Annotated in this window: 97 protein-coding genes, 1 tRNA gene, 1 pseudogene and 2 riboswitches (2 of these 101 running past the window's edge); of the genes and pseudogenes, 38 read left to right on the top strand and 61 right to left on the bottom strand. The window is 66.2% G+C overall.

The window, feature by feature from the left end; all coding sequences use genetic code 11:
- Position 1, bottom strand: a 1-nt sliver of a protein-coding gene (locus ACI48I_RS08670) for a LysR substrate-binding domain-containing protein (RefSeq protein WP_193685488.1). 947 nt of this gene lie to the left of the window's left edge; a 1-nt sliver of its 948-nt coding sequence is all that appears in the window; only part of the start codon is in view: it crosses the left edge, with 1 base visible at position 1; its stop codon lies beyond the left edge, outside the window.
- A 105-nt stretch (positions 2-106) separates the two neighbouring features.
- Here ACI48I_RS08670 and ACI48I_RS08665 point away from each other — a divergent pair, with 105 nt between their 5' ends.
- The 6 genes from ACI48I_RS08665 (at position 107) to ACI48I_RS08640 (ending at position 7,169) form a co-directional block, all read left to right on the top strand.
- Entirely contained in the window at positions 107-955 is an 849-nt protein-coding gene (locus tag ACI48I_RS08665) for a transketolase (protein WP_498573917.1), read from the top strand.
- Complete coding sequence (locus ACI48I_RS08660; RefSeq protein ID WP_498573916.1) at positions 952-1,956, top strand: transketolase family protein; 1,005 nt, start codon at positions 952-954, stop codon at positions 1,954-1,956. Before ACI48I_RS08665 ends, ACI48I_RS08660 begins: the two co-directional genes overlap by 4 nt.
- 117 nt (positions 1,957-2,073) lie before the next feature.
- Entirely contained in the window at positions 2,074-3,402 is a 1,329-nt protein-coding gene (locus ACI48I_RS08655; protein ID WP_193685485.1) for an MFS transporter, read from the top strand.
- A gap of 69 nt (positions 3,403-3,471) precedes the next feature.
- Complete coding sequence (locus tag ACI48I_RS08650) at positions 3,472-4,452, top strand: HDOD domain-containing protein (protein ID WP_498573915.1); 981 nt, start codon at positions 3,472-3,474, stop codon at positions 4,450-4,452.
- Positions 4,453-4,629: 177 nt separating this feature from the next.
- Positions 4,630-5,169, top strand: a complete 540-nt coding sequence (locus ACI48I_RS08645; RefSeq protein ID WP_498573914.1) for a heme NO-binding domain-containing protein — start codon at positions 4,630-4,632, stop codon at positions 5,167-5,169.
- On the top strand, positions 5,166-7,169 hold the full coding sequence (locus tag ACI48I_RS08640) for a putative bifunctional diguanylate cyclase/phosphodiesterase (protein WP_498573913.1): 2,004 nt from the start codon (positions 5,166-5,168) through the stop codon (positions 7,167-7,169). The genes ACI48I_RS08645 and ACI48I_RS08640 overlap by 4 nt, the downstream gene beginning before the upstream one ends.
- On the opposite strand, the gene fdhD is transcribed toward ACI48I_RS08640, so the two are convergent.
- Positions 7,166-8,005, bottom strand: coding sequence for a formate dehydrogenase accessory sulfurtransferase FdhD (gene fdhD, locus ACI48I_RS08635; protein WP_498573912.1), 840 nt, complete (start codon positions 8,003-8,005; stop codon positions 7,166-7,168). The genes ACI48I_RS08640 and fdhD overlap by 4 nt on opposite strands.
- Entirely contained in the window at positions 8,002-10,305 is a 2,304-nt protein-coding gene (locus ACI48I_RS08630; RefSeq protein ID WP_498573911.1) for an FdhF/YdeP family oxidoreductase, read from the bottom strand. Before ACI48I_RS08630 ends, fdhD begins: the two co-directional genes overlap by 4 nt.
- Before the next feature lie 146 nt (positions 10,306-10,451).
- Between ACI48I_RS08630 and ACI48I_RS08625 the strand changes: the two genes are divergently transcribed.
- A complete protein-coding gene (locus ACI48I_RS08625; RefSeq protein WP_498573910.1) occupies positions 10,452-11,279 on the top strand; it encodes a metallophosphoesterase in 828 nt (275 codons plus the stop codon).
- Positions 11,280-11,299: 20 nt separating this feature from the next.
- On the opposite strand, the gene ACI48I_RS08620 is transcribed toward ACI48I_RS08625, so the two are convergent.
- The 18 genes from ACI48I_RS08620 to rpsB form a co-directional block, all read right to left on the bottom strand.
- Positions 11,300-11,887: a DUF6151 family protein gene (locus ACI48I_RS08620; RefSeq protein WP_498573909.1), complete on the bottom strand. Its 588-nt coding sequence runs from the start codon at positions 11,885-11,887 to the stop codon at positions 11,300-11,302.
- A gap of 31 nt (positions 11,888-11,918) precedes the next feature.
- Positions 11,919-13,115, bottom strand: a complete 1,197-nt coding sequence (locus ACI48I_RS08615) for an EAL domain-containing response regulator (RefSeq protein WP_498573908.1) — start codon at positions 13,113-13,115, stop codon at positions 11,919-11,921.
- Between the two features lie 63 nt (positions 13,116-13,178).
- Positions 13,179-13,964, bottom strand: coding sequence for a TrmH family RNA methyltransferase (locus tag ACI48I_RS08610; RefSeq protein ID WP_498573907.1), 786 nt, complete (start codon positions 13,962-13,964; stop codon positions 13,179-13,181).
- Entirely contained in the window at positions 13,961-14,644 is a 684-nt protein-coding gene (rnhB, locus tag ACI48I_RS08605) for a ribonuclease HII (RefSeq protein WP_498573906.1), read from the bottom strand. Before rnhB ends, ACI48I_RS08610 begins: the two co-directional genes overlap by 4 nt.
- A 141-nt stretch (positions 14,645-14,785) precedes the next feature.
- Positions 14,786-15,913: a lipid-A-disaccharide synthase gene (gene lpxB / locus ACI48I_RS08600; RefSeq protein WP_498573905.1), complete on the bottom strand. Its 1,128-nt coding sequence runs from the start codon at positions 15,911-15,913 to the stop codon at positions 14,786-14,788.
- Positions 15,914-15,947: 34 nt separating this feature from the next.
- Positions 15,948-16,736, bottom strand: coding sequence for an acyl-ACP--UDP-N-acetylglucosamine O-acyltransferase (lpxA, locus tag ACI48I_RS08595; RefSeq protein WP_498573904.1), 789 nt, complete (start codon positions 16,734-16,736; stop codon positions 15,948-15,950).
- Positions 16,736-17,212, bottom strand: coding sequence for a 3-hydroxyacyl-ACP dehydratase FabZ (gene fabZ / locus ACI48I_RS08590; protein ID WP_193685474.1), 477 nt, complete (start codon positions 17,210-17,212; stop codon positions 16,736-16,738). Before fabZ ends, lpxA begins: the two co-directional genes overlap by 1 nt.
- Positions 17,209-18,282, bottom strand: coding sequence for a UDP-3-O-(3-hydroxymyristoyl)glucosamine N-acyltransferase (lpxD, locus tag ACI48I_RS08585; protein WP_267878207.1), 1,074 nt, complete (start codon positions 18,280-18,282; stop codon positions 17,209-17,211). The genes fabZ and lpxD overlap by 4 nt, the downstream gene beginning before the upstream one ends.
- Before the next feature lie 2 nt (positions 18,283-18,284).
- Complete coding sequence (locus ACI48I_RS08580; RefSeq protein WP_193685473.1) at positions 18,285-18,824, bottom strand: OmpH/Skp family outer membrane protein; 540 nt, start codon at positions 18,822-18,824, stop codon at positions 18,285-18,287.
- Between the two features lie 41 nt (positions 18,825-18,865).
- Entirely contained in the window at positions 18,866-21,223 is a 2,358-nt protein-coding gene (bamA, locus tag ACI48I_RS08575) for an outer membrane protein assembly factor BamA (RefSeq protein WP_498573903.1), read from the bottom strand.
- 81 nt (positions 21,224-21,304) lie between these two features.
- Positions 21,305-22,642 (bottom strand): RIP metalloprotease RseP, encoded by a 1,338-nt coding sequence (rseP, locus tag ACI48I_RS08570; protein WP_193685471.1) that lies wholly within the window; start codon positions 22,640-22,642, stop codon positions 21,305-21,307.
- Position 22,643: 1 nt separating this feature from the next.
- Positions 22,644-23,822 carry a 1-deoxy-D-xylulose-5-phosphate reductoisomerase gene (gene ispC / locus ACI48I_RS08565; protein WP_498573902.1) on the bottom strand — a complete coding sequence of 393 codons (1,179 nt, stop codon included), beginning with the start codon at positions 23,820-23,822 and terminating at the stop codon, positions 22,644-22,646.
- Positions 23,823-23,833: 11 nt separating this feature from the next.
- Positions 23,834-24,667, bottom strand: a complete 834-nt coding sequence (locus ACI48I_RS08560) for a phosphatidate cytidylyltransferase (RefSeq protein WP_498573901.1) — start codon at positions 24,665-24,667, stop codon at positions 23,834-23,836.
- Positions 24,667-25,416 (bottom strand): polyprenyl diphosphate synthase, encoded by a 750-nt coding sequence (gene uppS / locus ACI48I_RS08555; protein WP_193685468.1) that lies wholly within the window; start codon positions 25,414-25,416, stop codon positions 24,667-24,669. Before uppS ends, ACI48I_RS08560 begins: the two co-directional genes overlap by 1 nt.
- A 135-nt stretch (positions 25,417-25,551) precedes the next feature.
- Positions 25,552-26,112, bottom strand: a complete 561-nt coding sequence (gene frr / locus ACI48I_RS08550) for a ribosome recycling factor (RefSeq protein ID WP_193685467.1) — start codon at positions 26,110-26,112, stop codon at positions 25,552-25,554.
- A gap of 39 nt (positions 26,113-26,151) precedes the next feature.
- Positions 26,152-26,868, bottom strand: coding sequence for a UMP kinase (gene pyrH, locus ACI48I_RS08545; RefSeq protein ID WP_193685466.1), 717 nt, complete (start codon positions 26,866-26,868; stop codon positions 26,152-26,154).
- 221 nt (positions 26,869-27,089) lie between these two features.
- Positions 27,090-27,998, bottom strand: a complete 909-nt coding sequence (gene tsf, locus ACI48I_RS08540) for a translation elongation factor Ts (RefSeq protein ID WP_193685465.1) — start codon at positions 27,996-27,998, stop codon at positions 27,090-27,092.
- Between the two features lie 148 nt (positions 27,999-28,146).
- Positions 28,147-28,896, bottom strand: coding sequence for a 30S ribosomal protein S2 (gene rpsB, locus ACI48I_RS08535; RefSeq protein WP_193685464.1), 750 nt, complete (start codon positions 28,894-28,896; stop codon positions 28,147-28,149).
- 324 nt (positions 28,897-29,220) lie between these two features.
- Between rpsB and map the strand changes: the two genes are divergently transcribed.
- From map to ACI48I_RS08500, 7 genes are all read left to right on the top strand, one after another.
- On the top strand, positions 29,221-30,045 hold the full coding sequence (gene map / locus ACI48I_RS08530) for a type I methionyl aminopeptidase (protein WP_498573900.1): 825 nt from the start codon (positions 29,221-29,223) through the stop codon (positions 30,043-30,045).
- A 5-nt stretch (positions 30,046-30,050) separates the two neighbouring features.
- Complete coding sequence (locus ACI48I_RS08525) at positions 30,051-32,630, top strand: [protein-PII] uridylyltransferase (protein WP_498573899.1); 2,580 nt, start codon at positions 30,051-30,053, stop codon at positions 32,628-32,630.
- A gap of 31 nt (positions 32,631-32,661) precedes the next feature.
- A complete protein-coding gene (locus tag ACI48I_RS08520) occupies positions 32,662-33,408 on the top strand; it encodes a pseudouridine synthase (protein ID WP_193685461.1) in 747 nt (248 codons plus the stop codon).
- A 205-nt stretch (positions 33,409-33,613) separates the two neighbouring features.
- The gene (locus tag ACI48I_RS08515) at positions 33,614-34,456 is read left to right on the top strand and encodes a phosphate/phosphite/phosphonate ABC transporter substrate-binding protein (protein ID WP_498573898.1); all 843 of its coding nucleotides are present in this window, start codon (positions 33,614-33,616) and stop codon (positions 34,454-34,456) included.
- A complete protein-coding gene (locus ACI48I_RS08510) occupies positions 34,453-37,284 on the top strand; it encodes a putative bifunctional diguanylate cyclase/phosphodiesterase (protein ID WP_498573897.1) in 2,832 nt (943 codons plus the stop codon). The genes ACI48I_RS08515 and ACI48I_RS08510 overlap by 4 nt, the downstream gene beginning before the upstream one ends.
- Positions 37,285-37,524: 240 nt before the next feature.
- A complete protein-coding gene (locus ACI48I_RS08505) occupies positions 37,525-39,024 on the top strand; it encodes a peptide MFS transporter (protein ID WP_227496436.1) in 1,500 nt (499 codons plus the stop codon).
- Between the two features lie 95 nt (positions 39,025-39,119).
- Positions 39,120-39,629: a GNAT family N-acetyltransferase gene (locus tag ACI48I_RS08500; RefSeq protein ID WP_498573896.1), complete on the top strand. Its 510-nt coding sequence runs from the start codon at positions 39,120-39,122 to the stop codon at positions 39,627-39,629.
- Positions 39,630-39,660: 31 nt separating this feature from the next.
- Here ACI48I_RS08500 and ACI48I_RS08495 read toward each other — a convergent pair whose 3' ends face one another.
- The gene (locus ACI48I_RS08495; protein ID WP_193685458.1) at positions 39,661-41,205 is read right to left on the bottom strand and encodes an AMP-binding protein; all 1,545 of its coding nucleotides are present in this window, start codon (positions 41,203-41,205) and stop codon (positions 39,661-39,663) included.
- A gap of 67 nt (positions 41,206-41,272) precedes the next feature.
- The gene (locus tag ACI48I_RS08490) at positions 41,273-42,049 is read right to left on the bottom strand and encodes a crotonase/enoyl-CoA hydratase family protein (protein WP_193685457.1); all 777 of its coding nucleotides are present in this window, start codon (positions 42,047-42,049) and stop codon (positions 41,273-41,275) included.
- Positions 42,050-42,104: 55 nt separating this feature from the next.
- Between ACI48I_RS08490 and ACI48I_RS08485 the strand changes: the two genes are divergently transcribed.
- Positions 42,105-42,923, top strand: a complete 819-nt coding sequence (locus tag ACI48I_RS08485; RefSeq protein WP_498573895.1) for a PaaX family transcriptional regulator C-terminal domain-containing protein — start codon at positions 42,105-42,107, stop codon at positions 42,921-42,923.
- Between the two features lie 12 nt (positions 42,924-42,935).
- Here ACI48I_RS08485 and ACI48I_RS08480 read toward each other — a convergent pair whose 3' ends face one another.
- The 3 genes from ACI48I_RS08480 to ACI48I_RS08470 are packed head-to-tail and all read right to left on the bottom strand — an operon-like array spanning position 42,936 to position 46,181.
- Positions 42,936-44,285 carry a hybrid sensor histidine kinase/response regulator gene (locus tag ACI48I_RS08480; protein WP_498573894.1) on the bottom strand — a complete coding sequence of 450 codons (1,350 nt, stop codon included), beginning with the start codon at positions 44,283-44,285 and terminating at the stop codon, positions 42,936-42,938.
- A 12-nt stretch (positions 44,286-44,297) separates the two neighbouring features.
- Positions 44,298-45,767: a DUF7125 family protein gene (locus ACI48I_RS08475; RefSeq protein ID WP_498573893.1), complete on the bottom strand. Its 1,470-nt coding sequence runs from the start codon at positions 45,765-45,767 to the stop codon at positions 44,298-44,300.
- Positions 45,768-46,181, bottom strand: a complete 414-nt coding sequence (locus ACI48I_RS08470; RefSeq protein ID WP_498573892.1) for a hypothetical protein — start codon at positions 46,179-46,181, stop codon at positions 45,768-45,770.
- A 211-nt stretch (positions 46,182-46,392) separates the two neighbouring features.
- On the opposite strand from ACI48I_RS08470, the gene ACI48I_RS08465 reads away from it, so the two are divergent.
- Positions 46,393-48,174 (top strand): DUF885 domain-containing protein, encoded by a 1,782-nt coding sequence (locus ACI48I_RS08465; protein WP_498573891.1) that lies wholly within the window; start codon positions 46,393-46,395, stop codon positions 48,172-48,174.
- Positions 48,175-48,231: 57 nt separating this feature from the next.
- Here the strand turns inward: ACI48I_RS08465 and ACI48I_RS08460 are convergent, their stop codons facing one another.
- The 7 genes from ACI48I_RS08460 to ACI48I_RS08430 all read right to left on the bottom strand — a co-directional run bounded on the left by ACI48I_RS08460 (position 48,232) and on the right by ACI48I_RS08430 (position 59,622).
- On the bottom strand, positions 48,232-48,612 hold the full coding sequence (locus tag ACI48I_RS08460) for a SpoIIAA family protein (protein ID WP_193685451.1): 381 nt from the start codon (positions 48,610-48,612) through the stop codon (positions 48,232-48,234).
- Between the two features lie 10 nt (positions 48,613-48,622).
- Positions 48,623-49,159 (bottom strand): peptide deformylase, encoded by a 537-nt coding sequence (gene def, locus ACI48I_RS08455; protein ID WP_193685450.1) that lies wholly within the window; start codon positions 49,157-49,159, stop codon positions 48,623-48,625.
- Complete coding sequence (galU, locus tag ACI48I_RS08450) at positions 49,146-50,045, bottom strand: UTP--glucose-1-phosphate uridylyltransferase GalU (protein WP_193685449.1); 900 nt, start codon at positions 50,043-50,045, stop codon at positions 49,146-49,148. Before galU ends, def begins: the two co-directional genes overlap by 14 nt.
- A gap of 28 nt (positions 50,046-50,073) precedes the next feature.
- Positions 50,074-52,431 carry an NAD-dependent DNA ligase LigA gene (ligA, locus tag ACI48I_RS08445; RefSeq protein WP_498573890.1) on the bottom strand — a complete coding sequence of 786 codons (2,358 nt, stop codon included), beginning with the start codon at positions 52,429-52,431 and terminating at the stop codon, positions 50,074-50,076.
- Between the two features lie 13 nt (positions 52,432-52,444).
- A complete protein-coding gene (locus tag ACI48I_RS08440) occupies positions 52,445-53,596 on the bottom strand; it encodes a cell division protein ZipA C-terminal FtsZ-binding domain-containing protein (RefSeq protein WP_498573889.1) in 1,152 nt (383 codons plus the stop codon).
- Positions 53,593-57,117, bottom strand: coding sequence for a chromosome segregation protein SMC (gene smc / locus ACI48I_RS08435; protein WP_498573888.1), 3,525 nt, complete (start codon positions 57,115-57,117; stop codon positions 53,593-53,595). The genes ACI48I_RS08440 and smc overlap by 4 nt, the downstream gene beginning before the upstream one ends.
- Positions 57,118-57,252: 135 nt before the next feature.
- Positions 57,253-59,622 (bottom strand): DUF1631 family protein, encoded by a 2,370-nt coding sequence (locus ACI48I_RS08430; RefSeq protein WP_498573887.1) that lies wholly within the window; start codon positions 59,620-59,622, stop codon positions 57,253-57,255.
- Positions 59,623-59,805: 183 nt separating this feature from the next.
- Between ACI48I_RS08430 and ACI48I_RS08425 the strand changes: the two genes are divergently transcribed.
- Positions 59,806-61,095: a methyl-accepting chemotaxis protein gene (locus ACI48I_RS08425; RefSeq protein WP_498573886.1), complete on the top strand. Its 1,290-nt coding sequence runs from the start codon at positions 59,806-59,808 to the stop codon at positions 61,093-61,095.
- A gap of 16 nt (positions 61,096-61,111) precedes the next feature.
- On the opposite strand, the gene ACI48I_RS08420 is transcribed toward ACI48I_RS08425, so the two are convergent.
- Positions 61,112-62,068, bottom strand: coding sequence for an IS1595 family transposase (locus tag ACI48I_RS08420; protein WP_193685445.1), 957 nt, complete (start codon positions 62,066-62,068; stop codon positions 61,112-61,114).
- Positions 62,069-62,349: 281 nt separating this feature from the next.
- On the opposite strand from ACI48I_RS08420, the gene ACI48I_RS08415 reads away from it, so the two are divergent.
- Entirely contained in the window at positions 62,350-62,670 is a 321-nt protein-coding gene (locus ACI48I_RS08415; protein WP_193685444.1) for a hypothetical protein, read from the top strand.
- A 287-nt stretch (positions 62,671-62,957) separates the two neighbouring features.
- Here ACI48I_RS08415 and ACI48I_RS08410 read toward each other — a convergent pair whose 3' ends face one another.
- Complete coding sequence (locus ACI48I_RS08410) at positions 62,958-63,518, bottom strand: ATP-dependent Clp protease proteolytic subunit (protein WP_193685443.1); 561 nt, start codon at positions 63,516-63,518, stop codon at positions 62,958-62,960.
- A 171-nt stretch (positions 63,519-63,689) separates the two neighbouring features.
- A riboswitch (glycine riboswitch) is annotated at positions 63,690-63,776 on the top strand.
- A 16-nt stretch (positions 63,777-63,792) separates the two neighbouring features.
- A riboswitch (glycine riboswitch) is annotated at positions 63,793-63,901 on the top strand.
- Positions 63,902-63,960: 59 nt separating this feature from the next.
- On the opposite strand from ACI48I_RS08410, the gene gcvT reads away from it, so the two are divergent.
- From gcvT to gcvP, 3 genes are all read left to right on the top strand, one after another.
- On the top strand, positions 63,961-65,079 hold the full coding sequence (gcvT, locus tag ACI48I_RS08405) for a glycine cleavage system aminomethyltransferase GcvT (RefSeq protein WP_498573885.1): 1,119 nt from the start codon (positions 63,961-63,963) through the stop codon (positions 65,077-65,079).
- Between the two features lie 51 nt (positions 65,080-65,130).
- The gene (gcvH, locus tag ACI48I_RS08400; RefSeq protein WP_193685441.1) at positions 65,131-65,511 is read left to right on the top strand and encodes a glycine cleavage system protein GcvH; all 381 of its coding nucleotides are present in this window, start codon (positions 65,131-65,133) and stop codon (positions 65,509-65,511) included.
- Between the two features lie 110 nt (positions 65,512-65,621).
- Positions 65,622-68,507, top strand: a complete 2,886-nt coding sequence (gcvP, locus tag ACI48I_RS08395; protein ID WP_498573884.1) for an aminomethyl-transferring glycine dehydrogenase — start codon at positions 65,622-65,624, stop codon at positions 68,505-68,507.
- A 184-nt stretch (positions 68,508-68,691) separates the two neighbouring features.
- Here the strand turns inward: gcvP and ACI48I_RS08390 are convergent, their stop codons facing one another.
- The 4 genes from ACI48I_RS08390 to ACI48I_RS08375 all read right to left on the bottom strand — a co-directional run bounded on the left by ACI48I_RS08390 (position 68,692) and on the right by ACI48I_RS08375 (position 74,295).
- Positions 68,692-70,014, bottom strand: coding sequence for a PQQ-dependent sugar dehydrogenase (locus tag ACI48I_RS08390; RefSeq protein WP_498573976.1), 1,323 nt, complete (start codon positions 70,012-70,014; stop codon positions 68,692-68,694).
- Positions 70,014-70,454: a DUF2231 domain-containing protein gene (locus ACI48I_RS08385; RefSeq protein WP_498573883.1), complete on the bottom strand. Its 441-nt coding sequence runs from the start codon at positions 70,452-70,454 to the stop codon at positions 70,014-70,016. The genes ACI48I_RS08390 and ACI48I_RS08385 overlap by 1 nt, the downstream gene beginning before the upstream one ends.
- Before the next feature lie 206 nt (positions 70,455-70,660).
- On the bottom strand, positions 70,661-72,376 hold the full coding sequence (locus ACI48I_RS08380) for a methyl-accepting chemotaxis protein (protein WP_498573882.1): 1,716 nt from the start codon (positions 72,374-72,376) through the stop codon (positions 70,661-70,663).
- A gap of 245 nt (positions 72,377-72,621) precedes the next feature.
- Positions 72,622-74,295, bottom strand: coding sequence for a peptide chain release factor 3 (locus ACI48I_RS08375; RefSeq protein ID WP_193685437.1), 1,674 nt, complete (start codon positions 74,293-74,295; stop codon positions 72,622-72,624).
- Positions 74,296-74,511: 216 nt separating this feature from the next.
- Between ACI48I_RS08375 and ACI48I_RS08370 the strand changes: the two genes are divergently transcribed.
- From ACI48I_RS08370 to ACI48I_RS08345, 6 genes are read left to right on the top strand one after another with little or no spacing between them, the layout of a single operon-like run.
- Positions 74,512-74,928, top strand: a complete 417-nt coding sequence (locus ACI48I_RS08370) for a type IV pilin protein (protein WP_193685436.1) — start codon at positions 74,512-74,514, stop codon at positions 74,926-74,928.
- Positions 74,922-75,395 carry a GspH/FimT family pseudopilin gene (locus ACI48I_RS08365; protein WP_193689032.1) on the top strand — a complete coding sequence of 158 codons (474 nt, stop codon included), beginning with the start codon at positions 74,922-74,924 and terminating at the stop codon, positions 75,393-75,395. The genes ACI48I_RS08370 and ACI48I_RS08365 overlap by 7 nt, the downstream gene beginning before the upstream one ends.
- A 4-nt stretch (positions 75,396-75,399) precedes the next feature.
- Positions 75,400-75,984 carry a type IV pilus modification protein PilV gene (gene pilV / locus ACI48I_RS08360; protein ID WP_498573881.1) on the top strand — a complete coding sequence of 195 codons (585 nt, stop codon included), beginning with the start codon at positions 75,400-75,402 and terminating at the stop codon, positions 75,982-75,984.
- A 9-nt stretch (positions 75,985-75,993) separates the two neighbouring features.
- Positions 75,994-77,079, top strand: coding sequence for a PilW family protein (locus tag ACI48I_RS08355; protein ID WP_498573880.1), 1,086 nt, complete (start codon positions 75,994-75,996; stop codon positions 77,077-77,079).
- Positions 77,076-77,645, top strand: coding sequence for a hypothetical protein (locus ACI48I_RS08350; protein WP_498573879.1), 570 nt, complete (start codon positions 77,076-77,078; stop codon positions 77,643-77,645). The genes ACI48I_RS08355 and ACI48I_RS08350 overlap by 4 nt, the downstream gene beginning before the upstream one ends.
- A 14-nt stretch (positions 77,646-77,659) precedes the next feature.
- Positions 77,660-80,968, top strand: a complete 3,309-nt coding sequence (locus ACI48I_RS08345) for a pilus assembly protein (protein WP_498573878.1) — start codon at positions 77,660-77,662, stop codon at positions 80,966-80,968.
- Here the strand turns inward: ACI48I_RS08345 and ACI48I_RS08340 are convergent.
- Both ACI48I_RS08340 and ACI48I_RS08335 read right to left on the bottom strand, forming a co-directional pair.
- Positions 80,965-82,296 (bottom strand): ATP-binding protein, encoded by a 1,332-nt coding sequence (locus ACI48I_RS08340; protein ID WP_498573877.1) that lies wholly within the window; start codon positions 82,294-82,296, stop codon positions 80,965-80,967. The two genes, ACI48I_RS08345 and ACI48I_RS08340, sit on opposite strands and share 4 nt — an antisense overlap.
- Positions 82,293-82,964: a response regulator transcription factor gene (locus tag ACI48I_RS08335; protein ID WP_498573876.1), complete on the bottom strand. Its 672-nt coding sequence runs from the start codon at positions 82,962-82,964 to the stop codon at positions 82,293-82,295. The genes ACI48I_RS08340 and ACI48I_RS08335 overlap by 4 nt, the downstream gene beginning before the upstream one ends.
- 277 nt (positions 82,965-83,241) lie before the next feature.
- Between ACI48I_RS08335 and ACI48I_RS08330 the strand changes: the two genes are divergently transcribed.
- Positions 83,242-84,051 (top strand): Crp/Fnr family transcriptional regulator, encoded by an 810-nt coding sequence (locus ACI48I_RS08330; RefSeq protein WP_193685429.1) that lies wholly within the window; start codon positions 83,242-83,244, stop codon positions 84,049-84,051.
- Between the two features lie 312 nt (positions 84,052-84,363).
- Positions 84,364-84,521 (top strand): annotated as a pseudogene (locus ACI48I_RS08325) (IS1595 family transposase); the annotation flags it as partial.
- A gap of 30 nt (positions 84,522-84,551) precedes the next feature.
- Here the strand turns inward: ACI48I_RS08325 and ACI48I_RS08320 are convergent.
- The 11 genes from ACI48I_RS08320 to ACI48I_RS08270 all read right to left on the bottom strand — a co-directional run bounded on the left by ACI48I_RS08320 (position 84,552) and on the right by ACI48I_RS08270 (position 95,434).
- The gene (locus ACI48I_RS08320) at positions 84,552-86,021 is read right to left on the bottom strand and encodes a CHASE3 domain-containing protein (RefSeq protein WP_498573875.1); all 1,470 of its coding nucleotides are present in this window, start codon (positions 86,019-86,021) and stop codon (positions 84,552-84,554) included.
- A 273-nt stretch (positions 86,022-86,294) separates the two neighbouring features.
- The gene (locus ACI48I_RS08315) at positions 86,295-86,927 is read right to left on the bottom strand and encodes a response regulator (RefSeq protein ID WP_056334485.1); all 633 of its coding nucleotides are present in this window, start codon (positions 86,925-86,927) and stop codon (positions 86,295-86,297) included.
- Positions 86,928-87,201: 274 nt separating this feature from the next.
- Complete coding sequence (locus ACI48I_RS08310; RefSeq protein WP_193685427.1) at positions 87,202-87,615, bottom strand: MerR family transcriptional regulator; 414 nt, start codon at positions 87,613-87,615, stop codon at positions 87,202-87,204.
- Positions 87,616-87,647: 32 nt separating this feature from the next.
- Entirely contained in the window at positions 87,648-88,001 is a 354-nt protein-coding gene (locus ACI48I_RS08305; protein ID WP_193685426.1) for an integration host factor subunit alpha, read from the bottom strand.
- A gap of 109 nt (positions 88,002-88,110) precedes the next feature.
- Positions 88,111-90,537, bottom strand: a complete 2,427-nt coding sequence (gene pheT, locus ACI48I_RS08300) for a phenylalanine--tRNA ligase subunit beta (RefSeq protein WP_498573874.1) — start codon at positions 90,535-90,537, stop codon at positions 88,111-88,113.
- Between the two features lie 60 nt (positions 90,538-90,597).
- The gene (pheS, locus tag ACI48I_RS08295) at positions 90,598-91,614 is read right to left on the bottom strand and encodes a phenylalanine--tRNA ligase subunit alpha (protein WP_498573873.1); all 1,017 of its coding nucleotides are present in this window, start codon (positions 91,612-91,614) and stop codon (positions 90,598-90,600) included.
- A 177-nt stretch (positions 91,615-91,791) separates the two neighbouring features.
- On the bottom strand, positions 91,792-92,151 hold the full coding sequence (gene rplT, locus ACI48I_RS08290) for a 50S ribosomal protein L20 (protein WP_056334468.1): 360 nt from the start codon (positions 92,149-92,151) through the stop codon (positions 91,792-91,794).
- Positions 92,152-92,171: 20 nt separating this feature from the next.
- Positions 92,172-92,369 (bottom strand): 50S ribosomal protein L35, encoded by a 198-nt coding sequence (rpmI, locus tag ACI48I_RS08285; RefSeq protein WP_026354218.1) that lies wholly within the window; start codon positions 92,367-92,369, stop codon positions 92,172-92,174.
- A gap of 291 nt (positions 92,370-92,660) precedes the next feature.
- Positions 92,661-93,209 (bottom strand): translation initiation factor IF-3, encoded by a 549-nt coding sequence (infC, locus tag ACI48I_RS08280; RefSeq protein ID WP_227496758.1) that lies wholly within the window; start codon positions 93,207-93,209, stop codon positions 92,661-92,663.
- Between the two features lie 21 nt (positions 93,210-93,230).
- Complete coding sequence (gene thrS, locus ACI48I_RS08275; RefSeq protein ID WP_498573872.1) at positions 93,231-95,141, bottom strand: threonine--tRNA ligase; 1,911 nt, start codon at positions 95,139-95,141, stop codon at positions 93,231-93,233.
- A 216-nt stretch (positions 95,142-95,357) separates the two neighbouring features.
- Positions 95,358-95,434: transfer RNA gene (locus tag ACI48I_RS08270), tRNA-Val, on the bottom strand.
- Between the two features lie 126 nt (positions 95,435-95,560).
- Between ACI48I_RS08270 and ACI48I_RS08265 the strand changes: the two genes are divergently transcribed.
- Both ACI48I_RS08265 and ACI48I_RS08260 read left to right on the top strand, forming a co-directional pair.
- Complete coding sequence (locus ACI48I_RS08265) at positions 95,561-96,541, top strand: cation diffusion facilitator family transporter (RefSeq protein WP_498573871.1); 981 nt, start codon at positions 95,561-95,563, stop codon at positions 96,539-96,541.
- A 32-nt stretch (positions 96,542-96,573) separates the two neighbouring features.
- Positions 96,574-97,533, top strand: coding sequence for an NAD(P)/FAD-dependent oxidoreductase (locus ACI48I_RS08260; protein WP_498573870.1), 960 nt, complete (start codon positions 96,574-96,576; stop codon positions 97,531-97,533).
- Between the two features lie 110 nt (positions 97,534-97,643).
- Here the strand turns inward: ACI48I_RS08260 and ACI48I_RS08255 are convergent, their stop codons facing one another.
- The 6 genes from ACI48I_RS08255 to ACI48I_RS08230 are packed head-to-tail and all read right to left on the bottom strand — an operon-like array spanning position 97,644 to position 103,603.
- Entirely contained in the window at positions 97,644-98,276 is a 633-nt protein-coding gene (locus ACI48I_RS08255) for a hypothetical protein (protein ID WP_498573869.1), read from the bottom strand.
- Positions 98,273-99,202 carry an MlaD family protein gene (locus ACI48I_RS08250; protein WP_498573868.1) on the bottom strand — a complete coding sequence of 310 codons (930 nt, stop codon included), beginning with the start codon at positions 99,200-99,202 and terminating at the stop codon, positions 98,273-98,275. Before ACI48I_RS08250 ends, ACI48I_RS08255 begins: the two co-directional genes overlap by 4 nt.
- Before the next feature lie 8 nt (positions 99,203-99,210).
- Positions 99,211-100,029, bottom strand: a complete 819-nt coding sequence (locus ACI48I_RS08245) for an MlaE family ABC transporter permease (protein WP_193685418.1) — start codon at positions 100,027-100,029, stop codon at positions 99,211-99,213.
- A 58-nt stretch (positions 100,030-100,087) separates the two neighbouring features.
- Entirely contained in the window at positions 100,088-102,325 is a 2,238-nt protein-coding gene (locus tag ACI48I_RS08240) for a RelA/SpoT family protein (RefSeq protein ID WP_498573867.1), read from the bottom strand.
- 17 nt (positions 102,326-102,342) lie between these two features.
- Positions 102,343-102,693 carry a RidA family protein gene (locus tag ACI48I_RS08235; protein ID WP_193685416.1) on the bottom strand — a complete coding sequence of 117 codons (351 nt, stop codon included), beginning with the start codon at positions 102,691-102,693 and terminating at the stop codon, positions 102,343-102,345.
- Between the two features lie 22 nt (positions 102,694-102,715).
- A complete protein-coding gene (locus ACI48I_RS08230; RefSeq protein ID WP_498573866.1) occupies positions 102,716-103,603 on the bottom strand; it encodes an alpha/beta fold hydrolase in 888 nt (295 codons plus the stop codon).
- Positions 103,604-103,731: 128 nt separating this feature from the next.
- Here ACI48I_RS08230 and ACI48I_RS08225 point away from each other — a divergent pair, with 128 nt between their 5' ends.
- Positions 103,732-104,526, top strand: a complete 795-nt coding sequence (locus ACI48I_RS08225) for a 3-hydroxybutyrate dehydrogenase (protein ID WP_498573865.1) — start codon at positions 103,732-103,734, stop codon at positions 104,524-104,526.
- A 161-nt stretch (positions 104,527-104,687) separates the two neighbouring features.
- Complete coding sequence (locus ACI48I_RS08220; protein WP_498573864.1) at positions 104,688-105,335, top strand: CatA-like O-acetyltransferase; 648 nt, start codon at positions 104,688-104,690, stop codon at positions 105,333-105,335.
- Between the two features lie 6 nt (positions 105,336-105,341).
- Here ACI48I_RS08220 and ACI48I_RS08215 read toward each other — a convergent pair whose 3' ends face one another.
- Positions 105,342-106,415, bottom strand: coding sequence for a DUF5694 domain-containing protein (locus ACI48I_RS08215; protein ID WP_498573863.1), 1,074 nt, complete (start codon positions 106,413-106,415; stop codon positions 105,342-105,344).
- 171 nt (positions 106,416-106,586) lie between these two features.
- Between ACI48I_RS08215 and ACI48I_RS08210 the strand changes: the two genes are divergently transcribed.
- The 3 genes from ACI48I_RS08210 to ACI48I_RS08200 all read left to right on the top strand — a co-directional run bounded on the left by ACI48I_RS08210 (position 106,587) and on the right by ACI48I_RS08200 (position 109,381).
- Positions 106,587-107,168 carry a TetR/AcrR family transcriptional regulator gene (locus ACI48I_RS08210; protein WP_498573862.1) on the top strand — a complete coding sequence of 194 codons (582 nt, stop codon included), beginning with the start codon at positions 106,587-106,589 and terminating at the stop codon, positions 107,166-107,168.
- An 87-nt stretch (positions 107,169-107,255) separates the two neighbouring features.
- Positions 107,256-107,960: an SDR family oxidoreductase gene (locus ACI48I_RS08205; protein WP_498573861.1), complete on the top strand. Its 705-nt coding sequence runs from the start codon at positions 107,256-107,258 to the stop codon at positions 107,958-107,960.
- Positions 107,961-107,971: 11 nt separating this feature from the next.
- Positions 107,972-109,381 carry an MFS transporter gene (locus ACI48I_RS08200; protein ID WP_498573860.1) on the top strand — a complete coding sequence of 470 codons (1,410 nt, stop codon included), beginning with the start codon at positions 107,972-107,974 and terminating at the stop codon, positions 109,379-109,381.
- Between the two features lie 48 nt (positions 109,382-109,429).
- Here ACI48I_RS08200 and ACI48I_RS08195 read toward each other — a convergent pair whose 3' ends face one another.
- Together ACI48I_RS08195 and ACI48I_RS08190 are read right to left on the bottom strand one after the other, a co-directional pair.
- Complete coding sequence (locus ACI48I_RS08195) at positions 109,430-110,995, bottom strand: PQQ-dependent sugar dehydrogenase (RefSeq protein ID WP_498573859.1); 1,566 nt, start codon at positions 110,993-110,995, stop codon at positions 109,430-109,432.
- Positions 110,996-111,140: 145 nt separating this feature from the next.
- Positions 111,141-112,652, bottom strand: a complete 1,512-nt coding sequence (locus tag ACI48I_RS08190; RefSeq protein ID WP_498573858.1) for a tetratricopeptide repeat protein — start codon at positions 112,650-112,652, stop codon at positions 111,141-111,143.
- Between the two features lie 96 nt (positions 112,653-112,748).
- Between ACI48I_RS08190 and ACI48I_RS08185 the strand changes: the two genes are divergently transcribed.
- Together ACI48I_RS08185 and ACI48I_RS08180 are read left to right on the top strand one after the other, a co-directional pair.
- The gene (locus tag ACI48I_RS08185) at positions 112,749-114,044 is read left to right on the top strand and encodes a metal-dependent hydrolase family protein (RefSeq protein WP_498573857.1); all 1,296 of its coding nucleotides are present in this window, start codon (positions 112,749-112,751) and stop codon (positions 114,042-114,044) included.
- A 234-nt stretch (positions 114,045-114,278) separates the two neighbouring features.
- A protein-coding gene (locus ACI48I_RS08180; protein WP_193685406.1) for a dicarboxylate/amino acid:cation symporter crosses the window boundary here: on the top strand, positions 114,279-114,416 show its beginning. Its footprint extends 1,164 nt past the window's final position; 138 of the gene's 1,302 nt are visible here — the first part of the coding sequence; the start codon lies at positions 114,279-114,281; the stop codon falls past the right edge of the window.

The raw sequence follows: 114,416 nt of genomic DNA, 5'->3' as shown, positions 1-114,416 counted from the left end.
TCTATGGCTCAAAAATACTCGCTATACGGTTCATGGGTCCATTTATACACTGGGTCCATCAAGCGCTGCCTCAGACAGCGATCCATTCAACCACTGGAGACCCAACATGGAGCAACAAGACAGCCTGGCCGCCCTGCGCGGCGCAGCCTACCGCATCCGCCGCTACGCCCTGCGCATGGGCGAAGTCCAGGGCCAGGGCTATGTCGGCCAGGCCCTGGGCATGGCCGATATCCTCGCCGTATCCTACCGCCATGCGCTGAATTATCGGCCGGATGCGCCCGAATGGGAAGGCCGCGACCGCTTCCTGCTCTCGCACGGCCATTACGCCATCGCCCTCTATGCCGCCCTGCTGGAGGCGGGCATCATTCCCGAGTCCGAACTGGAGACCTACGGCAGCGACGACAGCCGCCTGCCGATGTCGGGCATGGCAACCTACACCCCCGGAATGGAGATCTCGGGCGGCTCGCTCGGCCAGGGCCTGAGCATCGCGGTCGGCATGGCGCTCGGCCTGCGCCAGAAGGGCAATCCCGCCTTCGTCTACAACTCGATGTCGGACGGCGAACTGGACGAAGGTTCGACCTGGGAAGCGGCGCTGTCGGCCGCCCACCACGGGCTCGGCAACCTGGTCACCCTGGTCGACATCAACAACCAGCAGGCCGATGGCCCCTCCGGCAAGATCCTCGGCTTCGAACCGCTGGCCGACAAGTGGGCCGCTTTCGGCTGGTTCGTCCAGCGCGTGAACGGCAACGACATCGGCGCCGTGCGCGCCGCCTTCGACGCGGCCCGCGCCCACGATCAAGCGCAGCCGCGCGTGATCCTGTTCGAGACCCTGATGGGCAGCGGCGTGCCCTTCCTGGAAGAGCGCGACAAGAACCACTTCATCCGGGTCGAAGCCGACGAATGGCAGCAAGCCATCGCGATCCTCGACGCAAACCATGCAGGAGACACCCAATGAACCAGGCAACCCTCACCAAACCGCGCCTGACCACCTCGGCCATGATCGCCTCGATCGCCGGCGAAGGCCAGCGCACCCAGAGCGCGCCCTTCGGCCACGCCCTGGTGCAGCTCGCCGGCGAACGGCCGGACATCGTCGGCATGAGCGCCGACCTGGCGAAATACACGGACCTGCACATCTTCGCCAAGGAGTTCCCGCAGCGTTTCTTCCAGATGGGGATGGCCGAGCAGCTCCTGATGGGCGCCGCCGGCGGCATGGCCAAGGAAGGGTTCACGCCCTTCGTCACGACCTACGCCGTGTTCGCCGCGCGCCGGGCCTATGATTTCATCCACCAGGTGATCGCCGAGGAAAACCTGAACGTCAAGATGGTCTGCGCCCTGCCCGGCCTGACCACCGGCTACGGCCCCAGCCACCAGGCGACCGAGGACATCGCGATCTTCCGCGGCGTGCCGGGCCTGACCATCGTCGACCCCTGCGATGCGCTCGACACCGAGCAGGCCACGCATGCGATCGCCGCCCACCAGGGCCCGGTCTACATGCGCCTCCTGCGCGGCAAGGTGCCGCTGGTGCTGGACGAGTACGATTACCGCTTCGAGCTGGGCAAGGCGAAACTGCTGCGCGACGGGCGCGAGGTGCTGGTCATCTCGAGTGGCATCATGACGATGCGCGCGCTGGAAGTGGCCGAGCAGCTGCGCGGCGACGGCGTCGGCGTGGCGGTGCTGCACACGCCGACCATCAAGCCGCTCGACGAAGAGGCCGTGATCCGCGAAGCCTCGAAACCGGGGCGCCTGGTGGTGGTGGCGGAAAACCACTCGGTCGTCGGCGGGCTGGGCGAAGCGGTGGCGGGCACGCTGCTGCGCGCCGGGGTGGCGCCGGCGCGCTTCCGCCAGGTCGCGCTGCCGGATGCCTTCCTCGACGCCGGCGCGCTGCCGACGCTGCACGACCGCTACGGCATCTCGCTCGATGCCATGGCAGCCAGCATCAAGCGCTGGCTAAGCTAGACAGTACGCGGCGCGCGGCCAGCCAGGAGGCACAGACCTCCGGGCCGCGCAGCCAATAAAATGTGCCGCGTGTGGAAGCTGATCCCCGGGCACCAGAACGGTTTTTTGGAGACAAACATGAAATCGCATTCCGTCCTTTCCACGGCCGGCGCCGTCGCGGACTCCTCCGCACCCGCCCTCGATATCGAAACGCGCGCCTATGCCAAGGTGATGCGCCGCCTGGTCCCCTTCCTCATGCTGTGCTACCTCGGCGCCTACCTGGACCGGGTGAACGTCGGCTTCGCCAAGTTGCAGATGCTCAGTGACCTGGGCTGGAGCGACACCGTCTACGGCCTCGGCGCCGGCGTCTTCTTCATCGGCTACTTCCTGTTCGAGGTGCCGAGCAACATGGTGCTGCACCGCTTCGGCGCCCGCCGCTGGCTGGCGCGCATCATGATCACCTGGGCCATGATTTCGGCCAGCTTCAGCGTGGTCGAGTCGCCCACCGCCTTCTACGTGCTGCGCTTCCTGCTGGGCGTGGCCGAGGCGGGCTTCGCGCCGGGCGTCATCCTGTATATCACCTACTGGTTCCCGTCGGCGCGCAGGGCGAAAGTGATGGCGATCTTCTTCATGGCGATCCCGCTGGCGAGCATCGTCGGCGCACCGCTCTCGGGCTGGGTCATGGCATCCTTCTCCGGGCTGCACGGCCTGGCAGGCTGGCAATGGCTGTTCGCACTGGAAGCCGTGCCCTCGCTCCTGCTCGGCATCGCGATCCTGTTCTACCTGGACGACAGCATCGGCGCCGCGAAATGGCTCACGCCCGACGAAAAGGCCGTCCTGCAACGCAATATCGCGAAGGAGGAAGACGGCAAGGTGGCCCACCATTCGGTCAAGGACTTCTTCGCCGACCGCCGCCTGTGGCTGCTGACCGCCATCTACTTCTGCATCGTGATGGGCCAGTACGGCATCACCTTCTGGCTGCCGGCCATCCTCAGGAATGCCGGGGTGGCCGGCGTCGGCACGGTCGGCCTGCTGGCGGCGATTCCCTACGCCGTCGCCCTGCTCTGCCTGCCGCTGGTCGGCCGCAGTTCCGACCGCACCCTGGCCCGGCGCCTGCACTGCGGCGTGCCGATGCTGGTTGCGGCGGCGGCCCTGTTCGCCCTGCCCTTCACCGACGGCGTGACGACGGCCTTGGCCCTGCTCAGCGCGGCGGCGGCCGGCGCGATCTGCGGCACCTCCCAGTTCTGGGCCTTGCCGACCGCCTTCCTGGGCGGGATGACGGCGGCGGCGGGGATCGCCACCATCAACTGCATCGCCAACCTGGCCGGTTTCTTCTCGCCCTCCCTGGTCGGCTGGCTGAACGACTTCACGGGAAAACAGGGCGCCGGCCTGTGGCTCACCGCCGGCGCCCTGCTGCTGGGCGCCTGCATGCTGGCCCTGGTGCCGCGCCAGGTAGTGGACCGCTGATCCGGGCCGGACCGGGACGGCATCCTCATGTAAAATCCCGAGCTGGCATTCTTATCGGGTAGCAGTCGTATGGGTTGGTTCGGCAAATTGTTGGGCGGTGCGCAAGCACCCGGGACGGGTACGCCGCCCCCCGGGACGGCGCCGGACGCGCTCGACGCCGCCCCCGCTACGGCCTTCGAGATCGACGCCGCCTGGTACCGCTGGCTGGCCGCCGCGCCGCCGCCACGCGCCCCGGCGCAGCTCGAGCTGCGCATTCTCGACGAGCTGGCGCGCCTGACGCAGGCGCCGGTGGCCGGCGCCGCGCTGGTGCCGCGGGTTCCGGAGATCATCCCGCAGCTGATGCGCACCCTGCAGGGCGAGGACATGAACGCCGCCGAACTGTCGCGCCAGCTCAGCCAGGACATGGTGCTCGTGGCCGAGGTCTACCGCGAAGCGAACCGCCCGGCCTACCTGCCGCGCTACCATTCGGGTCCGCCGATCAACAGCATCCAGGGCGCCATCATGCTGCTCGGGCAGAACGGCATGCGCATGCTGCTGGCGCGCGTGGCCTTCCGCCCGATCGTCAGCATGCAGAGCGGACGCGTGGCCCGGCGCACCGCGCCGCTGATCTGGCGCCAGTCCGAAAAGAGCGCCCTGGCCGCCAGCCTGCTCGCGCCAGGCCTGCGCGCGAACGCCTTCGACGCCTACCTGGCCGGGCTGATGGAAAACGTCGGCCTGGTGGTCTCGTTCCGCCTGGTCGACCAGCTGTGCCCGGACGAAGCGCTGCCCTGGTCGGACCCCTTCATTGCCGGCCTGTTCCTGCATGCGCGCACCCTGTCGGCATGCATCGCGCGCCTGTGGGAGTTTCCCGAAACGGTGGCGGCGGCAATCGAGGCCGCGGGCCGGCCCGACGCGCCAGTCCTTGCCCAGGCCCTGGCCAAGGGCGGGCGCCTGGCCAGGCTGCGCATGCTGGTCGACGCGGCCGAGTATGCGCCCGACGATCCCTTCGTCGTCGACGGCCTGGATGAAGCGGCGCTGGCGATTTTCGAGAAACTGCGCGACGAGGAATGAGCCGGGCGGCCTGAAGGCGTGCGGGGCAGGCCCGGAATGCTGCAATCTCACAACACCTCGGCGCCATATGCATGCCGAACGTGCCATATCGCTGATTTGTTACATCAACCTTGCCCGCTAGCAACAGTCTGCGGTTAAAATCCCGCCCTGCATAATCACTTTATCTGGAAAAATGGCATGAAAGGCATCGTATTCAATCTGCTGGAAGAGGCAGTCAGCACCGAGTTCGGCGACGCAACCTGGGACCGCTTGCTCGACGACGCCGGCCTCGACGGTGCCTACACCTCGCTCGGCAGCTATGACGACGCCGAGATCGTGCGCCTGGTCGGCGTGGCATCAAAGGCGCTCGGGATTCCCGAACCGGACGTGCTGCGCTGGTTCGGGCGGCGCGCCATGCCGCTGCTGGCGAAGCGCTACCCGACCTTCTTTTCCGGCCATCCGGACACGCGCAGTTTTCTCCTCACCCTGAACAGCATCATCCATCCCGAGGTGCGCAAGTTGTATCCGGGCGCGGCGCCGCCGGTCTTCGATTTCGACACCGGCGACAGCGAGCGCCTCGTCATTGGCTATAACTCGGCGCGCCGCCTGTGCGCGCTGGCCGAGGGCTTCATGGCCGGCGCGGCCGAGCACTACGGCCAGCAGGCCGAGATCAGCCAGCCCGAGTGCATGCACCACGGCGCGGCCAAGTGCAGCTTCCACGTGCGGTTCCGCGCGTGAACGCAGGCGAAGCCGGCGCCCTCTCGAACCCCGCGGACGCAGAAATCGCACGCCTGCAGCGGCGCCTGCGCCGCGAGACGGCGGCGCGCCAGGAAGCCGAAGCGATCGCCGAGCGCGGCCTGCGCGACCTGTTCCAGCGCCAGCAGGAAATCGGCCTGCTCGAGAGCATTGCGGTCGCCGCCAACGAAGCGGCGGGCGTCGACGACGCGATGCGCCGTGCGCTCGAAGCCGTGTGCCGCTACGCCGCCTGGCCGCTCGGCCACCTGTTGCTGGTGCCTGAAGGCGGCGCCGGCGCGCCGCTCGACTCCACGCCCATCTGGCACGACGAAGGCGCGGGCCGTTTCGACGCCCTGCGCCGGCTGAGCGAGTCCATGGTCTTCGCGGGCGAAGTCGGCCTGCCCGCCCGGGTGGTCAGCACCGCGGCGCCGGCCTGGGCCAACGCCGGCGCGGCGAATGCCGGCGACTATCCGCGCATGCCGCTGCTGGTGCAGCTCGGCCTGTCCTCCCTGTTCGCCTTCCCGGTCGTGATCGGCAACGAAGTGGTGGCCGTGCTCGAGTTCTTCAGCCGCGAGCTGCAGACGCCGGACGAATCGATGCTGCGCCTGATGGCGCAGATCGGAACCCAGCTCGGACGGGTGATCGAGCGCCGCCGCGCCCAGGACCGGCTGGTACACGACGCGCTGCACGACCCGCTGACCCAGCTCGGCAACCGCAAGCTCTTCCTCGACCGCCTCGACCATTTCCTGGTGCGCTCGCAGCGCATCCCGGACTACCAGTTCGCCGTCCTGTTCGTCGATCTCGACCGCTTCAAGGCGATCAACGACGGTCTCGGCCACCAGGCCGGCGACCAGGTGATCGTCGCCACCGCGCGGCGCCTGACCGCCTGCCTGCGCCAGAACGACCTGGTGGCGCGCGAGGCCGCCGACGGCGACTATGTCGTGTCGCGCCTGGGCGGCGACGAGTTCACCATCCTGCTCGACAACGTGACCGGCCCCGCCACGCCGATCCGGGTCGCCGAACGCCTGCTCAAGGCCCTGGCCACGCCCATCGTCGTCGGCCAGCAGCACGTGTTCGTCACCGCCAGCATCGGCATCGCGATGAGTTCCAGCGGCTACGAAGACGTACAGGTGATGCTGCGCGACGCCGACATCGCGATGTACCACGCCAAGCAGAACGGCCGTGCGCGCTGGATGATGTTCGACCAGACGATGCAGGAAGGCGCGCTGCGCCGCCTCACGCTGGAGGCCGAGCTGCGCCTCGCGCTGGACGCGAACCAGCTGTTCCTGCAATACCAGCCGATCATCACGCCGGGCGACGGCATGATCAGCGGCTTCGAAGCGCTGCTGCGCTGGCGCCATCCGGTGCTGGGCATGATCTCGCCGCTCGAGTTCATCCCGGTGGCCGAGGAAGTGGGCCTGATCGGGCAGATCGGCAGCTGGGTGCTGGAGGCAGCCTGCCTCCAGCTGCGCGAATGGCAGCGCGGGCGCGCCCTGCCCTTGAGCATGAGCGTCAACGTCTCCGCCGTCCAGCTGGCGGGCGGCGAACTGGTGAAGGTCGTGACGCGCGTGCTCGCGGAAACCGGCATCGCCCACGGCAGCCTGAAGCTGGAACTGACCGAAAGCGCCGTGATGGCCGATGCCGACCATGCGCTGGCGGTGTTCAAGGAACTCAAGGCGCTCGGGGTGCGCCTCAGCCTCGACGACTTCGGCACCGGCTATTCCTCGCTCAGCCACCTGAGGCGCCTGCCGATCGATACGCTCAAGATCGACCGCTCCTTTGTCAGCGCCATGGACAGCCACAGCGACAAGCGCCAGATCGCCGAAGTGGTGGTCATGCTGGCCCGCACGCTGGGGCTGGACGTGGTCGCCGAAGGCGTGGAAACGCGCGCCGAACTCGACATCCTGCGCGAGATGGGCAGCGATTTCGTGCAGGGCTATTTTTATTTCCGCCCGCTCGACGGGGAGGCCGCCACCCTGGCCCTGGCCGACGAGGCCAGCTAGGCCAGCAAGCGCTGCGGGTGACTGTAGACCACGTGGCGCCCGCCGCGCACGAAGCCGGCCAGGGTCAGGCCGGCGCCCTCGGCCATGTTCACCGCCAGCGCCGTCGGCGCCGAAATCGCGGCCAGCAGGCCAAAGCCGGCGCGCGCCGCCTTCTGCACCATCTCGAAGCTGGCGCGGCTGGTGACCACGGCAAAGCCCTCGCCCACATCCACTTTGTCACGCGCCAGCGCGCCGACCAGCTTGTCGAGCGCATTGTGGCGGCCGACGTCTTCGCGCACGCACAGCAGCTGGCCGTCGCGCCCGGCCCAGCCGGCGGCATGCACGGCGCCGGTTGCCTGGTGCAGGTGCTGGCGCCCTGTCATCTCGTTCATCGCGCGGTGCAGCGCGGCGGCCTGGAAACGCGCTTCGTTCAAGGGGCGGGCTTCCGGCAGGCAGGCCTCCTGCTCGAAATAATCGAGGCTGTCGACGCCGCACAGCCCGCAACCGGTCTTGCCCGTGCGCGCCATCCGCGTCCCTTTCAGGCGCGCCATGGCGCCGGAAGCGATGCGCATCTCGATGGCGATGCCGCGCGCCGTGCGTTCGACCTCGATGTCGTAGACGTCGCGCGCATGGCGCACGATGCGCTCGCCCAGCGTAAAACCGAGGGCGAAGTCTTCCAGGTCGAGCGGCGACGCCAGCATCACCGCATGCGTGATGCCATTGTAGACCAGCGCCACCGGCACCTCGTCGGCCACCAGCTCGCTGCCCTCCTGCATCCTGTCGCCCTCGCAGCGGCTGGCGGGCAGCCGCCGCGTCGCCTCGGGGGCCCCACCTAAAAACGGTTCGGCCGCGTTCATCGCGCCCTCCCGGTCCGTTCGACCAGCACGTCGATCGCTTTCGCGGCGGGCACCTTGCTCTCCTTCGCGTGGTGCCAGAGTGGGATCAGCGGATTACACTCCGGGAAGTAGCCGGCGATCGTCCCCTCCGGAATATCGTAGGGCACCAGCACCAGGCCCGCGACCTGGCGCTCGACGCCGTCGTCGGTGGCGCTGCGCAGGGTGACGATGTCGCCCTGCGCCAGCGCCCGTCTGGCCAGGTCGGCGCGGTTCATGAAGAGCACCATGCGGCTGCCGTAGACGCCGCGGAAGCGATCGTCCTGGCTGTAGATCGTTGTGTTGAACTGGCCGTCGCTGCGCACCGTGAACAGGCGCATCGTGGCCGGGTTCTGCTTCAGGTCGGGGTCGCCCGCCAGGCCTTCGGGCGCCGTGAACTGCGCCTTGCCGCTTTCCGTCCTGAAGACCCGGTGCGCCGCGCCGACCGGCTTGCGAAAGCCGCCCGGCGTCCACATGCGCGCATTGAAGTCGTGGAAGATGTCCGGATAGGTTTCGGCAATGGCATCGCGGATGCTGCCGTAGTCCGCCACCCAGGCGTCCCAGTCGACGCGCGGATTCGGGTCGAGTGTGGCCTGCGCGATGCCGGCGACGATGGCCGGTTCCGACAGCAGCTCGTGCGAGGCCGGTTCCGCCATGCCGCGCGAGCCGTGGATGCAGGCGGTGCTGTCCTCGACCGTGACGGCCTGCTCGCCGCCGAGCTGGCGGTCGACCTCGATCCGCCCCAGGCAAGGCAGGATATACGAGGCCTTGCCGTGGATGACGTGGTTGCGGTTGAGTTTTGTCGCGATCTGCACCGTCAGCGGGATCTCGCGCCAGGCCGCTTCCATCAGCACGGTCTCGGGCACGGCGCGCAGGAAGTTGCCGCCCAGGGCAATGAAAGCCGGCACCTTGCGCGCCAGGATCGCTTCGCAGGCTTCGACCGTGTTCATGCCCTTCTTCGTCGGCGGCTCGAACCCGTACTGTTCCTTCAGCTTGTCGAGCGGCGCGAGTTCCGGCTTTTCCGTGATCCCGACCGTGCGCTGGCCCTGCACGTTCGAATGCCCGCGTACCGGACAGACGCCGGCGCCGGGCTTGCCGATGTTCCCGCGCAGGAGCAGCAGGTTGACGATCATCGCCACGTTCTGCACGCCGTTGCGGTGCTGGGTCAGGCCCATGCCGTAGACGCCCAGCACGGCGCTGGAACCGGCATACACGGCCGCCGCACTCTCCAGCGCCGCGCGCTTCAGGCCCGATTCGCGTTCGATGTCAGGCCAGCCGCAATCGCGCACTGCCTGCGCGAAGTCGTTGAAGCCCTGCGTGTGCTCCTGGATGAATTCGGTGTCGAGCACGCGCTGGGCGCCGGCCGCCACCGCGTCGTCGTCGAGCGCCAGGATGGCCTTGGCCAGGCCCATGATCGCCGCCGTGTCGCCGCCGGGCTTGACCTGATGGTGCTGGGTGCTGATCGCCGTCTCCTGCCCGGTCAGCATCTCGACCGGCGACTGCGGATTGGTGAAGCTCACCAGGCCGCGCTCGCGCAGCGGATTGAAGGTGATGATCGGCACGCCGCGGCGGCGCGCTTCCTGCAGCTGGTGCAGCATGCGCGGGCTGTTCACGCCGACGTTCTGGCCGAAGAAGAAGATGCAGTCGGTCTGCGCGAAGTCGTCCAGCACCACGGTGCCGACGCCGTCGCCGATGGTCTTCTGCAGCGCCACCGAGGTGCTTTCGTGGCACATGTTCGAGCTGTCGGGCAGGTTGTTGTTGCCGTACATGCGCGCCAGCAGGCCGTACATGTAGGAGGTCTCGAGCGAGGCGCGTCCGGAGCTGTAGAACACGACCTGTTCGCGCTCGTACGTCCGCAGGGCCGCGCCGATCTCGGCGAAGGCCGTGTCCCAGGCCACCGGCCGGTACTTGTCGCTGGCCGCGTCCCAGCGCAGCGGGGTAGTGAGCCTGCCCTGGTCTTCCAGCTGGTGGTCGCTCCAGGCTTCCAGTTCGGTCACCGTATGGCGCTCGAAAAAGTCGGCGCCGATGCGCTTGCTGGTGGTTTCCCAGGCGGTCGCCTTGGCGCCGCTCTCGCAGAATTCGAAGGGATGCGGATTGGCCGGCTTGGCCCAGGCGCAGCTGACGCAGGCGTAGCCGTCCGTCTTGTTCTGCTTGGCCAGCAGCGCGCTGTCCTTCAGCGCCGCGCGCTGGTCGAACAGGATGTGCGCCACCTCGCCCACCGAGCCCCAGCCGCCGGCGGGCATGGTGGCCGGCTTGATGCGTAAATTGTCGGAATCCTTGCTCATGCTGTTCCCCCGATTGACCGATGGGATACCCTAGCCTGCGGCCACGCGCGCCTCTGTGCGCTTGCGCACCCAGCGCCGCCATCCGCTGACGGTGCCGGGACAGGGCCAGGACGGGGCCGGGGCAGGATCCCGGCTATACTGCCGCCATGCGCATACAGCTGTTTTCCGACCTCCACCTCGAACGCTATCCGGCCTTCCAGCCCGAACTGCGGCCGGATGCCGACGTCATCGTCCTCGCCGGCGACATCGGTTCCTACCAGGGCGGCTCGCGCCTGTCGGGCACCGACTTCGGCCTGGAACGCTTCGCGCCGGCCCTGGGCGCCACCAGGGCGCAGGTGCTCTACGTTCCCGGCAACCATGAATACGACGGCCTCGAATTCGACGAAGCCCACGCCCGCCTGCGCGACACCTGCGCCCGCCTCGGCATCACCTGGCTCGACCGCGAGACGGTCACGATTGGCCACGTCCGCTTCATCGGCACCACGCTCTGGGCCGATTTCGACGCGCTGGCCGGCGGCCACGAACTGACGAAACAGCTGCAGCTGCGCGAAAAGGCGATCCGCGCCGCCAACTACTACCTCAACAAGAACACGACGCTGCGCGATGGCGCACCGGTGCTGGCCGACGGCTGGCGCGCGATGTCGCTCGACTGCCAGCAATGGCTGCGCGCGGCGCTGGCCGTCCCCTTCGACGGCGTCACGGTCGCCGTCACCCACTTCGCGCCCAGCCTGAAAAGTGCCGACCCGCGCTACGGCGTCAGCCCCGGCACGGCGGGCTTCTGCAATTCGCTCGACGATTTGCTGCCCCTGGCCGACGTCTGGATGCACGGCCACCTGCACTGCCTGAACGATTACGTGGCGACCGGCGTCGAGAACGGGCGCGCCTGGTCCTGCCGGGTCGTCGCCAATCCGCTCGGCTACCTCAGCAAGGGCGAACAGGAAGGTTTCCGACCGGGGCTGGTGATCGAGCTGTAGGCTGGACTCGGGCCGCCGGCTTACGGCGTGACCGCCGCGCGTTCCTCGCGCGTCAGCACCCGGGGTGCCCTGATGGGCGCACCGGCCGTATCGAAGAAGGGATTGCTGCGCCAGCCGCCGCCCAGGCGCGCCTTGGCCAGCTCCATGCCGATCCGCGCGACGGCGAACACCATGCTCACCGGCGTCGATTTCACTGGCCTGTTGGCCGAGCCGGTATTGGCCGTGAAGCGCGCGCGACCCAGCGCGCGGTCGAGTCCTTCGTCCGGCGCGTCGAGGCAGGTGCGTACCAGCCCCACATACGACATCTTCGGATCGCGCGGGGTATTCCCGACCGGCGTGTTGCAGCAGGACGCATACCAGCGATAAATCCCTTTCGGGCTGAGCGACATGCAGGCCAGGTGTTCCAGCCCTTCAGTAAAACGCAGCGCCGCCGGCAGGGCCGCCTCGACCTCGGTACCGCCGGCCGCATCGAGCACCGCGTCCTCCGCCTTCAGGAACCGGGCAAAGGCCTGGCAGTCCTTGCAATAGCACACCGCGCGCGCCGCAACGCGCGCGGCGTCGACCTCCCCTTGCAGCTTGCCGCAACGGCAGCGCAACCGAATGTTCATCCGCCCGTCTCCCCGGTAAGAAAAACCGAACTCAGAAAAAATGGCGCCAGTCTTCCAGCCAGCCCGGGAAAGCGCTCGCTTCCATCGGATTGGCGATGTGATATCCCTGCGCATAGGTGCAGCCCAGTCCCTGCAGGAAGTCCCAGTCCTGGCGCGTCTCGACGCCGACCGCGACCGACATCCGGTCCAGGCTGTGCGCCAGGCTGAGGCAGGAGCGCAGCACGGTGCCGAGCGGGCGCCGCTTCGAGGCGCCGTCGACGAAGCTGCGGTCGATCTTGAGTTCGGTGAACGGAATGCGCGCCAGCAGCTGCAGGTTGGAGCGGCCGGTGCCGTAGTCATCGATGGCGAGGCCGAATCCCATCATCCGCAGGCGCACCAGGCGCTCGATGAAGTTCGGGTCCGTGTTCAGGACCGAGGACTCGGGCATCTCGAAGGTGATGTAGTCGGGCAGCACCCCGTGGCGGGCCAGGCAGGCGCCCATCTGGCGCAGGAAGGACGGGTGCGCCAGGGTCTCGGGCGCCAGGTTGATCGAGATCGAGATCGGCGTGCCCTGGTCGTGCAGCCAGCGGCAGCGCTCGACCGACAGCTCGATCATGCTCCAGTCGAGGAAGTCGATGCGGTTGTTCTGCTCGAGCGCGTCGATGAAGGCCGAGGGGCCGAGCAGGCCGTGTTCCGGATGGTTCCAGCGGGCGAAGGTCTCCAGGCCCTTGACCTGGCCGGTGGCCAGCTCGATCTTCGGCTGGAAGAAGGGCTCGAACTGGCGCTTCTGCAGGCCGCTGCCGATTTCGGCGAAGGTGAAGCGCGGCGTGGTGTCGACGCGGTCGGGAAGCACGGCCGGCGCGTAGTTGTCGAGCAGGGGTTTGAGTTTGGCGGCGGTGACCGGTTTCGAGACGGAGCCGAGCAGGTCGATGCCGTAGACCTGGGCCAGCGTCTCGACCGAGAACAGCAGATTCGCCGGCTGGGCGCCGGTGACGACCAGGCTGATGCCGGAATCGAGCCCGGCCAGGTTGCGGATCAGTTCCAGCCCGTCCATGCCGGGCAGCGCGAGGTCGATGATGGCCACGTGCACGCGCGGCGTGAAGCCGGCCTGGAAGGTGCGCAGCGCCATGTGCCCGTCGGGCACGTCGGTGACGCGGCTGGCGCCGAGGCGCCCGAGCATCTCGACCAGGGCGGCGCGCTGGGTGCTATCCCCTTCGGCTACCAGAAAATGCAAATGCGCGATGTCCATCTTCACTCCACAGTTGTTGCCCCGAGCTTAACCTAGGGGCGGCGATTGCGTCTATGCCCGCTTTCAGGCCTGCCGTTGGCGCAGCTGCTCGAAGAAGCAAATGGCGCCCGCCGCCGCCACGTTCAGCGACTCGACCCGGCCCGCATGCGGGATCACGACCTGGTGGGTGGCGCGTCCCATCAGGTCGTCGGCCACGCCCTGCCCTTCGTGCCCGAGCAGCCATGCGACCGGGCCGCGCAGGTCGACCTGCCACAGCTTCTGCTCGGCATAGCCGCTCATCGCCAGGACGGAAATGCGCGATGCATCGATCAGGGCGCCGAGATCGACATGCTCGAAGATCTCGAGCACGAAGTGCGCACCCATCGCCGCGCGCAGCACCTTGGGCGACCAGCAGAAGGCGGTGCCGGCGCTGCAGAACACCTGGGTGATGCCGGCTGCGGCCGCGCTGCGCAGGATCGAGCCGACATTGCCGGGGTCCTGTACGCCGTCGAGCAGCACGGCGGACACGGTCATTGCGGCGGGCTGGACCGGCGCCGGCGTCTCGACCAGGAACAGCAGGTTGACGCCATGCTCGACCTGGCTGAGCGCGCCGAACAGCGCGTCCGGCAAGGCCGTCACGTGGGCGTGCAGGCTTTCGCAGCGCGCGACGATGTCCGCCACTTCCGGATTCTGCAGGGCGCCTTCCGAGACAACGCAGTGATTCGGCGCGCCAAGCAGCTCGAGCCAGGACTGGCACAGGTGCACGCCGTCGAGCAGCGTGCGCCCGGCCTTGCGCCGGGCCTGCGAGCTGGCGGCGAGGCTTTTCAGTTCCTTGTAGAAGGGATTGTCGCGCGAGGTGACCGACTTCATGCGAACGCCACGCCCTCGAGCGACCCTTGCGCCGCGGGCGGCGCGAACAGGTCCACCTGCAGCAGGTTGCGCACCGGCGCGAAGGAGCGGCGGTGCACCGGCGACGGGCCGTGCAGGCGCAGGCGTTCCAGGTGCAGGGCCGTCGAATAGCCCTTGTGCTGGTCGAAGCAGTATTCCGGATACTGCGCATGCAGGCGCACCAGTTCGGCGTCGCGCGCGGTCTTGGCCAGGATCGAGGCGGCCGAGATCGCGTGGCATTTGTCGTCGCCCTCGATCACGGCGTGGGCGCGGATGGCCATCGGCGGACAGCGGTTGCCGTCGATCAGGGCGATCGTCGGGATCGTGTGGAGCGCTTCCACCGCGCGGCGCATCGCCAGCATGGTGGCGTGCAGGATGTTCAGGGTGTCGATCTCGTCGCAGGACGCTTCGGCGATGGCCCAGGCCAGCGCGTATTCGCGGATCTGCGGCGCCAGCTCGTCGCGGCGCGCCTCGGTCAGCTTCTTCGAGTCGCGCAGCCCGTCGATCGGGCGTTTCGGGTCGAGGATGACGGCGGCGGCGAACACCGGACCGGCCAGCGGACCGCGGCCGGCCTCGTCGACGCCGCAGACGATGTCGAGATCGGTGAACGGGCGCAGCCGGGGCGGCAGGCCGGGGTAGAAGTTGACGCGTTTTTTGCTCATGGTGCTAATTTTCGTATTTCGATGTTCAGGGTGCGCGTCCGACGGATGCGTGCGTAACGCGTGGGCACAGGTGCCCACCCTACGTTACGCACCAGTCCGTGGCGGAAGCGCACCGTAGGGTGGGCTCCCGAGCCCACGCGTTTACGGACGTATGATCCCCAACACAGCCTCGGCACTCAGCGCGGCGCTGTCGCGCAGGAGGCTATGATGCATCTCCGTGAAGCGCTCCGCAAGCCGGTCGCGTCCTGCGGTGTCATTCAGTTGCGTCCACACCGCATCGGCCATCGCTTCCGGCGTGGCCGCATGCTGCAGCAGTTCCGGCACCAGGAATTCGCGCGCCAGGATGTTCGGCAGGCCGATCCAGGGCTGGTAGCCCATGTGGCGCATGATTTCCCAGGACGCCCGCATGACTTTATAGGCGATCACCATCGGCTTCTTGAACAGCGCCACTTCCAGCGTCGCCGTGCCCGACGCCACCAGCACCGCGTCGGCGGCGGCGATCGCCGTGTGCGAATCGTCCACCAGCGTCAACGCGATATCGTTCAGTCCCGCCTGCGCGACGATCTCGCTGAAATAAGCCCGCTGCTTTTCCCCCGCCATCGGCACCACGAAACGGAGGCCGGGATCGCGCCTGGCCAGCAGGCCGGCCGCGCGCACGAAGGGCTCGGCCAGGTATTTCAGTTCACCCATGCGGCTGCCGGGCATCACCGTCACCACGCGTGCATCGGGCGCGATGCCGAGCGCAGCGCGGGCGGCGCCGACGTCGGGCACCAGCGGGATCGTCTCGGCCAGCGGATGGCCGATATAGGTCACCGGCACGCCGGCATCACGGTAGATCTGCTCTTCGAAGGGGAAGATCACCAGCATGTGCGAGACCGCGCGCTGGATCTTCTTGATGCGCCCGCCGCGCCAGGCCCAGATCTGCGGGCCGACGAAGTGCACGGTCGGAATCCCGCCCGCGCGCAGCTGCTCTTCGAGCCCGAGATTGAAGCCGGGGTAGTCGGCGCCGATGAAGGCGGCCGGCCGGTCAGCCAGCAGGCGGTCGCGCAGGCGGTTCTGGATGCCCTTGATCTCGCGGTAGCGCGGGATGATCTCGAACAGGCCGCGCACAGTGAGGGTCTCGATCGGGACGTCCGATACAAGCCCCTGCTCGATCATGCGCGGGCCGCCGATGCCGTGGAAGCGCACGTTCGGGAGCTGGGGACGCAAGCCCGCCATCAGGCGGGCGGCGAGCATGTCGCCGGACACCTCGCCGGCGACCAGGGCCAAGGAGATGTCCGAAGCGCTGTTCGGGCTCAATTTGTCAGCGCACGATGCCACGGGTGGCAATGCCGAGGAAGTCGCGCATCGCGCGGATGTCAGGCGCTGCTTCCGGCATCGCCTCTTCTTCGCGCAGCAGGGCGGCCTTGGCTTCCTCGAGCGTCAGGTTCGAACGGTAGATGTGTTTGTACGCAGCGCGGATGCCGTCGATCTGGGGACGCGTGAAGCCGCGCCGTTTCAGGCCTTCGATGTTCACGCCGCGCGCGCCGGCCGGATTGCCCGAGACCAGGACAAAAGGCGGCACGTCCTGGGTCAGGCTGGTGTACATGCCGATGAAGGCATGGGCGCCGATCTTGCAGAACTGGTGCACGCCGGCGTAGCCGGACAGGATGGCGTGGTCGCCCACGTGCACGTGGCCGGCCAGCTGCGCATTGTTCGAGAAGATCGTGTGGCTGCCCACCTGGCAGTCATGGGCCAGGTGCACATAGGCCGAGATCCAGTTGTCGTCGCCCAGGCGCGTGACGCCTTCGTCCTGGGCCGTGCCGAGGTTGAAGGTGACGAATTCACGGATGGTGTTGCCGCTGCCGATTTCGAGGCGGGTCGGCTCGCCGTTCCATTTCTTGTCCTGCGGCGCGGCGCCGATGGAGCCGAACTGGAAGAACCTGTTGTCCTTGCCGATCGTCGTATGGCCTTCGATGACCACGTGCGGGCCGACGACCGTGCCGGCGTCGATGCGCACGTTCGGGCCGATGATCGAATACGGGCCGACTTCGACCGAGCTGTCGAGCTCCGCCTTCGGGTCGACGATCGCAGTCGCGTGAATCTTCGTCATTACTGCTCCGCTGCCTTTTCGTTCGCGCGAATGGTGCACATCAGTTCACCTTCGACCGCCACTTTGCCGTCGACGCTGGCCGTCGCCTTGTACTTCCAGATGCCGCGCGAAACGCGCAGGATCTCGACGTCCATCACCAGCTGGTCGCCGGGACCGACCGGGCGCTTGAAGCGCGCGTTGTCGATGCCGACGAAGTAGACGACCGAATTCTCGTCCGGCTTCACGTCCATCGTCATGAAGGATAGGATGGCGGCGGTCTGCGCCATCGCCTCGATCATCAGCACGCCCGGCATGACCGGCTGGTGCGGGAAGTGGCCGTTGAAGAATTCTTCGTTGACGGTCACGTTCTTGATCGCGGTGATGCGCTTGCCGACTTCGACGTCCAGCACGCGGTCGACCAGCAGCAGCGGATAGCGGTGCGGCAGGTATTCCTTGATCTCGGTGATCCCCAGGGTTCTTTTTTCGGTAGTCGTCATTGTTGTTCTGTCTTCGTCTTGATGATTTTTTCCAGCGCGCGGATCTTGTCGCGCATGCTGTTCAGGTTGCGCACGATGGCCGCCGACTTCTCCCATTCGGCATTCTTCGCGAGCGGATAAAAGCCCGTGTACTGGCCCGGTTCGAGCACCGAGCGCGAGACCATGCTGCCCGACGAGATGTGGACGTTGTCCGCGATCTCGAGGTGGCCCAGCACCATCGCCGCGCCGCCGAAGGTGCAGCGGCTGCCGATCTTCGCGCTGCCGGCCACGCCGACGCAGCCGGCCATCGCCGTGTGCTTGCCGATATGGCAGTTGTGGCCGATCTGGATCTGGTTGTCGAGCTTCACGCCGTCTTCGATGACGGTGTCGGCCAGGGCGCCGCGGTCGATCGAGGTGTTCGACCCGATGTCGACGTCGTCGCCGATCACCACGCGCCCGGTCTGCGGAATCTTGATATACACCCCTGCTTCGTTCGCAAAACCGAAACCGTCGCCGCCGATGACCGCGCCGGAGTGAATGATGCCGCGCGCACCGATGACGCACTTGCGATGGAAGGTCACGTTGGCGAACAGGTGGGTGCCCTCCCCGATCACCGCTTCACGGCCGACGAAGCAGCCATGGTCGATGACGGCGCCGGCTTTCACCACCGCCCCCGCTTCGACCGTCACGTGGGGCCCGATGTGGGCGCTCGCGTCGATCTCGGCCGATGGATCGACGACCGCGCTCGGATGGATGCCGGGACTTGGCGCAGCTTCTTCGAGCGATACGAAGTACTGGGCGGCGCGCGCGAAATAGGCGTAGGGGTTGGTGGTGACGATGCGGGCGCCGGCGTAGGTGGCGGCCACCGAGGGATCGTCCAGCGGCGACAGGATCAGCGCCGCCGCTTCGCTCTGGGCGGCGAGCGCGCGCAGCTTGCTGTTCGAGAGGAAGCTGATCTGGGTGGGGCCTGCGCTGTCGAGCGGCGCGATCGAGGCGACCACGAGATCCGGGTCGCCCGTCAGCTGGCCGCCGAAACGCTCGACCAGGTCGCCGAGGCGTACGCCCGGCTGGGTTTGTTCACGTTGTTCCAAAATTACTTGTCCAGCAGTTTCAGGATCCGGTCGGTGATGTCGATGCGCGGGCTCGACCAGGCCGCTTCTTGCAGCACGGCGTCGAGCTTTTCCTGCTCGGCGATCTGTTCGATCAGCTTGTAGGCCTTGGTGGCGATCGCCGCGCGCTCTTCCGACTTCCTCTGCATCAGGTCTTCGGTGAACTCGCGGTTCATGCGCTGCACGTCCTTTTCCATGTCGAACAGCTCGCGCGCGCGGCGGGTGCGTTCGATGTCGGTCAGGCGCGGCGCGTCGGCATCGAACTTCTCGCTCATCTGCTTGAACTTGGCGACCATCTCCTCGTTCGTCTTCTGGCGCTTCGAGAATTCGGCCTGGATCTTGGCGTCGGCCGCCTTGGCCATCTTCGATTCGGTCATCAGGCGCTCGGTGACCACGAAGCCGATGCGGCTCGGCGCCGTCTGCGCCCAGGCCAGCGGCGCGGCGCACAGGGCCGCCAGCACCAGGGCACAAGGCAAACTGCGCGCCAGGCCGCGTGGCAGGGAGGCTATCGGATTTTTCAACATATTTCTCCGCGATGAAAGGGTAAGTGCCGACGGGCGCCCGGTCAGAAGCCCGTGCCCATCTGGAACTGGAAGCGCTCGAGACGGTCGCCCGGTTTCGCATTCAGGGGCTTAGCATAACTCAAGCGCAGCGGGCCCACCGGCGAAATCCACGACAAGCCGATACCGGCGGCGTAACGCAGCTCGCCGAGGTAGATCTTCGACTTTTCCTGGTAGACCTGGCCGCCGTCGAGGAAGGTGAACCAGCGCAGGCTGCGGTCCTTGCCGCTGCCCGGGAACGGGAACTGCAGCTCGGCGCTGCCGATGACGCGCTTGGAGCCGCCGATGGCGTCGCCGTAGACCGGGTCGATCACGCCCAGGGTCGAGCTCTCGTAGCCGCGCACCGAACCGATGCCGCCCGCATAGAAGTTCTTGAACACCGGATAGGAATGGCTGCCGATGCCCTTGCCGTAATCGAGCTCGCCGCGCAGGGCCAACGTCATCCAGGAGGTCACCGGACGATACCACTGGTGTTCGTACACCATGCGGAAGTATTTCGAATCGCCGATCGCGTCGACTTCGAGGTTGGCGCGCTGGTAGCGGCCGACGCTCGGGGTCAGCGCGCTGTCGCGGCTGTCGCGGCCCCAGGCCACGGTCAGCGGGATCGAGATGCTCTTGCCGGTACCGATACCGTAGGTCGACTGGTCGGCCGGGTTGTTCGGGCCGCCGTTCTGGGCCACGAAATTGCGGTACAGGGTCGGGCTGGTGGCGTCGGTCTCGAGCGAGGTACGCTCCAGGCCGGCGCCGAAGTAGACGGTGTCGGTTTCGGAGAACGGCACGCCGAAGGTCATGTTGCCGCCGGTCTGGCGCACCGTGTACGAACCGATGTTCGACAGCGGTGGACGCGTCGTGCGCAGGTAGAGCTGGAAGGCGCGCGAGACGCCTTCGTCGGTGAAGTACGGATTCGTGTTCGAGAACGCGATCGTGCGGCTGTACTTCGAGGTGTTCAGGTCGATGCCGACGGTCTGGCCGCTGCCGGCGAAGTTCGCCTGCTGGACCGAAGCCGTGAAGGTGAACTTCTCGGCCTGCGAGAACGAGCCGCCGATCATGAAGTTACCGGTCGGTTTTTCCTCGACCGTCAGGTTGATGTCGACCTGGTCGCTGGTGCCCGGCGACTCGGGCGTGTCGACCTTGACTTCCTTGAAGTAGCCGAGGCGGTCGACGCGGTCGCGCGAGAGCTTGACCTTGTCGGCGTCGTACCACGAGCTTTCGAACTGGCGGAATTCGCGGCGGATCACTTCGTCGCGGCTGGTGGTGTTGCCCGAGATGTTCACGTGGCGCACATAGGCGCGCTTGCCCGGATCGACGACGAAGGTAAACGCGACGGTGCGCTTCTCGCGGTCGATCTGCGGATCGGCGTTCACGTTGGCGAAGGCATAGCCGAACTGGCCGAGGCGCGCGGCGATGCGCTTGTTCGACGCTTCCTGCAATGCGCCCGAATAGGTCTTGCCCGGCTGGAGGACGATCAGGCGGCGCAGTTCCTCCTCGCGGCCGAAGGTCTCGCCTTCGAGTTTCACGCTCGAGACGGTGTACTTCTCGCCTTCGGTGACGTTGATGGTCAGGTAGATCTCTTTCTTGTCCGGCGTGATCGCGACCTGGGTCGAGTCGACGTTGACCTCGAGGTAGCCGCGGTCCAGGTAGTAGGACTTGATCGCTTCCAGGTCGCCGGTCAGCTTGGTCTTCGAGTACTGGTCGGCCTTCGAATACCAGGTGAACCAGCCCGACTTGGACAGCTGGAAGACTTCCAGCAGTTCCTTGTCCGAGAAGGCCTTGTTGCCGACGATGTTGATGCCCTTGATGCGCGCGACCTCGCCTTCGTCGACGTTGAACATCACGTTTACGCGGTTACGCTCGATCGGGGTGACGGTGGTCGTGATCTTCACGCCGTACAGGCCGTGCGACAGGTACTGGCGCTTGAGTTCCTGCTCGGCGCGGTCGACCGCGGCCTTGTCGTAGATCTTCGCTTCGCCGACGCCGATGTCCTTCAGCGCCTTGACCAGCATGTCTTTCTCGAATTCCTTGGTGCCGGTGAAATCGACCGTGTTGATCGCCGGACGTTCTTCGACCAGCACGACCAGCACGCCCTTCTCTTCTTCCAGGCGGATGTCCTTGAAGAAGCCGGTCGCGTACAGCGCCTTGATGGCGGCGATGCTCTTCTCTTCGTCGAAGGTCTCGCCCACGCGCACCGGCAGGTAGCTGAACACGGTGCCGGCTTCGGTACGCTGGATGCCTTCGATGCGGATGTCCTTGACCACGAACGGATTGACGGCAAGCGCAGGAGCGGCGCACAGGGCCAGCACGGCTGCGCCGATCAGGCTGCGGCGAATGAACGGCAGGGCAAAACGATCTGGTTGTGATTTCATTGGCTAATCAGTCATTGGACAACGTACATGTTTTTCTTTGACGGTGGCGCGCTGCCGCCGGCGGCGCCGGGCTGCTGCGCCCTAGAGCCGCTGCGACAGGTCATTGAAGATGGCGAGCGCCATCAGCATGAACAGCAGGGCCACCCCCGCGCGCTGTGCGAATCCCTGGATTCGCTCGGACAGGGGACGCCCGGTCAAAACTTCCAGCGAATAATACAACAAATGCCCCCCATCCAGCACGGGGATTGGTAACAGATTCATGACGCCCAGGCTCACGCTGACGACTGCGATGAAGCCCAAAAAGGTCGCCAGGCCCATGCGTGCAGTCTGTCCGGCGTAGTCGGCGATCGCGATCGGACCGGTCACGTTCTTCAGCGAAGCCTGCCCGGTGACGATCTTGCCGATCATTTTGAAGGTCAGCGCCGTCATCTCCCAGGTGCGGCGCGCACCCTTCGCGACCGCCTCGACGGGGCCGGAGCGCACGGTGACGCGTTCGATGGCTTGCGCCAGCTGCACCGAGGCCAGGCCCTGCCCTTTCGGATCTTTCGCCGGCGTCAGCGGCAACGTAAGGATCTGGCTTCCACGCCGCACCTGCAGCTGCAAGGTGCGCCCGGGCGCGGCGCGCACCGCCTGCACGAAATCGGCCGCGGTCGCGAAAGGCTTGCCGTCGGCGCCGAGCACGACGTCGCCCGGCTGCAGGCCGGCGCGTGCGCCCGCCCCGCCTGCGACCGCCTTTTCCACCTGCGGCATGCCGATCCAGACGTCGAGCCCGAGCGCGGCCATCGGGTCGCTGTCCGGACCCGGCTCCTTCACCGCGCTGGCGGGGATCGTGGCCGCGTACTGGCTGCCGTCGGCAGCGCGCACGGTCAGGTGCGCATCGATCCTGTCGACGGCGAGATGGGTCATCTGCCAGCGCAGGTCGGACCAGGCGGCGACCGGCTCGCCGTTGACGGCGACGATGCTGTCGCCGCCGCGCAGGCCGGCGACATACGCCGGGGTGTTCGGCGCCATCGGGCGCAGTTTGGTGCCCGGTTCTTCGGTGCCGTGCATGAACAGGGCCGCGAACAGCACGATCGCCAGCAGGAAGTTGGCGACCGGGCCGGCGGCGACGATGGCGATGCGCTTCCAGACGTTCTGGCGCATGAAGTCGCGCGCGCGGTCGGCGTCGTTGGTCGGCGTGGTCGCCGGGTCGCGGCTGTCGAGCATCTGGACATAGCCGCCCAGCGGCAGCGCGGAGACAGCCCATTCGGTCTGGTCGGGACCGAAGCGGCGCGACCACAGGACCTTGCCCATGCCGACCGAGAAGCGCAGCACTTTCACGCCGCAGGCGCGCGCGACCCAGTAGTGGCCGAGTTCGTGGAAGACGATGAGCGGCCCCAGCGCCAGGATGAAGGCGGCCGCGGTGTAGAGGAAGCTCATGTCAGTGCCGGGCGATGTTGGCGACGATGTTCGATGCCGCGCTGCGGGCATGCGCATCCTGCGCCATCACGGCCGCGATGTCGTGCGCGGCGCCATGCGGGTTCTCGTCCATCACGCGGCGCACGACGCGATCGATGTCGCGGAAACCGATGCGCTCGTTCAGGAAGGCCTCGACCGCGATCTCGTTGGCCGCGTTCAGCAGGGCCGGCGCGGTGCCTCCTGCGCGCAGCGCGTCGAAGGCGAGCGCGAGGCAGGGGAAGCGCCCGTAGTCGGGCTTGTGGAATTGCAGCGCGCCCATGGTGGTGAGATCGAGTTGCGCCACGCCCGATTCGATACGCTCCGGGTAGGCCAGCGCGTGCGCGATCGGGGTGCGCATGTCGGGATTGCCGAGCTGCGCCAGCACCGAGCCGTCGACATACGAGACCATCGAGTGGATCACGCTTTGCGGGTGGATCACGACCTCGATCAGCTCGGCCGGCGCGCCGAATAGCCAGTGCGCCTCGATCACTTCCAGGCCCTTGTTCATCATGGTCGCCGAATCGACCGAGATCTTGCGGCCCATCGACCAGTTCGGGTGCTTGCAGGCCTCGAGCGGGGTCACCTCTTCCAGCGTCTCGACGGCGCGGTTCAGGAAGGGGCCGCCGGAAGCCGTCAGCAGGATCTTCGCCACGCCGGAGCGGGCCGGCGTGCGGGCGTAATCGCCCGGCAGCGACTGGAAGATCGCGTTGTGCTCGCTGTCGATCGGCAGCAGGGTCGCCTTGTGCTCGCGCACGGCGTCCATGAACAGCTGGCCCGACATCACGAGCGCTTCCTTGTTCGCCAGCAGGATTTTCTTGCCGGCGTTTGCCGCGGCCAGGCTTGGGGCCAGGCCGGCCGCGCCGACGATGGCGGCCATCACGGTGTCGGTGTCCGGGCTGGAGGCGATCTCGCACAGGGCCGCTTCACCATATGCAACGTCGATGCCGAGGTCGCCCACCAGGCGCGCCAGTTCGGCTGCCGCTTCGGGCGTGCCGACGACGGCGCGCTGCGGACGATACTTCCGGCATTGCGCGGCCAGTTCGGCGACGCGCGAATGGGCGCTAAGGGCGTACACCTGGTACTGCCCGGGATGACGCGCGAGCACGTCGAGGGTCGAGACGCCGATCGAGCCGGTGGCGCCCAGAATGGTGATGCGTTGCATGTTAAAACTCCTTACAGCCAGGCGCCGATCAGTGCCGCCAGCGGCAGTACCGGTACCAGGGCGTCGATCCGGTCGAGCACACCGCCATGGCCGGGCAGCAGGTTGCTGCTGTCCTTCATGGCGGCGCGGCGCTTGAGCTGGGATTCGAACAGGTCGCCGACGATGCTGGCGGCGACGATCAGGATCAGGATGGCGTACGTGGCGGCCCAGCCGAGGCTGGCCTGCACGCGGACCGGGAAGGTGTTCGCGAGCGTCTCGTTTCCGAAGACGATCGCGAGGGTCGCGATCACGAGCACGGCGATGCCGCCGCCGATCGCGCCTTCCCAGGATTTACCGGGCGAAATCGACGGCGCGAGTTTGCGCTTGCCGAAGGCTTTGCCCGAGAAGTAGGCGAAGATGTCGGCGGCCCAGACGATGGCCATCACCGACAGCAGGTACAGGGGAGAATACGCGAACAGCGCGGCGATCGCGGCGAAGCAGCCGACCAGGGCCACGGCATAGGTCAGGCTGAGCAGCGTATTCGGGGCGCTGTCGAGGGCCGGCAGGCCGATCTTGAGCGAGGGCGCGAAGCGCAGCACCCAGACCAGCAGGCTGATCACGAACCAGAAAGTTTGCGTCTTACCATTACCGCTGAAAAAGAAGGTCCAGGCGAAGGCCGCGGTCCAGGCCACGGCGACCACGACCGCCTTGCCCGACTTCGGGTTGAACAGGCGGAAGGTTTCCCAGATCGCGGCGCCGAAGAAGGCGGTCACCACCACCGCGAACGCCGTGTAGTTGTTGAAATACAGGACCGGCAGCAGGACTGCCAGCAGCACGAGCGCGGTAAGGATCCGGGTTTTGAGCATCAGTTCTTTTTAGCCACTTGTTCGCCGGTGCGGCCGAAACGGCGCTCGCGGCTCTGGTAGGACGCGATCGCCGCGTCCAGCGACTCGACCGAGAAATCCGGCCAGTAGGTGTCGGTGAAATACAGCTCGGAATAGGCCAGCTGCCACAGCAGGAAGTTCGAGATGCGCTCTTCCCCGCCGGTGCGGATGAACAAGTCAGGCTCGGGCGCATACGCCATCGCCAGGTGCGGCGCCAGCATGTCTTCCGTGTACTCGGTCACGCCCGGGTTGGCGGCAACCATCTTGCTGGTGGCCTGCATGATGTCCCAGCGGCCGCCATAGTTGGCGCAGACGGACACCGTCAGGCGCGTGTTGCCGGCCGTGCGGCGCTCGGCATTGGCGATCATCTCGCGCAGCTTGGCGTCGAAGCGCGACAGGTCTCCCACGACCTTCAGCCGGATGTTGTTCGCGTGCATTTTCGAGACTTCACGCTCGAGGGCGGTAACGAACAGGCGCATCAACAGCGAGACTTCTTCTTCCGGACGGCGCCAGTTTTCCGAGGAAAATGCGAACAGGGTCAGGTATTCGACCCCGCGCAGCACGCAGGCTTCGACCACGCCGCGTACCGCTTCCACGCCCTTGACGTGGCCTGCGACGCGCGGCAGCAGGCGCTTGGTCGCCCAGCGCCCATTGCCGTCCATGATGACGGCGATATGGCGCGGAACGGCCGGCACATCGGGAACTACGGTCGTCGAACTCTTAAAGATCATAAATCGTTTGCCATCACGGCAATTACGGTAAAAACGCGGTAAAAAGCGGGCCTTGCCCGATTGTGCCCGGCATTGGCCCGCGTACTACTTTCGGTTACGTCTGCTTACTAGTTTGCACGCCGGAAGGCAGGCATCTTACACGGTCAGGACTTCTTTTTCCTTTTCCGCGACCATCTTGTCGATGTCGGCGACGAACTTGTCGGTCAGCTTCTGGATTTCGTCCGAGGAGCGGCGCTCGTCGTCTTCCGAGGCCGTCTTGTCCTTGACCATTTTCTTCAGCTGCTCGTTGGCATCGCGGCGGATATTGCGCACGGCGATCTTCGCGTCTTCCGCTTCCGATTTCACCAGCTTGACCATTTCCTTGCGGCGTTCTTCGGTCAGGGCCGGGGTCGGCACGCGGACCAGTTCGCCGAAGGTCGATGGATTCAGGCCGAGGTCGGAATCGCGGATCGCCTTTTCGATGGTGCTCAGCATCTTCTTCTCGTACGGCTGCACGCCGATGGTGCGCGCGTCGATCAGGGTCAGGTTGGCGACGCCGGTCAGCGGCGTCGGCGAACCGTAGTAGTCGACCATGATGTGGTCGAGGATGCCGGTGTGGGCGCGGCCGGTACGGACCTTGGCCAGGTCGGAACGCAGGGTTTCGATGGACTTGGTCATGCGCTCTTGCGCATTCTTCTTCACGTCAGCTAAGGACATGCTGCTCTCCTGTTATTCAGTATTTGCTATTGTTAAAACTTAAACGTGTACCAGTGTACCTTCGTCTTCGCCCATGATCACGCGCTTGAGGGCGCCGGGCTTGACGATCGAAAACACCTTGATCGGGAGTTTCTGGTCACGGCACAGGGCGAACGCGGTGGCGTCCATCACCTGCAGCTGCTTCGAGATCGCCTCGTCGAACGAGATCGACTCGTAACGGGTGGCGTTCGGGTCCTTCTGCGGGTCGGCGGTGTAGACGCCGTCGACCTTGGTTGCCTTCAGGACGATCTGGGCGCCCACTTCGGCGCCGCGCAGCGCCGCTGCGGTGTCGGTGGTGAAGAAGGGGTTGCCGGTGCCGGCGGCGAAGACGACGACCTTGCCCTCTTCCAGGTATTGCAGCGCCTTCGGGCGCACATACGGCTCGACCACCTGGTCGATGCCGATGGCCGACATCACGCGTGCGGTGATGCCGACGTGGCGCATGGCGTCGGCCAGTGCCAGCGCGTTCATGACGGTGGCCAGCATGCCCATGTAGTCGGCGGTGGCGCGGTCCATGCCCTGCGCACCCGGCGCGACGCCACGGAAGATGTTGCCGCCGCCAATCACGACCGCCAGCTCGACACCCAGCTCCGCCACTTCCGCGACGTCGGCGACCATGCGGTCGATGGTAGCGCGATTGATGCCGAACTGATCGTCGCCCATCAGTGCTTCGCCAGACAGTTTAAGCAGGACTCGTTTGTAGGCTGGTTTTGTCATGATGAAGCGCTCTCCTGTATGTTTGATTCGAATTCGGTTCCGGCCGCAGGCTCGTGGCCTGGAGCCTCATCTGCAAATGTACAGATGGCGGCGAAACTGGCGCGCACGCTCCGGGGAGGCGGCGCCGTATTTCGCGTGGGCCGGCACGGGTGCCGGCCCACGAAACCCGGCCGATGTAAACGACCGGGTTAAAAAAACGGGCCTTGCGGCCCGCTTTCACATTACTGCTTGTTGGCAGCCATCTGTGCCGCGACTTCTGCTGCGAAGTCGTCGACCTTCTTCTCGATGCCCTCGCCCACGACGTACATCGTGAAGCCCTTCACCGTGGTGTTGGTTGCCTTCAGCATCTGCTCGATCGACTGCTTGTCGTTCTTCACGAAGGTCTGGTTCAGCAGCGACACTTCTTTCAGGTACTTCTGGACCGAACCTTCGAGGCGCTTGGCCAGGATTTCCGGCGACTGGGCCGGCTTGCCTGCGGCAGCGGCTGCGTCTGCATCTTCCTGGGCCTTGAGCTGGGCGACCGAACGCTCTTTCTCGATCAGTTCAGCAGGAACGCCTTCCGACGACAGGGCGACCGGCTTCATCGCGGCGATGTGCATCGCGACGTCCTTGCCGACCTGCTCGTCCGCGCCTTCGTAGTCGACCATGACGCCGATACGGGTGCCGTGCAGGTAGGAAGCGAGCTTGCCGGTGGTTTCGAAACGCTGGAAGCGGCGCACGGTCATATTCTCACCGATTTTGCCGATCAGTGCCGAACGCAGCGCGTCGAAGGTCTGGCCGCCGACGTCGAGTGCCGACAGGGCTGCCACGTCGGCAGGGTTCTGCTCGGCAACCAGCTTGGCTGCCAGGTTGGCCATGGCCAGGAACTCGTCGTTCTTGGCGACGAAGTCGGTTTCGCTGTTGATTTCGACCAGCGCGCCGACGTTACCGGCGATGTACGAAGCAACCACGCCTTCGGCGGTCACGCGTGCCGATGCCTTCGATGCCTTGCCGCCCAGCTTGACGCGCAGGATCTCTTCGGCACGGCCCATGTCGCCTTCGGCTTCGGTCAGTGCCTTCTTGCATTCCATCATAGGCGCGTCGGTCTTCGCGCGCAGTTCACCCACCATCGCTGCAGTAATCGCTGCCATGTTTTTCTCCCAAAATGTGTTCAGTGTCGCGGATGTCCGACTGGAACATCCACACGATAATTTCTTACCAATTCTGTGCTTAAAAAAAGGGGTGCGCAGCCACGGCCCAGCACCCCTTCTTTGCGCGGACCGGAGTCCGCTTTCTTAATTACGCCTGCTCGGAGACTTCGACGAAGTCGTCGCCGCCGGCCTTGACCATCTCAACGACTTCGTTGGTGGCGTTGGCACGGCCTTCCAGGATCGCATCGGCGACGCCGCGTGCGTACAGGGCGATGGCCTTCGACGAGTCGTCGTTGCCAGGGATCACGTGGGTGACGCCTTCTGGCGAGTGGTTGGTATCGACCACGCCGATGACCGGGATGCCCAGCTTGCCGGCTTCGGTGATGGCGCCCTTGTGGTAGCCGACGTCGACGACGAAGATTGCGTCAGGAACGCCACCCATGTTCTTGATGCCGCCGATCGATTTCTGCAGCTTGACCATTTCGCGCGAGAACATCAGGGCTTCTTTTTTCGACAGCTTCTCGACCGAACCGTCTTCCACTTGCGCTTCCATGTCCTGCAGGCGCTTGATCGAGGTCTTGATGGTCTTGAAGTTGGTCAGCATGCCGCCGAGCCAGCGCTGGTCGACGTAAGGAACACCGGCGCGCTGGGCTTCAGCAGCGATCAGGTCACGGGCCTGGCGCTTGGTGCCGACCATCAGGATGGTGCCGCGGTTGGCCGAGATCTGCTTGATGGTCTTCATCGCATCCTGGTACATCGCCATGGTCTTTTCCAGGTTGATGATGTGGATCTTGTTGCGATGACCGAAGATGAACGGTGCCATCTTTGGGTTCCAGAAACGGGTCTGGTGGCCGAAGTGAATACCGGCTTCCAGCATTTCGCGCATAGTAACGGACATGTAATTCTCCAGGGTTAAGTCTTGAATAACGGCCAGTCACCCTATGGGCACCCTTGTCGGCCGCATTCGCGATTTGAATAAATAAAATAGACAGCTAAAAATGAACTACCGAGCAACATTGCTGGACCTCAGCCCAAGCAACCCGAGATTCTAGCCGGATTCGGCCCATTTTTCAAGCGTAACAATGTATGCGGGGCGGGTTGCGGCGGCACGGCCCGCCCCTCGCTTCGACGAGGGGCGTGGCTATCCCTTATAATGACGGCATCTTTGCCACGCGCCGTATCGGAGGCGTCGGCCATCCACCGAATTGAATACTGACCGCATATGTCCATCTCCATCAAGACCCCAGACGAAATCGAAGGCATGCGCCTGGCCGGCCGCCTCGGCTCCGAAGTACTCGACTACATCACCCCCTTCGTGAAGCCCGGCGTCACCACCGGCGAGCTCGACCGCCTGTGCCACGAATACATGACCAACGTGCAGGGCACCGTGCCGGCGCCGCTGAACTACGCGCCGCCGGGCTACCCGCCCTTCCCGAAAGCCGTCTGCACCTCGGTCAACGACGTCATCTGCCACGGCATCCCGGGCGACAAGGTCCTGAAAAGCGGCGACGCCCTGAACATCGACGTCACCGTCATCACCAAGGATGGCTTCCACGGCGACAACAGCCGCATGTTCCTGGTCGGCGAGCCCTCGATCCTGGCACGCCGCCTGTCGGAAGTGACCTATGAATGCATGTGGCTCGGCATTTCGAAGGTGAAGCCGGGCGCGCACCTGGGCGACATCGGCTACGCGATCCAGCAGCATGCCGAGAAGAACGGCTACAGCGTGGTGCGCGAATTCTGCGGCCACGGCATCGGCAAGGTCTTCCACGAAGAGCCGCAGGTCCTGCACTACGGCAAACCGGGCACCCTGGAAAAGCTCGAGCCGGGCATGATCTTCACGATCGAGCCGATGATCAACGCCGGCCGCCGCGAGATCAAGGAAATGCCGGACGGCTGGACCATCAAGACGAAGGACCGCAGCCTGTCGGCCCAGTGGGAACACATGATCCTGGTGACCGAGACCGGCTACGAGGTGCTGACGCAGTCGGCCGGCACCCCGCCGCCGCCGGCGATCGTCGCTGACAAAGACGCCGTACCGGCTTGATTACCATGTCTGCCGCCCAGCTGGAGCAGGCCCGTCCCGAACTCAAGGGCCGCCTGAAGACCGAACGCCAGGCCCTGTTCCACGCCTTCCGCGAGGACGGCAAGCCGGAAAAGCTGCTGCGCGGCCTGCGCCACAGCGTCGACGCCATCCTCACCGAAGCCTGGCGCGCGGCGCGCCTGCCCGCCAACACGGCCCTGGTCGGCGTGGGCGGCTACGGGCGCGGCGAGCTGTTTCCCTATTCCGACGTCGACCTCCTGATCCTGCTCGGCGCCCCGCCCGACGCGATCACCCAGGCGAAACTGGAAAGCCTGGTCCAGCTGCTGTGGGACCTGGGCCTGGAGATCGGGCACAGCATCCGCACCGTCGACGAATGCATGCAGGAATCGAGCGCCGACATCACCGTGCAAACCAGCCTGCTGGAAGCGCGCCTGGTGACGGGCGACGCGCATCTCTTCGCAGAGCTGGAGAAGCGCTATGCCGAGGCCATGGACCCGCAAGCCTTCTTCCAGGCCAAGACGGCCGAGATGCGCCTGCGCCATGCCAAGTACGAATACACCGCTTTCGCGCTCGAGCCGAACTGCAAGGAAAGCCCGGGCGCGCTGCGCGACCTGCAGGTGATCCTGTGGGTGGCGAAGGCGGCGGGCCTGGCCAACTCCTGGGGCCAGCTCGCCACCCGCGAGCTGATCACGCAGGACGAAGCGCGCCAGCTGATGGAAAAGGAGCGCGCCTTCAAGGACATCCGCGTGCGCCTGCACCTGCAGACCAACCGGCGCGAAGACCGCCTGCTGTTCGACGTGCAGACGGCGATCGCCGAATCGTTCGGGCTGGTGTCGGATCCTTCCGGCCCCGGCGCGCGGCGCGCCAGCGAATACCTGATGCAGCGCTACTACTGGGCGGCCAAGACGGTCACCCAGTTGAACACCATCCTGCTGCAGAACATCGAGGCGCGCCTGTTCCCGCAGCCTGTCGAAGCGGTGCCCATCAACGCCTGCTTCAACGATGTCGGCGGCTTCATCGACATCGCCCACGACGACACCTTCGAGACCACGCCCTCCTCCGTGCTGGCGATTTTCGTCGCCATGACCGAGCGCCCCGACATCAAGGGCATGACGGCGCGCACCACGCGCGCGCTCTGGCACGCGCGCAACCTGATCGACGAGGACTTCCGCGCCGACCCGGGCAACCGCGCCAACTTCCTGCGCATCCTGAAGGCCCCGCAAGGCCTGGTGCACGCCCTGCGCCGCATGAACGACTTCGGCGTGCTGGGACGCTACCTGCCGAACTTCCGCAACATCGTCGGCCAGATGCAGCACGACCTGTTCCACGTCTACACCGTCGACCAGCACATCATGATGGTGGTGCGTAACCTGCGCCGCTTCACGATGGCCGAACACGCCCACGAATATCCCTTCTGCAGCGGCCTGATCGCCAACTTCCGCGACCGCTGGCTGCTGTACGTGGCAGCCCTGTTCCACGATATCGCGAAAGGCCGCGGCGGCGACCACTCGGAACTGGGCAAGGTCGATGCGCTCGACTTCTGCTGGGACCACGGACTGTCCCAGGAAGACACCGAACTGGTCGTGTTCCTGGTCGAGCAGCACCTGACCATGTCGCAGGTCGCGCAAAAACAGGACCTGTCCGACCCGGACGTGATCCAGGCCTTCGCCGCCGTCGTGAAGGACGAGCGCCACCTGACTGCCCTGTACCTGCTGACGGTGGCCGATATCCGCGGCACCAGCCCGAAGGTGTGGAATGCCTGGAAGGCGAAGCTGCTGGAAGATTTGTATCGCATCACGCTGCGCGTGCTCGGCGGCGAGCCGCATTCGGCCGACCGCGAGTTGCGCATGCGCCAGCAGGAAGCGCTGGCCACCCTGCGCCTGTTCGGCCTCCCCGCCGACGCCCACGAGGCGCTCTGGGACCAGCTCGACGTGGTCTATTTCCTGCGCCACGACGCCTCCGACATCGCCTGGCAGACGCGCACGCTGTACGACAAGATCAAGAGCACCAAGCCGGTCGTGAAAGCACGCCTGGCCCCGGCCGGCGCCGGCATCCAGCTCACCGTCTACGTGAAGGACCAGCCCGACCTGTTCGCGCGCATCTGCAGCTATTTCGACCGCAAGAACTTCAGCATCCTCGATGCGAAGATCCACACCACGCGCGATGGCTACGCGCTCGACACCTTCCTCGTCACCGAGGAGAATTTCGCGAAGAACTACCGCGACATCATCAGCCTGATCGAGCACGAACTGTGCGAGCTCCTGACCTCGAATGCGCCGCTGCCGCCGCCGACCCGCGGCCGCCTGTCGCGCCTGTCGCGCCACTTCCCGGTTGCGCCGAGCGTGGAGCTGCGCCCGGACGAGCGCGGCCAGCACTACCTGCTCACGATCGCGGCCAACGACCGCACCGGCCTGCTGTACGCGATCGCCAGCGTGCTGACGCGCTACCGCATCAACCTGCACACGGCGAAAGTCATGACCCTGGGCGAGCGCGTCGAGGACGTGTTCCTGGTCGACGGCCCGAATTTGAACAACCCGCGCGTGCTGGTGCAGCTGGAAACCGAGCTGCTCGACGCGCTGGCAATTTGATACAACCAATCTCACTTACTAATAGCTTCCGATGACCGAACCGCTCCGCCTCTCCAAACGAATGTCCGAACTGGGCCTGTGCTCGCGCCGCGAAGCCGATGAATGGATCGCGCGCGGCTGGGTGCGGGTCGACGGCAAGGTCGTCTCGGAGCTGGGCAGCAAGGTACTTCCGAACCAGCGCATCACCGTCGAGCGCCAGGCCGCGGCCGAGCAATCGAAGCGCGTCACGGTCCTGATCAACAAGCCGGTCGGCTACGTATCGGGCCAGGCCGAAGACGGCTACACGCCCGCCGTCGCCCTGATCAAGCCGGAAAACCGCTGGCCGGACGATCCGTCACCGGAACAGTTCCACCCGACCCAGCTGCGTTCGCTGGTGCCGGCCGGCCGCCTCGACATCGACTCGGTGGGCCTGCTGGTACTGACCCAGGACGGCCGCATCGCCAAGCAGCTGATCGGCGAGACCACCTCGGTCGACAAGGAATACCTGGTGCGCGTCGAGTACACCAAGGGGGGCAAGCTGCCCGATTCCGACCTCAAGAAGCTGAACCACGGCCTCTGGATGGACGGCAAGCCGCTGCTGCCGGCCAAGGTGCGCTGGCAGAACGAGGACCAGCTCAGCTTTACCCTGAAAGAGGGTAAAAAGCGCCAGATCCGCCGCATGTGCGACATGGTCGGCCTGAAGGTGATCGGCCTGAAACGCGTGCGCATCGGGCGCGTCAAGCTGGGCGACCTGCCGGTCGGCCAGTGGCGCTACCTGGCAGCGGACGAGCAGTTCTGAACTTGGTAGGCTCGAGCAGTTCGCAGGAGTCGTTGAGCCCAATGGCTCAATGACGGGCTCACCGGGCATTTGTACCCACGCGGTGATAGTACAGCGCTGCTTACAACACCAAAAGTTGCAATAAGGCATTAAACAAGCGATTTCCGGTATAATCTCTGCCCATCGCGCCCATCGCGCTCGCCTCCTGATTTCCACCATCATGCGCATGTCCCTGCGGGCCCGCTATGCCCTGTCCGTTGCTGTCGTCCTGAGCTCTCCGGCCATGGCTGCGGACGCCCCCGCCTACAATTTCTCGCCCGTCAACCAGTACAACCTGCAAATCTCGGCCAGCTTCTGGAACCCGATCGTGCGCTATGTCTCGCACAAGAGCGGCGTGCGCCTGAACCTGAAGCTCGGCCGCACCTCGGCCGACACGACCAGCTTCATTCTCACCCGCGAAGTCGACTTCGCCTTCACCAACCACCTGTTCAGCCCCGAGCGCGTCAAAATGGGCTGGACCGTGTTCGGGCGGCGCGATGCGGTGCCGGTACGGGCGCAGATCGTGGTGGCGGCCGACTCGCCGGTACGCAGCCTAGCGGAGCTTGCCGGCAGCACCGTCGTCTTTCCCGGGCCCGAAGCCCTGATCGCCTACAAGATCACGTATGCCCAGCTGTTGCGCGACAAGGTGCCGGTCGACGTTGCCTTTGCCGGCAATATGGACGCTGCCTTCACCCAGCTCTTCAGCGGCCGGGCCAAAGCGGCCGGCGCCAATTCGCAGCTGGTGCAGAACTACGCGGGCCGGGAAAACAAGGCCTTTCGCGTGCTGTGGAGTTCGGCCCCGTTCAACGACCTGGCCCTGATGGCCTCGAATCGGGTACCGGCCGCCCACGTGCAGGCAGTGGCGCAGGCTTTCCTCGGCATGGGGCGCGATCCGGAGGGCCGTAAGGTCCTCGAGGCCGCCTCGGCACTGATCCACGAGACGAAACCCGCCGGTTTCGTGCCCGCCACCGATGCCGACTACGCGGCCTACCGCCACTTCTACGAGGCCGCACCGGCCGAACTGCGGTGATCCGCCGCCGCACGATGCTGAGGCTGGCCTGGCGGCTGCTTCCGCGCTCGCTCGCCGGCCGCGTCTTCATCCTGTTCGCCCTCAGCATGCTGGTATTCGGCGGGGTCGGCATGGGCATGTTCTATCGCCACCAGTACCTGCAACACATCGAGGAAACCCAGGACGCCGCGAATACCCTGGTCGAGGTGGCGGCCCAGGCGGTCGAGGACAGCGCCCTGATCGGCGACTACGACACCGTCAAGCGCACCCTGGCGACGATGATGCTGCAGTCGCCCTTCGCCAGCGCCGCCTTCATCGACATGAACGGCGGCGTGATCCGCGTCGAGGCCAGGCGCGATGCCTCGCTCTACCCGGCGCCAGCCTGGCTGGTGACCCATGTCGGCGGCGAACTGTATGACGTCAACCGCGTCGTCGCCGCCGGCGGCAAGGATTACGGCGTGCTGCGCCTGCATTTCGACGAGCGCCGGCTGGCCTCGCAACTGTGGCTGCTGCTGGTGCAGTCGGCCTGCCTGGCCGCCGTCGTGCTGGCCATCAGCCTGGCCGTGGCGCGCGCCCTGCTCGCGCGCTGGCTGAGGAACCTGGACAACCTGCGCTTCCACGACGCGGCTGCCCCGATCCGCCCCGATGCCCCGCTCGAGATCCGCGAGGCGATCAAGGCGATGAACCGCAGCGCCGCCAGCATGCGCGACGAATACGGCCAGCGCATCGCCTCCCTGATGAACTCCCTGGTGCAGCACAAGAGCGCGCTCGACCAGGCTGCGATCGTCAGCGAAGTCGACCGCGAAGGATTCGTGACGGCCGTGAACGACGAGTTCGTGCGCCAGTCCGGCTACCCGCGCGAGCAACTGGTCGGCCGCGCGCTGGCGCTGGCCGGCGGCGGCTGGTCGCCCGCCACCACGGTCTGGCGCGGCGAGGTCGCGTTCCGGGGCGAAGGCGGCGAACGCCAGTGGTACCGCACGATCGTCCCGATCTTCGACGCCGCGAAAAACGTCGACAAATACATCTGCATCGATTTCGACATCAGCGAGCGCAAGGAATTCGAAAGCGCCATCGTGCGCAACGCGATGCGCCAGGGCCTGATCGCGCGCCTGGGGCGCAAGGCGCTCGAAGCCGGGCCGCTGGTGGAACTGTTCGAGATGGCGGCGCGGCTTGCCTGCGACGGCCTCGGCGTGCGCCATGCGGCGCTGTTCGCCTTCGACCTCGAGGCGGGCAGCGCCTGCCTGCAGGCCTCGCGCGGCTTTCCCGCCAACACCCGCGCCCTACCGTTTCCCTGCCCTGCCGGCAGCGCGGCCGGGGAAACGCTGACGCGCTGGACCACGGGCCTGCTCGGCTTCGAGGACGCCGGCAGCAGCATCGACGCGGTCGTCGTCTGCGCCGGCCGGCCGTTCGGCGCGCTGGCCGTGTATGCGCCCGAGGCGCGCACCTTCCAGGAAGACGAGGACGCCTTCCTGAACGGCCTGGGCAACATCCTCGCCACCGCCGTCGAGCGCGAAGACGCGCGCAACCGGCTGACTTACCTGGCCCAGTTCGACGCGCTGACCGGCCTGCCGAACCGCCACCGCCTGGGACTCTGCCTGGAAGAAGCCATCGCGGGCGCCGCCGAAAGCCGCCGCCGCGCCGGCGTCATGTTCATCGACCTGGACCGCTTCAAGAGCGTCAACGACATGCTCGGCCACAGCGTCGGCGACGAGCTGCTGGCCCAGGCCGGACGCCGCCTGCAGGACTGCGTGCGCACCCTGGACGTGGTGGCCCGCCTGGGCGGCGACGAATTCGCGGTCGTGCTGCCGCAGCTGGGCGCAAGCAGCGAAGCCGAGCCCATCGCCCGGCGCATCGTCGAGGCGCTGGCGCAGCCCTTCCTGCTTCAGGGCCAGCAGCTCTACGTCTCGGCCAGCGTCGGCATCGCGGCTTACCCGGACGACGGCATGGATGCCGCCACCCTGCTCAAGAGCGCGGACACGGCGATGTACGGGGCCAAGCAGAACGGCCGCAACAACTACCAGTTCTATCTCGCCGAGATGAACGCGAACGCCGCGCTGCGCCTGCAGACGGAACACCAGCTGCACCTGGCGCTCGAGCGCGGCGAATTCGAGCTGCACTACCAGCCGAAGGTGAAGCTCGCCACCGGGGCCGGGATGGGCAAAATCAGTGGCTTCGAGGCCCTGCTGCGCTGGCGCCATCCCGAGCGCGGCCTGGTGGCGCCCTTCGAATTCATCTCGATCCTGGAGGAGACGGGCCTGATCCTGCCGGTGGGCGAATGGGTGATCGCCGAGGTGTGCCGCCAGCTGGGCGCCTGGTCGTCCGCCTGGGCATCGGTGCCGCCGGTGGCGATCAACCTGTCGGCGCGCCAGCTCGGCCACGCCGGCCTGCCCGACACCGTGCGCGCCATCGTCGAGGCGGCCGGGGTCGACCCGTCCCTGCTCGAATTCGAGCTGACCGAATCGATGCTGATGCTCGACCCGGAAGCGGCGGTGCGCATCCTCACCGACCTGAAACGCCAGGGCATGCGCCTGTCGGTCGACGATTTCGGCACCGGCTATTCGAGCCTGGCCTACCTGAAACGCTTCCCGCTCGACGCCCTCAAGATCGACCGCACTTTCGTGCGCGACCTGCCCGGCGACAGCGACGACGCGGCCATCACCAAGGCCGTGATCAGCCTGGCGCACAGCCTGAACCTCAAAGTGGTGGCGGAAGGGGTCGAGACGATCGCGCACCTGGACGCGCTGCGGGCCTTCGGATGCGATGAGATCCAGGGGTATTACGTCGGTCGGCCGGTGCCGGCGGCGCAGTGCGCGGCTCTGATGGAAAACGAATCGATGGCAGTTGCCTGATGCAGGGGCGTAGGGTGGGCTCTCGAGCCCACGCGGTGCAACGCACGCATATCGAGATGCCAGCCGTGTACCGCGTGGGCACAAGTGCCCACCCTACGGACCCCGCGCACAGTTGAGTTAATACTGAACGTCCAGCGCCGCTCCTGCCACGATTGCATCTTCCATGCGCCTCGCGTAGCATGCAACGGCTTGCTTCCGGTCACGAGCTGGAAACGACAGTCAATATACCAAGGAGATAATTTGAAAACGGAAATCCTCCCGTACAGCCAGACCCGGTCCTTCGTGACCGTCTGGATGATCGAGTTGTGGGAACGCTTCGGCTATTACGGCATGCAGGCGCTGATCGTGTACTTCATGGTCCAGCGCATGGGCTTCGAAGACAGCCGCGCCAACCTGGTCTGGGGCGCCGCCGCAGCGCTGATCTATGTCGCACCGGCCATCGGCGGCTGGATCGGCGACAAGGTGCTGGGCACTAAGCGCTGCATGGTGCTGGGCGCCATGATCCTCTCGCTCGGCTACGCGCTGATGGCGGTGCCGACGACGAATACCTGGTTCCTGTTCTCCGCCCTGGGCGTAATCGTGGTCGGCAACGGCCTGTTCAAGCCGAACACCGCCAACCTGGTGCGCAAGATCTACGAAGGCGACGACTCGAAAATCGACAGCGCCTTCACCATGTACTACATGGCGGTGAACGTCGGTTCGACCTTCTCGATGCTGGCCACGCCGGCCATCAAGGACTATTTCAATGCCGCCCACGGCAATGAAATCGGCTGGCACGTGGCCTACGGCGTGTGCAGCGTCGGACTGGTGATCGGCGTCCTCACGCTCCTGATGATGCGCGCCACCATCCGCCACGTCGGCTCGCTGCCGGACGAGCGCCCGCTCGACAAGGGCAAGCTGGCGATGGTGCTGGGCGGCGGCGTGCTGGCGGTCGGCCTGTCGGCGGTGATCCTGCAGTACCAGAGCATCGCCCGCGTCTTCGTCTACCTGGCCGGCATCGTGGTGCTGGGCATCTTCGTGCACCTGATCCGCAAGAGCGAGCCGAGCGAGCGCGCCGGCCTGATCGCGGCCCTGGTGCTGACGCTGCAGACCGTGTTCTTCTTCATCTTCTACCAGCAGATGTCGACTTCGCTGTCGCTGTTCGCCCTGCGTAACGTCGACCTCGAATTCAATGTGCTGGGCGCCCACCTGTGGACCTGGTCGCCGGCCCAGTTCCAGGCGCTGAACGCGATCTGGATCATGGTGCTGAGCCCGGTCCTGGCCCTGGTCTACACCCGCGCCGGCCGCACCGGCAAGGACCTGTCGATCGCCGGCAAGTTCGCGCTCGGTTTCACGGTGGTGGCCGCAGGCTTCTTCACCTATGGTTTTGCCGGCCAGTTCGCGGTGAACGGGCTGACCTCGTCGTGGATCATGATCGCCGGCTACGGCCTGTATTCGCTGGGCGAGCTGCTGGTTTCCGGCCTCGGCCTGGCGATGGTGGCACGCTATGTGCCGGCGCGCATGGGCGGCTTCATGATGGGCGCCTATTTCGTCGCGACCGGGATCTCGCAATACCTGGGCGGCGTGGTGGCGAACTACGCCAGCGTCCCGCAAGGCATGACCGACCCGCTGCAGACCCTGCCGATCTATACCAGCCTGTTCAACAAGCTGGGCATCGCGGCCGTGATCTGCACGCTGATCGCCCTGTCCGTGCTGCCGCTGATGCGGCGCCTGACGGCGACGCACAGTTCGCACCAGTAAGCGATAAGGAAGGGCCGGTTCGCCGGCCCTTTTCATGTAGTGTACCGCGTGGGCATGCCCGCCCTGCGCATCTGCCAACGGCCAGGACGAGACCCATGACGATACTGAGCACCGAACGCCTGCGCCTGGAACCGATCGACGACCGGCACTTCGAGGGCCTGCAGGCCATGAACAGCCAGCCCGAGGTCATGCGCTTCGTCGGCGGCACGCCGGAGACGCCCGAACAGACCCGCCACATGATCGAGCTGGTCAAGGGCCGCTGGGCGCAGTACGGCTTTTCCTGGTGGGCCTTCATCGAAGTCGAGAGCGGGCGCCTGGTCGGCGCCGGCTGCGTCCAGTACCTGGGCCGCGATCCGGCCAACCCGCTCGAACTAGGCTGGCGCCTGGTGCCGGACAAATGGGGACAAGGACTGGCCCTGGAGGCCGCCCGTGCGATGGCGGCCTGGGCTTTCGAGACGCTCGATGCGCCGCTGCTGGTCGCCGTCTGCCGGCCCGACAACGCCAATTCTGCGAAGGTGATGAGCAAGCTCGGGATGCGCTACCGCGGCGAGGAGACCTGGTACGAGCGCCCCCACGCCGTCTACGAACTAAACCGGACGCAGTGACGCGCACCCACGGCCTGAGGCGCGCCGCCGCTCAGCCTGCGCGCAAGTCGTCGCGCAGCTGCTTGCGGTTCATCTTGCCGACGGCGGTCTTGGGCAGGCTGCCGGCGAACAGGACCCGGCGCGGCTTCTTGTAGGAAGCGAGCGTGCGGGCGACGTGGGCGATCAGCTCTTCTTCGCTGGGCTGATGCCCTGCCCGCAACACCACCACCGCCGTGACGGCTTCCACCCACTTCTCGTCCGCCGTCCCGACCACCGCGCACTCGCGTACTGCCGGATGCGTCAGCAGGGCACTCTCGACTTCGCTCGGGTAGACGTTGTAGCCGCCGGTGACGATCATGTCGGAGGTCCGGTCCTTCAGGCGCAGGTAACCCCGTTCGTCGAACTCGCCGATGTCGCGCGTGCGCACCCAGCCGTCGCCGATGAAGGTGGCCTCGTTCAGGTCGGCAGCGGCGTAATAGGCGCCGATCGCCGACGGCGCGCGCACGGTGATCTCGCCGGGCATGCCGGGTGCGACCTCGTTGCCGGCCGCGTCGAGCAGCCGGATCTCGACATCCAGGGCCGGCTGTCCGCAGGTATCGAGCAGCGCATCGACGTGGTCCTCCGGCCGCAGGACCGCCAGGCACAGCGGCACTTCGGTCTGCCCGTAGTACTGCCAGAAGCGGTGCTGCCCCCAGGCCGCCATGGCGCGATCGATGACCGGGCGCGGCATCGGCGAGGCGCCGTAGATGACGTATTTCAGGGAGGCGACGTCGGTCGCGCCGAACTCCGGGTGCTCGGACAGCATCTGCAGCATGGTCGGCACCAGGTTGATGGCGGTGGCGCCGTGCTGCGCGATGGCGCGCAGGAACTGGCCGGGCTCGAAGCCGGGCAGGATCACGGTGCGGCCGCCGCGCAGCCAGAACGGCAGCACGAACACGCCGCTGGCGTGGATCAGCGAAGCCGCATGCAGCATCACGTCGTCCGGGGTGGCGGGCAGCAGATTGAGCAGGACGTTGCGGCAGATGGCCGCGTAGGTGGTCTGGGTATGCTGGGCGGCCTTCAGGGTGCCGGTGGTGCCCGAGGTATACAGGGTCAGCACGATGTCGTCGGGGCCGATCCTGATGCGTGGCGGCGTGCTGGGGAAGGATGCCAGGTGTTCCAGGAAATCGGGCGAATCGGCCCCGGCGGCGCCGATGCCGAAGCAGCGCAGGCCCGGCAGCGCGGCGCGCAGGTCGGCGGCGCGCTCGGCCAGGCCAGGACCGAAGACCAGTGAAGTGCAGCCGGCCTCCTCCAGCATGCGCCGGTGTTCGTCCAGCGACAGGCGGGCGTTCAGCGGCACCCGGTTCATGCCCGCCTTCACGCAGGCGAAATCGACCGGCACGCTGTACAGGCCATTGTTGAGCAGCAGCGCGATGCGGCTGCCCTGGGCGGTCAGCCCGAGCAGCGCATGGGCCAGCTGGCTGCTGATGGCATCGACCTCGGCGAAGCTCAGGCTCTGCTCGCCGAAGACGATGGCGGTGCGCGGCCCGTGCTGCGCGGCCCCGCGCCGGATCAGTTCGAGGTAGGTCGGGCCCTGCGCCTTCCGGCTTTGTTGCATGTCCTGCTTCATCGATCGCTCCAGGTTGTGTGGATGCCGCAAAAAAGAGATGGTATGGCGCCCTGCCTCAGGCGCCGGGGCTGCCGTGGCGTCCGGCGCCCTCGACGAACCGGCGAGCGCCCGCCACGCCCTCCTCGAAAACGAGGGGGGTACCCTGCGCGCCCTCGCGCCGCAGCGCCTCCGGCAGCGGCAGGTCCCATTGGTCATGGGCGGAGCGGCGGTCGGCCAGCATGCATCCCTGGGGGAAGCCGGCGATCGTGTGCGCCAGCGCGCAGGCCTGGTCGAGCGCCTTGCCGGGTGGCGCGACATAGTTCACCAGCCCCATGCCGTGCGCCTCGGCTGCGCCGACCGGCCGGCCGGTCAGGATCATATCCAGTGCGCGCCCCATGCCGACGATGCGCGGCAGCCGCACCGTGCCGCCGTCGATCAGGGGCACGCCCCAGCGCCGGCAGAACACGCCGAACACCGCGTCCTCGTCGGCCACGCGCAGGTCAGCCAGCAAAGCGAGCTCGAGCCCGCCTGCGACCGCGTAGCCGTCCACGGCGGCGATCAGGGGCTTCGACAGCTGCATGCGGGTCGGCCCCATCGGTCCGCTGCCGCCGCCGGCCGGGTCGAGTTCGTTGCGCAAGTCCGGATCGCCGACGGCCCCCAGGTCGGCGCCCGCGCAGAAATTGCCGCCCGCGCCGGACAGCACCGCAACGCGCAGGGCCGGATCGCTTTCGAAACGTTCGAAGGCGGCACGCAGCGCGGCGGCGGTAGGGCCGTCGACCGCATTGCGGCATTCCGGACGATTGATCGTGATCGCGCAGACCGCGCCATCGGTCGTAAAAAGTACGTTCTTCATTGCGTCCTTGGCAGTAATGAGGTGATACTAAGAATTGTTTCCTTATTACGCAACCATGGACACCATTTGTAATATCGAGCGGCGCAAACCGAAGGCGCCCGAACTGATACTCGACCTGCTGATGGCGAACGGGGCGCCGCTGTCCTCGTTTGCGCTGTGCCGCGCCGGCGTGATCATGGACATCAATGAAGCGACGGTGCGGGTTGCCCTGAACCGCCTGTGCGAACAGGGCAAGATCGGCCAGCCCGCACGCGGCGTGTACGCGATCAGCGCCGCACCGCGCCCCCTGTTCCGCGACGTCGATACATGGCGCAGCAAGGAACGCAGCATGACGGCCTGGAATGGCGACTGGGTGGCGGTGCACGACACCCTGGTCCAGCGTTCGGAAAAGACCGCATGGCGCCGGCATTGCCTGGCGCTGGCGCTGCGCGGCTTCGCGGAGTTCGAACCGGGCCTGCAACTGCGGCCCGACAACCTGGAAGGCGGGATAGCGGCGCTGCGCGCACGCCTGGCGGAGCTGGGACTGTCGCCGCAGGCGACGCTGTTCCGGCTGACCGGCCTCGACGAGGCCCGGCAGGCGCGGGTCAAGGGATTGTGGAAGGTGGACGCCCTGCACCGGCAATATACGGCCATGGCCGCCGCGCTCGATGCCCACGCCGAAGTCCTGGGGCAGGAGGAGACGACCGGCGCCCTGCGCGAGTCGCTGCTGCTCGGGCGCGAGGCCATCGGCCTGCTGGTGCGCGATCCTTTGCTGCCGCCCGAACTGATGGCGCCGCAGGCCAGGCAGACCCTGATGGCGGCCGCGATCCGCTACCAGGACGAGGCGCGGCGGCACTGGCGCAACTGGATAAGCGGCATCGACCTGCCGCGCTGAGCGGCCGAGGCGCTAGGCGCGCGCCGCGACCAGCGCCAGCAGCGCGTCCGGATTGACCGGTTTTACCAGGTAGTGGTCGAAGCCGGCCTCGGTCGCGCGGGCACGGTCCTCGGCCTGGCCGTAGCCCGACAGGCCGATCGCCACCGGGCGTGCGCCCTCCTGCGAGGCGCGCAGCCGCGCCATCACTTCCAGCCCGTCCATGCCCGGCAGGCCGATGTCGCAGACCACGACATCGAAAGGCTGTTCGAGCAACCTGTCCAGCCCCGCCTGGCCGTCGTGCGCCACCGATACCTGGTGCCCTTCCATGTCGAGGAAGGCTTTCAGGGTTTCGCAGGCGTCGGGATTGTCCTCGATGACCAGCACGCGGCAGCCGCCGCTTGCCGCGACGACGTGTCCCGATGCGTCGGGCGCCAGCTCGGGCAGCGTGCAGGCCGGCAAGCGCAGCGTGAAACGGCTGCCCTGGCCGATGCCCGGGCTGTCGGCCCTGATCGTGCCGCCATGCATGGTGACCAGGTTGCGCACCACGTTCAGGCCGACGCCCAGGCCGCCCTCGGAACGCGCCAGCGAGCGCGGTCCCTGGGTGAACAGGTCGAAGATATGCGGCAGCACTTCGGGCGCAATCCCGGTGCCGTTGTCGCTGATGACGGCGACGATCTCCTCGCCTTCGCGGCGCACCTGCAGCCCGATGCGCCCGCCGTCGCCGGTGTATTTCGAGGCGTTTCCGATCAGGTTGGTAAACACCTGGGTCAGGCGCACGCGGTCGCCGCGGGCCCCCAGTTCCTTGCTGGCCAGGTCGAGTTCGAACACCTGGCCGCGCTCGGCGATGCGCGGCAACACGGTTTCCAGCGCCTGGTCGATGGTAGCGGACAGCGACAAGGGTTCGAGGTTCAGGGTGATCTTGCCGCTGCTGATGCGGGCGGCGTCGAGCAGGTCGTCGAGCAGGGCCGCCATGTGGTCGACCTGGCGCCGGATGACCTTGGAAAAATTCAGGAGCTGCGGGGTGGCGTTGGCCGAGCGTTCCAGCAGCATCGAGGACATGCTGATCGGCACCAGGGGGTTGCGCAGCTCGTGCGCCAGCATGGCGAGGAATTCGTTCTGGCGGCGGTTGGCCGCTTCGGCGTCGTCGCGCAGGCCCTGTTCGTTGATGGCCGCCAGCACCAGGTGTTCGTTGGCCTCGCGCAGGCGCGCCACGCTCGCCTCCAGCTCTTCCTTGCCTTTCAGGGCCGTGCGCAGGCGTGCGATTTCCTGCTCCAGGCTGGCGATGTGGCGATGCAGAGCGCCGGTATAGGCGTCGGGCTGGAGCTGCGCTTCCATGGAATCAAGGGAACGCTGCATCGATCCGGTCTCGTCGTCGTGATACATTCCCTGTTCTCCTCATGTGGGCGCCAGGCCCCGTGCCGCCCCGCCCCCAAGGACCCCGGCGACTTCGGTCGGCAGTTCGTCCACTTCCAGGCCTTCGTCGGTGATCCGGTAGGCGCGCAGGTCGGTACTGTGATCGCAGCCACGCACCTTCACGACACTCATGAATTTCTGCAGCCTGCCGTCCACTTCGGCGTAGCGCAGCGCGACGATCGCGTCGGTGAGGAAGGGAATGTTCGCCTCGCCGAAACGCAGCTCCGTAAAGATATCGTTCAGCCCGATCGTCACGATCGCGCTGACGCCCTGCTTGGCGACGGTGGACAGCAGGCGGAACACGGCCAGGCGCAAATCGGCGTGGAATTCGGGCGCCATGTACAGGCTGAACTCGGACAGTGAATCGATGACCAGGCGCGTGGCGCCGGTGCGCTGGAGCGCCTGCACGAGTTCGTCCATCAACTCGTCCACCGTCAGGTCCAGCAGGCGGCTCTCGACCACGGCGACGTGGCCATTCTGTACCAGTTCGGCCAGCTCGGCATTGCGCAATCGCGGCGTGCCTTTTTCAAAATACAGGGCGACGCCCTTCTCGCCCCGGCGCGCGCCTTCCTGCAGGAAACGGGTGGCAATGATGGTCTTGCCCGAACCGGTAGGCCCGGCCAGCAGCATCGTGTGACCTTGCGGCATTCCGCCGTGCAGCAAGCCGTCGAGTCCGGGGACGCCGGTCGAGATGCGCTCGGCCGCGCGGTCGATCGGACCGCCCGGCAACCGGTCGCTGGCCAGCGCCGGCAGGATGCGCGGATAGACGCGCAGGCCGTCGTCGGTGATGCGGAAATTGTGCGAGCCGGTCAGGTGGGCGCGCCCGCGCATCTTGACCACACGCATCTTGCGCACCACGGAGCTCTGTTCGTGCACCTGGGTCAGCGACAGCATGCCGTCGGCCACCGTCATGATCGGATTGGCTTCCGGGTCGGAGTTCGCGTATTCGCCGATCAGGAAGGTCGTCGCCTGCCAGCTCGTCATGCGCGTGCCGAGCTCCTGGATGAAGTATTGCAGGTCGGCGACGCCTTCGTTGCCGGATTTCGCCGTCTGCACCACCGAGCGGAACGAATCGACGAAGACGAGCGAAGGCGAGAAGGCCTCGACCTCGGCCATGATCCGCTCCAGCACGCCGGAGAAGTCCCCGGTGCGCAGGCTTTCGCTGAGGTTGACGTAACGGATCGCGGGGCCGACCTTCTGCAGGTCGAAGAACGAGAACTGCTGCTGGTAGCGCAGCATCTTCAGGGGCGGCTCGCCCAGCACCGTGAAGAACAGGGCCCGCCGTTCGGGGTTCGCGAGGGCAAACATCATCTGGTGCGCCAGCGTCGTCTTGCCGCTGCCCGGCGGGCCGGCCACGAGGTTGAACGAAAACTCGGGAAGTCCGCCGCCTAGAAGCGTGTCCAGTCCCGGCACACCGGTTTGCAAGAGCCCCAAGGCTACTTTATCGCTCATTTACATCTGCTCCTGTCCATGCTTCTGCCCGTCCGCGCCTGCTCGTGCGACGTGTAACAGCTGTTTCGTTAGCGCTTCGCCGATCAGGCTACCCAGCAGCGTGGTGAAAGTGTCGAGCAAGGCGCCATTGGCTGCGCCCGCATGCTCGGGCCCGATCTCGTTCAGGGTTCTGGTCAGGGACATCATCGAGCCGGCCACCGTGCGGGCACTCTCGTAGCTGCCCAGGCCCTCGAAGCGCGCTGTCGACAGGCGCAGCGCCCGGCCTAACAGCGCGCAAAATCCGCTTTCGCCGATCAGCGGCGTGAGCTGTTCGCTCAGGAGCAGCCACGGCGCCACCAGTGCCGCGGTGCCGGTGCTGTTTGCCTTGTCTGCATCGTCGGGCAACCGTGGCCGCTGGCCTTCGTTGTGGTCCATGCTCGCTGTTCAGGTGTCGTTTGTTATGTTTTCCGGACGCCGTGTGGCGGGCCGAGGCATGATTATAAGGGCAATACAGACAATTTTTATCTTCTCACATCGAGACGGCGTGAATTCCTACGCGCGCACTGGCCACGGTAGAAAGTTTCTGGCGACCTGCTTCCTGCTGCTACATAATGCCAAGCAGAAAATTCACTGCGAGGATCGGGAGATGATGAGACAGACCGTGGCCGGCGTCCTGTGCGCGGCGGGACTTTTGATGTGCACGGGCATACGCGCCGCCCCTGCCGTGCCGGCGGCATTGCAGCAATCCGCAGCGGACGACGCGCGCTTCGCGGCGATCCACCGCGCCGAGTGGCAATGGCGCATCAAGGAGCGCCTGGCAAGGGACGAGTCGGAACGCGGCCAGGTCGCAACCGATTTCGAGCGTGTCGACGCCGCCTCCCAGGCACTGCGCCTGGCGCACTGGCAAGGCGTGCTGCGCCAGCTCGATGGGATCGACCCTGCGCGGCTGTCGGCGCCGGAGAAAATCAACTACCAGGTCTACCGCGCGCAGATCGCCGCCTTTGTCGAGGAATTGCGCTTTCGCGAATACGAGCAGCCGGTCAATGCCGACAGCGCCTTCTGGACCGACGTCACCTATGGCGCGCGCCAGCCCTTCGCCAAAGCCGAGGACTACCGCAACTACCTGGCCCGCATCAGGCACCTGCCGCGCTACTTCAACGAGCAGCTGGACAACATGCGCGCCGGCCTGGCGCGCGGCTTCACGCCGCCGCGCGTCACCCTGGCCGGGCGCGACGCCGCGCTCGCCTCGGTCGCCGAGGCCACGCCCGAGGACACCGTGTTCTACACGCCCTTCAGGACGATGCCGGCCGCGATTCCCGCCGCCGAGCAGGCCGCCCTGCGCGCCGAGGCCGTGGCCGCGATCCGTACGGGGGTCCAGCCCGCGTACGCGTCCGTGCTGGCCTTCATGCGCTCCGACTACATGCCGCGCGCGCGCGTGGCCCTGGCCGCCGAAAGCCTGCCGGACGGGAAAGCCTATTACCAGTCGAAGATCGTCGAGTTCACGACCACGAACCTGACTGCCGACGCCATCCACCGCATCGGCCTGGCCGAAATGGCGAAGATCCGCGCCGAGATGATGGAGACGATCGCACAATCGGGCTTCAAGGGCGACCTGCCCGCCTTTTTGCAGTTTCTGCGCACCGACCCGCAGTTCTATGCGAAGACGCCCGAGGAACTGCTGATGCGCGCCGCCTGGATCGCCAAGAAGTTCGATGCGAAAGCCGGCCAGTACTTCGGCTACCTGCCGCGCCAGCGCTTCGCGATCCGCCCGGTACCGCCCGACCAGGCGCCCTACTACACGGCCGGCCGCGGCGGTCCCGGCGTCTACCTCGTCAACACCTACAACCTGCCGGCGCGCGCCCTCTACAGCCTGCCGGCCCTGACCCTGCACGAGTCGGCGCCGGGCCACGCCTTCCAGATGCCGGTCGCGCTCGAACAGAAAGGCGTACCGCCCTTCCGCCGCGCCTACATATCCGCTTTCGGCGAAGGCTGGGCGCTGTACACCGAGCGCCTGGGCACCGAGATGGGCATCTACGAGACCCCGTACGAGGTGTTCGGCATGCTCAGCTACCAGGCCTGGCGCGCTTCGCGCCTGGTGGTCGACACCGGCATCCACGCGATGGGCTGGACCCGCGAGCAGGCGCAGGCCTATTTGCGCGAGAACACGGCGCTGTCCGAGCATGAGGTGACGACCGAGGTGGACCGCTACATCTCCTGGCCGGGCCAGGCACTGTCCTATTACCTCGGGCAGATGGCGATCATGGAAGCGCGGGCGAAGGCGGAAAAGGCGCTGGGCAGCAAGTTCGATATCCGGGCCTTCCACGATACCGTGCTGCAGCTGGGATCGGTGCCGCTGCCGGTGCTGGCGGCCCGGATCGACCGCTTCATCGCGGAGGGTGGAAAGAGTCCGTATCCGAAGGAAGGTTGAGCCAGGGTTTCCCGTACGTGTGGGCCCGGAGAGCCCATGCCGGGTTACGCATCCGCCTCAGGCGCCTTCGCGCAGCCAGGCCTTTGCCGCGTCGAGGTCATCGTAAAACACCCTGTCCTCGCCCTCGAAGAAGGCGATGCGCGCCAGGTAGGCGAGTTTGGCGCCCGGCACCACGATCGCGCGGCGCAGCTTCATGCCGCCGAGCTGGTCGTCGAGCTTCTGCTGCATCAGGGCGATGTTCGCTCCAGGCGCGATCATCGCACGCGCGTCGTACAGCACCCGGCGCAGGCCGGTCGCGTGCGCCAGTTCCACTACGCGCAGCTGGCATGCGCGCAGCACCGCTTCGTTCATCTCGCCCTGTACCTCCACCAGCAGCAGGTCGCCGCTGACGCGCACGTCGAGTTGCGGCGGCAGCGCCGCACCAGGGTCGGTCATCATACGAACAGATTCAATCATCGGCTGCCGGGTCGAGTTCGGGGAACATGACTTCGGTGAAGCCGAAGCGGGAAAAATCCCTGATCCGCATCGGATACAGGATACCGCGCAAATGGTCGACCTCGTGCTGCACCACGCGCGCATGGAACCCGTCGGCGTCGACCCGGATCGGGTTGCCGAACTGGTCGACACCTTCGTAGCGCAGGCGCGTGTAGCGCGGCACGCTGCCGCGCAGGCCCGGCACCGACAGGCAGCCTTCGAAGCCCTCTTCCATCTCGTCCGACAGTGGCGTCAGCACGGGATTGAGCAGTACCGTCTCCGGCACCTGGGGCGCGTCCGGATAGCGGACGTTGTTCTTGAAGCCGAAGATCACCAGTTGCAGGTTGACGCCGATCTGGGGCGCTGCAAGGCCGGCGCCGTTGGCCGCGTGCATCGTGTCGAACATGTCGGCCACCAGCGCCGCCAACTCGGGCGTGCCGAACCCGGTCACGGGCTCGGCCACGCGCAGCAAGCGCGCGTCGCCCATCTTCAAAATCTCACGTACCGCCATGTCCGTTCTCCTTCGCCAGCTGGGCCAGGAAGCTGCGGAAGCCGGCCGCGGTTTCCGGGTGCTTCAGCCCCATCGCGGCCATCGCCTGCAGGTAGCCCAGTTTCGAACCGCAATCATAACGCTGTCCTTCGTAACGGTAGGCGAGCACGCGTTCGGCGCGCATCAGGGCGGCGATGCCGTCGGTCAGCTGGATCTCGCCGCCGCTTCCGGCACCCAGGTTTTCCAGGTGCTCGAAGATGGCGCCCGACAGGACATAGCGCCCGACCACCGCCAGCGTCGACGGCGCCTCTTCCGGCAGCGGCTTCTCGACGATGCTCGACACCAGTTCGAGATTGCTGCGGTAGGACTCGGCCCTGACGATGCCGTACTGGCGCGTGTTCTCGCGCGGCACGTCCTGTACCGCCAGCAGGCTGCAGTTCTCGTAGCCGTAGACCTCGGTCATCTGGGCCAGCACCGGCGCGGTGCCGGGCCTGGTGTCCATGAAGTCGTCGGCCAGCAGCACGGCGAAGGGCTCGTTGCCGACCACCGGCCGCGCGCACAGCACCGCGTGGCCCAGGCCCAGGGGCGCCGACTGGCGGATGTAGATGCAGGTGACGTTCTTCGGGATCACCCCGCGCACCAGCTCGAGCAGGGCCTGCTTGTTGGCCGCTTCCAGCTCGGCTTCGAGCTCGTAGGCGGTATCGAAATGGTCTTCGATGGCGCGCTTGTTGCGGCCGGTGATGAAGATCATTTCGGTGATGCCGGCGGCGACCGCCTCTTCGACCGCGTACTGGATCAGCGGCTTGTCGACGATCGGCAGCATTTCTTTCGGCTGCGCCTTGGTGGCGGGAAGGAAGCGGCTGCCCAGGCCTGCGACGGGAAAGACGGCCTTGCGAATCTTGTTCATCTCGTACTCTCTTCGTTTATGTATTCTGTCATGTGGCGTTCGCCCCGGCGAGCAGGGCCAGCAGGCCCGCTTCGTCGAGCACGGTCACGCCGAGCGACTCGGCTTTGGCCAGCTTGCTGCCGGCCTCCGCGCCCGCGACGACATATGAGGTCTTCTTCGACACCGAACCGGACACCTTGCCACCTGCAGCCTCGATCAGCGCGCCGGCTTCATCGCGCGACATCGTCGGCAGTGTCCCGGTCAGGACGAAAGTCTGCCCGGACAATGCGCCCGCATCAAGGGCGTCCGACTCCTCGGGCAGCTGCGCCAGCAGTTCCCGGCGCAGGTCGGCTAGGGCAACAATGGTCTCGCGCTTGCCCGGCTGCGCCATCCAGGCTTCCAGCGCGGCGACATTCGTTTCCGGCAAGCCGAACACGCTGAATACGCGCAGATGGGCCAGGTCCTCGAGCGTGCGTCCAGCCAGCAGCTGACGCGCGCGCGGCTCGGTCAGTTTCGGAATGCCGAGCGCGGCCAGCAGTTCCACTTCGTCCAGGCGCTCGCGCAACGCGGCCTTCGGCGGGTGTTCGCCCTGCGGCGCCACGCCGGTTTCCAGCAGCGCGTCGAGTGCGGCCTGGTTCTTCGGTTCGGCGAAGAAGTCGGCGATCGATTCGGCCACGGTGCCGCCGATATCCGGCAGCACGCGCAGCAAGGCGGCGGGCGCGCGGCGCACCAGCGCCAGCGAACCCAGCCAGTCGGCGAGGGTTTTCGCCGTCGATTCGCCCACATGCCGGATGCCGAGCGCGAACAGCAGGCGTTCCAGCGGCGGCTGCTTGCTGGCGGCGATCGCATTGAGCAGGTTGTCGGCCCATTTGGTCGGCACTTTGCCCTGTTTTACCGTCTCCGGAGTGCTGCCGTCGCGCTCGTCCGCCAGGCGCTTCATCTTCAGCAAATCGTCGAGGGTCAGCTTGTACAGGTCGGCCACGCCGTGGATCAGGCTGCACTCGACCAGGCTGTCGATATAGCGGTCGCCGAGGCCCTCGATGTCCATCATGCGGCGGCCGGCGAAGTGGCGGATCGCTTCCTTGCGCTGGGCCGCGCAACTGAGGCCACCCGAGCAGCGGGCCACCGATTCGCCCTCTTCGCGCACCACGTGCGAGCCGCACACCGGACAGGTGCCCGGCAGCGTGTAGATCGGCGGCTCCGGCACCGGGCGGCGCTCGAGCACCACCGACAGCACCTCGGGAATCACGTCGCCGGCGCGGCGCACGACGACCGTGTCGCCCACGCGCACGTCCTTGCGGCGCACCTCGTCCTCGTTGTGCAGGGTGGCGTTGGTGACGGTCACGCCGCCGACCGACACCGGCACCAGCCGCGCCACCGGGGTGATCGCGCCGGTGCGGCCGACCTGCACGTCGATCGCGGACACCGTCGTCAGCGCTTCCTCGGCCGGGAATTTATGGGCCAGCGCGAAACGCGGCGCACGCGACACGAAACCGAGCGCGCGCTGGTCCGCCAGGCGGTCGACCTTGTAGACCACGCCGTCGATCTCGTAGGGCAGGCCGGGACGCTTCTCGCCGATGCTGCGGTAGTAGCCGAGCAGGCCATCGCGGCCCGTGACGACCGCGCGTTCCTTCGACACCGGCAGGCCGAGACGGACGAACCAGTCGAGCACCGCCGAATGCGATTCGGGCATCGGCGCGCCTTCGAGCAGGCCGATACCGTAGGCGAAGAAGCGCAGTTTGCGCTGGGCCGTGATGCGGGCGTCGAGCTGGCGCAGGCTGCCGGCGGCGGCGTTGCGCGGATTGGCAAATTCCTTCTGGCCGGCGTCGCGCTGGCGCTGGTTCAGCTTCGCGAAGTCTTCCTTGAACATCAGGACTTCGCCGCGCACCTCCAGCACCTGCGGGATGTCGTCGCCATGCAGGCGCAGCGGGATCACGCGCACGGTGCGGATGTTGGCGGTGACGTCTTCGCCCGTGTAGCCGTCGCCGCGGGTGGCGGCCTGCACGAACACGCCGTTCTCGTAGCGCAGGCTCATCGCCAGGCCGTCGAATTTCAGCTCGGCGGCATAGGCGACCTCGCCGTTGTCGAGTCCTTCACGGACGCGGCGGTCGAAATTGTCGACGTCTTCATCGGCAAAACCGTTGTTCAGCGAGAGCATCGGCACCGCATGCGTCACCTGCCTGAACTCGGGGATCGGGGCGGCGCCCACGCGCGAGGTGGGCGTGTCGGGCGAGACTGCTTCCGGGTGCGCCGCTTCCAGCGCCTGCAGTTCGCGGAACATGCGGTCGTACTCGGCGTCCGGAATCGTCGGCGCGTCAAGGACGTGGTAGTTGTAGATGTGGCGGTTCAGTTCCTCGACGAGCGCCTTCATCCGCGCGATGTAATCGTCCGGTTCGCTAAGCTTCATACTCACTGCGGCCTCAGCTGAACAGGCGCAGCGCGCGGGTCGAGCCGGCGGGGATGTCGGCCGCTTCCATCTCGGTATAGAAATCCTTCACCTGGCCGGCGATTTCTTCCAGCGTGGAGTCGAGCAGCGGCTGCTCGAAATCGTCCACCATGGCCGCGTCCAGGCGCAGCATCAGGTCCTTCGCGCACTTCACCATCGCGCCGAAGCCGTCCCGGCTCGGGGCCACGCAAGGCACGTCGAGCAGCAGGGTCAGGCGGTCGGTGGAGTCGGCGCCCATGTTCACGTTGGTCGACAGCGTGAACAGCACACCGCCGGCGCCGTCGGGCATGGCGAAGCGGCCGCTTGGCCCCACGTCGAAGCCGGCGCTTTCCAGCGCCCCGATCAGGGTCGACATCGCCCATGGCGTGCCCTTCGATTTCAGGTTGACGCCCAGCTGGGCATCGTGGCCGGCGACGAATTTGTGCAGGGTGCGCGCTTCGCTCATCACTTCGATCATGTCCGGCACTTCCGGCTCGGCGCCGATTTCGTCGGCCACCGCGCGCAGGCGCGTGACGAGTTCCGAATATTCGAGTTCGTTCAGGGCCGTGGTGCGCGTGGCCATCTGTACGCCGGCCTGCAGTTTGGTGTAGACGCCGCCATGCACGATCGGTTCCCAGTCGCCGTTCATGGCAAGGCCGATGAAATGGATCGGCTTGTTGCCGACGCGGCGCAGCTTCTGCAGCGCCGGCAGGATCTTGTCGCCGCGCGCCGCGCCATCGAGGGCCAGCGGGATCATGCAGTCGATCAGCGGGTCGACCAGGTTCTCGGCCAGTTCGGCCGGCGGCGTGTCGGCGCTGGTACCGGGGATGGTGCCGGGCAAGGGCGCAATCGGCTCCAGCGCGGCAGGAGCATCCGATCCGCCGCCTGATGCCGAAATGCCGGTTGCGGCGCCGGTGCCGAAGCCCGGTTCGACCGGTCCCATCGACGGCGTGGCGCCGATATCGAGCACCGGTTCGCTGCGCTCGGCCGGCGTGCCGTCGGGACGCATCAGGACGTCGTCGTGGTCGGAAGCGAAGGCGCGCTCGACGCTCTTCCTCGCCTTGTGCTCCTGCCACTTGTTGTAGGTGATGACGCCGACGACGAATACGCCGCCCGCCGCGATCAGGCTCATTTGGAAGTCTGTCATGCTGCTTGTGCCTCTTGTGCGAAATGGGTGGCGGACTCCATGTCCACCGCCACGATGCGCGATACGCCCTGCTCCTGCATCGTCACACCGATCAGTTGATTGGCCATTTCCATCGCAATCTTATTGTGCGAAATGAAAAGGAATTGGGTATGTTCCGACATGCGCTTCACCATGCGGCAGAAGCGCTCGGTATTGGCGTCGTCCAGCGGCGCGTCGACCTCGTCCAGCAGGCAGAACGGCGCCGGGTTCAGGCGGAACATCGAAAACACGAGTGCCGTGGCGGTCAGCGCCTTCTCGCCGCCCGACAGCAGATGAATCGTCGCGTTCTTCTTGCCCGGCGGCTGGGCCATCACCTGGACGCCGGCATCGAGAATTTCGTCGCCCGTCATCACGAGCCTTGCCTGGCCACCGCCGAACAGGATCGGGAACAGTTCCGAGAAATGCGTGTTCACGCGCTCGAAGGTGTCCTGCAGCAGGTCGCGCGTTTCCTTGTCGATGCGGCGGATCGCGTCTTCCAGCGTGGCGATCGCCTCGTTCAGGTCCGCGTTCTGCGAATCGAGGAAACGCTTGCGCTCGGTAGCGGTCGCCAGTTCCTCGACCGCGGCCAGGTTGACCGCGCCGAGCGCAGCAATCGCATTCGTCAGGCGCGTGACCTCGCCCTGCAGGTATTGCGGCTTCAGCTCCGGATCGAGTTTGGTGGCGAGCACCGCCTCGTCGGCGCCGGTGGCGGCCAGGGCCTCGGCGAACTGCTCCTGGTTGAGGCGCGCGGCCTGCTCCTTCAGCTGCATCTCGGTGATGCGGTCGCGCTGCGGCTGCAGGCTGCGCTCGGAACCCATGCGCGATTCCTCGGCATGGCGCAGCTGCTGCGCTACCTGGTCGAGTTCATGACGCGCGTCCGACAGCGCCTTTTCCTGGTTCGTCCTGCGATCCAGCAGTTCCTGCAGGCCCTCGTGGGCGGTGCCGCTTTCCAGCGCCGCCAGCTCGGCCTGGCCGTTCGCCAGCGAGTCGGCCACTTGCGCGGCCTGTTGCGAGGCCGTGGCGATGCTGCGCCGGAGTTCCTCGATTTTCGCGCGGCCGGTCTTTTCGGCGAACAGCGCTTCCTGGGCGCCGCGTTCGAGTTCGCGCAGCTTGTCGCGCGCCTCGGACAGGGCCGCTTCGCGCTGCAGGAACAGGGTCTGGCCATCCTCGAAGCTGCCCTGCAATTCGGCCAGTTCCATGTCGAGCTGCTCGAATTGCTGTTCCGCTTCCTGCTGGACCATGCGCTGCTCTTCTTCCTGGGCCGCGATCTCGGCCAGGTCGACGTCGATCTGGCTGCTGCGCTGGTTGAAGCGCGACTCGACTTCGTTCTGGCGCACGACCTCGATCTGCAGCGCATGGGTTTCGCGCTGCAGGGTGGCGATGCGCGCGCGTGCATCCTGCAGGCGCCGCGTCAGTTCCGTCAGGGCCGCGTCGGCACGGGTGGCGCGGGTACGGGCATCGTCCGTCAAGAGGGCCTGGGCGCGCAGCTGCGTGGCCGTGTTGTCGATGTCGTGCTGGCGCTGCAGCATGCCGTCCTGCTCGGCGTCGGCCGCGTAGAAGCGCACGCTCGACGCGGTGATCACGTGGCCCTGGCGCGTGACGAAGGCGCCGCCCTGCGGCAGGCGCGCGCGCTCGGCAAAGGCCTCGGTCGCCGTCTCGGCGGCGAACACCAGGTGCAGCCAGTCGTTCAGTACGCCGCGTATGCCCGGGTCGTTCAGCAGCAGGAGGCTGGCGAAGGATTTCAGGCCGGGAGCGTTGACCGGCGCCGGCGCGCCCGGCGCCGGCGCATACAGGGCCAGGCGGGCCGGAGGAGCATCGCCGACAAAGGCCTTGGCCCAGTCGATGTTGGAGAGTTCGAGGGCGCCGGCGCGTTCGCGCAGCACGGATTCCAGCGCCGTCTCCCAGCCCTCCTCGACCTGCACCTTCTGCCACAGGCGCGGCAGCGTCTCGAGTTCGTGCTTGCGCAGCCAGGGCGTGACCTTGCCCTGGGTTTGCACGCGGTCCTGCATCTGCTTCAAGGCCGCCAGGCGCGCCTCCAGCTGGGCGTTCTTCGCTGCCTCCGACTGCGCGGCGGCTTGCGCTTCGCGGCGCTCGGTCTCGGCAGCGTCCTGAAGGGCCGCAGCTTCTTCCTGCAGCAGGGTCTGCTCTTCCAGCGCCTCCTGTTTTTCCTCCAGCTGCAGGCGCAGGTTGGCAAGGTGCGCGCTGTCCGGCGGCGCCAGCGACTTCTTTTCAAGCTGCAGGCGCTCGCGCCGGGTGGCGAGACCGTTCAGGATGTTGCCGGCATTGCGTCCGTGCGCGGCGGCCAGTTCGATCCGCTGGCGCACTTCGCCGATGCGGGCGCGCGCTTCGTCACCGCGGCGCTGGGCTTCGCGCCAGGCCATATCGAGTTCCGGCAGGCGCTCGTTCTGCGCCTCGACCGCGATCTGGGCGCCTTCCGCGCGCGCCGCGAGTTCCTCGACCTTGTACGTCGCCTCTTCGATCTGCTCTTCGTATTCCTGCGCCTGCGCGAGCCACTGGTCGCGCTGTGCGGTGAGCGTGCCGAGCTGGTTCTGCAGGCGGGTGCGCGACTCGATCACGAACTTGATCTGCGCTTCCAGGCTGCCGATTTCCGAGTTCGTCTGGTACAGCGCGCCCTGCGCCGTGTGCAGGCGATCGCCTACCGCAAAATGGTGCTGGCGCAGGTGTTCGAGTTCGAGTTCGACGTTGCGCAGCTTTGCGGTCTGTTCTTCCAGGCTGTTCTGCGCTTCTTCCATCTCGCGGAAATAGCGGGTCTGTTCGGCCTTGGCTTCGTTCTTGCGCAGCAGCCAGAGCAGCTTCTGCTTTTCTTCCTGGTCCGCCTGCAGCTGGTGAAAACGGTTGGCGACCGCCGCCTGGGCTTCGAGCTTGTCGAGGTTGGCGTTCAGCTCGCGCAGGATGTCTTCGACGCGCAGCAGGTTTTCGCGGGTATCGGATAAACGGTTTTCGGTTTCGCGGCGCCGCTCCTTGTACTTCGAGACGCCCGCCGCTTCCTCGAGGAAGACGCGCAGTTCTTCCGGACGCGATTCGATGATGCGCGCGATCATGCCCTGGCCGATGATGGCGTAGGCGCGCGGACCGAGGCCGGTGCCGAGGAAGATGTCCTGGATGTCGCGTCGGCGCACCGGCTGGCCGTTGATGTAATAGGTGGATGTGCCGTCGCGCGTGAGAGTGCGCTTGACCGCGATCTCGCCGTACTGGCCCCACTGCCCGGCAGCCTTGCCGAGACTGTTGTCGAACACGAGTTCGACCGAGGCCCGCCCCGAGGGCTTGCGGTGGGTCGAGCCGTTGAAGATCACGTCCTGCATCGACTCGCCGCGCAGTTCGGACGCTTTCGATTCGCCCAGCACCCAGCGTACGGCGTCGATGATGTTCGACTTGCCGCAGCCATTCGGGCCGACCACGCCAACCAGCTGCCCAGGCACCTGGAAATTGGTGGGATCGACGAAGGACTTAAATCCCGACAATTTAATGGAGGATAGTCGCACCTTGGTTCGGTTACTCGGGAATCGATAAAGGTCGCATCATACCATCTGTTGCTTGCTTTTCGGCCAAGTTTGGGTACAAAACGGCAAACCCGGCCTTGCGGCGGCCGGCAGTCTGTGACGGGAGGGAAAAGCGGCTCAACCGGCGGCGCGCGCGGGGGGCGATCCGGCGCCCGGATCGTTCACCGCCTGCATCGCCTCGGTCAGCACGCGGCCGACCACGCCATCGAGCGCGGCGACCCGGATCGCCCCGGCGCGCAGCCCCTCGGCCAGCTTCTCGGCGGGCAGCGAAAAGGCTTCCTGGCGCAGGCCGCCCGAGAAAATGAAGAGCGAGCGCAGCGGGCTGACCCAGGCCAGCTTGAGCTTGCGCACGCTGCCGTCCGGCTGCCTGAACTCGAGGCGCGCGCCGCGCTCCAGGGCGTCGACCATGCCGGCGGCAGTATCCTGCGGCGGCGCGTCTTCCTCGGCGGCAGCTTCCTGGGCAATGCGGCGCAAGGCGTCCTGCTGGGCCGCCTCGACCGCGATTTCTAGCTGGCGTTCCGGCGACACCTCGAGCGGCGCACGCACGATGGACAGGTGGCATTTCGCCAGTTCGGCAAAGAACTGCAGGCGCTCGGCGTCGCGCCAGTTGACCGCATCGAGCCATTTGTTGAGCGCGGTGAGCAGTCCCGGCAGCTTGGCGATGAGCGCCCGGCGCTGTTCCTGGGTCGCTTTCGGCTTCACCGTCCAGACCAGCTCGTCCATCGTCCGGGTGGCGTTCTTCAGGGCGCCGGGGCGCTCTTCCTCGATCAGGTAAGCGAAGGTCAGCACGTCGACCCAGCGCTGTTCGAGAAAGCTCGAAACCACGCCCACCAGTTCGCCGTCGGCCACGCGCACCCGCACCGCCTGGCGCGCCGAACGGGCGGCCACGGTCTGTTTTTCGATTTTCGTGGCGCGGGCGATGGGGGCGGCGATCGCCTCCTCGGCGGCACGCTCCTCGACTTCCAGCTGGGCTTCGAGTTCGGCCACGGCCTCGGCAAAGGCGGCCGGCTGGGCGTCGGCCTCGCGCCCGATGCGCTCGACGCCGCGCTGCATGGCCTGCATCACCGGATCGTCGGCGCCCTTGCGGCCCTCCCAGCCCATGTTCGACAGCAGGTCGATCATGCGCCGCGCCGGGTGGGCTTCCTCGAAGAAGAAGTCCTGGTCGAGCAGCGCCGCTTTCAGCACCGGCACCTGCAGGAAGCGGATCAGTTCACGGGTCTCGGCCGGGATGCTGTCGTCGAGCAGGACGGTCTCGAAGATGCGCGACAGCAGATCGAGGGTATGCTCTTCGCCGCGCGACAGGGAACCCTGGGGCAGGCTCTGCTTGAAGCGCGGGAGGTAGAAAATGTTATTGGAAGCAGCCGGCGAGGCGCCCGCGGCGCCCGCCGGCGCTGCGGGAAGCTGGAGTCCGGCCAGCAGCCCGAGCAGCGCGCCCTGCTGGCCAAAGCCTGCGCCCGGCGCGGCGACGGCGCCCGTCGGGGCGGCGAAGCCGGGATAGGCGGTGGTGGCGGCCGGGCCGTGCGCGCCTCGCGTCATCGGCTGCGCCGTTGCGGGCGCCGGAGAACCGGCGGCAGCGGCATGCAGCGGCGCAGCGCCGAAGCCGGTCGCCGAACTCGGCCGCCATCCATTCCCTTGCGGCATATTCGGCAGGTCCGGCACCAGCGCGGCGGCGCCCTCACCGTCGCCCGCGAGCAGGCTGCGCAGTTGCTGGGCGAGCGCCGCGTCCATGCCCGGACGGCGTGCCCGCCCCGTCTCGAGCGTCTTGCTGATGTGAAAACGCTCGCGCGCACCCTTGCTGCGAGCGCGCAAGGCGGCATCGAGGGCCTCGAACAGCGGCGCCAGGTCGAGGAACAGTTCGGGGCGCAGGAGCGGCAACAGCAGCGGGTGGTCGTCCTGCTCGGGGGTAAAGGCACGCCAGGCATCGTGGATGGCGCTCAGGAAGACTTCGGGGCGGAAGGGATTCTGGCCGGGGCGCAGCGGGTCGCGCCCGAGCAGCAGGCCGATCCGCACGCACAGGCTGGCGAGCAGCTCCGAATGCGCGATCTCGAAGGGGCGGCACAGCGTGCCGAAGGCGACCTGGGTATCCATGACTTCCATCGGCACCAGGCTCAGCGAGATGGCCTCGGCCCTGCTCCTGGCGCCGGGCACCAGCTCGTCGATGGCCTCGCGCAGGGCGCGCTCGACCGCTTCGCCGGCCAGGTGCACGAAAGCATAGCTATTGTTTTTCAGGAGCTGGCCGGCCCTGGCGCGGCGGTAGGCTGCCTGGGGTTCGAGCCCGGCCGTGGTCATGTCGGCCATCGCCGCCGCCAACCGGTTCACCATCGCACCCAATTGCTCGTTCGCCCCGGCGCTGGCCTCGCGCACGAGCTCGGCCAGCACCTCGCGCGGGGGCGCAGACGCTTTCGGGCTGGCGAGATCGTTGGCGGCGTGGGCCATGGGCTTGTTCTTCCTGTGGCGCAGCGGCGCCGACACGTCATTGTTGCACATTATTTCCGAATGGCAATAGTAAGGCGTGAATTTAAACCCCACCTTTCGCTGTGGCGCTCCGGCTTCATTCGTTGACGGCATTTCCTATCGGACACTTTAGCTTGCGCTGACGCAAACGCCGCTCTTTTTGTTTCCCTAACATAACAAGGTCCCCCTTTCCCATCCCGCCCCGAGGAAGCTTCCATGAAACAGATTCGTCAGCTCGACACCAGGTTCAAGATCGTTGGCGCATTCGCGCTGCTGTTCGTACTTGGCGCGGCCTCCATGTCCTGGCTGCTGGCGCAGACGGGCGAGGCGGCCATCGCGCTGCGCGGCAGCGCCCTGCTCTGCCTGGGCGTGGGCCTGGTCGTCACAAGCCTGCTGGCCGCCTGGCTTGTGCGCGAGGCGAACCGGCCGCTGCACGAAGCGCTGATGGTGGCGCGCCGCGTGGCCGAAGGCGACCTGCGGGTGCGCGCGCCCGCTTCCACCGCGGGCGCGGCCGGCGCCCTGATGGCGGCCCTGGCCACGATGGCAGGCAGGGTGACCGGCATGATCGGCGAGGTGCGCGCGGGCGCCGCCGGCATCGTGAGCGGGACCACCGAAATCGCCAGCGGCAACCTGGATCTCTCGGGCCGCACCGAGCAGCAGGCCGCCTCGCTGGAAGAGACCGCCTCCTCGATGGAAGAACTGACCGCCACCGTACGCCAGAACGCCGACTCGGCGCACACGGCCAGCAAGCTCGCGCTGTCGGCCTCCGAAGTCGCGGTGAAAGGCGGCGCCGTCGTCAGCGACGTGGTCGGCACGATGGCCTCGATCAACGACTCCTCGAAGCGTATCGCCGAGATCATCGGCGTGATCGACGGCATCGCCTTCCAGACGAATATCCTGGCCCTGAACGCCGCCGTGGAAGCGGCGCGCGCGGGCGAACAGGGGCGCGGCTTCGCCGTCGTCGCCTCCGAAGTGCGCAGCCTGGCGCAGCGCTCGGCCGCCGCGGCCAAGGAAATCAAGGCCCTGATCGACGATTCGGTGGCCAAGGTCGACGCCGGCACCCTGCTGGTCGACAAGGCCGGGCGCACGATGGACGAAGTGGTCGGCAGCGTCAAGCGCGTCACCGATATCATCGGCGAGATCGCCGCCGCCAGCGCCGAGCAGACCGCCGGCATCGAGCAGGTCAACGGCGCGATCGCGGCGATGGACCAGGCGACCCAGCAGAACGCCGCCCTGGTCGAACAGTCGGCCGCCGCCGCCGCCGCGGTGCGCGAACAGGCGGCGGCCCTGACGCGGGCGACGGGCGGCTTCGTGCTCGCGGCGCAGGCCCCGGCGGACGCGGCGCCGGCGCGTCCCGCGACCGTGCGCACACTGCCGGTCGCGCCGAAACCCGCGCCGGCGCCGCGCAAGAGCGCGGCAAAGTTCGCCGCCCCTGTTACGCCGAAAACCGTCACGCCGATTCGCCGCCCCGCCACCAAAGCGGATATGGACTGGGAGGAGTTTTAAAAAGGCGCTGTTCGCGTTAAGTGTGGAATATGCCGATTGCCGCTCGCAGCAAAGCCTCCGACGACTTGACGCGAGCGCCGTCGAGCGCCCAGCGCCAGCCGAGATAGTTGCCGAGGTAACGGCTGGCAACCCCGCGAAACGGCTGCAGCCAGCCGCGCAGGCGGCTGTGATAGGCGTTCACATTCTGGACGTGGATCGCGCCGCGCACCCGGATTCCCGCCTGTAAGTTCACCGCTTCATGGGTGATACCGGCTTCGCGTGCGAAATGCCGGTACGCCGCATGGGCGTCCGTCACCAGCAACACGTCCGGCTCCAGTCGCACTTTCAAATGTTGGTGCAATTGCGCCTGCGTCACCGGCCCCTTGCCGGGAACCCAGTCGAGCGTCTGACCGGTCCGGTCGCGGGCGACCAGAATGCACATCTGTTCCTTTGAAATACCGCGTTTTGTCGCTTTGCCGCCGCGCTTGCGTGGAGGTCGATCGAGCGAGCGGGAACCTTTGTGTGATTCGAGCACATACATCTCGTCGGCCTCGGCGATCCCGGCCAGGCGCTGGGGTCGGTCGTTTTGAGTGAGGGCGAGAAAACGGTGGCGCCAGCGAAAGCTGGTGGCGCCGGCGACGCCGAGCTGCGCGGCGCTGCGCCGGATGCTGTGCGAGTCGAGCATGCCGCCCAGGTAATCGAGCCAGCGCCCTTTGTGGCGCAGGCGCGCCAGCGGCGTGCCCGTGAGCGCGTTGCAGGTCCTCCCGCAAGCGCGGCAACGAAAGCGTTGAAGGCCGTTGGCGCGACCGTGCTTGTGGAAGCGATTCGAGCCGCACCCGGGACAGGCAAGTTGCGGTGCTGCCGCCTGTTCGATGGCGTCCACCGTCCGATCGAGCTTGACCGTCGGCAGCAGCAGGCCGAGCAGCCGTTCGCGCTGGCGCCGGGTCAGCGCCGCCAGGTTCTTCAGGAAGTGCTCGAACTTGCGTGCTTGCATGCGAACCTCCTCTCCGGTGAAGTCTCATTTGGACCTCAGCCGTTCAAGAAGATTCCACACTTAACGCGAACAGCGCCTTTAAAAAATCGCTAACAAAAACATTGAAGTATTCGCGACATCGATTATTTTCAATATGTAGGAAAACTTCCTACACGGGCTCAGGCGGTCATCCGATACCGATTCAACAGTAGGGCTCGCATGATTGCAACACCGAATACAACTGCTGAATAAACCCGGTAGTTCGGCGAGCAGGATCATTTCAACTTTGAAAGGAAATAATCATGGCCTCGAATCAAAAGCGCACGCAAGGTGGCACCCCTGAGCAGCACGCGGAAGCCGGTCGTCAGAGCCACAAGAACGATGGCAACAAGCAGTCCGGTTCGGGCTCGGGTTCGCGTTCCGGCTCCGGCTCGGGCACCCGCGGCGGCTCCCCTGAGCAGCACGCCGAAGCCGGCCGCCAGAGCCACAAGAACGACGGCAACAAGCAGTCGGGTTCCGGCTCGGGCTCGCGTTCGGGCAGCGGCTCGGGCATGCGCGGCGGCACGCCTGAACAGCACGCCGAAGCCGGCCGTCAAAGCCACAAGAACGACGGAAAGAAGTAATTCGTCCCGCATCGCCGATTGAAGCGGCGGTGAAATAAAAGAGCCTGGCGCAGTATTGCGATCCGGGCTCTTTTTTTATGTGCCGCGGCTATTCGCCAATTACTCGGCAATATAATCAGCTTATTACCGGGTTTGCGCGCATTGCCTTATTGCCGGGTTATCTCGACAATAAATAATCGACTCATGCGAGCGACAGGCAAAACAAAGGCCGACACCGGCCTATATCGGCCAGACCGACGCATGCTGGTGCCGCCCCTGCCGGACCGGCTTGCTCGGAGCTTGCGCAATCAGATGTTGCGAAGGACAGCGCCCTTGGGCGGCGTGAAATCGGCGACGTCGTTGATCATGCCGGCGGTCTTGGCGTCGCGCGAGTTCAGGTGCAGGTCGGAGTATTGGTGGATGGCCCACTGCTCCGGCGTCAGCTCGACGTGCTTGCGCAGGATCGACTCGGTGCGCGCATCGTCCGCCCGCAGGCCCTCGACGATGATGTTGAGCGCATCGGGCCGCGAGCCGGGCGAGGCCGTCGCATGCGATTTGTGCACCATGAAACGGGCCGTTTCGCTGGCGTAACGGCGCGTGCCCGCCAGGTACATGATGACGGCGATCGAGGCGACCGCCCCGCCGTTGTACATCACGAACTCGATCGGCGACTTCGACATGAAGTTGTACAGGCACAGGCCGTCGCTGACATAGCCGCCGTTCGACTGCACCAGCACGTGGGCCGTCTCGATGCCGTCCTCGGTCATGTGGCCGACTGCTTCGAACACCCGGTGCACCATGTCGCTGTTGACGTCGCCCGACAGGGTGAACCACGCTTCCTTGCTGTGTTTTGCTTGATCTTCGCTCATAGTCTTGTTATGCCCCGCAAAGTGTGGTCCCCAGTTTAACAAATCGAGGAAAAAGCCTGCGCGCACGCCCTCCAACGGTGCGCGGGCACCCGGGGAGGCTGAACCGTCCGCTGCGGGGCGCTAATTCGGCCTGCCAAGATTGACAGCGGGCAGAGGGTGACATATTCTCCACAGTCTTGATCGGGAGAGCGTCGCGACACGCGGCCGCCGAAGGGGCATCACCCAAAAACTCTCAGGCAAAAGGACCGGTCAGGGGTCGTCGCGCGGCGCGCGAAGGCCACACTCTGGAGAGCGGCCTGCAGCACAGGCCCACCGAAGGGGCAGGCGGAGTTCAATATCAACTCATCCGCTATCTCTCAGGTACCAAGGACAGAGGGGCGCGCAGCCCACGCAACGGCATTGCCGGCGTGGCGGCACCCTATTATTCTGCCCTGAGGATTCCATGACGCTCAAAGCGACCCCGCTCAACTCCGCACACCGCGCACTCGGCGCCAAGATGGTCGATTTCGGCGGCTGGGACATGCCCGTCAACTACGGCTCGCAGATCGAAGAGCACAACGCCGTCCGGCAAGATGCCGGCATGTTCGACGTCTCGCACATGTGCGTGGTCGACCTGGAAGGCGCGAATGTACGTCCTTTCCTGCGCGGCCTGCTGGCAAACAACGTCGACAAGCTGCAGGTCCCGGGCAAGGCGCTCTACTCGTGCATGCTGAACCCCGAGGGCGGCGTGATCGATGACCTGATCGTCTACTTCTTCCGCGAAGACTGGTTCCGCCTGGTCGTCAACGCCGGCACCGCCGAGAAGGATATCGCATGGATGCGCCAGCAGAACGACGCGACCAACAGCGGCCTGACGATCACCGGACGCCGCGACGGTGACAAGGCAATCGCCCTGGTCGCCGTACAGGGCCCGAACGCACGCGCCAAGGTATGGGAAGTGCTGCCGACCGCGAAAGCCGCCTCGCAGGACATGAAGCCCTTCAATGTCGCGATCGTTCCCGACACGGCCTTCGGCGAGGCGATGGTCGCACGCACTGGCTATACCGGCGAAGACGGCTTCGAGATCGGCGTGCCGGCCACCCAGGTCGAGGCTTTGTGGAACGCGCTGGTCGCCGCCGGCGTCAAGCCGGCCGGCCTGGGTGCGCGCGACACGCTGCGCCTGGAAGCGGGCATGAACCTCTACGGCCAGGACATGGACGAGAGCGTGAACCCGCTCGACGCGGGCCTGGCCTGGACCATCGACCTGGTCTCCGAGCGCGACTTCATCGGCAAGGCGGCGCTGCAGGCCAAGGGCCAGAACGCACAATTCCTGGGCCTGATCCTGCGCGAAAAAGGCGGCATCCTGCGCGCCCACCAGAAAGTGATCGCCGCGTCCGGCGCGACGGGCGAAATCACCAGCGGCACCTTCAGCCCCTCGATGCAGCAGGCGATCGCCCTCGCCCGCGTGCCGATGGACGTCGCGATCGGCGACACCGTGCATGTCGAGATCCGCGACAAGAAGCTGGCCGCCACCGTGGTCAAGCTGCCCTTCGTTCGCAACGGCAAAGTCCTCGCCGCCTGAAGAATACGAACCTCTATAATATCGCCACCATCCACCCTGGAGCCTGATTACATGAACATCCCAACCGACCTGAAATACACCGAGTCCCACGAGTGGGTCCGCCGCGAAGCAGACGGCACCCTGACCGTCGGCATCACCGACTTCGCGCAGGACGCGCTGGGCGATATCGTGTTCGTCGAACTGCCGCAGGTCGGCAAGGCTCTCACGGCCGGCCAGGACGCCGCCGTGGTCGAATCGGTCAAGGCTGCCAGCGACATCTACGCACCGGTCGCCGGCACCGTCACCGAAGTCAACCAGGCGACCGCCGATGCGCCGGACTCGATCAATACCGACGCCTTCGCCGCCTGGCTGTTCAAGCTCAAGCCGACCGACGCCGGCGCCTACGACGCCCTGATGGACGCCGACGCCTACGGCAAATCGACCGGCAACTGATATCGACAAACCTGTGCGGCGCAGCCTTGCGCCGCACGCCGCAATACCGAATCCCCCTTTCGTCCGGCCGGCCCTGCCCGTCCCCCGTCTTCCTCTTTTTGGCCCACACCATGACCCGCACCAGCCTCACCCAACTTGAAGCCCGCGATTCCTTCATCCCGCGCCACATCGGCCCCTCGTCTTCGGAAGAAGCGGCCATGCTGTCGACCCTCGGCTACGCATCGCGCGCCGCGCTGATCGACGCGGTCGTTCCCGCCAACATCCGCCGCAAGGACAAGCTCGACCTGGGGCAGTTCTTCGAGCCGCTGCCGGAACAGGCTGCGCTCGCCAAGCTCAAAAGCATCGCCGCCAAGAACAAGGTCATGAAGTCGGTCATCGGCCAGGGCTATTACGGCACCCACACCCCGCCTGTCATCCTGCGCAACATCTTCGAAAACCCGGCCTGGTACACCGCCTACACCCCGTACCAGCCGGAGATCTCGCAGGGCCGCCTGGAAGCGATCCTGAACTTCCAGCAGATGATCACCGACATGACCGGCATGGGCATCGCCAACTCGTCGATGCTGGACGAAGGCACGGCCGCCGCCGAAGCGATGACGCTGATCCAGCGCGTCGGCAAGTCGGCCTCGAAGGTGTTCTACGTGGCCGACGACGTGCTGCCGCAGACGCTGGAAGTGATCCGCACGCGCGCAGAGCCGATCGGCGTCGAAGTGCGCACCATCGCAGCAAGCGACGTCGAAAAGCTCGATGAAACCTGCTTCGGCGTGCTGCTGCAATACCCGGGCGTGAACGGCGAAGTGCGCGACTACCGCGTGGCCTGCGAGAAGCTGCATGCGGCCGGCGCGATGATCGTCGTCGCGGCCGACCTGCTGGCCCTGACCGTCCTGACGCCGCCGGGCGAATGGGGCGCGGACGTGGTCGTCGGTAACAGCCAGCGCTTCGGCGTGCCGCTCGGTTTCGGCGGCCCGCACGCTGGTTACCTCGCCACCCGCGACGAATTCAAGCGCTCGATGGCCGGCCGCCTGGTCGGCGTCACCGTCGACGCGCAAGGCCAGTCGGCGCTGCGCCTGGCGCTGCAGACCCGCGAACAGCATATCCGCCGCGAAAAGGCGACCTCGAACATTTGCACCGCCCAGGTGCTGCTGGCCGTGATGGCCGGCATGTACGCGGTCTACCACGGCCCGCAGGGCCTGACCCGCATCGCCCGCCGCGTGCACCGCATGACCGGCATCCTGGCAGCTGGCCTGAAGCAGATGGGTTACCAGCTGGCCAACGAGACCTGGTTCGACACGTTGACCATCGCGACCGATCGCGCCGCCGAACTGCACGTCGCCGCGAACGAAGCCGGCGTCAACCTGCGCCGCGTCGACGACCGGCACGTCGGCCTGTCCCTGGACGAAACGACGACCCGCGAAGACATCGCCCTGCTGTTCTCGGTCTTCGCCAACGGCCAGGCCACGCCCGAGGTCGAAACCCTGGACAAGGATGCAGTGGAGGCCTTCCCGTCGGCCCTGGGCCGCACCAGCGCCTTCCTGACCCACCCGACCTTCAACCGCTACCACGCCGAGCACGAGATGCTGCGCTACCTGCGCTCGCTGGCCGACAAGGACCTGGCGCTCGACCGCACCATGATCCCGCTCGGTTCGTGCACGATGAAGCTGAACTCGACGTCCGAGATGATCCCGGTCACCTGGCCCGAGTTCTCGAACATCCACCCGTTCGCCCCGGACGAGCAGACCGTCGGCTACCGCGAGATGATCTCCCAGCTGGAAGACATGCTGTGCGCCGTCACCGGCTATGCCGCCATTTCGCTGCAGCCGAACGCCGGCTCGCAGGGCGAATACGCGGGCCTGCTGGTGATCCAGAAATACCACCAGTCGCGCGGCGAAGGCCATCGCAATATCTGCCTGATCCCGTCCTCGGCGCACGGCACCAACCCGGCATCGGCCAACATGGTCGGGATGCAGGTCGTGGTGACGGCCTGCGACGAGAACGGCAACGTCGATCTCGCCGACCTGAAGAAGAAGGCCGAGCAGCACAGCGCGAATCTCGCCTGCGTGATGGTGACCTACCCGTCCACCCACGGCGTCTTCGAAGAAGGCATCCAGGAACTGTGCGAGATCGTCCACGCACACGGCGGCCAGGTCTACATCGACGGCGCCAACATGAACGCGCTGGTCGGCGTGGCTGCGCCGGGCGCCTTCGGCGGCGACGTCAGCCACCTGAACCTGCACAAAACCTTCTGCATTCCGCACGGCGGCGGCGGTCCTGGCGTCGGTCCGATCGGCGTCGGCGCCCACCTGGCCCCGTTCCTGCCGAACCAGCGTTCGACCGGCTATGTGCGCAGCGAAGACGGCATCGGCGCGGTCAGCGCCGCGGCCTACGGCTCGGCCTCGATCCTGCCGATCTCGTGGATGTACATCGCGATGATGGGCGCAGAGGGCCTGACGAATGCGACCGAAACGGCCATCCTGAATGCCAACTACATCGCACGCCGCCTGGCGCCGCACTACCCGGTGCTGTACACCGGCCACGACGGCCTGGTTGCGCACGAGTGCATCATCGACCTGCGTCCGCTGCAGGACAAGACCGGCATCTCGAACGAAGACGTGGCCAAGCGCCTGATGGACTTCGGCTTCCACGCCCCGACCATGAGCTTCCCGGTGCCGGGCACGCTGATGATCGAGCCGACCGAGTCGGAGTCGAAGATCGAGATCGACCGCTTCATCGAGGCGATGATCACGATCCATGCCGAGATCGTCAAGGTCGAGCGCGGCGAGTACGACAAGATGGACAACCCGCTCAAGGGCGCGCCGCACACGGCGGAAGTGGTGACGGCCGACGACTGGCAGCACACCTATTCGCGCGAAGTGGCGGCCTTCCCGGTCGCCTCGCTGCGCAAGAAGAAGTACTGGCCGCCGGTCGGCCGTGCGGATAACGTGTATGGCGACCGCAACCTGTTCTGCGGTTGTGCGCCGATCAGCGATTACGAGTAATCGTTAATCGGTAAAGCAAACGGCGGCGCAGAGAGTCATCTCTGCGCCGCCGTTGTCGTTTATAAGAATGGTGGGACTGCGGAGCGGCACGAACGCGTGGGCTCAAGAGCCCACCCTACGGTGCACGACGGCCGACGGCGCCCGCGTAACGCGCTGCGGCGCCTGACCGGTCGAAACGCAAATATTACCTGGCCGCCGTCACCCGCCAGATCACATTCCCCACATCGTCCGCAAACAGCAAGGCCCCTTCCGCATCCTGGGCCAACCCGACCGGCGCACCGAACAGGGATTTTTCGTCAGCCGAATGGAAGCCGGTCACGACCGGCTGCGCCGGCCCGGACGGCATGCCGTTTGCAAACGGCACATACACGATCTGATAACCGCTCAGCGGCGAGCGATCCCAGCTGCCGTGCTCGCTGACGAATGCGCCGCCCTTATACTGCGGCAGCCCGTTCCCGGTATAAAACAGCAGTCCGAGTGCGGCCACGTGCGACCCCAGGGCGTAATCCGGCTTGATCGCTTTCGCGACCAGGTCCGGCCGCTGCGGCATGACGCGGTGGTCGACGTGCTGGCCGAAATAGCTGTAAGGCCAGCCATAAAAACCCTTTTCCTGGACCGAGGTCATATAGTCGGGAACCAGGTCCGCGCCGATTTCGTCGCGCTCGTTGACGATGGCCCAGAGTTTTCCGGAAGTCGGTTCCCACTGCAGCCCGGTCGGATTGCGCAGGCCCGAGGCAAACACACGGCTGCCGCCGGTTGCGGTATCGACTTCCAGCACGGCGGCGCGCCGGTATTCCACCTCCATGCCGTTTTCCGTGATATTGCTGTTCGAACCGCTGCCGACATACAGCTTGCGCCCATCGGGACTGGCCAGCAGCGCTTTGGTCCAGTGGTGGTTGACGGTACTCGGCAGGTCGCCCAGCTCGGTGCCCGGGTCGGACATCCTGGTCTCTCCCGGGGTATAGCGATACTTCATGATATTGCCGGTGTTCGCCACATATAAGGTGTCGCCGACGAGCTGGATGCCGAATGGCGAGTGCAGCTTGTCGATGTAGACGTGCTGTTCCCACTCGCCGCTGCCGCCGGGCTTCTTGCGCAGCAGGGTGACGCGGTTGCCGCCCTTGCCGCCCTTGCCCGATTTGCTTTTGACCATGCCGGCGATGACCTGTTTCGGCGTGGTCACGGCTTCCTCGCCGGGACCGTTTCCTTCCACGACCAGCACGTCCCCGTTCGGCAGGACCAGCAGCGTGCGCGGATGCAGGAGTCCGGACGCGATCTTTTCGATCTTCAGCCCGGCAAGGACCTTGGGCGCGGCATCGCCTTTCCAGCCCACGCCGTCGGGCACCTGCATCGGCGGCACCATGAAATCCTGCGCTTTCGGCAGCACCGGATTGGCGCCGACCTGCTTGGCGGGATCCACCCTTTCCTTGTCTCCGCAGCCAGTCAATACCAGCGAAGAAACGGCCACCAGGCCCAGCGCATTCCACCACCCTTGCTTATGCTTGATCACGGCCTGACTCCTTGAATATGCGTTTGTTCCCCAGCCAGGATGATTCTCCCCAGTCCCATTGCGAGCACCGTCGCGATCGACAGCCAGACGGCGGCGGGCATCACCGCCCAGGCGTCCCGGCTGTGCACGAAGGCGTTGATCAGCGCGGCCACGATGGCGATCACGTTGAGCCAGAAATTGATTTTCTCGCCGCGGACGCGGACCCGGTTCTTTCCGAACCAGACCCGGCCGAGATTGATCAGCTGGGGCAGGATCGCGAACACCAGCCCGATGCTGATCAGCCAGGCGGCACTCTTCATCCAGAACACATTGGCGGTTTTGGCATAGATGACGTCGAAAATCAGCGCGCCCACGAAAAACCCGAACGGTATCGGGTCGAGCAAATTGAACACCGCCGACGTCACGCTGAATCGGGATGGATGGGTTTCTACTGTCATGACCTTACCCTTTGAAATAAATAAGCGAATTCGCAGGCTGCGAAAACACTGCCTGGCACCGGGTTCCACACCGCGGTTGTATATCCGGAGGGTAGCAGGACGAGTAAAAACCTGTCGCGTTGTTGAAGTGATACGGAACTTGTATTGACAACGGCCGGCATTGCGCCGGCCGTCCAAGGGACCTTCGTGGACCTTCGCGCAGCCGCTTACGAATCGCGGCGCGACGCCAGGCGCAAATGGGGCCGCGGCGATTTGCGGCGCTCCACCCTGGGTGCGATGCTGGCGTCGCGCCGGCCGTCCTTCAACACGTCGCGCATGTCGATCTCGGCCACGCTCGACGGCCTCGAAGGCGGTTCCGGCGGCTGGACCGCCTCGTCGAGCCGGAAGGTGGCCACCGCCTTCGACAGGGTCAGGGCCTGCATCTGCAGGGTGCGCGCCGCTTCCGCCGCCTCTTCTACCAGCGAGGAATTGCGCTGCGTGACCTGGTCCATCTGCACGATCGCCTGGTTCACTTCCGACAGCCCGCTGGCCTGCTCGGCGCTGGCGGAACTGATCTGGCTGATGATGTCGCCCACCTGCTGGACCGACACCGCGATTGTCGCCATGCTGGTCCCGGCCTGTGCGGCGAAGGCGGTGCCGCCCTCGATCTCGGCCACCGACTGCTCGATCAGTTCGCGGATCTCGCGCGCCGCGGCGCCGGTACGCAGGGCCAGGGTGCGCACCTCGCCCGCCACCAGCGCGAAGTCGCGCCCGTTATCGCCGCCGCGCGCCGCCTCGAGCGCCGCGTTCAGCGCCAGCGTCCCGGTCTCGACGGCGATGGCGTCGATCTGCCGGGTGATCTCGCCGACCCGGCAGGCGCTGCCCTTGACCGACGCCATCGTCGTCACCAGGCGCTCGGCCACGTTGCCGCCCTGCTGGGCGACGTTCGAGGCCGAGGCGGCGAGCAGGTTGGCGGCCTGTGCGCTGTCGGCGGTGAGGTGCACGGTGGCCGCCAGTTCCTGCATCGAAGACGCCGTGTGCTCGAGCGAACTGGCGCGGAACACGGCACGCGTGGTCAGGTTCAGGTTGCCCAGCGCCAGGTCGCGCGAGGCCGAGCCGATCGAGCGCGCCGACTCGAGGATCGTGCGCAGGGTGCCGTTCAGGTTGCGGATGCTGGCATCCAGGGCGCGCGAGGTTTCCGCGATCTCGTCCTTGCCGTAGACCCGGTCCTTGACGGTCAGGTCGCCGCTGGCAAGGTCCACCACGGCCGCGCCGATGCCGCGGATCTCGTCGAGCAGGGCGCGCCGCACCGCCACCGTGATCCCGAGCGAGACCACGATCGCCAGCAGGATCACACTCGGCATCAGCCAGGCGACGGCCCGGAAGTCGGCGGCGGCGCTGTTCGAGGCCTCCTGCGACAGCGACTGCTCGAGCTGCGCCAGGGCGTTCAGGCGCTGGGCGAGGTCGGAAAAGGCGGTTTCCGCCTTGCTCATGGCGTTGGCGCTGATCGACTGGTCGTCGCGCGCGATTTCGATCACGTCGCGCACGGCCTGCACGTAGCGCGTGTGGGCCGAGGCGGCGCCATCGACCAGCTGCCGCTCGGCGCCGTTCGGCGGCGTCATGCGCGCCAGGCGCACCAGGCCTGCTTCGGTGAGCGCATGCTGGCGGTGGATATCGTGGATCAGGGGCTCGATCCGGCTTTTCGGGAAACTGCCGCCGATCCAGGTGTGCAGCTGGTAGATTTCGGCATGCCCACGCTGGGCGGTGGCCACCAGCTCGCCGGCGGCGCGCATGTGCGCCGCGCGGCGTCCGACGATGTCTTCCAGCGAGGCGTTCTGGCGCACCATCGCGTACCAGGCGCCGCAGGACAGCAACACCAGCAGCACCAGCACGATGGCGGGCGCCAGCAGCAGCTTGGGACCGAGCTTCAGGCGGGACAGCATGTCAGCACCCCCTCATCAGGAAAACCGGTGCGGCGCAGGCGGCCGCGGCGGGGAAAGCTCGGTAGGTGTGCATGATGGCCTCGCAGTCGAAATGCGCGATATTTCTTCAACGCATTTGACCAATCTACGGCATCGGCCCGGCCGCGCTGTTGAGGCGGATCAACACCTCCCTGCAGGTGGATAATTCCAGACAACCGGACAAAAAAAGCCGGCAAGCTGCCGGCTTCTTCATCCACAAGCGAAGCTTACCCCAGCTTCGCCGCGTGCTCGCGCGTCGCGTGGAAGGTCAGCTTCGGCCAGCGCTCCTGGGTCAGGCGCAGGTTCACGCCGGAAGTCGCCAGGTAGGCCAGGTTGCCGGCCGCATCGTAGGCCACGTTGTGGCCGAGCTGGGTCTCGAAGTCGGCCAGCGACTTCTTGTCGTCCGAGGACACCCAGCGCGCGCTGCTGATGCTCGAGCCCTCGAAGACGGCGTCGACCCCGTATTCGTTCAACAGGCGGCTCGCCACCACTTCGAACTGCAGCACGCCGACCGCGCCCAGGATCAGGTCCGAACCCAGCACCGGTTTGAAGACCTGCACCGCGCCCTCCTCGCCCAGCTGCTGCAAGCCTTTGTGGAGCTGCTTCATCTTGAGCGGGTTACGGATGCGCACCGTGCGGAACAGGTCCGGCGCGAAGTACGGGATGCCGGTAAAGGTCAGCATCTCGCCTTCCGAGAAGCTGTCGCCGATCTGCATGTTGCCGTGGTTCGGCAGGCCGATGATGTCGCCCGCGTAGGCCTCTTCCACCTGCTCGCGCGAGGAGGCCATGAAGGTCACCACCGACGACAATTTGACTTCACGTCCCAGGCGCAGGTGCTTGACCTTCATGCCCTTTTCGAAACGCCCCGAGCAGACGCGCAGGAAGGCGATACGGTCGCGGTGGGCCGGGTCCATGTTGGCCTGGATTTTGAACACGAAACCGCTGAACTTCGGCTCGCCCGGCTCGACGGCGCGCACGGTGGCGTCGCGTTCGCGCGGGCCCGGCGCCCAGTCGACCAGCGCCGAGAGGATCTCGCGCACGCCGAAGTTGTTGATGGCCGAGCCGAAGAAGACCGGCGTCTGCACGCCCGACAGGAAGCGTTCGAGGTCGAACGGGTGCGAGGCGCCGTGCACCAGCTCCACTTCCATTTTGAGTTGCTCGATCTCGAGCGGGAACATCTGCGCCAGCTTCGGGTTGTCGATGCCCTTGATGATCTCGAAGGCGCCGTCGGCTTTTTCTTCGCCGGCCTTGAACAGCATGATCTCGTCGTTCAGCAGGTGGTACACGCCGCGGAAGTTCTTGCCCATGCCGATCGGCCAGGTCACCGGGGCGCACTCGATCTTCAGCACCGATTCCAGTTCGTCGAGCAGCTCGAGCGGGTCGCGCGTCTCGCGGTCGAGCTTGTTCATGAAGGTGACGATCGGCGTATTGCGCATGCGGCAAACGTCGAGCAGCTTGATCGTCTGCGCTTCCACGCCCTTGGCCGCGTCGATCACCATCAGGGCCGAGTCGACCGCCGTCAGCACGCGGTAGGTGTCTTCCGAGAAGTCCTGGTGGCCAGGAGTGTCGAGCAGGTTGATCACGTGGTCGCGGAACTCGAACTGCATCACCGAGGAAGCGACCGAAATGCCGCGCTGCTTCTCGATGTCCATCCAGTCGGAGGTCGCATGGCGGCCGCTCTTGCGGCCCTTGACCGTACCGGCGAGCTGGATCGCGCCCGAGAACAGCAGCAGCTTCTCGGTCAGCGTGGTCTTACCCGCGTCGGGGTGGGAAATGATGCCGAAGGTGCGGCGGCGCGCCACTTCGTTCGCGATCACGGCGGACGACTTGCTTGCCGAAGCGCTGTCGGTCGACTCGAGCTCAGTCGATGCTGGAATGTGTGCTGCGGTATCGGTATCCATAGTCTCGGCCAAAGCGGTGGGTCCTTGCAAAACCCTCGATTTTACCGGGTCTCCCGGGGCTTGTGTGAACTGATTCGGCGGCGCCTGCCCCGGGGCTGCGGGGCGCCGGCCGGGCGCTGCGTCCACGCCACGCTGTCAGCTTTCCGTCAGGAAATTTTCAGCGAAATGACAGCTTACTTGTTTATACTGGGCAACATTCACCCTCAAGGATACGCCATGCCACACGCCAGGACACTGCGCCACGCGCGCGCGCCAGCCCCGGGCTTCAGCCTGATCGAGCTGATGGTCGTCGTCGCGATCATCGCCATCATCGCCGCGATCGGCTACCCCACGTACACCAAATACCTGGTCAAGACCAACCGCGTCGCCGCCCAGGTGCACATGATGGACCTGGCGCAGGCGCAGGCGCAGTATCTTGCCGACTCGCGCAGCTATGCCGCCAGCGTGAACGACCTGGGCATGACGACGCCCGCCGTCGTATCGGCCAAGTACACGATCAAGATCGCCTTGACCGATGGACCGCCGTCCTCGTTCAAGATCACCGCCACCCCGGTCGCGGGCGGCTCGCAGGTCGCCGACAAGGAACTCTCGATCGACAGCGCGGGCACCCGCAGCCCGGCGGACAAATGGTAAGCCCGGCCTTGCGGCGCCCGGCGCGCGGCTTCACCATGCCCGAGCTGCTGGCGGTGGTGGCCATCGTCGCGATCCTGGCCTCGGTGGCCGCCCCGGCATTCTCGTCGATGATCGCCTCCGCGCGTTCGCGCAGCGTCAGCAGCGAACTGTATGCCTCCCTGTCGCGTGCCCGCAGCGAAGCGATCAAGCGCAACGCCGAGGTGACGCTGGCGCCGGTCACCGCGCAGCAATGGCAGTCCGGCTGGAGCATCGCCGCCCCCGGCGACGCCAGCCGCAAGCTCGACGACCACCCGGCGGTGGTCGGCGCCACCGTGTCCGGTCCGGCCAGTGTGGTGTTCCTGCCCAACGGTCGCGTCAAGGGCGGCGCCGCGCCGGCCTTCGACATCGCCCTGAGCGGCAACGGCCAGCACCGCTGCGTGCGCCTCGACCTGTCCGGCCGTCCGAACCAGACCACCTCCACCTGCTGATGCCATGAGCGACCTCTCCTTCCCCCTTCCCGCCCGCCAGCGCGGCGTGAGCCTGATCGAAGTGCTGGTCACGATGGTGGTGCTCGCCTTCGGCCTGCTCGGCCTGGCCGCCTTCCAGAGCAAGGCCCAGGTCGGGTCGATCGAGTCCTACCAGCGTGCCCAGGCCGCCGTGCTGCTGCAGGACATGCAATCTCGCCTGAGCGGCAACAGCCTGGATGCCGACGCCTATGTCACGGCCAAGCCGCTCGGCACCAGCGACGGCCTGGACCCCGACTGCAGCGCCCAGGCGGCCGGCAGCGCGCGCGACAAGTGCGAGTGGAGCGCGGCCCTGAAGGGGGCGGCCGAGCAGCGTTCCGGCGTCCTCGGCGGCGCGATGGAAGGCGCCCGCGGCTGCATCGAGCGGGTACGCGAGAAGAACGAAGCGGCCGGCGTGTGCACGCCCGCCGTCTACCTGGTCAGCGTCGCCTGGCAGGGCCGGCACGCGACGCGGGCGCCGGCGCAAAGCTGCGGCAAGGACGCCTACGGCGCCGACACCAACCGCCGCGTCATCTCGGCACGGGTCGCGGTCGGCTTGCCGACCTGCGTCTGAGGAGCGGCAATGACCCGCATGCTCCCCTTGCCGTCCGCCCGCCGTGCGCGCGGCTTTTCGCTGGCCGAACTCCTGATCGCGGTGGCGATCGGCCTGGCCCTGCTCGCGGGCCTGTCCGGCATGTTCGTCAAGAACACGCGTGCCCAGGCCGAAATCGAAAAGGCGCACCGCCAGGTCGAAAACGGCCGCTATGCGATCGACCTGATGACCTCCGACCTGCGCAATGCCGGTTATTACGCCGAGTTCGATCCGACCGTGCTGGCTTCGCCGGTGGCGCTGCCGCCGCCCTGCGCCGCCAGCCTGGACGAGCTGAAGGCGGGCCTGGCGCTGGCGGTCCAGGGCGTGGACGGCGATGCCGCGGGCCTGGGCTGCCTCAAGGACGTGCGCGCCGGCACCGACGCGCTCGTGGTGCGCCATACGGCCACCTGCATCGCCGGCCAGCCCGGCTGCGATCCGGTCGCCGCCGGCGGCCCCTTCTTCCAGGCCTCGCTGTGCAGTAACGCCAGCGAACTGGACTCGCCGAACAGCGCCGATTTCTACGCCCTCACGCTCGGGACGGCCGGGCTCACCCGGCATGGACGCGACTGCACCCCGGTCGCGGCCAGCGGCACGCCCGCGGCGATCCGGCGCTATCGCACCCACATCTATTTTGTCGCCAACAACAACCAGGGCAAGGACGGCATCCCGACCCTCAAGCGCGCCGAACTGTCCAGCGATGGCGTGAACGTCGCCTGGAACATCGTGCCGCTGGCCGAAGGCATCGAGAACCTGCAGCTCGAATACGGCCTCGACCTGGCGCCCGCCGGCGGCAACGGCGTCGCCGACCTGAGCACCGCCGACCCCGCGGCCGCGTCCGGCTGCGCCGCTGCCGCCTGCGCGGTGGCGAACTGGCGCAGCGCGGTAGCGGTCAGGCTGCACGTCCTGGCGCGCAACGCCGTCGCGACCGCCGGCTACAAGGACGACAAGGTCTACGTGCTCGGCCACAAGGCCAATGGCGACGACAACAAGGTCGCCGCCACCAACGACGCATACAAGCGCCACGTCTTCCAGTCGATGGTGGCGCTTCCCAATCCGGCCGGAAGGAGGCTCCCATGACGTTCCAGCACCGCCAACGCGGCATCACCCTGATCACCGCACTGGTCATGCTGGTGCTGCTGACCCTGGTCGCGGTCACCAGCTTCAACCTCGGCAAGTCGAACCTGCAGATCGTCTCCAACATGCAGCAGCGTGACGAAGCCACGGCCGCCGCCCGCGAGACGATCGAGGAAACCATCAGCAATACCCGCTTCTTCGTCACCCCGGACTACATCCTGGCCAATCCCTGCGGCGCGCCCAACCAGCGCTGCATCGACACCAACGGCGACGGCAAGACCGACATCAAGGTGGCGATCGCGCCGAAGCCGAAATGCGTCAAGGCGCCGGTCATCAAGAACACGGCGCTCAACATGGCCGATGCCGAGGATGCCCGCTGCAGCATGGGCAGCGCCCAGAACTTCGGCGTGGCCGGCGCGGTGGACGGCAACTCGGCCTGCGCCGACAGCATCTGGGAAATCACCGCGGCGGCAACCGACGTCGAAACCGAGGCCAAGGTCGAGGTCACCCAGGGCGTTGCGGTACGCGTCGCGCGCGACGACGTGACCAACAACTGCCCCACCACGTGAAGAAAGAGAACACCATGATCCGCAGCAGCGTCACCAACACACTTGCGGGCGCGCTCGCCTGCGCACTGGCCGCCACGCCGCTGGTCGCCGGGGCCGACGACATCGACATCTTCACCGGGGCCTCGGCCGGCGCCAGCATCAACCCGCGCATCCTGATCGTGCTCGACAACACATCGAACTGGTCGCGCCAGAACCAGAAATGGCCGAGCGCCAGCCAGGGCCAGTCCGAAGTCAACGCGATCAAGCGCCTGGTGGCCGAGCTCGACGGCAGCGTCAGCCTCGGGATGATGGAATTCGTCACCGGCGGTAATGCCAACGACGACGGCGGCTTCATCCGCTATGCGGTGCGGCCGATGAACGACACCAACCGGGCCGCCTTTTCCACGCAGCTGACGACCATCTACGACAACATCACCAGTCCCGACGAAAAGCGCAACTCGAATACGCCCTACGGCAACCTGATGTACGACGTGTACAACTATTTTGCCGGCGCGAATTCGTATTCGCCGGCCGCCGTGCTGTCGACCAAGGGCGACCGCGGCGGCTACACCGCGCCCTGGTCGAAGTTCGCCTCGCCGCTCACCAGCGACAACGTCTGCGGCAAGAGTTACGTCATCTTCATCGGCAACCCGAACGCCAGCGGCCCGTCGTCCGACAGCGCGGCCAACACCGCGCTGCTGACCGCGCTCAACGACAACCGCAACGCCGGCGGCAGCGTGATCCCCGTCACCCAGCTGGGGCTGCCGAACTTCTCGAGCAAGTCCATCAGCACCGCGACCACGGTCGGCACCACCACGGCCTGCTACGCCAGCGCGACCGAAGCGGCCGCCGGGCTGACCGAGTTTGCGGCAACCTGCGCCGGCTATACCGACGGCTGCAAGATCGGCGCGATCGCGGCCAGCGAGAGCGGCGTGTGCACCGGCACCAAAAGCCGTTACAGCGTGGACGCCACCGACACCATCATCACCAACGTCCCCACCGGCACCTACAGCACCGACACCGGTCCGCGCAACGCCGACGAATGGGCGCGCCTGCTGCACGACCGCGGCATCCCGGTCGCGGGCAGCACCGTCCGCCCCTCGGTGTCGACCTACACCATCGACGTCTACAACGCCCAGCCGAACGCGGAACATACCTCGCTGATGCTGAGCATGGCCAAGGCCGGCGGCGGCAAGTATTTCGCGGCCAGGAACGAGGAATCGATCCTGGACGCCCTCAAGGAAATCCTGATCGAGATCCAGGCGGTCAACACCAGCTTCGCCTCGACCAGCCTGCCGGTGAACGCCACCAACCGTTCGCAGAACGAAAACCAGGTCTTCATCGGCATGTTCCGTCCGGACCAGGACGCCAAGCCGCGCTGGTTCGGCAACCTGAAGCGTTACCAGCTGATCAATACCAAGGCCGGCCTCGACCTCGGCGACGCCGATGCCAAGCCCGCCGTGAATCCGCAAACGGGCTTCGTCACGCCGTGCGCGAAGAGTTACTGGACGACCGACAGCAAGAATTACTGGGGCGGCATGGGCCTGAATCCCGACCCGGCCGGCGCCTGCACGATTGCCGGCTTCGATCCCTATTCGGACGCGCCCGACGGTCCCTTCGTCGAGAAAGGCGGCGCCGCCCAGGTCCTGCGCCAGGGTAACGTCAAGGGCGGCACGGCCGCCAACAACGCGGTCAGCCGGACCGTGTACACGCAGTCCGGCTCGAAACTGGTCGACTTTTCCTCGTCCGCCGCCAGCCTCGATACGCCGCTGGTCCGGTTCATCCGCGGCGAAGACGTCAACGGCGAGAAGGCGGGCGGCGCCACCACCCGCCCGTCGATCCACGGCGACGTGATCCATTCGCGCCCGCTGCCGATCAACTATGGCGAGAACGGCGTCACCGTGTTCTACGGCGCCAACGACGGCACCCTGCGCGCGCTGGACGCCAGCTCGGGCGTCGAACGCTGGGCTTTCGTCGCCCCCGAATTCTTCCCGCGCCTGTCCCGCCTGAAGAGCAATTCGCCGCTCGTGGCCTATCCCAACCTGCCGGACGACATTACGCCCGCGCCGACTGCCAAGGATTACTTCTTCGACGGCTCCACCGGCGTCTACCAGACCGCCGACAACAAGAAGGTCTGGATCTACCCGACCATGCGGCGCGGCGGCCGCATGATCTACGCGCTCGATGTCAGCGACGTGGGCACGCCGCTGTACAAGTGGAAGGCCGGCTGCCCCAACCTCAAGAACGACACCGGCTGCACGGCGGGCATGAGCGGTATCGGCCAGACCTGGTCGACCCCGAGCGTCGCCTTCCTCAAGGGTTATTCGACGAGCAAGCCGGTGGTGGTGGTCGGCGGCGGCTACGACAGCTGCGAAGATGCCGACAGCGTCGCGCCGAACTGCAGCGCCACCAAGGGCGGCGTGGTCTATGTGCTGGACGCCGACAGCGGCGCCGTCATCCGCTCCTTCGCGACCGACCGCTCGGTCGCGGCCGACGTCGCGCTGGTCGACATCGACAACGACGCGATGCCCGACTACGCCTACGCCGCCGACACCGGCGGCAACCTGTACCGGATCGATTTCGTCGACGGCCCGGCGACGCGCAAGGAGCTCTCCGCCAGCGCCTGGACCAGCCGCAAGGTCGCGCGCACCGCCGGCGGCGGGCGCAAGTTCCTGTTCACTCCGGCCCTGCTGGCCGCCCAGGGCTATGTCTACGTCGCGCTGGGCAGCGGCGACCGCGAGCATCCGCTGTATGCGCACTATCCGTACGCGAACGTGGTCAACCGCTTCTATGTCTACAAGGACGACCTGGCCGCGGCCTCGGCGCCGGCCCAGGACCTCGACACGCTGGCCAATTACAGCACCGACCAGGGCTGCGACACGCCGCGCGTGCTGCCGACTAACGGTTTGAAGGGCTGGTTCATGGACCTGAACCAGAACGGCAAGGGCGAGCAGGTCGTGACCTCGGCGCTGATCGCGGGCGGCATGGTCACCTTCAGCACCAACCGCCCGATCGCACCCCTGGCCGGCTCCTGCAGCACGACCCTGGGCGAGGCGCGCGGCTACTGGGTCAACCTGCTCAATGCCTCCGGAGCGATCAATACCCCCGGCACCTGCGGCGCCCAGCGTTCCTCGCCTTTCGTGGGCGGCGGCCTGCCGCCCTCGCCGGTGCTGGCGAACGGCGTGCTGGTCGACGGCAAGGCCACCACGGTCGTCATCGGCGCGGTCCAGAAGGGTTCCGACAGCCCGGCCGGCGCCAGCGTGGCAATCGCCCCGCAGCGCATCCGCCCGGCCATCACCTCGAAGCGCAAGCGCACCTACTCTTACAGCTCAGGCGCGAACTAAGGCCGGCGCGGCGCGCCCGGGAACGCGACGCTGAACACGGCGCCGCCCCCAGGCGCCTCGCCCAGCGCCAGTTCGGCGCCGTGCAGGTTGGCGATATCGCGCACGATCGCCAGTCCCAGGCCGCTGCCCACGGTACCCTCGTCGAGGCGCACGAAACGTTCGAATACCTGGGCGCGCATGGCGGCCGGAATGCCCGGCCCGTTGTCTTCGACGCGCAGCAGAGCGCCGCCCTCCTCCTGGTCCTGACTGCAGCTGACCGTCACGCGTCCGCCCGGCGGCGTGTAGCGCAAGGCATTGTCGACCAGGTTGTCGACCAGGTCGCGCAGCAGGAAGCGGTCGCCGCCGAGCGGGGCCGGCGCGAGCTCGAAACCGAGGTCGATGTCCTTGGCGGCGGCCTGCTCGACGAAGGCCTGCACGGTTTCCGCCACCAGGCCCGAGAGGTCGAGCGGCGCCAGGCGCGCCCGCGCGAAGCGGTTCGGTTCGGCGCGCTCGAGCGAGAGCAGCTGGTTGGTCTGGCGGATCATGCGCTCGTTCGCGCCCAGCATCAGCTCGACCGAGCGCCGGGTGTCGGGGTCGTTCGCGTGGCGCGCCGCCAGCCATTCGAGCTGCAGGCGCAGCCCGGCCAGCGGCGTGCGCAGCTGGTGCGCCACATTCGCGCGAAATTCGTCCTGCGCGCGGGCACCGAGCTCGATCCGCCCCAGCAGCGCATTGAATGCATCGACCACGGGCACCAGTTCGCGCGGCATGCCGGCGTCGTCGAGCGGCGCCAGGTCGGCGCTGCCGCGGGCGTCGAGCCGGGCGCGCAGGCGCGCCAGCGGAGACAGGCCGTTCCCGACCGAGAACCAGACCAGGCCCACCAGCGCCAGGCTGAACACCAACTCGAGCAACACCAGCGAGCGCACGATGGCTGCCTGGACGCCCTGCCGCGCGCGGGTGGTGCGTGCCAGGCTGACGCGCAGTCCATTCGTTCCGCCCACCTCGGCCACCGCGACCCGCACCGCTTCGCCGGCCAGGCGGGCGTCGGCCAGTCCGCTGCGCAGCGGGACGGGAAGCCGCGCCGCGCCCGCCAGCAGGCGGCCGTCCCGGTCATGCAGGGCGGCCCAACCGGCTTCGCCGGCGCCATTGTCGGCCGCGATCGAGGCCAGCGCGGACGCGCCGCCGGCGCGGACACGGGAAGCGAGCGCCGCGGCATCGAGGCGCAAGCCTTCGTCGAACGCGAGCTGGGCCGGGGTCCAGGCCAGCAGGTAGGTGAGTGCGGCGGCGCCGAGGTTGACGGCCAGGATCGGGCCGACCAGCCATTTAAGGAGCCGAACCCGGATGCTCGTCATGCGGCCGGAGCGGCTTCCAGCAGGTAGCCGAAACCGCGGATGGTGCGCAAGGCGAGGCCGGCGCCATCGAGCTTCAGGCGCAGGCGCGAGACGTACACCTCGACCGCATTCAGGGTCAGGTCTTCGCCCCAGGGCGCGATGGTGTCGATGATCTGCTGCTTCGACACCACCCTCCCCGCCTGCTGCAGCAGGGATTCGAGCACGGCCCACTCGCGCGCCGAGAGTTCCAGGGCCTGGTCGCCGATGCGCGCGCGGCGCGCGCCCGAATCGAAGGCCAGGTTGCCCAGGTTGATGACGCCCGTCTTCGGTGCGTTGCGCCGCGCCAGTGCGCGAATGCGCGCCACCAGCTCGGGCGTCGCGAACGGTTTGACCAGGTAGTCGTCGGCGCCCGTCTCGAGGCCGCGCACCCGGTCTTCGACGGCGTCGCGCGCCGTGAGCAGCAGCACCGGCGTGGTGTCGCCGCGGGCGCGCAGGCGGCGCACGACTTCGAAGCCATCGATGCCGGGCAGGCCGATGTCGAGGACCGCTACCTGCGGGGGATTGCGCTGCAAGCGGGCGTCCGCCTGGAGGCCGTCGACGGCCAGTTCGACCAGCATGCCATGGCCCTGCAGGGTGCGGGTCAGGCCGTCGGCAAGGACGGCATCGTCTTCGACGAGTAGGACATGCATGCGATAAAAGGTGACTTATTGGTGGCGGACGCAGCCATTATCCGGGAATTTATTGCTCTTTGAAAAGAAAATGACGGAAAAACCCCTGATTTCGGCCATCTTCCCCAGTAGGACTGGACTGACACGACACCATGCATACTGCCTACACAGGGGCAACCCCTAATCTTATGTTCGGCAACAGACGGAACCCTTATCGTACACACATCGCGATTAAGACATTGTCAACAAAGTCTCGAACAGTCGCACTTCATGCAGTAGTTAGATAAGAGGACAGAAAATGAACAACGCTCAACTCGGTGGTGTCACGCAAAAAGCACAATCGGTCAACCAGCTTCTTTCGACCAAAGAGGATATCAAAGCGGCGTCCCGTCCAGTTGTCAGTTTCTCCGGCACCCAGCAAAACGAACTGCTGGCAGCCCTTCCCCGCCAGGACCTGGAAACCCTGTTCCAGCACCTGGAACTGGTTCCCATGCCATTCGGTAAGGAGCTCTTCGAGTATGGCAGCAAACTCGAATACGTGTATTTCCCGACGACCTCAATCGTGTCGCTGCTGTACGTGATGGAAGACGGCGCCACCACCGAGATCGCCGTCGTCGGACACGAAGGCGTGGTCGGCGTCTCCCTCTTCATGGGCGAGCGCGCCATGTGCAGCGCCGTCGTCCAGAGCGCCGGCTACGGCTACCGTCTCAAGACCCAATTCCTGCGCGATGCCTTCATGGCCGGCGGCGCCCTGCCCCAGCTGCTGATGCGCTACACCAACGCCCTGTTCGCCCAGATGGCGCAGAACGCCGTCGGCGGCCGCCACAGCTCGATCGAGCAGAAACTGTGCCGCTGGCTGCTCGACCGCCTCGACCGTTCGCCAGGCAACGAGCTGAAAGTCACCCAGGAACTCATCTCGATCATGCTGGGCGTGCGCCGCGAAAGCATCACGGCCGCCGCCGGCAAGCTGCAGGATGAAGGCCTGATCCAGTACCGCCGCGGCAACATCACGGTCCTGGACCGTGCCGGCCTGGAAGAGTATGCGGGCGAGTGCTACAAGGTGGCCAAGACCGAATACGACCGCCTGCTGATGGACGTGGCGCGTTAATCGTTCATGAAGAAGTAAACGACAATCGGCGTCCTGGACGCCGATTTTTTTTGGGCGCTGTTCGCGTTAAGTGTGGAATCTTCTTGAACGGCTGAGGTCCAACCCGGACTTCACCCGTGAGGAGGTTCGCATGCAGGCACGCAAGTTCGAGCACTTCCTGAAGAACCTGGCGGCGCTGACCCGGCGCCAGCGCGAACGGCTGCTTGGCCTGCTGCTGCCGACGGTCAAGCGCGATCGGACGGTGGACGTCATCGAACAGGCGGCAGTACCGCAACTCGCCTGTCCCGGTTGCGGCGCGAATCGCTTCCACAAGCACGGCCGCGCCAACGGCTGCAGCCGTTTCGCGGGGTTGCCAGCCGTTACCTCGGCAACTATCTCGGCTGGCGCTGGGCGCTCGACGGCGCTCGCGTCAAGACGCCGGAGGCTTTGCTGCGAGCGGCGATCGGCATATTCCACACTTAACGCGAACAGCGCCTTTTTTTGTATTCAAGTTCCCAGGTTCAGGCAGCAAACTTGCCCAGATCCTCGTTCCCCGCCGCAGGCAGGGCCGGCGCTGGGCTCGGCGGCATCAAGGCTAGCGGCCCCGCCGGCGTCATCGGCGCCGGAATCCGCGCACGCACGCAGGTTCCCACGCCGTTCACGCCACGGTCGACATCGAGTTTGCCGCCGAGCAGCAAGGCCCGCTCACGCATGCCCAATAAACCGTGCGACTTCGAACGCGTCAGCGCATCCGGCGCGATGCCGATGCCGTCGTCGGTCACCTCGAGCGCCAGGGCATCGTCTTCGCGCGCCAGGTGCACGATCACGCTGCGCGCCTGCGCATACTTGGCGATGTTGTTGAGCGACTCCTGCACGATGCGGAACAGCGCGATCGCATGCATCGGGCCGACGCTGTCGACGTCGCCATCGACCAGCACGTCGCAGTCCAGGCTGGTGACCCGGGAATAATCCTCGCAATAACTCTGCAGGGCGGCGGCCAGGCCGAGATTGTCGAGCAGGCTCGGGCGCAGGTCCTCGACGATACGGCGCTTCAGTTGCACGGTGTCTACCAGGGTTGCCCGTGCCCGCGCCAGCATGGCGGCCAGCTCGGGCCGGCTGCCGCGCAATTGCTCGCCGACGGTGGCCAGGTCCATGCCGATCGCCGTCAGGTTGGCGCCCATTTCGTCATGCAGCTCGCGCGCCAGTTTCGACTTCTCTTCTTCCGACACGTGAATCAGGTGGCGCGACAGCACGGACAATTGCTCGGTACGGCGGGCGACCGTCGATTCGAGCTGCTCGTTGGCGATCTGCAAGGCATGCTCGGCGCGCGCGCGGGCTGCAAAGCTGCGCTGCACCAATTGGTAGAACAGCAGCAGCACGGCAATCGCCGCGGCATTGATGCCGAGCCCCAGGATCACCGCGTGCCGGTATTGGTCGTAGAAAGAAGCGCTGCGCGCGTTCAGCAATTCGTTCTGTTCGCTCAGCATGATGACGACCTGCAGGCGGATCTCGTCGCTGTCGCCTTCGCCTGGGGCGCCGGTGATGGTCAGGATTTCCTTCAGGCCGCCGTCGCGGTAGATGGTCAGCGCCTCGTTCATCATGCGCATCTGGTGCTCCACCACAGCGCGAAGCTGGGCCAGGTTTTTCTGCTGGGAGGGATTGTCCGCCAACAGCGTGCTGAGTTTGCGCAGCTGCTGGTCGATCCGGGCCGGCGCGCCCTGCACCGTGCCGAGGTAGCTCGGCGAACCCGAAAGGAAATAGCCCCGCAAATTGCTTTCCGCATCCGTGACGAGCAGGTTCAGGTGCTGCAGCTCGTTGGTCACTTCGGTGGTCTGGTCCTGCAGGGAATTCGCGGCCTTCAGCCCGTCCAGGTTGCGCAGCAGGAAGATGCCGTTGACCAGCAGGATCGCCACGCAGGCGAAGCACAGCAGCGTCTTGTAGAGAGGCAGGGAGCTTGCGCGCTTCGGGAGGGGATCGGTGGAGAAGTACATCTGCTGGGTTCCTTTCGCGCAACTTGCCGGACCGCACTGATTATAGTCGCTGACGGACTTTAATGCAGCGCAGCAATGTCGTTGAGTTGAAGGGATGAGACAGATTGCACTCGCGGGCGGTTTTTCCCTGCGAAACCGGACAGGAGACGGGCCTGCTACGGATGCCGGTTCGGCGAGGTCGAACGCTGCGCGTTGACGCACGGGCGGCCGCGGGCCGCTGCGCCGGCATGGCGCCGGCAAGGGCGAGCGCCGGGCGGCGCTCGCAGCCCACTCTTAATCGAGCAGGTTGTTTTTCATTGCGTAATACGTCAGGTCGCTGTTCGACTGCAGGCCCATCTTTTCCATGATGCGGGTGCGGTAGGTCGACACGGTCTTGATCGAGAGCGAGAGCGCGTTTCCGATATCGGAAACAGTCGCGCCCTTGGCCAGGCGCAGGAATACCTGGAATTCGCGGTCCGACAGCTCGGTATGCAGGGCCGTGTTCGGATCGCGGTCGAAACTCTGCGCCAGCAATTCGCCGACGGTCGAGCTCACGTAGCGGCGGCCCTGGAACACGGTGCGCACGGCGGTCTTGAGCTCGTCCGCATCGCATTCCTTGTTCAGGTAACCGTTGGCACCCATCTTGAACAGGTTCAGCGCATATTGCTGAGCCGGATAGCCGGAAAGAATCAGCACCGGCAGGTTCGGCTGGCCCTGGCGGATGGTACGCAGAATGTCGATCCCGCTCTGGTCGGGCATGGCGATGTCGAGCAGCAGCACGTCGCAGATTTCGCGACGCGCGATGTCCAGCGCCTCGCGGCCGGTGGCGCCTTCAGCGACGACTTCGAAATCGCCGGACGAGGAGAAAATCTGTTTGAAACCTGCTCGAACTATCTGGTGGTCGTCACAAATGGCAACGCGTATCATTGTCTTCCCTTAAATTTTCCTGGCACAGGAAAGTGCCGGGGATAGCATTCCCCGGCTGTCAGGCGTTGGATTACCTAAGCCGCATGTAACATTTTAGCACTCATGCGCCCTACTACAACAGCGCACGACAGCCGTGTTAACGCTACATTAAGTCGCGAAGTCCGCCCGAACCTAGTGCGCGTTGCACTGTCGCCCTGCGCCGCCAGGGCGACAGCTCGCTGTACTCCCGTACAGCTGCGCTTCCAGGGCGACATTGCTGCCGCTCGCTACGGTTTTAACGGACCTCGTTCGCCGGCACGCCCTGCTTGCACAAGGCGACGATGTCGAGCAGTTCCGCGCGCAGCCTGGCCGTGTCGACGACGGGCGCCTCCTCGACCTGCACTTCCTCGATCCCGCCGGCCTGGTTGCTGGCGCGGCTGTCGAGCTTGTTGCGTGCACCGCTGATCGTGAAACCTTGTTCGTAGAGCAGTTCGCGGATGCGCCGGATCAGCAGCACCTCGTGGTGCTGGTAGTAACGGCGGTTACCTCGGCGTTTGACCGGCTTCAGCTGAGTAAATTCCTGTTCCCAGTAGCGCAGCACGTGCGGCTTGACGCCGCACAATTCGCTGACTTCGCCGATCGTGAAGTAGCGCTTCGCCGGGATCGGCGGCAGCGCGGTCAGTTCAATCTTGTTCGGGCGATCGTTCATGGCTCACTTTCAAACGCACTTCGCAGCCGCACTCAGGCGGCGCGCGCCAGGGATGCCGGACTGATTTCTTCAACCATGCCCTTCAGTTTCTGGCTGGCGTGGAAGGTCACGACGCGGCGCGCCGTGATCGGAATCTCTTCCCCGGTTTTTGGATTGCGGCCCGGCCGCTGCGGCTTGTCGCGCAACTGGAAGTTGCCGAAGCCGGACAGCTTGACAGCCTCGCCGCGCTCGAGCGCGTTACGGATCTCGTCGAAGAAGGTCTCGACCATGTCCTTGGCTTCGCGCTTGTTCAGGCCGACCTGCTCGAAGAGCAACTCGGCCAGCTCGGCCTTGGTAAGGGTCGGCAGGTCCTTTTCCGCTTCTTTCCGTACCCGCGCCACCTGCATCGCGCGATGCAGATCGGCCGCCAGAGCCTCCTGGAATACGGCCGAATCAACGTCGTTGTTATTAATTTTGAAGCCCTGCCTTCAGATGGACATGTTTTGGATGTAAAACTTAGCCACGCAATTTTGCGTTGTGTTTTTCTCTTGCGGCCTCGGCCACGGCAGCCATCACGGCCTCCACGACATCGTCCTGCAAGGTCGATTGAGTATCTTGCAAGCTAAAGCGGAAAGCAAGCGATTTTTCGTCCGCCTCCAGTCCCTTGCCGCGGTATTCATCAAACAAAACAACGGCTTGCACGATCTTGCCGTTCGGGTGGGCGGCAATTGCCGACTCGAACGCATCGATCACGGACTGGGCCGGAACGTCCTGTTTGACCACCAGCGCGAGGTCGCGCGTGGCGCCCGGGAACTTCGAAATCTCGGTGTAGACCGGGACCACGCGTTCCTGCAAGGCGGCGGCGTCGACTTCGAACAGCACCGGCGCCTGCGGCAGGTCGTACTTCTGCAGCCAGCGCGGATGCAGTTCGCCGATGAAGCCGACCACGCGGCCATCGAGCTCGACATTGGCGCAGCGGCCCGGGTGCAGCGCCGGGTGCTCAGCCTTGACGAAGCGTACCACACGCGGCGAAAACAGCGCTTCCAGGTCGGCTTTCACGTCGAAGTAGTCGACCGCACGGGTCGGCTGGCCCCACTGCTCGTCCGCCACCGGGCCATAGGCCATGGCGGCCACGCGCTTGGGCTGGTCGAAGCCGGCCACGCTCAGCGGACCATCGGTCGTGACGTCGTTGCGCTTGAAGATCGCGCCGACTTCGAACACGCGCACCCTGCCCGCCTTGCGGTTCAGGTTATAGCGCACGTTGGCCAGCAGGCCGCCGATCAGGGTCGAGCGCATCACGCTCATCTGGCTGGCGATCGGGTTCTGCAGCTTGATCGGGGAATCGTTGCCCGCGAAATCCTGTTCCCAGACGCTTTCCACGAAGCTCATGTTGACGACTTCCTGGTAGCCCAGATCAGCCAGCTGGTGCCGCACGGCGAACAGCGAGCGGCTGTTTTCCGGTTCGATCAGCATGGCGGATGGCGCCACCGGCGGATTGGCGGGAATGTTCTCGAAGCCATACACGCGCGCGACTTCCTCGATCAGGTCTTCCTCGATCTCGATGTCGAAACGGTAGGACGGCGCGGTGACCGCGAACTTGCCTGCCTCATGCGTGAACGGCAGGTGCAGGCGGGTGAAGATGTCGGCCACCATCTCGTCGGTAATCGGTACGCCGATGACCTTCTGGGCGCGCGCCGTGCGCAGCACGACCGGCTTGCGCTCAGGCAGGTCCGCGACCTGGTCGTCGACCGGACCGACTTTCGTATTGTCCGTGCCGCAGATCTGCAGGATCAGCGCCGTGATGCGCTCGATGTGCTCGACGGTCGTCGCATAGTCGACGCCGCGCTCGAAGCGGTGCGCCGCGTCGGTCGAGAAATTGTACTTGCGGGCACGGCCCTGGATCGCATTCGGCCACCAGAAGGCCGCTTCCAGGTAGATGTCGGTCGTGTCCAGCGTGACGGCGGTCGAGTCGCCGCCCATGATGCCGGCCAGCGATTCGATTTCCTTGTCGTCGGCAATCACGCCGACCCACTCGTCGACTTCGACGGTGTTGCCGTTCAGGAGTTTAAGGGATTCGCCTTTCTTGCCCCAACGCACGTCCAGGCTGCCGTGGATCTTGTTCATGTCGAACACGTGCGACGGACGGCCGACTTCCAGCATGACGTAGTTCGAGATGTCGACCAGGGCCGAGACCGAGCGCTGGCCCGAGCGCTCCAGGCGCTGCTTCATCCACTCCGGCGTTGCCGCTTTCGCGTTCAGGCCGCGGATCACGCGGCCGGTGAAGCGGCCGCACAGGTCGGGCGCGGAAATTTTCGCCGGCAGGATTTCATCCATTGTCACGGCAACCGGCACCGTGGTCGGCAGATGCAGCGGGGTACCGGTGAGCGCGGAGACTTCGCGCGCCACGCCCAGCACCGACAGGCAGTCCGCCTTGTTCGGGGTCAGTTTGATCGTGAACTTCAGGTCGTCCAGGCCGAGGTAGTCGCGGATGCTGGTGCCGACCGGCGCATCAGGCGGGAGTTCCATCAGGCCGCTGCTCTCTTCCGAAATTTTCAGTTCCTTGGCCGAGCACAGCATGCCCTGCGACTCGACGCCGCGCAGCTGGCCGACCTTGATTTCGAAGGGCTTGCCGTCCGCGCCCGGCGGCAGGACGGCGCCGGCCTTGGCGCAGATCGCCTTCATGCCGGCGCGCACGTTCGGTGCGCCGCAGACGATGTTCAGGAGCGTGCCGGTACCGACGTTCACCTGGCAGACGTTCAGGCGGTCCGCGTTCGGGTGTTTCGCCACTTCGACCACTTCGGCCACGACCACGTTCGAGAACGGCGGCGCGACCGGCTCGACCTCTTCGACTTCCAGGCCGGACATCGTCAGCAGGTGGGACAGTTCATCCGAAGACATTTTCGGATCGACCATGGAACGGAGCCAGTTTTCGGAGAATTGCATAATCTGTTTACCTTGTAACCGCGTGACTTATCAGGTTTTTCTTGTTGATCGACGATTGCTTCAGTTGAACTGTTTGAGGAAGCGGAGATCACCCTCGTAGAACAAGCGCAAGTCGTTGATCCCGTAACGCAGCATCGTCAGGCGCTCGAGGCCGGAGCCGAACGCGAAGCCGATGAACTTTTCCGGGTCCAGCCCGAAGTTGCGCACGACCGTCGGATGCACCTGGCCGGCGCCCGAGACTTCCAGCCAGCGGCCCTTCAGCGGACCGGAACCGAAGGCGATGTCGATCTCGGCCGACGGTTCCGTGAACGGGAAATACGACGGACGGAAGCGCACCTGCAGGTCGTCGGTCTCGAAGAAGGCCTTGACGAAGTTCAGGTAGACGCCCTTCAGGTCAGCGAAGGAAATGTCCTCGCCGATCCACAGGCCTTCGACCTGGTGGAACATCGGCGAGTGGGTGGCGTCGCTGTCGACACGGTAGGTGCGGCCCGGCGCGATCACCTTGATCGGCGGCGTATGGGTGCGCGCGTAGCGCACCTGCATCGGGCTGGTGTGGGTGCGCAGCAGCAGCGGCTTGCCGGTCGTGTCATTGCCTTCGATATAGAAGGTGTCCTGCATCGAACGCGCCGGGTGGTTTTCCGGGCTGTTCAGGGCAGTGAAATTGGTCCAGTCGTTTTCGATTTCCGGGCCGTCGGCCACGTCGAAACCGATCGAGCGGAAGATCTGCTCGACGCGTTCCCAGGTGCGCATCACCGGGTGGATGCCGCCGACCGCGCGGCCGCGGCCCGGCAGGGTGACGTCGATGGCTTCCGCGTTCAGGCGGGCCTCCAGCTGGGCGTTCGCCAGCGCTTCGCGGCGGGCCGTCAGTGCCTGTTCGATTTTTTCTTTGGCGGCATTGATCAGGGCGCCCTGCGCCTTGCGCTGCTCGGGGTCGAGCTTGCCGAGGCCCTTCATCAGTTCGGTTACCTGGCCGGTCTTGCCGAGGTATTTTGCTTTTGCGTTTTCCAGCGCGGCCGCGTCAGGGGCGGCGCCAAAGTCAGCCTGGGCCGAGACGACGAGTTCTTCGAGCGAGTTCATGCTTGTTCTTGTCCTGTATTGGGTGGCAGGGGCCACGGGTGAGCCGGAGAATTGTCGCATTAATGCAACGCGTTAGCAAATTCACAGGGACCCATAATCAAAAACGGGGCACAGGTTTGCACCTTGCCCCGCTCTTTTTGCGCTACGTTACCGCAGCGCTTTGCTAGCAGACTGCTATCAGGCAGCCAGCTTGGCCTGGACGGCGGCGACAATCGCGGCGAACGCCGGCTTGTCGTGCACGGCCATATCGGCCAGGACCTTACGGTCCAGTTCAATCGCGGCTTTTTTCAGGCCGTTCATGAACGCGCTGTAGGTCATGCCGTGCGAACGCGAAGCCGCGTTGATACGGGTGATCCACAGTGCGCGGAAGACGCGCTTCTTGTTGCGGCGGTCGCGGTATGCGTACTGGCCAGCGCGCATGACTGCTTGCTTGGCAATACGGAATACTTTTGAGCGACGGCCACGGTAGCCTTTGGCAAGCTCAAGAACTTTCTTATGACGGGCACGTGCAGTAACCCCACGTTTTACTCGAGGCATATTAGCTCCTTAGTGTGAGATTAAGCAGATGGCATCATGCGGTAGACGCTGGTCACGTCCGACGCATTGATGTTACGGGTGCCGCGCAGCTGACGCTTGTTCTTGGTGGTCTTCTTGGTCAGGATGTGACGCTTGAACGCCATACCCGATTTCACAGTACCGCCCGGACGCACGCGAAAACGCTTCTTCGCGCTGCTTTTGGTTTTCATTTTTGGCATAGTCATCTGCCCTTGCGGACAGCCTCATATGTGACAGGATTGCAGGTGGCAGCAACGCTGCTCTTGGATGCCTACTTTCACTTGTCTTGCAGCGCATGCGAGTGCGCTACAACCTGCTTCTAAAAACAGGAACCGCAGATTCTAACACAGCTTAGTGAGGAAGGTGTTGCCGAGGTAGCGCGAATACCGCCATGTGAGCCAACATTCGCCACAAAAACGGCACAGGGCCGAGCCCGGTGTTGCAGTTCGACTGCAACACCGGACCCGGCCCTGTTACTACCAATCGAAGAATTATTTCTTCTTCTTCGGCGCGATAATCATGATCATCTGGCGGCCTTCCATCTTCGGGAACTGCTCGACCTGGCCATACGGCTCCAGGTCACCCTTCAGACGTTCGAGCATGCGGAAGCCGATATCCTGGTGCGCCATTTCGCGACCGCGGAAGCGCAGCGTGATCTTGGTCTTGTCGCCTTCGTCGAGGAACTTGATGAGGTTACGCAGCTTGATGCTGTAATCGCCTTCATCCGTACCCGGACGGAATTTGACTTCCTTGACCTGGATGATCTTCTGCTTCAGCTTGGCTTCGTGCGCCTTCTTCTGCTCGGAGTACTTGAACTTGCCGTAATCCATGAGGCGGCAGACCGGTGGAACCGCGTTCGGCGCGATTTCCACGAGGTCGACGTTCTTTTCCTCGGCCAGGCGAAACGCCTCGGCCAGGCTCACAATGCCCAGCGGCTCATTGTCGACTCCGGACAAACGCATTTCCGGATGGTTGATTTCGCCATTGATGCGATGCGACGACTTGTCAGTAGCTATGTTGTTTCCTTTTAATGTCTGAATAACCGGCCGGCTTAGTTTGGCTTATTTGGCTTTCGATGCCACTTCGCCAAGCAGGCGCTCGATCAGGGCGTCGACGGACATGGTGCCCAAGTCGACATTGCCCCGTGCGCGCACGGCCACGGTGTTTGCTTCACGTTCCTTGTCGCCAACAACTAGAATATATGGCAACTTTTGGACGGAATGTTCTCGTATTTTATAGGTAATCTTCTCGTTCCGCAAATCAGCGTGAACGCGCAGGCCGGCTTTCTTCAGGCGGTCCTGCACCTCTTTTACGTAATCGGCCTGGGCATCGGAGATGTTGAGAACAGCCACTTGCACCGGCGCCAACCAGAGCGGCAGCGCGCCCGCATAGTTCTCGATCAGGATGCCGATGAAGCGCTCCATCGAGCCGACGATCGCGCGGTGCAGCATCACCGGCACCTTGCGGGTGTTGTCTTCGGCGACATATTCGGCACCGAGGCGGCCCGGCATCGAGAAGTCGACCTGCATCGTCCCGACCTGCCATGGACGGCCGAGGCTATCCTTCAGGTGGTACTCGATCTTCGGACCGTAGAAGGCGCCCTCGCCAGGCAGCTCCGTCCACTCCACGCCACAGGCGCGCAGGGCCGAGCGCAGCGCTTCTTCCGCTTCGTCCCAGATCTCGTCGGAACCGATGCGGCTGTCCGGACGCAGGGCCAGCTTGACGTCGATGTTGTTGAAGCCGAAGTCGTCGTACACCTGCATCGCCTGCGAGTGGAAGGCGGTGACTTCCGATTCGATCTGCTCTTCGGTACAGAACACGTGGCCGTCGTCCTGGGTGAAGCCGCGCACGCGCATGATGCCGTGCAGCGCGCCCGAGGACTCGTTGCGGTGGCACTGGCCGAACTCGCCGTAGCGCAGCGGCAGGTCGCGGTAGCTCTTCATGCCCGAGTTATAGATCTGCACGTGGCCCGGGCAGTTCATCGGCTTCAATGCATACGAACGGTTTTCCGACTCAGTCGTGAACATGTTCTCGCGATAATTGTCCCAGTGACCGGTCTTCTGCCACAGGGTGACGTCGAGGATCTGCGGCGCTTTTACTTCGTCGTAACCGTTGACCTGGTATTTGTGGCGCATGTACTGCTCCACCTGCTGCCAGATGGTCCAGCCCTTCGGATGCCAGAAGATCAGGCCCGGCGCTTCTTCCTGGAAGTGGAACAGGTCGAGTGCCTTGCCGAGTTTCCGGTGGTCGCGCTTTTCCGCCTCTTCCAGCATGTGCAGGTATTGCTCCTGGTCTTCCTTTTTCGCCCAGGCGGTGCCGTAGACGCGCTGCAGCATCTCGTTGTTCGAGTCGCCGCGCCAGTAGGCGCCGGCCAGCTTCATCAGCTTGAAAACTTTCAGCTTGCCGGTCGAGGGCACGTGCGGACCGCGGCAGAGGTCGGTGAAATTGCCTTCGGCGTACAGCGAGACATCCTCGTTCGCCGGGATCGAGGCGATGATCTCGGCTTTATATTCTTCGCCGATCGACTTGAAATAGGCGACGGCCTCGTCGCGCGGCAGGACGCGGCGGGTCACCGGCTCGTCGCGCTTGGCGATTTCCGCCATTTTCTTTTCAATCTTCGCCAGGTCTTCCGGGGTGAACGGGCGCTTGTACGAGAAGTCGTAATAGAAGCCGTTTTCGATCACCGGGCCGATCGTGACCTGGGCTTCCGGGAACAGTTCCTTCACCGCATAGGCCAGCAGGTGGGCGGTCGAGTGACGGATCACGTCCAGGCCTTCGGGATCCTTGTCGGTCACGATGGCAAGATCGGCATCCTGCTCGATCAGGAAGGAGGTGTCGACCACTTTACCGTCGACCTTGCCGGCGAGCGCCGCCCTGGCAAGGCTCGGGGCGATGCTGGTCGCCACCTGGGCAACCGTCACGGGGCCGTCGAACTGACGGCTGGAGCCATCGGGAAGTCGCACGTTAAGCATAGTGATCTCCATTTGGCGCGGACGCCGCAGATATTGAAATTCGTTGAAAAATTTGAAACTTGAAGTCGATGGACGAAAAAAAACGCGGGCTAGCCGCGTTGATTTCAGTGTGTCGAGCAAAAGAACACCATACCGCGTCTAGCGATTCCCCCACAACTTCGTTGTAGTTCGCGGTGTCATAACCGTAGGTGCCTTTCTCGCTCTTACTTAATGTTCTGGTGGGCGGTGCAGAATTCGAATCTGCGACCCCTTGGATGTCGACCAAGTATTCTAACCAGCTGAACTAACCGCCCAATGACGTGCATTATAGGGGGTGCGCCGCCGTCACGCAAGGCTTGTCCGGAATTTAGTGGAGAGACGGCAAACTTGTTCCCCTGCTTCCGCTACACTGCCGTCTGTTCCAATTGAATGAATCACCCATGCCTTCCGATCACGCCACCCCGACTTCCGACCACCTGCACGCCCACCTCGACGGCGACGCCAGCCATGGCCATTTCATCGAGGCGCGCAGCCAGAAGGCGCTCGGCATCGCGCTCGCGATGACCCTGCTGTTCGCGCTGATCGAAGTCGTCACCGGCTTCATGTCGAACTCGCTGGCACTGATCTCGGACGCCGGCCACATGGTCACCGACGCCGCCGCCCTCGGCCTGGCCCTGCTGGCCCAGCTGATCGCCAAGCGCCCGCCCTCCTCGCGCCACTCCTTCGGCTTCGTGCGCGCCGAGGCGCTGGCCGCCTTCGTCAACAGCCTCGCCATGCTGGCCCTGGTGGCCTGGATCGTCTGGGAAGCGGCCCACCGCCTGGCGCATCCGCAAGCCGTGCAGGGCGGCGTGGTGCTGGTCGTGGCCGCGATCGGTGCCGCCATCAACCTGATCGTGGCCTATGTCCTCTCGCGCGACAGCGAGAGCATCAATACCCGCGCGGCCCTGGTCAACGTGATGGGCGACCTGCTCGGTTCGGTGGCCGCGATCGCCGCCGGCGCCATCATTTACTTTACGAACTGGGTCCGGATCGACCCCATCCTGTCGATCTTCGTGTCGCTGCTGATCCTGAAATCGACCTGGGGCATCCTGCGCGAGTCCTACCACTTCCTGATGGAAGGCGTGCCGCATCACATCGATTACCTGCAGGTAGGCGCGGACGTGGCCGACGTCGACGGCGTGCTGTCGGTGCACGACCTGCACGTCTGGGACATGTCGCCCGGCCACCCTGCCCTGATCGGCCACCTCGAGATCCGCGACCTGGCCGAATGGCCGGCCGTGCTGCGGCGGGTGCGCGACATGCTGCTTGAAAAGCACGGGATCGACCACGTGACGCTGCAGCCCGAAGCGCTGGACGGGCTGCCCCTCGATGCCGGGCACTGTAAGCCTGCTCTTACCCGGCCTGGGCACGCGCGCCGATAGGCCGCTCGCTTGTCCCTTCCGATAATGGAGGGATGAGCGAACTTATCGAACATCCCAACGGCCACGTCTTCGACACCCTGATCATCGGCGGCGGCCCCGGCGGACTGACGGCCGCCATCTACCTGCGCCGCTTCACGCGCAACATCGTGGTCGTCGACAAGGGCAACAGCCGCCTGTGCCTGATCCCCGTCTCGCACAACTACCCGGGCTTCCCGGAAGGCGTGCCCGGCGGCGAACTGCTGGTCAACCTGACGCACCAGTTGAGGAACTACGGCGGCGACGTCCTGCACGGCGAGATCACCGGCCTGCGCCTGGAAGACGGGCATTTCGTCGGCGACTACCTCGACGACGCAGGTGCAACCCGCGAGATCCGCGCCCTGACCGTGCTGCTGGCCACCGGTGTTGCGGACGCCGGCCTGCCGATCGAGAACTGGCGCGAAGCCGTGGCCTGCGGCGCGGTGCGCCTGTGCCCGGTGTGCGACGGCTACGACGTGATGGACCGGCGCATCGCCGTCGTCACCAACGAGACCAACCCGGTCGGGCACGCGCTCTTCATGCGCTCGTTCAGCGCGGAGGTCACGCTGTTCGACCGCGGGGAAAAATCGATGCTGAACGACGACGAGCGCAGGCAGATCGAGGCCGCCGGCGTGCGCTACATCGAGTCGCCGCTGCTGGGCGTGTCGATGAGCGAGGAAATGAAACCCATCCTGAATACGGCGGACGGCGAGAGCCGCGAGTTCGACGTGTTCTATCCGATGCTGGGCGAGTCGGCGCGCTCCGGGCTGGCGTCGAACCTGGGCGTGGAGACGGCCGAATGCGACAAGATCGTGGTCGACGACCACCAGCGCACCGCGGTGCCGGGCCTGTATGCGATCGGCGACGTGGTGCGCGGCCTGAACCAGATTGCGGTGGCGGCGGGACAGGCGGCGATTGCGGCGACCGCGATTCATAATGCCCTGCCGTGGAGCTTGCGGCCGAAAAAGAAGGCGTAACCGGCCGTGCATGCGCTGGCTGAACGCGTGGGCAGGAGACCTGCCCACCCTACGGTGCGCACCGGACGCAGGGTGAGCGGGTTCCACGCACGCCAGCCGGCGCGGAAGGCTTATCTGGTCCCCGACGCCAACGCAATCCTGCGCTTGATCTGCTCGAGCGCTGCCGTATTCCCCGCCGCCTGCGCCCGCTTCTCCTGCACCCCGAGCCACATCAGCAAGGGCCGTCTCCACCCCTGCGCGGACGCGGTCTCGGTCGCCGCCTCGACCTCCGCCGGCTTGATCCGCCCCGCCTTGAACAGCGCTCCCGCCGCGACCAGCTTCGACAAGGGATCGGCCACGCCTGCCATCGAACCGCTGCCGACCACCGCCCGATGCTGCTCCGGCAGCGCCGCCACATCCAGCCCTTCCCAGCGCCCGGCGAGATAGGCCGCATACGCCCGCTGCTGCGCATTCGCATCCGTCGCCAGGGCCGCGAATCCGGGGCAATCATCGAATTCGAGCGAGGCCGCCAGCGTCGCGCAGCGCACCAGCTCCACCTGGGCGACCAGGTCGGCGCGGCCCGTGCTGGCGGTTTCGCGCCGCGCCCGCGCAAACTCCGCGTTGGCGGCCGCCGTATTCCCGCGCAGGTAGTCGTCCGTAAAACCGTCGAGCGCATCCCTGGCGTTCGGCTGCCAGCTCGGCGGCGCGGGCTTGCTGGCGCAGCCGGCCAGCACCAGCGCAATCGTCAAGGTCGCAAATTTCATGGCAGCTTGATCTCCTCGTTCTTGCCGGCGAACGGCCACTTGCGGTTGATCTGGTCGACCAGGCGGTTCACCTTGCGCAGGCTGGCGTCGACTTCGCCGCGCAGCGCGCCCAGGTCTTCGGTGGCCACGCGCGCATTCGCGCCGACCGCCTGGGCCTCGACCAGCACCGCGTCGACGCGTTTCAGGGTGCCGCGCGCATCCTGCAGCACGCCCTGCAGCTCGACCACCGCCGCCTGCGCATCGTCGACGACGCCCTTCTTGCCATACAGGCGCTGGTCGGTTTTCGCCAGCAGCCCGTCCAGGCGCTGCAGCGTGCCCACGAATTTCTTCGCTTCCTCGTCGCCCAGCGCGCCGCTCAGCAGGCCGTATTTCCCGGAAAGGCGGCCGGTCAGGGTCTGCAGGTTCTCCAGGCTGCCGGCCACGCTCGATCCTTCCTGCGTCAGGCTCTCCAGGTTGTTCAGGAGCGAACGGGCGGTGGCCACCAGTCCCGGAATCTCGGCCGTGACGTCGCCGCGCAGGACGGGACGCACCGCGCCGTCCGGCAAGGGGGCGTCGTCGAGCACGCCGGTAAAGGCGCGCAGCCGCGTTTCGCCGACCACGCTGCGCTCGAGCGTGAAGACGGACGAGGCCCGCAGCCATTTGGCGTCGGACCTGGAGACGTCGATCTGGATCTGCACCTTGCCGTCCTTCGCCAGGTCGACCAGGCGCACGCGCCCGATCGGGAAGCCGGCGAAGGTCATGTCCATGCCGGGGATGACGCCTTCCGAATTCTCGGTCGTCAGCACCAGCTTCTGGGTCGGCTCGAACACGCCGCGCGCGTACATCACGTACAGGACAAAGGCGATGATGAGCAAGGAGACGAGACCCAGCAGGATCATCGCCTTGGTTTCCACGTGGGCCGGTTCGTCGGGAGTCGTATCGATCATGGGCAAGGTCAAATGTATTTGAGGGCCAGCGAAGCGCCTTCGATCAGCAGCAGCACGAACAGCAGGCGCAGCGCGCCGGGCTGCACGCTGGACGACAAGCGGCGCGGATAACGCTGCAGTTCGAGGATGGCGGCGGTCGGGATCACGGCCACGGCCAGCCCGAACAGCACGGTTTTCAGGACGAAGCCGATCGTGACGACCGGGTCGAACACCCGGCCCACCGTGCGCGTGTAATCCGGCATGCCCCAGGGCGACAGGCCGTAGACGTTCAGGTAGGCCAGCACCAGCACGATGGTCGAGCTGACCATGGCGAGGCTGAGCACCGAGAACGCGTTGGCGAACACCTGCGGCACCAGGTCGCGCCGCAGGCGGCGCAGCGCTTCGGCGTTCACCTCTGCGGTCGGCAGTCCGGCGCGCGCCAGGCCCAGGCTCGAAGCGTCGAAGGCCATGCCGGAGCGGAGTGCGGCGAACAGCGCGGCCGACAGCGGAATCAGTTCCAGCACCAGCACCCGCACCACCATTTCCAGCGCATAGCGCGACAGCCCGTAGCTCATGGCCGTGACGAGCACGATGCGGATGATGACGAGGCTGATCAGGGCCGAGAGCACCGTGAACCAGGGCAGCACCTGCCAGCTGCTGGCGTGGATGTAGCGCGCGGTCGCGAGGCGGTTGGCGCGGCGGTTTTCGCTACGATAGGTCGAGGGCGAGAATGCGGTGACGATGGCGATCGCGCCGAGGTGGAACATGTACCACCAGCTGCGCAGGTAGCGCAGGAAGGCGAGGCCCCAGAGGCTGGGGCGGGTGGCGAGGTGGAGGGAGCGGCGCATGGACATATGATACGGTTTTAATAAGCTTGTATGGACATCCGTATCACATGGGTTCCCATCATTGACGCCGCGCCTCCTGCACGCCCGCCACCTCGGTAATCGCCGCCAGGGCTTCTTGCAACTGCGCCGTCGACCCGATCTCCGCCGTGAACACCATGCGCGCCTGACCCTTGGTCGACTGCGTATTCACGCCCGTCACATTGATCTTCTCGCGCAGGAATGCGTCCGACACGTCGCGCAGCAGTCCCTGGCGGTCGACTGCGAGGATGAAGATGTCGACCGGATAAACGGTCTCGATCACGCCCTTGCCCCAGTCGGTCTGGATCACGCGTTCCGGCGCCTTGCTGCGCATCTCGGCGAAGTTCTTGCACGAGAGCCGGTGGATCGAGACGCCCTTCCCGCGCGTGACGAAACCGACGATCGGGTCCGGCGGCGCCGGCTTGCAGCACTTGGCGAGCATCGTCATCAGGCCCTCGGTGCCGACCACCAGCACGCCCGATTTGGCGCCCTGCTCGACGCTCGACGCCCGGCTCTTGTTGACGACGGCCGCGTCGTCCGGCGGCGGCGCTTCCACGGTTTCGTGCAGGGCCGCTTCCACGTGGCGCAGGCTGAATTTTTCCTTGCCGACCGCGACGAACAAATCGTCGACCTTGGCAAAGCCGAGTTTATGCGCCAGCGCTTCCAGGTTGACCGCGGTCTTGCCCTCGCGCTGCAGGGATTTCTCGACCAGGGTGCGCCCCTGGGCCAGGGTCTCGGCCAGTTCCAGCGCGTGGAACCATGCGCGGATCTTCGAGCGCGTGCGGCTGCTGACCGTATAGCCGGGGCTGAGCCAGTCGCGCGACGGGCCCTGGCTGCCGGCCGGACCTTTCGCGGTGATGATCTCGCAGGTCTGGCCGTTCTTCAGCGGGGTATTCAGCGGCACCATCACGCCGTCGATCTTGGCGCCGCGGCAGCGGTGGCCGACTTCGCTGTGCAGGTGGTAGGCGAAGTCGATCGGCGTCGCGCCTACGGGCAGTTCCAGCACGCGCGCCTGCGGGGTCAGCACGAAGATGCGGTCGTCCAGGGTCGTCGCCTTCAGCTTTTCGACCCACTCCTTCTGGTCTTCCTCGGCGGCCACGACATCCGTGACATCGCTCTTCCACGCCAGCAGCTGGCGCAGCCAGGCGATCTTCTCGTCGTATTTCTGGCTCTTGAAATTCGAGCCGCCTTCTTCCTTGTAGCGCCAGTGCGCAGCGACGCCGTATTCGGCGAAGTTGTGCATCTCCTGGGTGCGCACCTGCACCTCCAGCGGCCGCCCGTCTTCGGCGGTGACGACCGTGTGCAGCGAACGGTAGCCGTTCGGCTTCGGGCGCGCGATGTAGTCGTCGAATTCGGCCGGGATCGGGGTCCAGATGTTGTGCACCAGGCCGAGAACCGTGTAGCAGGTCTTTTCGTCGGCGACGATCACGCGGAAGGCGCGCACGTCGTAGAGCGAGGAGAAATCCAGGTCCTTGCCGCGCATCTTGTTGTAGATGCTGTAGATGTGCTTCGGCCGTCCGCTGACCTCGGCCTTGATGCCGGCCGCCTGCAGCTCGCGCTGCAGGCGTTCGATGGAGGACGCGACGAACCCTTCGCGCGCCATCCGCTTTTCTTCGAGCATCTTGGCGATGCGTTTATACGTTTCCGGCTCGAGGAAGCGGAAGGCCAGGTCTTCCAGCTCCCATTTCAGCTGCCAGATGCCGAGGCGGTTCGCCAGCGGCGCATACAGGTCCATCACTTCGCGCCCGTAGTCGCGCGTGAGGTCGTCGAAGCGCTTCTGGTCCGCGAACCAGCGCAGCGTGGTGACGCAGGACGCGAGGCGGATCAGGACCACGCGCATGTCGGTCGCCATCGCAAGCAGCATCTTGCGCAGGGTTTCGACCTGCGCCACGGCCTGCTGGGCCGCGTTCTTGCCGCGCCCGATGGCCTGCTGGCCGACGGTGAGGTCGCGCAGGCGGATCAGCTGCTGCACACCGCGCACCAGGCTCGCCACCTCGGCGCCGAACAGCCGCTCGAGCGTTTCCAGCAGCTGCGGCTCGAACATCGCCAGCTCGAACAGCAGGCCGGCGATGCGCGTCTCGACATCGCTGCGCAGGTAGGCCAGGGTGCCGGCCACGCCCAGCGAGAACTCGAAGGCGTTCTGCCCCGAGGTGCAGGCCCGCTCGCCATAGGCGACGGCCGCATAGTCGAGCGCATGCTGCACGCGCACGCATTCCTCGGGACTCAGTCCCGAGACCAGCTGGGTAGTGGCGTCGCCGAGTGCGGCGGTGGATACCATCGATGCGCCCTGTCTGCTTAGCGCAGTGCGGCGGTGACGACGATCTCCACCAGGCAGGCCGGATTGGCAAGCTTTGCTTCGACGGTCGCACGCGGCGGCGTGTGGCCCGATGCGACCCATTCGTCATAGACCGCGTTCATGCCGGCGAAGTTGGCCATATCGGCGATATAAATCTGCGTCATCAGGATGCAGGTCTTGTCGCTGCCCGCTTCGTTGAGCAGGCGGTCGACGTGGCCCAGCACTTCGCGCGTCTGGCCCTCGATGTCCTGCGTGGTGTCCTCGGCGATCTGGCCGGCCAGGTAGACGGTGCCGTTGTGGATGGCGATCTCGGAGAGTCGTTTGCCTACGTGAAGTCGTTTGATTTCCATGGTTTCTTTCGTGTTCAGGGTCTCAGTGACCCATTAAAAAATCTCGTGCGATCGCGATCTGGTCCGCATGGACAAAGGTCGGCGCATGGCCGACGCCTGCGATCTCGACCAGTTGCGGACGCGGTCCGCGCGTCGTCATTTTCTGCGCCGTCGCGTGCGACAGCAGGTCGGACAATTCGCCGCGCACCAGCAGCGTGGGGCAGGCAATCGCATCCCAGGCGCGCCACAGCGCGGCTTCGTCCTGCTTCGCCCGTTCGACGCCCATCGCCTTGAAGGGCTGGGCCAGCGCCAGGTCGTAATGGCGCACCCATTCCCCGTTCGGCTCCTGGCGCAGCACGTCGCCGGCCAGCTTGTCCCACTCGGCATCCGAGTGCGGCCCGAACGAGGCGGATACCTCGCGCACGAAGCGCGCGCCGCTCGCATAGTCCGGGAAGCGCAGGTCCTGGCCGATATAGTCGGCGATCCGGTTCAGCGCCGTGCCGTCGAGCGCCGGGCCGATATCGTTCAGGACCATGCGCGTGATCGGCGATCCCGGGAGCGACGCCAGCACCATGCCGATCAGGCCACCCATCGAGGTGCCGAACCAGGCCACCTTGTCGTCGCCGTTCGCGGTAACGCGTGCGACCAGCGTGACCATGTCGGCCACGTATTGCGGAAGCGCGTACAGGTTCGGGTCGCGCAGGCGGTCCGAGCGCCCGCGCCCTGCGACGTCCGGGCAGACCACGCGGTATTCGCCGCACAGCGCGCGCGCCAGGGCATCGAAGTCGTCGGCCACGCGCGTCACGCCGTGCACGCAGACGAGCACGCGGTCGTTGGCCGGGTCGCCCCATTCCTTGTAGGCGATCCGGTGCAGGCCGGCGGGCGAGCTGCACTGCACGCTTTTCAATCTCGCTTCCGCTTGCGCTTCCATATCCTGCTGCTCCCGATGACAATATTGGTATACCGTTAAGCCCAGCCTCACATTTTAACCGCCCAAGCGATTAGAATTCTACCAATTCCGCGGAACTCGCTCCGATCACCCACCCTTCAGAGGAAACAATGAAATCGAATATGCTAAGCGGCAAAACGGCACTGGTCACCGGCTCGACCTCCGGCATCGGCCTCGGTATCGCCCGTGCGCTGGCCGAACAGGGCGCCAACCTGGTCTTCAACGGCTTCGGCGACGCGCAGCAGATCGAGAAGCTGTACACCGACATCGGCCAGGAATTCGGCGTGCAGACCGCCTACCATAACGCCGACATGTCGAAATCCGAGCAAATCGAGGCGATGATGGCCTTCGCGCACGAGAAATTCGGCGGCGTCGACATCCTCGTCAACAATGCCGGCATCCAGCACGTGGCCGCCGTCGAGGATTTCCCGACCGAGAAATGGGACGCGATCATCGCGATCAACCTGACCTCCGCTTTCCACACCACGCGCCTGGCCCTGCCCGGCATGAAGCAGAAAAACTGGGGCCGCATCATCAACCTGGCGTCGGTGCACGGCCTGGTGGGCTCGGCGCAGAAATCGGCCTACGTCGCGGCCAAGCATGGCCTGGTCGGTTTCACCAAGGTCACCGCCCTGGAGACGGCGCAGACAGGCGTCACCTGCAACGCGATCTGCCCGGGCTGGGTCCTGACCCCGCTCGTGCAAAAACAGGTCGACGACCGCGCCGCGCGCGAGAACGTGTCGAACGACGAGGCCAAGCGCGCGCTGCTGGCCGAGAAGCAGCCATCGGGCGAATTCGTGACGCCGGACGAACTCGGTGCGCTGGCGGTGTTCTTCTGCTCGCCGGCAGCCAGCCAGGTGCGCGGCGTCGCGTGGAACATGGACGGCGGCTGGGCCGCGCAGTAAGCATGACCGATCCGGCCACGCTGCCGGATCATTTCTATACGTAGGGTGGGCTCCGCCCACGCGGATCATGGCCAGCACACAGGCGAAGTGAAGCGCAAGCCGCGAAGTTGCATGCCGTGATATCGCGTGGGCGGAGCCCACCCTGCAACACCCCTTGACGCATGCAAAACTTTGAAAAGCGGCGCGACCGCTTCGACCTCTTCGACCGCATGGACAGCCCTGCGGTCAACCTCTGCTTCACGCTCGACCTGCCCGACTACCGCCCCTGGTGCAGGCAGCATGGCCTGCCGCCCTTCCACGTCCTGCTGTGCGCAGTGCTGCGCTCGATCCTGAAAATCGCGAACTTCCGCTACCGCGTCTTCGACGGCGAGGTGATCGAGATCGACCGCCTGATGCCCTCCTTCACGGTCGTGAATCGGCACAATGACCTGAATTTCGCCCTGTTCGACTGGACCGACGACCTGCGTGAATTCGTCCGCCGCGGCGTGGCGGCGCGCGAGCAGGCCTGCGCGATGACGGAACTGAACAACGCGTACGCGGCCCTGTCGCCACGCCAGTGCAAGGACCAGGTCTTCATCACCTGCATCCCCTGGCTCGATTTCACCTCCATCCAGCATCCGACGGCGACCCTCGGTGCGCCCGACATTCCCTCGCTGGCCTGGGGCCGCTTCAAGGATGGAGCGGACGGGCGCCTGCTGCTGCCGTTTTCGGTGCAGGCCCATCACGGTTTCGTCGACGGTTTTCACATCCACCTGCTGGCGCAGCAGGTCGCGGCCGAGCTGGCGGGCTTCATGGCCGGGCAGCCGTAAGCGAGCTCATTTCAGGACTTTTTCCACGTCCACGATGTCCACGCCCTGCAGCTGCCCCAGCCAGCTGTCGAACCACGGCTTGTGCGAGGCGCCGACAACGGACAGCACGCGCGCGCCCGGCCGTTCGCGGAAGGTTTCGCGGATGTTGGCCACCATGCGCAGGTTGCGCACTTCCCAGCCGCCGACCCAGATCTGCGGATAGCCCTCTTTCGATACCGCGCGCATCGATGGGACGACGTTGGCCTCGGCCAGCGCGCGCAGGTGGTCCGGAGCGTTGATGGAGCGGTACAGCGGCAGCAGGTCGGGCGCACGCTTGAGCGGCTCCTCGATCGCTTCGATTTTCTTGAAGGCGCCGCCGGTGGCCCAGGCGGCCTCGATCGAACGCACGAAGGCTGTGCTATCGGCGACGTCGATGAGGTCGCCCGTATGGTTGTCGACTGCATGCACGCGCGCCAGGCCGAGCCGCGCGGCCAGGCGTGCGGCGATCTGGTAGCTCTCGTTGTTGCGCTTGCCGAGCTTGACGAGCTGCTCGACGAGCGCGGCGTCCAGGCCGTCCCCCGGACGGCGCTCGCTCGCGGGCAACTGCAGCCACTGGACATAGGCCGAGGCGTTGTCGTAGGACGCGAGGAACAATGCGGCGAGGCGGCGGCGCTGGGCTGGCGTCGGCTGCGCCGGCCAGGCCTTGAGCAGCTTGTTCGCCTCCGCCATCGCCGCCGGCGCCTCGAGCCCCGTCGCGACGCGGGCCGCGTCGACCGGTGGACAGTAATCGGTCCCGTATTTCACCGGATGGCGCGCGGCGAGGTCGCACTCTTCGCCGTTTTCGGTCTCGATGGTGATGATCTCGGGCTTGAAAGCTGCCAGCCGGTCGAGCACACCATCGAGCGCGGCGGGATCGAAGCTGGGCGGCATGGCGCGCAGGTGCACGGTGCCGAGCACGAGTACCTGCGCGCGTGGCCCGGCCATGTCGCGGTCGAGCACCGTCAAGTCGATTTGCGCCCGCGCGGCCAAGGGCCAGGCGAGGGCCAGCAGCGGCGCCAGCAAGGCAAGCGCCACGCTGCGCTGCACACGGATCGTTCTCATCCGATCACTCCAGAATAGTTTTCGAAGGGAACAATGTATCAAGGGCAAGCTTGGGCCTCAACGGCGCATCGACAGGACGTCCGTTCCGTGGTCCAGGCTGTCAAATATATCGCTTGACGCGCGAATATGACAGTCATAATATGAAGACCATCATATTTGCAGACCGATGCCATGACTGCCGACACCAAACAAAGCCGCCGCGAACAATCGCACGGCCGCATCCTCGACGCCGCCGCGCGCGCCCTGCGCCGCCAGGGCTATGCCGGCGTGGGCGTGGCCGAGGTGATGAAGGAAGCGGGCCTGACCCACGGCGGCTTCTATGCCCACTTCAAGTCGCGCGACGCCCTGCTGTCGGCGGCGCTCGAGCATGCGGCCGGCGACAGTACGCAGAGCCTGTCGCGGCGCATCGCTGCCCTGCAGGAAGCGGGCGCCAGTCCGGTGCGGGCGCTGGTCGAGGCCTATCTCTCCGACCTGCACGTCACCAGCAGCGAGCGCGGCTGCGTGGTCGCCGCACTCGGCTCGGAAATGCCGCGCCAGAGCGAAGAGCTGCTGGCGGTGTCGCGCCGCCGCGTGGCGGCCCTGGTCGAGCGCGCACGCGCGGCGCTGCCGCCAACCGATCCGCCCGAGCGCGCCTTCCTGCTTGCCGCCAGCCTGGTGGGCGCCGTACAGATGGCGCGCGCCCTCGGCGACGAAGGCCGCGCGCTGCTCCCCGCCACCCGCGCCGCACTCATCGCCCAGTACGACGCCGACTGAACACGGGCCGCGGCATCCCCGCGGCCTTTTTTGATGCACAAATATGACGACCATCATATTCCAACACCCAGCCTGAAAGGAACGACCATGAAACTCAAGGACGCCACCGTCTTCATCACCGGCGCCAACCGCGGCCTCGGCCTGGCTTTCGCCCGCCACGCGCTCGCCGCCGGCGCACGCAAGGTCTATGGCGCCGCGCGCGACCCGGCCTCGATCACGCTGCCCGGCCTGGTGCCGGTCGCGCTCGACGTGAGCAATCCCTCGCAGGTGGCGGCCGCCGCGGCCGATTGCGGCGACGTCACCCTGGTCGTCAACAATGCCGGCATCGCCGATTTCGGCGGGCTGCTGGGCGAGGACAGCATCGCATCCACGGCGCGCATGATGGAGACCAATGTCTACGGTCTGTTGCGCGTGAGCGGCGCCTTCGCGCCCGTACTGAAAGCGAACGGCGGCGGGGCCCTGCTCAACGTGCTGTCGGTGGCGAGCTGGCTGAGCGCACCGGCACTGGCCGCGTATGCGGTGTCGAAGGCGGCCGCCTGGAGCGCCACCAACGGGCTGCGCAACGAGCTGCGCGCCCAGGGTACGCAGGTGCTGGGACTGCACGTCGGTTTCATCGACACCGATCTCACGCGCGGCATCGATGCGCCGAAACTGGCGCCGGACTTCGTCGCCGCCCAGGCCTTCGAGGCGCTCGAAAGCGGCGCCAGCGAAGTGGCCGTCGGCGAGCTCACCCAGCAGATCAAGCGCGGCCTCTCGAACGAGCCGGGCATCTACATCGAGTTCGCCCGCTGACCGGAGCCGCCATGACCACGCCCACCCTCGCCCCCGCCGCCACCGACACCGTGCCGCGCGCGGCCGTGTCTCCCTGGCCGACCTTCTGGATCGCCTGCATCGCCGTCTTCCTCGTCTCGATCGACAGCACGGTGCTGTTCGCGGCCTTCGGCGCCCTGACCGCCGCCTTCCCCGCCGCCACGCCGGCCGACCTGTCCTGGGTGCTGAACGCCTACACGGTCGTGTATGCGACGATGCTGATACCCGCCGGCGGCCTGGCCGATGCCCATGGCCGCAAACGCGTATTCCTGTTCGGGGTCACGCTGTTCCTGGCCGCCTCGGCCGCTTGCGGCATGGCCGGCAGCGTGCCCCTGCTGATCGCGGCGCGCGTGGTGCAGGCGCTGGGCGCCGCGCTGCTGACGCCCGCTTCGCTCTCGATCATCCTCGACGCCTTCCCCAAGGAGAAGCGGACGGTGGCGGTCAGCCTGTGGGGCGCGGTCGGGGGCCTGGCCGCCGCCATCGGTCCGAGCCTGGGCACGACCATCGTCGAGCACCTGGGCTGGCCCTGGGCCTTCTACATCAACCTGCCGCTGGGCGCGGTCTCGCTCTGGTTCGGCGCGCTGCGCCTGCGCGAGGCGCAGGTCTCCGGCAAGAAGGCCCGCATCGACGTGGTGGGCATGCTGCTGCTGATCGTCGCCGTCGGCGCGCTGGCGATGGCGATCACCCAGCTCGACTCGCCGCGCTGGAGCCGGCTGGAACTGTCGGCGCTGGCCGCGACCAGCACGATCGCCTTCGGCGCCTTCGTCGCCTGGGCGAGGACAAGCAGTGCGCCGCTGGTCGACCTGGCCCTGTTCGCCAACCGCAGCTACAGCGCCGTCAACCTGGCCACGCTCGCCTTCGGCACCGCATTTGCAATGATGTTCTTCGCCTTCTTCTCCTACATGACGCGGATCTGGCATTTCAGCCTGCCGCTGGCGGGCCTGGCCGTCACGCCGGGACCGCTGATGGTGGTGCCGACCGCGATCGTCGCCGGCCGCATCGCGGCGAAAACCGGCCATCGTCCCATCCTGGTCATCGGTTCGCTGGTGTATGCGGCGAGCGGCCTGTGGCTGCTGCTGGTGCCCGGCATCGAGCCGGCCTATGCGACGCACTGGCTGCCGGGCCTGTTCCTGAGCGGGATCGGCGTGGGCATGGTGCTGCCTTCGCTGTCGGGAGCCGCGGTCGCGGGCCTGCCGCCGGCGCAGTATGCGGTCGGCAGCGCCGTCAACCAGGCCACGCGCCAGCTTGGCTCGGTGCTGGGGGTGGCAGTCACCGTGCTGCTGGTCGGGCACGCACAGCTGACCCGCGCGGACTTCCTTCCGCTGTACGGCATGCACGTGGCGCTGGCGCTGCTGACCGGAGCGCTGTGCCTCGCGGTCAGGACCAAACCGGTCCCCCGCTGATGCGATGAACAAGTCCGGGGCGCCGCCACGCGCCCCGGAACGATGTGCTCATCGGGTCGCGCTTGGCGGCGCGGCGGCGCGGCCGATGCGGTAGATGACGCCGTCGGTCAGCGACACCACATACAGCTTGCCGTCCGGTCCCTGTTCGATGTCGGGCGTGACCCCGAAACCCCTGCCGATGAGCAGGGTCTCACTTTCGGTGGGCTCGAATTTGCCCAGGTTGTCGGCCACCTTGTCGGCCAGGCGCGCATCGGCGCTCACGTCGACCGCCAGCCGGTCCGGGCTCAGGCGCAGCCGGTACAGGCTGCCGCCGGTGGTGGTGGTCGGCGCGTAGGGCCGGGCCGAACCGATCCACAGACTGCCGTCGTATTCGGCGCCCAGTGCGTCGCCCCGTACGAAGGCCGTCCCCGCCGGCCCGACGTCATAGCGCCAGCTGAACTGCGGATCCTCGTAGGTCGCGCCGGGCAGCATGACCATGCGCGCACGGGCGCCCTTGGCGGTGTCCGCGAGGCGGGTGGGCGGATAGCGCAGCTGCTGCAGGTCGCGCGCGAACATCGTCGTTTCGATCCCCTTGAACTCGGGATGGCGGCTGAGCGGTCCCATGGTTTGTATCCAGCCGCCGTTCATGCCCGCGACAACCCGGTTCACTTCGCTGAACGCGTCGTCCCCGTCTTCCGTCAGCCACAGGGCGCTGCCGTAGGGATCGAAGGCCATGCCGAAGCTGTTGCGATGGCCATAGGAAAAGACGGTGCGCAACCGCGCGCCGGTGTCGCCGCCGATGAGCGTGCCGATGCCGTAGAAAGGGTTGTCCGGCGGCGTGCTGCCGTCGTCGTTGAAACGCTGGACCACGCCGGACAGGTGTTCGCTGTCGGGCGCCGGGCCGCCGAAGGTATCGTCGTGGAAGGATGGCGAGCGGAACGGACCGATGACCAGGTTCTGCATATGCCCGCGCCGCCCGAGGTCGCCCGTGAAGACATACAGCTTGCCGTCGGGACCGAAGCGCATCTGTCCGCCGTTATGGTTGCCGTATTCGCCAGGGTTGACGGCGTCCTCATGGCCGCTGACGGCGACATTGTCGCTCTGCCTTGCGCGCAGGCGCACGGTTGCGAAGTTCGGATCGATGCGCAGGCTGCTGCCGTCCCAGATGAAGCGGTCGATGCGGTTGCCCAGCAGCGGCACCTCGCTCAGCACACTGGTGTCTTGCCCGGTCGAGCTCTCGGTCCAGCGGATGTAGACGAAAGGCAGGGCCGGAAAATCCGGATGCAGCGCAATACCGAGCAGGCCGCGTTCCGAGGCCGAATTGACGGCCAGATCGAGCACGGGCGTCGCCCGGATCACACCCCCGGTGGCCCGTTTCACCTGGCCGGTCGCTTTTTCCAGGATCAGGGCGTCGTCCGTGCCGATAAAGGCGATCCCGATCGGCGTGGTCAGGCCGCCGAGCCAGGTCGTGACCTGCAGGTTCGGGTCGAGCATCTCGACTGGAATCGAATCGGCGAGCGCAGCGGGCGCGGCCGTTCCCAGCATCACGGACAGGGCGAGAATCGAAGCGGCCCTTGCGGCCCCCGGTGCTGCCGGCCTCTCCCTGGATGGTTCTTCAAAGCGTGTTGTTGACATGATGATCCTCCAATCCGTCGGCGTATTAAAAGCCGCGCATCGGCATCCGATCCGCAAGACAGGCAATCAATGCCGACACGCGGGGAGGATTGGACCGCAAAACGCGTGGAGGGTTCTGGCCGAGCCGCCGGCGCCTTTGCCCTCTTCAGGCCGCGCGCATCAGCAGCAAGTGGCCGGCGACCTCGCTGCCGTTCTCGCTGCGCACGACCGCGGCTTCGGCCTCGACCAGCCTGAAGCCGTGCCCGAGCGCCAGGCGCCGCAGGTAGGCCATGGAGTGCGCGTAGCGGTTCGACGGCTGCAGCACATACTCCGGTACCGCGCCTTCTGCGCCCGCCTCGGTCGAGAAGCAGAACCAGCCGCCGGGACGCAATGCGCCGCGCACCTGGGCGAACAAGGCGTCCAGGTCGCCGAAATACACCAGCACGTCGGCGGCCACGGCCAGGTCGAAGCTGCGCGGGCGCGCCGCGAGGAAGGCGCCGATGTCGGCGCATGCCAGCTCGTCGTACAGCCCGGTCGCGCGCGCCTGTGCCAGCATGTTCCCGGACAGGTCGACGCCGGTCAGGTGCCGCGCGTTCGGGCGCAGGAAAGGCCCGCACAGGCCCGTGCCGCAGCCAAGGTCCACGGTAGCGAGACCGGCAGCCTGGACATGGCGCCTGATGGCCGCGTCGACCAGGGCCGGCGTGCGGTAGCCCAGCACCCCGGTGAGGTGGCGCTCGAAATGGCCGGCGTACCCGTCGAACAGGGCTTTGACGTAGCCGGCCGGGGCCTGCTTCGGCGCCGCGCCGACGCCGAGCGCGGCCAGCGCGAAGTCGATCCCGCCCGTGTCCTCGGCAAGCGCGCGCGCCTGTTCATAGGCGGCGATCGCTTCCTCGCGCCGGTGCAGGGCCAGCAGCGCATCGCCACGCTGCTGGTGGCTCGCCGCGTGGCCGGGCCGCAGGTGCAGCGCAGCGTCGAAACACGCCAGCGCCTCGCGCGGCCGCTCGAGCTTCAGCAGGGTCAGGCCGCGTCCCGTGTGCGCTTCGGGTGCATCCGGATCGGCGCCAATTGCATCGTCATAGGCCCGCAAGGCCGCGTCGAAGGCACGCAGCTGGAACAGGGCGTTCGCGCGCACGCAGGCCGCCTCGGGATAGGCAGGCTTCTGGCGCAGCGCCTGCTCGCAGCTCTCCAGCGCCGCCTGCGCCTCGCCCAGTTCGAGCAGCGCGATCGCGCGGTTGCACCAGGCTTCCGGGTAGGAAAGGCGCAGGCTCAGCGCGCGCTCGTAGCTGCCGACGGCCTCGGGCAGCCGCCCGAGCTTGCGCAAGGCGTTGCCGCGGTTGCTCCAGGCGAGCGCATAGCCGGGGTTCAGGCGCAGCGCCGTGTCGTATCTGGCCAGCGCCTCGCCGCTACGGCCCAGGTCCTGGAATGCGGCGCCGAGGTTGCAGTGGGCAGTAGCCTGACCCGGATCGATCGCGAGCGCCGTCTCGATCAGCCGCACTGCGTCCTGTGCCTCGCCCTGCTGGCGCTGGATGACGCCGAGCAGGTGCAGCGCATCGAACTGGCGCGGTGCGATGTCCAGCACGTGCCGGTAGCGCGCGGCCGCATCAATCAGCTTGCCGCCCTGGTGCAACGCCACGGCTTCCTTCAACAGCGCCCTGACGCGCGCGTCCTCCTGCCCCATGTGTCCCTCGATCGATGAATGTGGCCGCCAGCATACCGTACGCAAGCGCTGCCGGCTCCGTTATGATGGCGTTCTCACAACTCGAGCAATAACGCCATGCCTACCTGGACCCGCAGTTTGCACACCGTAGCGCTGACCACCCTCACCCTGCTTGCGGCCGCCGCCCACGCGGCCGATCCGCGCAGCCTGCTGCTCAGCGCGGACCGTGTCTGGACGGGAGAGGGCAAGCCCCACGCCGGCTGGGCGGTGCTGGTGGTCGACGGCCGGGTCAAGGAAGTGGGACCGGCGGATGCGATCGGTGTGCCGCCGGATGCCGAGCGCGTCTCCCTGCCCGGCAAGACCCTGATCCCGGGCCTGATCGATTTGCACTCGCACGTGCTGCTGCACCCGTATAACGAGACGACCTGGGACGACCAGGTGATCAAGGAGCAGGTCGAGTACCGCACCCTGTTGGCCGGCAAGCACGCTGCCGACACCCTGCAGGCCGGCTTCACGACCCTGCGCGACCTCGGCACCGAAGGCGCGAACTATGCCGACGTCGGCATCAAGCGCGCGATCGAAGGGGGCGTGGTGCCCGGCCCGCGCCTGCTGATCGCGACGAAAGCCATCGTGGCCAGCTTCAGCTACGGCCCGGCCGAGCGCAGCTACCGGCCCGACATGGAGATTCCCTACGGCGCCCAGGAAGCGACCGGGGTCATTGAAGCCACGAAGGCGGTGCGCGAGCAGAGCGCGCACGGCGCCGACTGGATCAAGTTCTATGCCGACTACCGGACCGGCGTCGACGGCAGCAGCCGCCCCACCTTCACGCTGGAAGAGATGAAGGCGATGGTGGAAGCCAGCCACGTCACCGGGCGCAAGGTGGCGGCGCACGCCAGCACCGACGCCGCGATCCGCCTGGCCGTGCTGGCCGGGGTCGACACGATCGAGCATGGCTATGGAGCGAGCGAGGCGACCTTCCGCCTGATGAAGGAGCGCGGCACGGCCTACGTGCCGACGCTCACGGCGCCGGAAGCCATCGGCGAATACTTCCAGAAGCACGTGCGCGGCGGCCCACCGACCCCGGGCATGCAGGAGGCGGCGCGCGCCTTCCAGCTTGCGCGCAAGGTCGGCGTCGTGATCGGCAACGGCAGCGACGTCGGTGTCTTCACCCACGGCACCAATGTGCGCGAGCTGGAGTGGATGGTGCGGCTCGGGATGACGCCGACGGAGGCCCTGCGAGCGGCCACCGTGGTCGCGGCCGGGATACTCGGCAAGGGCCAGGAGCTGGGGCAGCTGGCGCCGGGCGCGCTGGCCGACGTGGTCGCGGTCGAGGGCGACCCGACGGCGGATATCGCCGCGCTGCGCAAGGTGGGCTTCGTGATGAAAGGCGGCAAGGTATATAAGCGGCCGTGATGCCGCTTATTGAATGAACGCATGAGCGGCGACGTAGGGTGGGCGCCCCGGGCCCACCGTAACGATGTACCTCGTTAGCGCCAGGCGCGGTGGCACGGGACGCCGCGCTGCCGCGTTGCGCATATCACGCAGGCGCATGACCGGCATTCACACGGGTTGGGGATATCCACAATAGCGGCTATAGTGAGATTTGGTGATCATGGCGACACCACCAACCTCTCATGAAGAGTTGTCATGAAAAAGCCCTTTTATAAAATCCTGTATGTCCAGGTGCTGACCGCCATCGTCCTTGGCGTCCTGCTCGGCGTGTTCTATCCGAAGCTCGGCACCGAGATGAAGCCCCTCGGAGACGGCTTCATCAAACTGATCAAG

This window comes from Massilia sp. LXY-5, assembly GCF_059801075.1.
The sequence above is the reverse complement of the archived record's forward strand: the minus strand, read 5'-3'. Positions and strand labels throughout refer to the sequence as shown.

Bases quoted from the DNA above. Each gene is read 5' to 3' on its own strand.
- ACI48I_RS08245 (WP_193685418.1), bottom strand. From the start codon at position 100,029: ATGCGCCGCTCCCTCCACCTCGCCACCCGCCCCAGCCTCTGGGGCCTC.
- rnhB (WP_498573906.1), bottom strand. From the start codon at position 14,644: ATGAGCAAAAAACGCGTCAACTTCTACCCCGGCCTGCCGCCCCGGCTG.
- pheT (WP_498573874.1), bottom strand. From the start codon at position 90,537: ATGCAATTCTCCGAAAACTGGCTCCGTTCCATGGTCGATCCGAAAATG.
- ACI48I_RS08340 (WP_498573877.1), bottom strand. From the start codon at position 82,296: ATGACGAGCATCCGGGTTCGGCTCCTTAAATGGCTGGTCGGCCCGATC.
- ACI48I_RS08265 (WP_498573871.1), top strand. From the start codon at position 95,561: ATGCCTTCCGATCACGCCACCCCGACTTCCGACCACCTGCACGCCCAC.
- tsf (WP_193685465.1), bottom strand. From the start codon at position 27,998: ATGGCAGCGATTACTGCAGCGATGGTGGGTGAACTGCGCGCGAAGACC.
- ACI48I_RS08240 (WP_498573867.1), bottom strand. From the start codon at position 102,325: ATGGTATCCACCGCCGCACTCGGCGACGCCACTACCCAGCTGGTCTCG.
- gcvT (WP_498573885.1), top strand. From the start codon at position 63,961: ATGACGCTCAAAGCGACCCCGCTCAACTCCGCACACCGCGCACTCGGC.
- ACI48I_RS08310 (WP_193685427.1), bottom strand. From the start codon at position 87,615: ATGAACGATCGCCCGAACAAGATTGAACTGACCGCGCTGCCGCCGATC.
- uppS (WP_193685468.1), bottom strand. From the start codon at position 25,416: ATGATCTTTAAGAGTTCGACGACCGTAGTTCCCGATGTGCCGGCCGTT.
- ACI48I_RS08660 (WP_498573916.1), top strand. From the start codon at position 952: ATGAACCAGGCAACCCTCACCAAACCGCGCCTGACCACCTCGGCCATG.
- pheS (WP_498573873.1), bottom strand. From the start codon at position 91,614: ATGAACTCGCTCGAAGAACTCGTCGTCTCGGCCCAGGCTGACTTTGGC.
- ligA (WP_498573890.1), bottom strand. From the start codon at position 52,431: ATGAAGCTTAGCGAACCGGACGATTACATCGCGCGGATGAAGGCGCTC.
- ACI48I_RS08220 (WP_498573864.1), top strand. From the start codon at position 104,688: ATGCAAAACTTTGAAAAGCGGCGCGACCGCTTCGACCTCTTCGACCGC.
- rpmI (WP_026354218.1), bottom strand. From the start codon at position 92,369: ATGCCAAAAATGAAAACCAAAAGCAGCGCGAAGAAGCGTTTTCGCGTG.
- ACI48I_RS08525 (WP_498573899.1), top strand. From the start codon at position 30,051: ATGTCTGCCGCCCAGCTGGAGCAGGCCCGTCCCGAACTCAAGGGCCGC.
- gcvP (WP_498573884.1), top strand. From the start codon at position 65,622: ATGACCCGCACCAGCCTCACCCAACTTGAAGCCCGCGATTCCTTCATC.
- ACI48I_RS08515 (WP_498573898.1), top strand. From the start codon at position 33,614: ATGTCCCTGCGGGCCCGCTATGCCCTGTCCGTTGCTGTCGTCCTGAGC.
- ACI48I_RS08465 (WP_498573891.1), top strand. From the start codon at position 46,393: ATGATGAGACAGACCGTGGCCGGCGTCCTGTGCGCGGCGGGACTTTTG.
- ACI48I_RS08610 (WP_498573907.1), bottom strand. From the start codon at position 13,964: ATGAAGTCGGTCACCTCGCGCGACAATCCCTTCTACAAGGAACTGAAA.
- ACI48I_RS08430 (WP_498573887.1), bottom strand. From the start codon at position 59,622: ATGTGCAACAATGACGTGTCGGCGCCGCTGCGCCACAGGAAGAACAAG.
- ACI48I_RS08370 (WP_193685436.1), top strand. From the start codon at position 74,512: ATGCCACACGCCAGGACACTGCGCCACGCGCGCGCGCCAGCCCCGGGC.
- ACI48I_RS08630 (WP_498573911.1), bottom strand. From the start codon at position 10,305: ATGAGCAAGGATTCCGACAATTTACGCATCAAGCCGGCCACCATGCCC.
- ACI48I_RS08260 (WP_498573870.1), top strand. From the start codon at position 96,574: ATGAGCGAACTTATCGAACATCCCAACGGCCACGTCTTCGACACCCTG.
- ACI48I_RS08410 (WP_193685443.1), bottom strand. From the start codon at position 63,518: ATGAGCGAAGATCAAGCAAAACACAGCAAGGAAGCGTGGTTCACCCTG.
- ACI48I_RS08425 (WP_498573886.1), top strand. From the start codon at position 59,806: ATGAAACAGATTCGTCAGCTCGACACCAGGTTCAAGATCGTTGGCGCA.
- ACI48I_RS08320 (WP_498573875.1), bottom strand. From the start codon at position 86,021: ATGTACTTCTCCACCGATCCCCTCCCGAAGCGCGCAAGCTCCCTGCCT.
- ACI48I_RS08205 (WP_498573861.1), top strand. From the start codon at position 107,256: ATGAAACTCAAGGACGCCACCGTCTTCATCACCGGCGCCAACCGCGGC.
- ACI48I_RS08475 (WP_498573893.1), bottom strand. From the start codon at position 45,767: ATGAGCGATAAAGTAGCCTTGGGGCTCTTGCAAACCGGTGTGCCGGGA.
- ACI48I_RS08620 (WP_498573909.1), bottom strand. From the start codon at position 11,887: ATGAACATTCGGTTGCGCTGCCGTTGCGGCAAGCTGCAAGGGGAGGTC.
- ACI48I_RS08665 (WP_498573917.1), top strand. From the start codon at position 107: ATGGAGCAACAAGACAGCCTGGCCGCCCTGCGCGGCGCAGCCTACCGC.
- ACI48I_RS08415 (WP_193685444.1), top strand. From the start codon at position 62,350: ATGGCCTCGAATCAAAAGCGCACGCAAGGTGGCACCCCTGAGCAGCAC.
- ACI48I_RS08580 (WP_193685473.1), bottom strand. From the start codon at position 18,824: ATGTTGAAAAATCCGATAGCCTCCCTGCCACGCGGCCTGGCGCGCAGT.
- ACI48I_RS08420 (WP_193685445.1), bottom strand. From the start codon at position 62,068: ATGCAAGCACGCAAGTTCGAGCACTTCCTGAAGAACCTGGCGGCGCTG.
- ACI48I_RS08235 (WP_193685416.1), bottom strand. From the start codon at position 102,693: ATGGAAATCAAACGACTTCACGTAGGCAAACGACTCTCCGAGATCGCC.
- ACI48I_RS08380 (WP_498573882.1), bottom strand. From the start codon at position 72,376: ATGCTGTCCCGCCTGAAGCTCGGTCCCAAGCTGCTGCTGGCGCCCGCC.
- ACI48I_RS08365 (WP_193689032.1), top strand. From the start codon at position 74,922: ATGGTAAGCCCGGCCTTGCGGCGCCCGGCGCGCGGCTTCACCATGCCC.
- pyrH (WP_193685466.1), bottom strand. From the start codon at position 26,868: ATGACAAAACCAGCCTACAAACGAGTCCTGCTTAAACTGTCTGGCGAA.
- fdhD (WP_498573912.1), bottom strand. From the start codon at position 8,005: ATGAACGCGGCCGAACCGTTTTTAGGTGGGGCCCCCGAGGCGACGCGG.
- frr (WP_193685467.1), bottom strand. From the start codon at position 26,112: ATGTCCTTAGCTGACGTGAAGAAGAATGCGCAAGAGCGCATGACCAAG.
- ACI48I_RS08440 (WP_498573889.1), bottom strand. From the start codon at position 53,596: ATGACAGACTTCCAAATGAGCCTGATCGCGGCGGGCGGCGTATTCGTC.
- gcvH (WP_193685441.1), top strand. From the start codon at position 65,131: ATGAACATCCCAACCGACCTGAAATACACCGAGTCCCACGAGTGGGTC.
- ACI48I_RS08500 (WP_498573896.1), top strand. From the start codon at position 39,120: ATGACGATACTGAGCACCGAACGCCTGCGCCTGGAACCGATCGACGAC.
- ACI48I_RS08250 (WP_498573868.1), bottom strand. From the start codon at position 99,202: ATGATCGATACGACTCCCGACGAACCGGCCCACGTGGAAACCAAGGCG.
- ACI48I_RS08230 (WP_498573866.1), bottom strand. From the start codon at position 103,603: ATGGAAGCGCAAGCGGAAGCGAGATTGAAAAGCGTGCAGTGCAGCTCG.
- rseP (WP_193685471.1), bottom strand. From the start codon at position 22,642: ATGAGCTTCCTCTACACCGCGGCCGCCTTCATCCTGGCGCTGGGGCCG.
- ACI48I_RS08225 (WP_498573865.1), top strand. From the start codon at position 103,732: ATGAAATCGAATATGCTAAGCGGCAAAACGGCACTGGTCACCGGCTCG.
- ACI48I_RS08460 (WP_193685451.1), bottom strand. From the start codon at position 48,612: ATGATGACCGACCCTGGTGCGGCGCTGCCGCCGCAACTCGACGTGCGC.
- map (WP_498573900.1), top strand. From the start codon at position 29,221: ATGTCCATCTCCATCAAGACCCCAGACGAAATCGAAGGCATGCGCCTG.
- ACI48I_RS08645 (WP_498573914.1), top strand. From the start codon at position 4,630: ATGAAAGGCATCGTATTCAATCTGCTGGAAGAGGCAGTCAGCACCGAG.
- ACI48I_RS08350 (WP_498573879.1), top strand. From the start codon at position 77,076: ATGACGTTCCAGCACCGCCAACGCGGCATCACCCTGATCACCGCACTG.
- thrS (WP_498573872.1), bottom strand. From the start codon at position 95,141: ATGCTTAACGTGCGACTTCCCGATGGCTCCAGCCGTCAGTTCGACGGC.
- ACI48I_RS08330 (WP_193685429.1), top strand. From the start codon at position 83,242: ATGAACAACGCTCAACTCGGTGGTGTCACGCAAAAAGCACAATCGGTC.
- ACI48I_RS08185 (WP_498573857.1), top strand. From the start codon at position 112,749: ATGCCTACCTGGACCCGCAGTTTGCACACCGTAGCGCTGACCACCCTC.
- rpsB (WP_193685464.1), bottom strand. From the start codon at position 28,896: ATGTCCGTTACTATGCGCGAAATGCTGGAAGCCGGTATTCACTTCGGC.
- ACI48I_RS08355 (WP_498573880.1), top strand. From the start codon at position 75,994: ATGACCCGCATGCTCCCCTTGCCGTCCGCCCGCCGTGCGCGCGGCTTT.
- ACI48I_RS08615 (WP_498573908.1), bottom strand. From the start codon at position 13,115: ATGGACATCGCGCATTTGCATTTTCTGGTAGCCGAAGGGGATAGCACC.
- rplT (WP_056334468.1), bottom strand. From the start codon at position 92,151: ATGCCTCGAGTAAAACGTGGGGTTACTGCACGTGCCCGTCATAAGAAA.
- lpxA (WP_498573904.1), bottom strand. From the start codon at position 16,736: ATGACGAAGATTCACGCGACTGCGATCGTCGACCCGAAGGCGGAGCTC.
- ACI48I_RS08215 (WP_498573863.1), bottom strand. From the start codon at position 106,415: ATGAGAACGATCCGTGTGCAGCGCAGCGTGGCGCTTGCCTTGCTGGCG.
- ACI48I_RS08305 (WP_193685426.1), bottom strand. From the start codon at position 88,001: ATGCAGGTGGCGCGGGTACGGAAAGAAGCGGAAAAGGACCTGCCGACC.
- fabZ (WP_193685474.1), bottom strand. From the start codon at position 17,212: ATGACGACTACCGAAAAAAGAACCCTGGGGATCACCGAGATCAAGGAA.
- ACI48I_RS08375 (WP_193685437.1), bottom strand. From the start codon at position 74,295: ATGGATACCGATACCGCAGCACACATTCCAGCATCGACTGAGCTCGAG.
- ACI48I_RS08520 (WP_193685461.1), top strand. From the start codon at position 32,662: ATGACCGAACCGCTCCGCCTCTCCAAACGAATGTCCGAACTGGGCCTG.
- ACI48I_RS08200 (WP_498573860.1), top strand. From the start codon at position 107,972: ATGACCACGCCCACCCTCGCCCCCGCCGCCACCGACACCGTGCCGCGC.
- ACI48I_RS08655 (WP_193685485.1), top strand. From the start codon at position 2,074: ATGAAATCGCATTCCGTCCTTTCCACGGCCGGCGCCGTCGCGGACTCC.
- ACI48I_RS08315 (WP_056334485.1), bottom strand. From the start codon at position 86,927: ATGATACGCGTTGCCATTTGTGACGACCACCAGATAGTTCGAGCAGGT.
- ispC (WP_498573902.1), bottom strand. From the start codon at position 23,822: ATGCAACGCATCACCATTCTGGGCGCCACCGGCTCGATCGGCGTCTCG.
- ACI48I_RS08650 (WP_498573915.1), top strand. From the start codon at position 3,472: ATGGGTTGGTTCGGCAAATTGTTGGGCGGTGCGCAAGCACCCGGGACG.
- ACI48I_RS08625 (WP_498573910.1), top strand. From the start codon at position 10,452: ATGCGCATACAGCTGTTTTCCGACCTCCACCTCGAACGCTATCCGGCC.
- ACI48I_RS08480 (WP_498573894.1), bottom strand. From the start codon at position 44,285: ATGTATCACGACGACGAGACCGGATCGATGCAGCGTTCCCTTGATTCC.
- ACI48I_RS08345 (WP_498573878.1), top strand. From the start codon at position 77,660: ATGATCCGCAGCAGCGTCACCAACACACTTGCGGGCGCGCTCGCCTGC.
- pilV (WP_498573881.1), top strand. From the start codon at position 75,400: ATGAGCGACCTCTCCTTCCCCCTTCCCGCCCGCCAGCGCGGCGTGAGC.
- ACI48I_RS08190 (WP_498573858.1), bottom strand. From the start codon at position 112,652: ATGGGGCAGGAGGACGCGCGCGTCAGGGCGCTGTTGAAGGAAGCCGTG.
- def (WP_193685450.1), bottom strand. From the start codon at position 49,159: ATGGCGGTACGTGAGATTTTGAAGATGGGCGACGCGCGCTTGCTGCGC.
- ACI48I_RS08210 (WP_498573862.1), top strand. From the start codon at position 106,587: ATGACTGCCGACACCAAACAAAGCCGCCGCGAACAATCGCACGGCCGC.
- ACI48I_RS08495 (WP_193685458.1), bottom strand. From the start codon at position 41,205: ATGCAACAAAGCCGGAAGGCGCAGGGCCCGACCTACCTCGAACTGATC.
- bamA (WP_498573903.1), bottom strand. From the start codon at position 21,223: ATGAAATCACAACCAGATCGTTTTGCCCTGCCGTTCATTCGCCGCAGC.
- galU (WP_193685449.1), bottom strand. From the start codon at position 50,045: ATGAACAAGATTCGCAAGGCCGTCTTTCCCGTCGCAGGCCTGGGCAGC.
- ACI48I_RS08490 (WP_193685457.1), bottom strand. From the start codon at position 42,049: ATGAAGAACGTACTTTTTACGACCGATGGCGCGGTCTGCGCGATCACG.
- ACI48I_RS08335 (WP_498573876.1), bottom strand. From the start codon at position 82,964: ATGCATGTCCTACTCGTCGAAGACGATGCCGTCCTTGCCGACGGCCTG.
- ACI48I_RS08255 (WP_498573869.1), bottom strand. From the start codon at position 98,276: ATGAAATTTGCGACCTTGACGATTGCGCTGGTGCTGGCCGGCTGCGCC.
- ACI48I_RS08485 (WP_498573895.1), top strand. From the start codon at position 42,105: ATGGACACCATTTGTAATATCGAGCGGCGCAAACCGAAGGCGCCCGAA.
- ACI48I_RS08560 (WP_498573901.1), bottom strand. From the start codon at position 24,667: ATGCTCAAAACCCGGATCCTTACCGCGCTCGTGCTGCTGGCAGTCCTG.
- ACI48I_RS08470 (WP_498573892.1), bottom strand. From the start codon at position 46,181: ATGGACCACAACGAAGGCCAGCGGCCACGGTTGCCCGACGATGCAGAC.
- ACI48I_RS08385 (WP_498573883.1), bottom strand. From the start codon at position 70,454: ATGACAGTAGAAACCCATCCATCCCGATTCAGCGTGACGTCGGCGGTG.
- ACI48I_RS08195 (WP_498573859.1), bottom strand. From the start codon at position 110,995: ATGTCAACAACACGCTTTGAAGAACCATCCAGGGAGAGGCCGGCAGCA.